This is a genomic window from Micromonospora sp. L32, assembly GCF_052068055.1.
GTDB lineage: Bacteria > Actinomycetota > Actinomycetes > Mycobacteriales > Micromonosporaceae > Micromonospora > Micromonospora purpureochromogenes.
The window spans coordinates 1-110,062 of the sequence record NZ_JBQHDD010000008.1 but is presented as its reverse complement, the minus strand read 5'-3'; the positions used below and the strand labels follow the sequence as shown (position 1 = coordinate 110,062).

At 73.3% G+C, this 110,062-nt stretch carries 112 protein-coding genes and 4 pseudogenes; 60 read left to right on the top strand and 56 right to left on the bottom strand.

What is annotated here, in order from left to right; genetic code table 11:
• Positions 1-42: 42 nt before the first annotated feature.
• Positions 43-171, bottom strand: coding sequence for a hypothetical protein (locus ACTMTB_RS22445; protein WP_257548903.1), 129 nt, complete (start codon positions 169-171; stop codon positions 43-45).
• Between the two features lie 5 nt (positions 172-176).
• On the opposite strand from ACTMTB_RS22445, the gene ACTMTB_RS22440 reads away from it, so the two are divergent.
• The 3 genes and pseudogenes from ACTMTB_RS22440 to ACTMTB_RS22430 all read left to right on the top strand — a co-directional run bounded on the left by ACTMTB_RS22440 (position 177) and on the right by ACTMTB_RS22430 (position 1,929).
• Positions 177-761 (top strand): DinB family protein, encoded by a 585-nt coding sequence (locus ACTMTB_RS22440; RefSeq protein WP_389725289.1) that lies wholly within the window; start codon positions 177-179, stop codon positions 759-761.
• Between the two features lie 45 nt (positions 762-806).
• Positions 807-1,624, top strand: a pseudogene (locus ACTMTB_RS22435) (IS5 family transposase).
• A 23-nt stretch (positions 1,625-1,647) separates the two neighbouring features.
• Complete coding sequence (locus ACTMTB_RS22430; RefSeq protein ID WP_441148224.1) at positions 1,648-1,929, top strand: YrhB domain-containing protein; 282 nt, start codon at positions 1,648-1,650, stop codon at positions 1,927-1,929.
• Between the two features lie 94 nt (positions 1,930-2,023).
• On the opposite strand, the gene ACTMTB_RS22425 is transcribed toward ACTMTB_RS22430, so the two are convergent.
• The 3 genes from ACTMTB_RS22425 to ACTMTB_RS22415 form a co-directional block, all read right to left on the bottom strand.
• Positions 2,024-2,458, bottom strand: a complete 435-nt coding sequence (locus ACTMTB_RS22425) for a hypothetical protein (protein ID WP_441148223.1) — start codon at positions 2,456-2,458, stop codon at positions 2,024-2,026.
• A 302-nt stretch (positions 2,459-2,760) separates the two neighbouring features.
• Positions 2,761-3,273, bottom strand: coding sequence for an NUDIX domain-containing protein (locus ACTMTB_RS22420; protein ID WP_441148222.1), 513 nt, complete (start codon positions 3,271-3,273; stop codon positions 2,761-2,763).
• A 40-nt stretch (positions 3,274-3,313) separates the two neighbouring features.
• Positions 3,314-4,672, bottom strand: coding sequence for a hypothetical protein (locus ACTMTB_RS22415; protein WP_441148221.1), 1,359 nt, complete (start codon positions 4,670-4,672; stop codon positions 3,314-3,316).
• A 385-nt stretch (positions 4,673-5,057) separates the two neighbouring features.
• On the opposite strand from ACTMTB_RS22415, the gene ACTMTB_RS22410 reads away from it, so the two are divergent.
• Entirely contained in the window at positions 5,058-6,209 is a 1,152-nt protein-coding gene (locus ACTMTB_RS22410) for a helix-turn-helix domain-containing protein (RefSeq protein WP_441148220.1), read from the top strand.
• A 99-nt stretch (positions 6,210-6,308) separates the two neighbouring features.
• On the opposite strand, the gene ACTMTB_RS22405 is transcribed toward ACTMTB_RS22410, so the two are convergent.
• A complete protein-coding gene (locus ACTMTB_RS22405) occupies positions 6,309-8,699 on the bottom strand; it encodes an ATP-binding cassette domain-containing protein (RefSeq protein ID WP_441148219.1) in 2,391 nt (796 codons plus the stop codon).
• A 330-nt stretch (positions 8,700-9,029) separates the two neighbouring features.
• Positions 9,030-9,464, bottom strand: a complete 435-nt coding sequence (locus ACTMTB_RS22400; protein ID WP_441148218.1) for a helix-turn-helix transcriptional regulator — start codon at positions 9,462-9,464, stop codon at positions 9,030-9,032.
• A gap of 189 nt (positions 9,465-9,653) precedes the next feature.
• On the opposite strand from ACTMTB_RS22400, the gene ACTMTB_RS22395 reads away from it, so the two are divergent.
• Together ACTMTB_RS22395 and ACTMTB_RS22390 are read left to right on the top strand one after the other, a co-directional pair.
• A complete protein-coding gene (locus tag ACTMTB_RS22395) occupies positions 9,654-10,601 on the top strand; it encodes an SRPBCC family protein (protein WP_441148217.1) in 948 nt (315 codons plus the stop codon).
• A gap of 22 nt (positions 10,602-10,623) precedes the next feature.
• Positions 10,624-11,796, top strand: coding sequence for a zinc-dependent alcohol dehydrogenase (locus ACTMTB_RS22390; protein ID WP_441148216.1), 1,173 nt, complete (start codon positions 10,624-10,626; stop codon positions 11,794-11,796).
• A gap of 24 nt (positions 11,797-11,820) precedes the next feature.
• On the opposite strand, the gene ACTMTB_RS22385 is transcribed toward ACTMTB_RS22390, so the two are convergent.
• Positions 11,821-13,299, bottom strand: a complete 1,479-nt coding sequence (locus ACTMTB_RS22385; RefSeq protein WP_441148215.1) for a glutamate--cysteine ligase — start codon at positions 13,297-13,299, stop codon at positions 11,821-11,823.
• A gap of 165 nt (positions 13,300-13,464) precedes the next feature.
• On the opposite strand from ACTMTB_RS22385, the gene ACTMTB_RS22380 reads away from it, so the two are divergent.
• Positions 13,465-13,803 (top strand): DUF3817 domain-containing protein, encoded by a 339-nt coding sequence (locus tag ACTMTB_RS22380; protein ID WP_350794221.1) that lies wholly within the window; start codon positions 13,465-13,467, stop codon positions 13,801-13,803.
• Here ACTMTB_RS22380 and ACTMTB_RS22375 read toward each other — a convergent pair.
• Both ACTMTB_RS22375 and ACTMTB_RS22370 read right to left on the bottom strand, forming a co-directional pair.
• Positions 13,787-14,668, bottom strand: coding sequence for an alpha/beta fold hydrolase (locus ACTMTB_RS22375; RefSeq protein WP_441148214.1), 882 nt, complete (start codon positions 14,666-14,668; stop codon positions 13,787-13,789). The genes ACTMTB_RS22380 and ACTMTB_RS22375 overlap by 17 nt on opposite strands.
• A 39-nt stretch (positions 14,669-14,707) precedes the next feature.
• Positions 14,708-15,259, bottom strand: coding sequence for a hypothetical protein (locus ACTMTB_RS22370; RefSeq protein WP_441148364.1), 552 nt, complete (start codon positions 15,257-15,259; stop codon positions 14,708-14,710).
• A gap of 144 nt (positions 15,260-15,403) precedes the next feature.
• Between ACTMTB_RS22370 and ACTMTB_RS22365 the strand changes: the two genes are divergently transcribed.
• The 3 genes from ACTMTB_RS22365 to ACTMTB_RS22355 are packed head-to-tail and all read left to right on the top strand — an operon-like array spanning position 15,404 to position 19,379.
• A complete protein-coding gene (locus tag ACTMTB_RS22365; RefSeq protein WP_441148213.1) occupies positions 15,404-16,522 on the top strand; it encodes a baeRF2 domain-containing protein in 1,119 nt (372 codons plus the stop codon).
• The gene (locus ACTMTB_RS22360) at positions 16,515-18,275 is read left to right on the top strand and encodes a thiamine pyrophosphate-binding protein (RefSeq protein ID WP_441148212.1); all 1,761 of its coding nucleotides are present in this window, start codon (positions 16,515-16,517) and stop codon (positions 18,273-18,275) included. Before ACTMTB_RS22365 ends, ACTMTB_RS22360 begins: the two co-directional genes overlap by 8 nt.
• Before the next feature lie 51 nt (positions 18,276-18,326).
• The gene (locus ACTMTB_RS22355; RefSeq protein WP_441148211.1) at positions 18,327-19,379 is read left to right on the top strand and encodes an iron-containing redox enzyme family protein; all 1,053 of its coding nucleotides are present in this window, start codon (positions 18,327-18,329) and stop codon (positions 19,377-19,379) included.
• Positions 19,380-19,444: 65 nt separating this feature from the next.
• On the opposite strand, the gene ACTMTB_RS22350 is transcribed toward ACTMTB_RS22355, so the two are convergent.
• A complete protein-coding gene (locus tag ACTMTB_RS22350) occupies positions 19,445-19,675 on the bottom strand; it encodes a CDGSH iron-sulfur domain-containing protein (RefSeq protein ID WP_441148210.1) in 231 nt (76 codons plus the stop codon).
• A 234-nt stretch (positions 19,676-19,909) separates the two neighbouring features.
• Between ACTMTB_RS22350 and ACTMTB_RS22345 the strand changes: the two genes are divergently transcribed.
• A complete protein-coding gene (locus tag ACTMTB_RS22345; protein ID WP_441148363.1) occupies positions 19,910-21,280 on the top strand; it encodes a hypothetical protein in 1,371 nt (456 codons plus the stop codon).
• A 280-nt stretch (positions 21,281-21,560) separates the two neighbouring features.
• The gene (locus tag ACTMTB_RS22340) at positions 21,561-22,700 is read left to right on the top strand and encodes a SigB/SigF/SigG family RNA polymerase sigma factor (protein ID WP_154937603.1); all 1,140 of its coding nucleotides are present in this window, start codon (positions 21,561-21,563) and stop codon (positions 22,698-22,700) included.
• Positions 22,701-22,858: 158 nt separating this feature from the next.
• Here ACTMTB_RS22340 and ctaD read toward each other — a convergent pair whose 3' ends face one another.
• The 5 genes from ctaD to ACTMTB_RS22315 all read right to left on the bottom strand — a co-directional run bounded on the left by ctaD (position 22,859) and on the right by ACTMTB_RS22315 (position 28,610).
• Positions 22,859-24,862, bottom strand: coding sequence for an aa3-type cytochrome oxidase subunit I (gene ctaD, locus ACTMTB_RS22335; protein ID WP_441148209.1), 2,004 nt, complete (start codon positions 24,860-24,862; stop codon positions 22,859-22,861).
• An 89-nt stretch (positions 24,863-24,951) separates the two neighbouring features.
• Entirely contained in the window at positions 24,952-25,680 is a 729-nt protein-coding gene (locus ACTMTB_RS22330; protein WP_441148208.1) for an ATP-binding protein, read from the bottom strand.
• A 91-nt stretch (positions 25,681-25,771) separates the two neighbouring features.
• Complete coding sequence (locus ACTMTB_RS22325; protein ID WP_441148207.1) at positions 25,772-26,236, bottom strand: DUF4383 domain-containing protein; 465 nt, start codon at positions 26,234-26,236, stop codon at positions 25,772-25,774.
• Positions 26,237-26,335: 99 nt separating this feature from the next.
• Entirely contained in the window at positions 26,336-27,493 is a 1,158-nt protein-coding gene (locus ACTMTB_RS22320; protein ID WP_441148206.1) for a glycosyltransferase, read from the bottom strand.
• A 103-nt stretch (positions 27,494-27,596) separates the two neighbouring features.
• Positions 27,597-28,610, bottom strand: coding sequence for a glucosyl-3-phosphoglycerate synthase (locus ACTMTB_RS22315; RefSeq protein ID WP_210778326.1), 1,014 nt, complete (start codon positions 28,608-28,610; stop codon positions 27,597-27,599).
• A 219-nt stretch (positions 28,611-28,829) separates the two neighbouring features.
• On the opposite strand from ACTMTB_RS22315, the gene ACTMTB_RS22310 reads away from it, so the two are divergent.
• From ACTMTB_RS22310 to ACTMTB_RS22280, 7 genes are all read left to right on the top strand, one after another.
• Entirely contained in the window at positions 28,830-29,843 is a 1,014-nt protein-coding gene (locus tag ACTMTB_RS22310) for a Gfo/Idh/MocA family protein (RefSeq protein ID WP_441148205.1), read from the top strand.
• Positions 29,836-30,924, top strand: a complete 1,089-nt coding sequence (locus ACTMTB_RS22305) for a zinc-binding dehydrogenase (protein WP_441148204.1) — start codon at positions 29,836-29,838, stop codon at positions 30,922-30,924. Before ACTMTB_RS22310 ends, ACTMTB_RS22305 begins: the two co-directional genes overlap by 8 nt.
• 54 nt (positions 30,925-30,978) lie before the next feature.
• On the top strand, positions 30,979-32,727 hold the full coding sequence (locus ACTMTB_RS22300) for an ABC transporter ATP-binding protein (protein WP_441148203.1): 1,749 nt from the start codon (positions 30,979-30,981) through the stop codon (positions 32,725-32,727).
• A gap of 110 nt (positions 32,728-32,837) precedes the next feature.
• Entirely contained in the window at positions 32,838-35,129 is a 2,292-nt protein-coding gene (secA2, locus tag ACTMTB_RS22295; RefSeq protein ID WP_441148202.1) for an accessory Sec system translocase SecA2, read from the top strand.
• Positions 35,130-35,306: 177 nt separating this feature from the next.
• Positions 35,307-36,047, top strand: coding sequence for an ANTAR domain-containing protein (locus ACTMTB_RS22290; protein WP_441148201.1), 741 nt, complete (start codon positions 35,307-35,309; stop codon positions 36,045-36,047).
• A gap of 76 nt (positions 36,048-36,123) precedes the next feature.
• A complete protein-coding gene (locus ACTMTB_RS22285; RefSeq protein ID WP_441148200.1) occupies positions 36,124-36,630 on the top strand; it encodes a DUF2231 domain-containing protein in 507 nt (168 codons plus the stop codon).
• 144 nt (positions 36,631-36,774) lie between these two features.
• Positions 36,775-37,533: a class I SAM-dependent methyltransferase gene (locus tag ACTMTB_RS22280; protein WP_441148199.1), complete on the top strand. Its 759-nt coding sequence runs from the start codon at positions 36,775-36,777 to the stop codon at positions 37,531-37,533.
• Positions 37,534-37,539: 6 nt separating this feature from the next.
• Here ACTMTB_RS22280 and ACTMTB_RS22275 read toward each other — a convergent pair whose 3' ends face one another.
• A complete protein-coding gene (locus ACTMTB_RS22275; protein WP_441148198.1) occupies positions 37,540-38,484 on the bottom strand; it encodes a DUF3500 domain-containing protein in 945 nt (314 codons plus the stop codon).
• 233 nt (positions 38,485-38,717) lie between these two features.
• Between ACTMTB_RS22275 and ACTMTB_RS22270 the strand changes: the two genes are divergently transcribed.
• The 9 genes from ACTMTB_RS22270 to ACTMTB_RS22230 all read left to right on the top strand — a co-directional run bounded on the left by ACTMTB_RS22270 (position 38,718) and on the right by ACTMTB_RS22230 (position 44,715).
• Positions 38,718-39,092 (top strand): signal peptidase I, encoded by a 375-nt coding sequence (locus tag ACTMTB_RS22270; RefSeq protein ID WP_441148197.1) that lies wholly within the window; start codon positions 38,718-38,720, stop codon positions 39,090-39,092.
• Positions 39,093-39,196: 104 nt separating this feature from the next.
• Entirely contained in the window at positions 39,197-39,646 is a 450-nt protein-coding gene (locus ACTMTB_RS22265) for a cysteine dioxygenase (protein WP_441148196.1), read from the top strand.
• 53 nt (positions 39,647-39,699) lie between these two features.
• The gene (locus ACTMTB_RS22260) at positions 39,700-40,197 is read left to right on the top strand and encodes a rhodanese-like domain-containing protein (RefSeq protein WP_441148195.1); all 498 of its coding nucleotides are present in this window, start codon (positions 39,700-39,702) and stop codon (positions 40,195-40,197) included.
• Positions 40,198-40,216: 19 nt separating this feature from the next.
• Positions 40,217-40,813 (top strand): winged helix-turn-helix domain-containing protein, encoded by a 597-nt coding sequence (locus tag ACTMTB_RS22255; RefSeq protein ID WP_441148194.1) that lies wholly within the window; start codon positions 40,217-40,219, stop codon positions 40,811-40,813.
• A gap of 279 nt (positions 40,814-41,092) precedes the next feature.
• Positions 41,093-41,701, top strand: a complete 609-nt coding sequence (locus ACTMTB_RS22250) for a winged helix-turn-helix domain-containing protein (RefSeq protein WP_210778335.1) — start codon at positions 41,093-41,095, stop codon at positions 41,699-41,701.
• Between the two features lie 117 nt (positions 41,702-41,818).
• On the top strand, positions 41,819-42,514 hold the full coding sequence (locus tag ACTMTB_RS22245) for a uridine kinase (protein WP_441148193.1): 696 nt from the start codon (positions 41,819-41,821) through the stop codon (positions 42,512-42,514).
• Positions 42,515-42,653: 139 nt separating this feature from the next.
• On the top strand, positions 42,654-43,052 hold the full coding sequence (locus ACTMTB_RS22240; protein ID WP_441148192.1) for a TraR/DksA family transcriptional regulator: 399 nt from the start codon (positions 42,654-42,656) through the stop codon (positions 43,050-43,052).
• A 51-nt stretch (positions 43,053-43,103) separates the two neighbouring features.
• Complete coding sequence (locus ACTMTB_RS22235; RefSeq protein WP_441148191.1) at positions 43,104-43,979, top strand: DUF72 domain-containing protein; 876 nt, start codon at positions 43,104-43,106, stop codon at positions 43,977-43,979.
• A gap of 307 nt (positions 43,980-44,286) precedes the next feature.
• Complete coding sequence (locus tag ACTMTB_RS22230) at positions 44,287-44,715, top strand: DUF2267 domain-containing protein (RefSeq protein ID WP_441148190.1); 429 nt, start codon at positions 44,287-44,289, stop codon at positions 44,713-44,715.
• Between the two features lie 47 nt (positions 44,716-44,762).
• Here the strand turns inward: ACTMTB_RS22230 and ACTMTB_RS22225 are convergent, their stop codons facing one another.
• Both ACTMTB_RS22225 and ACTMTB_RS22220 read right to left on the bottom strand, forming a co-directional pair.
• On the bottom strand, positions 44,763-45,506 hold the full coding sequence (locus ACTMTB_RS22225; RefSeq protein WP_441148362.1) for a DUF72 domain-containing protein: 744 nt from the start codon (positions 45,504-45,506) through the stop codon (positions 44,763-44,765).
• 15 nt (positions 45,507-45,521) lie between these two features.
• Entirely contained in the window at positions 45,522-46,271 is a 750-nt protein-coding gene (locus ACTMTB_RS22220) for a PIG-L deacetylase family protein (protein ID WP_441148189.1), read from the bottom strand.
• Positions 46,272-46,491: 220 nt separating this feature from the next.
• Here ACTMTB_RS22220 and ACTMTB_RS22215 point away from each other — a divergent pair, with 220 nt between their 5' ends.
• Both ACTMTB_RS22215 and ACTMTB_RS22210 read left to right on the top strand, forming a co-directional pair.
• Positions 46,492-46,782, top strand: a complete 291-nt coding sequence (locus ACTMTB_RS22215; protein WP_441148188.1) for a hypothetical protein — start codon at positions 46,492-46,494, stop codon at positions 46,780-46,782.
• A gap of 7 nt (positions 46,783-46,789) precedes the next feature.
• A complete protein-coding gene (locus tag ACTMTB_RS22210; RefSeq protein ID WP_441148187.1) occupies positions 46,790-48,058 on the top strand; it encodes a cupin domain-containing protein in 1,269 nt (422 codons plus the stop codon).
• Between the two features lie 73 nt (positions 48,059-48,131).
• Here ACTMTB_RS22210 and ACTMTB_RS22205 read toward each other — a convergent pair whose 3' ends face one another.
• From ACTMTB_RS22205 to ACTMTB_RS22185, 5 genes are all read right to left on the bottom strand, one after another.
• Positions 48,132-48,797 (bottom strand): hypothetical protein, encoded by a 666-nt coding sequence (locus tag ACTMTB_RS22205; RefSeq protein WP_441148186.1) that lies wholly within the window; start codon positions 48,795-48,797, stop codon positions 48,132-48,134.
• Positions 48,794-51,478, bottom strand: coding sequence for an FtsK/SpoIIIE domain-containing protein (locus tag ACTMTB_RS22200; protein WP_441148185.1), 2,685 nt, complete (start codon positions 51,476-51,478; stop codon positions 48,794-48,796). The genes ACTMTB_RS22205 and ACTMTB_RS22200 overlap by 4 nt, the downstream gene beginning before the upstream one ends.
• The gene (locus tag ACTMTB_RS22195) at positions 51,471-52,388 is read right to left on the bottom strand and encodes a hypothetical protein (protein WP_441148184.1); all 918 of its coding nucleotides are present in this window, start codon (positions 52,386-52,388) and stop codon (positions 51,471-51,473) included. Before ACTMTB_RS22195 ends, ACTMTB_RS22200 begins: the two co-directional genes overlap by 8 nt.
• Before the next feature lie 10 nt (positions 52,389-52,398).
• A complete protein-coding gene (locus ACTMTB_RS22190) occupies positions 52,399-52,659 on the bottom strand; it encodes a hypothetical protein (protein ID WP_088962374.1) in 261 nt (86 codons plus the stop codon).
• A 224-nt stretch (positions 52,660-52,883) separates the two neighbouring features.
• Entirely contained in the window at positions 52,884-53,279 is a 396-nt protein-coding gene (locus ACTMTB_RS22185) for a hypothetical protein (protein ID WP_441148183.1), read from the bottom strand.
• A 122-nt stretch (positions 53,280-53,401) separates the two neighbouring features.
• On the opposite strand from ACTMTB_RS22185, the gene ACTMTB_RS22180 reads away from it, so the two are divergent.
• From ACTMTB_RS22180 to ACTMTB_RS22170, 3 genes are read left to right on the top strand one after another with little or no spacing between them, the layout of a single operon-like run.
• The gene (locus ACTMTB_RS22180) at positions 53,402-55,954 is read left to right on the top strand and encodes an ATP-dependent Clp protease ATP-binding subunit (RefSeq protein ID WP_441148182.1); all 2,553 of its coding nucleotides are present in this window, start codon (positions 53,402-53,404) and stop codon (positions 55,952-55,954) included.
• 14 nt (positions 55,955-55,968) lie between these two features.
• Positions 55,969-56,133, top strand: a complete 165-nt coding sequence (locus ACTMTB_RS22175; protein WP_179804587.1) for a hypothetical protein — start codon at positions 55,969-55,971, stop codon at positions 56,131-56,133.
• Positions 56,133-56,483 (top strand): DUF3140 domain-containing protein, encoded by a 351-nt coding sequence (locus ACTMTB_RS22170; protein WP_441148181.1) that lies wholly within the window; start codon positions 56,133-56,135, stop codon positions 56,481-56,483. The genes ACTMTB_RS22175 and ACTMTB_RS22170 overlap by 1 nt, the downstream gene beginning before the upstream one ends.
• Before the next feature lie 65 nt (positions 56,484-56,548).
• On the opposite strand, the gene ACTMTB_RS22165 is transcribed toward ACTMTB_RS22170, so the two are convergent.
• The 3 genes from ACTMTB_RS22165 to ACTMTB_RS22155 all read right to left on the bottom strand — a co-directional run bounded on the left by ACTMTB_RS22165 (position 56,549) and on the right by ACTMTB_RS22155 (position 58,473).
• Entirely contained in the window at positions 56,549-56,788 is a 240-nt protein-coding gene (locus ACTMTB_RS22165; protein ID WP_210779741.1) for a hypothetical protein, read from the bottom strand.
• A gap of 19 nt (positions 56,789-56,807) precedes the next feature.
• Positions 56,808-57,788, bottom strand: coding sequence for a LysR family transcriptional regulator (locus ACTMTB_RS22160; RefSeq protein WP_441148180.1), 981 nt, complete (start codon positions 57,786-57,788; stop codon positions 56,808-56,810).
• 67 nt (positions 57,789-57,855) lie between these two features.
• The gene (locus tag ACTMTB_RS22155) at positions 57,856-58,473 is read right to left on the bottom strand and encodes a hemerythrin domain-containing protein (protein ID WP_441148179.1); all 618 of its coding nucleotides are present in this window, start codon (positions 58,471-58,473) and stop codon (positions 57,856-57,858) included.
• Between the two features lie 190 nt (positions 58,474-58,663).
• On the opposite strand from ACTMTB_RS22155, the gene ACTMTB_RS22150 reads away from it, so the two are divergent.
• Positions 58,664-59,992, top strand: coding sequence for a M20/M25/M40 family metallo-hydrolase (locus ACTMTB_RS22150; protein WP_441148178.1), 1,329 nt, complete (start codon positions 58,664-58,666; stop codon positions 59,990-59,992).
• Between the two features lie 49 nt (positions 59,993-60,041).
• A complete protein-coding gene (locus tag ACTMTB_RS22145) occupies positions 60,042-60,701 on the top strand; it encodes a hypothetical protein (protein WP_210779807.1) in 660 nt (219 codons plus the stop codon).
• A gap of 94 nt (positions 60,702-60,795) precedes the next feature.
• Here ACTMTB_RS22145 and ACTMTB_RS22140 read toward each other — a convergent pair whose 3' ends face one another.
• A complete protein-coding gene (locus ACTMTB_RS22140; RefSeq protein WP_053655860.1) occupies positions 60,796-60,987 on the bottom strand; it encodes a DUF5703 family protein in 192 nt (63 codons plus the stop codon).
• A gap of 402 nt (positions 60,988-61,389) precedes the next feature.
• On the opposite strand from ACTMTB_RS22140, the gene ACTMTB_RS22135 reads away from it, so the two are divergent.
• Positions 61,390-62,133 (top strand): hypothetical protein, encoded by a 744-nt coding sequence (locus tag ACTMTB_RS22135; RefSeq protein ID WP_441148177.1) that lies wholly within the window; start codon positions 61,390-61,392, stop codon positions 62,131-62,133.
• On the opposite strand, the gene ACTMTB_RS22130 is transcribed toward ACTMTB_RS22135, so the two are convergent.
• The 3 genes from ACTMTB_RS22130 to ACTMTB_RS22120 form a co-directional block, all read right to left on the bottom strand.
• Positions 62,111-62,395, bottom strand: coding sequence for a zinc ribbon domain-containing protein (locus tag ACTMTB_RS22130; protein WP_441148361.1), 285 nt, complete (start codon positions 62,393-62,395; stop codon positions 62,111-62,113). The genes ACTMTB_RS22135 and ACTMTB_RS22130 overlap by 23 nt on opposite strands.
• Before the next feature lie 225 nt (positions 62,396-62,620).
• Entirely contained in the window at positions 62,621-63,622 is a 1,002-nt protein-coding gene (locus ACTMTB_RS22125; RefSeq protein ID WP_441148176.1) for an SseB family protein, read from the bottom strand.
• A complete protein-coding gene (locus ACTMTB_RS22120; protein ID WP_210779819.1) occupies positions 63,619-64,038 on the bottom strand; it encodes a YbaB/EbfC family nucleoid-associated protein in 420 nt (139 codons plus the stop codon). Before ACTMTB_RS22120 ends, ACTMTB_RS22125 begins: the two co-directional genes overlap by 4 nt.
• Before the next feature lie 100 nt (positions 64,039-64,138).
• On the opposite strand from ACTMTB_RS22120, the gene ACTMTB_RS22115 reads away from it, so the two are divergent.
• The 3 genes from ACTMTB_RS22115 to ACTMTB_RS22105 are packed head-to-tail and all read left to right on the top strand — an operon-like array spanning position 64,139 to position 66,472.
• The gene (locus ACTMTB_RS22115; RefSeq protein ID WP_154937482.1) at positions 64,139-64,471 is read left to right on the top strand and encodes a hypothetical protein; all 333 of its coding nucleotides are present in this window, start codon (positions 64,139-64,141) and stop codon (positions 64,469-64,471) included.
• The gene (locus ACTMTB_RS22110) at positions 64,468-65,532 is read left to right on the top strand and encodes a WXG100 family type VII secretion target (protein WP_357913703.1); all 1,065 of its coding nucleotides are present in this window, start codon (positions 64,468-64,470) and stop codon (positions 65,530-65,532) included. The genes ACTMTB_RS22115 and ACTMTB_RS22110 overlap by 4 nt, the downstream gene beginning before the upstream one ends.
• 22 nt (positions 65,533-65,554) lie before the next feature.
• Entirely contained in the window at positions 65,555-66,472 is a 918-nt protein-coding gene (locus ACTMTB_RS22105) for a hypothetical protein (protein ID WP_441148175.1), read from the top strand.
• Between the two features lie 53 nt (positions 66,473-66,525).
• On the opposite strand, the gene ACTMTB_RS22100 is transcribed toward ACTMTB_RS22105, so the two are convergent.
• On the bottom strand, positions 66,526-67,497 hold the full coding sequence (locus tag ACTMTB_RS22100) for an aldo/keto reductase (protein ID WP_441148174.1): 972 nt from the start codon (positions 67,495-67,497) through the stop codon (positions 66,526-66,528).
• Positions 67,498-67,696: 199 nt separating this feature from the next.
• On the opposite strand from ACTMTB_RS22100, the gene ACTMTB_RS22095 reads away from it, so the two are divergent.
• The 6 genes from ACTMTB_RS22095 (at position 67,697) to mshC (ending at position 73,189) form a co-directional block, all read left to right on the top strand.
• Entirely contained in the window at positions 67,697-68,749 is a 1,053-nt protein-coding gene (locus ACTMTB_RS22095) for an LLM class F420-dependent oxidoreductase (RefSeq protein ID WP_357614443.1), read from the top strand.
• Positions 68,746-69,582 carry an undecaprenyl-diphosphate phosphatase gene (locus tag ACTMTB_RS22090; RefSeq protein WP_179804601.1) on the top strand — a complete coding sequence of 279 codons (837 nt, stop codon included), beginning with the start codon at positions 68,746-68,748 and terminating at the stop codon, positions 69,580-69,582. The genes ACTMTB_RS22095 and ACTMTB_RS22090 overlap by 4 nt, the downstream gene beginning before the upstream one ends.
• A gap of 88 nt (positions 69,583-69,670) precedes the next feature.
• Positions 69,671-70,375 carry an MSMEG_4193 family putative phosphomutase gene (locus ACTMTB_RS22085; RefSeq protein ID WP_441148173.1) on the top strand — a complete coding sequence of 235 codons (705 nt, stop codon included), beginning with the start codon at positions 69,671-69,673 and terminating at the stop codon, positions 70,373-70,375.
• A gap of 111 nt (positions 70,376-70,486) precedes the next feature.
• Positions 70,487-71,068: a DUF3090 domain-containing protein gene (locus ACTMTB_RS22080; protein WP_088962352.1), complete on the top strand. Its 582-nt coding sequence runs from the start codon at positions 70,487-70,489 to the stop codon at positions 71,066-71,068.
• Complete coding sequence (locus ACTMTB_RS22075; RefSeq protein ID WP_441148172.1) at positions 71,065-71,883, top strand: SCO1664 family protein; 819 nt, start codon at positions 71,065-71,067, stop codon at positions 71,881-71,883. Before ACTMTB_RS22080 ends, ACTMTB_RS22075 begins: the two co-directional genes overlap by 4 nt.
• A 67-nt stretch (positions 71,884-71,950) precedes the next feature.
• Positions 71,951-73,189, top strand: a complete 1,239-nt coding sequence (mshC, locus tag ACTMTB_RS22070) for a cysteine--1-D-myo-inosityl 2-amino-2-deoxy-alpha-D-glucopyranoside ligase (protein ID WP_441148171.1) — start codon at positions 71,951-71,953, stop codon at positions 73,187-73,189.
• Positions 73,190-73,341: 152 nt separating this feature from the next.
• Here mshC and ACTMTB_RS22065 read toward each other — a convergent pair whose 3' ends face one another.
• Together ACTMTB_RS22065 and ACTMTB_RS22060 are read right to left on the bottom strand one after the other, a co-directional pair.
• Entirely contained in the window at positions 73,342-74,133 is a 792-nt protein-coding gene (locus tag ACTMTB_RS22065) for a GntR family transcriptional regulator (RefSeq protein ID WP_154937455.1), read from the bottom strand.
• Between the two features lie 125 nt (positions 74,134-74,258).
• Positions 74,259-75,128 (bottom strand): PAC2 family protein, encoded by an 870-nt coding sequence (locus ACTMTB_RS22060; RefSeq protein WP_441148170.1) that lies wholly within the window; start codon positions 75,126-75,128, stop codon positions 74,259-74,261.
• A 260-nt stretch (positions 75,129-75,388) separates the two neighbouring features.
• On the opposite strand from ACTMTB_RS22060, the gene metH reads away from it, so the two are divergent.
• The gene (gene metH, locus ACTMTB_RS22055; RefSeq protein ID WP_441148169.1) at positions 75,389-78,904 is read left to right on the top strand and encodes a methionine synthase; all 3,516 of its coding nucleotides are present in this window, start codon (positions 75,389-75,391) and stop codon (positions 78,902-78,904) included.
• 43 nt (positions 78,905-78,947) lie between these two features.
• Here the strand turns inward: metH and ACTMTB_RS22050 are convergent, their stop codons facing one another.
• The 3 genes from ACTMTB_RS22050 to ACTMTB_RS22040 all read right to left on the bottom strand — a co-directional run bounded on the left by ACTMTB_RS22050 (position 78,948) and on the right by ACTMTB_RS22040 (position 81,414).
• The gene (locus ACTMTB_RS22050) at positions 78,948-79,253 is read right to left on the bottom strand and encodes a tyrosine-type recombinase/integrase (protein ID WP_441148168.1); all 306 of its coding nucleotides are present in this window, start codon (positions 79,251-79,253) and stop codon (positions 78,948-78,950) included.
• Positions 79,254-79,264: 11 nt separating this feature from the next.
• A complete protein-coding gene (locus ACTMTB_RS22045) occupies positions 79,265-79,696 on the bottom strand; it encodes an FxLYD domain-containing protein (RefSeq protein ID WP_441148167.1) in 432 nt (143 codons plus the stop codon).
• 920 nt (positions 79,697-80,616) lie between these two features.
• Complete coding sequence (locus tag ACTMTB_RS22040; RefSeq protein WP_441148166.1) at positions 80,617-81,414, bottom strand: alpha/beta hydrolase; 798 nt, start codon at positions 81,412-81,414, stop codon at positions 80,617-80,619.
• Positions 81,415-81,515: 101 nt separating this feature from the next.
• Here ACTMTB_RS22040 and ACTMTB_RS22035 point away from each other — a divergent pair, with 101 nt between their 5' ends.
• The gene (locus ACTMTB_RS22035; protein WP_441148165.1) at positions 81,516-82,127 is read left to right on the top strand and encodes a TetR/AcrR family transcriptional regulator; all 612 of its coding nucleotides are present in this window, start codon (positions 81,516-81,518) and stop codon (positions 82,125-82,127) included.
• A gap of 98 nt (positions 82,128-82,225) precedes the next feature.
• On the opposite strand, the gene ACTMTB_RS22030 is transcribed toward ACTMTB_RS22035, so the two are convergent.
• Positions 82,226-82,711 carry a carboxymuconolactone decarboxylase family protein gene (locus tag ACTMTB_RS22030; protein ID WP_441148164.1) on the bottom strand — a complete coding sequence of 162 codons (486 nt, stop codon included), beginning with the start codon at positions 82,709-82,711 and terminating at the stop codon, positions 82,226-82,228.
• A gap of 171 nt (positions 82,712-82,882) precedes the next feature.
• Between ACTMTB_RS22030 and ACTMTB_RS22025 the strand changes: the two genes are divergently transcribed.
• Positions 82,883-83,818: an RNA polymerase sigma-70 factor gene (locus ACTMTB_RS22025; RefSeq protein WP_441148163.1), complete on the top strand. Its 936-nt coding sequence runs from the start codon at positions 82,883-82,885 to the stop codon at positions 83,816-83,818.
• 33 nt (positions 83,819-83,851) lie between these two features.
• Here the strand turns inward: ACTMTB_RS22025 and ACTMTB_RS22020 are convergent, their stop codons facing one another.
• From ACTMTB_RS22020 to ACTMTB_RS22000, 5 genes are all read right to left on the bottom strand, one after another.
• Positions 83,852-84,493 carry a GNAT family N-acetyltransferase gene (locus ACTMTB_RS22020; RefSeq protein ID WP_441148162.1) on the bottom strand — a complete coding sequence of 214 codons (642 nt, stop codon included), beginning with the start codon at positions 84,491-84,493 and terminating at the stop codon, positions 83,852-83,854.
• A gap of 144 nt (positions 84,494-84,637) precedes the next feature.
• Positions 84,638-85,846, bottom strand: coding sequence for a low temperature requirement protein A (locus ACTMTB_RS22015; protein ID WP_441148161.1), 1,209 nt, complete (start codon positions 85,844-85,846; stop codon positions 84,638-84,640).
• Between the two features lie 368 nt (positions 85,847-86,214).
• The gene (locus tag ACTMTB_RS22010) at positions 86,215-86,718 is read right to left on the bottom strand and encodes an O-acetyl-ADP-ribose deacetylase (RefSeq protein WP_441148160.1); all 504 of its coding nucleotides are present in this window, start codon (positions 86,716-86,718) and stop codon (positions 86,215-86,217) included.
• A 54-nt stretch (positions 86,719-86,772) separates the two neighbouring features.
• Positions 86,773-87,066: a hypothetical protein gene (locus ACTMTB_RS22005; protein WP_441148159.1), complete on the bottom strand. Its 294-nt coding sequence runs from the start codon at positions 87,064-87,066 to the stop codon at positions 86,773-86,775.
• A 49-nt stretch (positions 87,067-87,115) separates the two neighbouring features.
• A complete protein-coding gene (locus ACTMTB_RS22000; protein ID WP_441148158.1) occupies positions 87,116-87,856 on the bottom strand; it encodes a class I SAM-dependent DNA methyltransferase in 741 nt (246 codons plus the stop codon).
• 153 nt (positions 87,857-88,009) lie between these two features.
• Here ACTMTB_RS22000 and ACTMTB_RS21995 point away from each other — a divergent pair, with 153 nt between their 5' ends.
• Complete coding sequence (locus ACTMTB_RS21995) at positions 88,010-88,588, top strand: dienelactone hydrolase family protein (protein WP_441148157.1); 579 nt, start codon at positions 88,010-88,012, stop codon at positions 88,586-88,588.
• A 157-nt stretch (positions 88,589-88,745) separates the two neighbouring features.
• Here the strand turns inward: ACTMTB_RS21995 and ACTMTB_RS21990 are convergent, their stop codons facing one another.
• Positions 88,746-90,119: a glycosyl hydrolase family 18 protein gene (locus ACTMTB_RS21990; protein WP_441148156.1), complete on the bottom strand. Its 1,374-nt coding sequence runs from the start codon at positions 90,117-90,119 to the stop codon at positions 88,746-88,748.
• Positions 90,120-90,389: 270 nt separating this feature from the next.
• Positions 90,390-91,472 (bottom strand): sigma-70 family RNA polymerase sigma factor, encoded by a 1,083-nt coding sequence (locus ACTMTB_RS21985; RefSeq protein WP_441148155.1) that lies wholly within the window; start codon positions 91,470-91,472, stop codon positions 90,390-90,392.
• 71 nt (positions 91,473-91,543) lie between these two features.
• Here ACTMTB_RS21985 and ACTMTB_RS21980 point away from each other — a divergent pair, with 71 nt between their 5' ends.
• Positions 91,544-92,377, top strand: a complete 834-nt coding sequence (locus ACTMTB_RS21980) for an alpha/beta fold hydrolase (protein ID WP_441148154.1) — start codon at positions 91,544-91,546, stop codon at positions 92,375-92,377.
• A gap of 73 nt (positions 92,378-92,450) precedes the next feature.
• Here ACTMTB_RS21980 and ACTMTB_RS21975 read toward each other — a convergent pair whose 3' ends face one another.
• Complete coding sequence (locus tag ACTMTB_RS21975) at positions 92,451-93,698, bottom strand: hypothetical protein (protein WP_441148153.1); 1,248 nt, start codon at positions 93,696-93,698, stop codon at positions 92,451-92,453.
• Between the two features lie 124 nt (positions 93,699-93,822).
• Between ACTMTB_RS21975 and ACTMTB_RS21970 the strand changes: the two genes are divergently transcribed.
• On the top strand, positions 93,823-94,287 hold the full coding sequence (locus ACTMTB_RS21970) for a nitroreductase/quinone reductase family protein (RefSeq protein ID WP_441148152.1): 465 nt from the start codon (positions 93,823-93,825) through the stop codon (positions 94,285-94,287).
• Positions 94,288-94,297: 10 nt separating this feature from the next.
• Here ACTMTB_RS21970 and ACTMTB_RS21965 read toward each other — a convergent pair.
• Positions 94,298-95,177: pseudogene (locus ACTMTB_RS21965) on the bottom strand (IS5 family transposase).
• A gap of 21 nt (positions 95,178-95,198) precedes the next feature.
• On the bottom strand, positions 95,199-95,615 hold the full coding sequence (gene tnpA, locus ACTMTB_RS21960) for an IS200/IS605 family transposase (protein ID WP_210779084.1): 417 nt from the start codon (positions 95,613-95,615) through the stop codon (positions 95,199-95,201).
• A 22-nt stretch (positions 95,616-95,637) separates the two neighbouring features.
• Between tnpA and ACTMTB_RS21955 the strand changes: the two genes are divergently transcribed.
• Both ACTMTB_RS21955 and ACTMTB_RS21950 read left to right on the top strand, forming a co-directional pair.
• The gene (locus ACTMTB_RS21955; RefSeq protein WP_441148151.1) at positions 95,638-96,867 is read left to right on the top strand and encodes an RNA-guided endonuclease InsQ/TnpB family protein; all 1,230 of its coding nucleotides are present in this window, start codon (positions 95,638-95,640) and stop codon (positions 96,865-96,867) included.
• A 260-nt stretch (positions 96,868-97,127) separates the two neighbouring features.
• Positions 97,128-98,291, top strand: coding sequence for a hypothetical protein (locus ACTMTB_RS21950; RefSeq protein ID WP_441148150.1), 1,164 nt, complete (start codon positions 97,128-97,130; stop codon positions 98,289-98,291).
• A 7-nt stretch (positions 98,292-98,298) separates the two neighbouring features.
• On the opposite strand, the gene ACTMTB_RS21945 is transcribed toward ACTMTB_RS21950, so the two are convergent.
• From ACTMTB_RS21945 to ACTMTB_RS21930, 4 genes and pseudogenes are all read right to left on the bottom strand, one after another.
• Positions 98,299-99,540, bottom strand: a complete 1,242-nt coding sequence (locus ACTMTB_RS21945) for an RNA polymerase sigma factor (protein WP_441148149.1) — start codon at positions 99,538-99,540, stop codon at positions 98,299-98,301.
• Positions 99,540-99,935: a YciI family protein gene (locus tag ACTMTB_RS21940; protein WP_441148360.1), complete on the bottom strand. Its 396-nt coding sequence runs from the start codon at positions 99,933-99,935 to the stop codon at positions 99,540-99,542. The genes ACTMTB_RS21945 and ACTMTB_RS21940 overlap by 1 nt, the downstream gene beginning before the upstream one ends.
• A 90-nt stretch (positions 99,936-100,025) precedes the next feature.
• On the bottom strand, positions 100,026-100,217 hold the full coding sequence (locus ACTMTB_RS21935; protein WP_441148148.1) for a DUF397 domain-containing protein: 192 nt from the start codon (positions 100,215-100,217) through the stop codon (positions 100,026-100,028).
• Positions 100,208-101,007, bottom strand: a pseudogene (locus tag ACTMTB_RS21930) (helix-turn-helix domain-containing protein). Before ACTMTB_RS21930 ends, ACTMTB_RS21935 begins: the two are co-directional and overlap by 10 nt.
• 406 nt (positions 101,008-101,413) lie before the next feature.
• Here ACTMTB_RS21930 and ACTMTB_RS21925 point away from each other — a divergent pair.
• Together ACTMTB_RS21925 and ACTMTB_RS21920 are read left to right on the top strand one after the other, a co-directional pair.
• On the top strand, positions 101,414-101,632 hold the full coding sequence (locus ACTMTB_RS21925) for a hypothetical protein (RefSeq protein WP_441148147.1): 219 nt from the start codon (positions 101,414-101,416) through the stop codon (positions 101,630-101,632).
• A complete protein-coding gene (locus ACTMTB_RS21920) occupies positions 101,629-101,877 on the top strand; it encodes a flavin reductase (protein WP_441148146.1) in 249 nt (82 codons plus the stop codon). Before ACTMTB_RS21925 ends, ACTMTB_RS21920 begins: the two co-directional genes overlap by 4 nt.
• Positions 101,878-101,887: 10 nt before the next feature.
• Here ACTMTB_RS21920 and ACTMTB_RS21915 read toward each other — a convergent pair whose 3' ends face one another.
• Both ACTMTB_RS21915 and ACTMTB_RS21910 read right to left on the bottom strand, forming a co-directional pair.
• Entirely contained in the window at positions 101,888-102,115 is a 228-nt protein-coding gene (locus tag ACTMTB_RS21915; RefSeq protein WP_441148145.1) for a hypothetical protein, read from the bottom strand.
• A 32-nt stretch (positions 102,116-102,147) separates the two neighbouring features.
• Positions 102,148-102,693: a class I SAM-dependent methyltransferase gene (locus ACTMTB_RS21910; RefSeq protein ID WP_441148144.1), complete on the bottom strand. Its 546-nt coding sequence runs from the start codon at positions 102,691-102,693 to the stop codon at positions 102,148-102,150.
• 39 nt (positions 102,694-102,732) lie between these two features.
• Here ACTMTB_RS21910 and ACTMTB_RS21905 point away from each other — a divergent pair, with 39 nt between their 5' ends.
• The 5 genes and pseudogenes from ACTMTB_RS21905 (at position 102,733) to ACTMTB_RS21885 (ending at position 105,416) form a co-directional block, all read left to right on the top strand.
• Positions 102,733-102,936 (top strand): hypothetical protein, encoded by a 204-nt coding sequence (locus ACTMTB_RS21905; protein WP_441148143.1) that lies wholly within the window; start codon positions 102,733-102,735, stop codon positions 102,934-102,936.
• A 104-nt stretch (positions 102,937-103,040) separates the two neighbouring features.
• Complete coding sequence (locus ACTMTB_RS21900) at positions 103,041-103,247, top strand: hypothetical protein (RefSeq protein ID WP_441148142.1); 207 nt, start codon at positions 103,041-103,043, stop codon at positions 103,245-103,247.
• Between the two features lie 27 nt (positions 103,248-103,274).
• Complete coding sequence (locus tag ACTMTB_RS21895) at positions 103,275-103,781, top strand: hypothetical protein (protein ID WP_441148141.1); 507 nt, start codon at positions 103,275-103,277, stop codon at positions 103,779-103,781.
• A 103-nt stretch (positions 103,782-103,884) separates the two neighbouring features.
• Positions 103,885-104,644 (top strand): annotated as a pseudogene (locus ACTMTB_RS21890) (neutral zinc metallopeptidase).
• 124 nt (positions 104,645-104,768) lie between these two features.
• The gene (locus ACTMTB_RS21885; RefSeq protein ID WP_441148140.1) at positions 104,769-105,416 is read left to right on the top strand and encodes an HAD family hydrolase; all 648 of its coding nucleotides are present in this window, start codon (positions 104,769-104,771) and stop codon (positions 105,414-105,416) included.
• 57 nt (positions 105,417-105,473) lie between these two features.
• On the opposite strand, the gene ACTMTB_RS21880 is transcribed toward ACTMTB_RS21885, so the two are convergent.
• The 3 genes from ACTMTB_RS21880 to ACTMTB_RS21870 all read right to left on the bottom strand — a co-directional run.
• A complete protein-coding gene (locus ACTMTB_RS21880; RefSeq protein ID WP_441148139.1) occupies positions 105,474-108,023 on the bottom strand; it encodes an ABC transporter permease in 2,550 nt (849 codons plus the stop codon).
• The gene (locus ACTMTB_RS21875) at positions 108,023-108,790 is read right to left on the bottom strand and encodes an ABC transporter ATP-binding protein (protein ID WP_441148138.1); all 768 of its coding nucleotides are present in this window, start codon (positions 108,788-108,790) and stop codon (positions 108,023-108,025) included. Before ACTMTB_RS21875 ends, ACTMTB_RS21880 begins: the two co-directional genes overlap by 1 nt.
• Positions 108,791-109,282: 492 nt before the next feature.
• A partial coding sequence (locus tag ACTMTB_RS21870; protein WP_441148137.1) for an amylo-alpha-1,6-glucosidase occupies positions 109,283-110,062 on the bottom strand: 780 nt, incomplete at its 5' end.

Sequence of the window (110,062 nt, the reverse complement as noted above, 5' to 3'; positions counted from 1 at the left end):
GTTGGCTCGGTCCTGCATGTCGTCTCAGCGTTAGAGGTTGTCTCACGTGGCAAGTTTCGCGAGCTTCTTGTAGCAGGTCAGGGCGGCGGCCATGGCCAGGCCTCGGCTCTGCCAGTCGTTGCGGACCACGTACGGGATCTTGAGACCACGAGCAGCCCATGGCAGGCTCATGCCGCATGATCGACGAATTCGCGAAAGACAACCTGTACGGGAGACTGCGGCGGGACCGCAAGGCGCTGCTCTGGAAACTCGACGGCTTGTCCGAATACGACGCCCGCCGACCTTTGACAGCGACCGGGACCAACCTCCTCGGCCTGGTCAAACACGTGGCCACCGTCGAGGCCAGGTACTTCGGCGAGGTCTTCGACCGCCCTTCCCCGGAACCGCTGCCCCGGTGGCAGGACTCCAACGGCAGCGATCTGTGGGCGACTGAGGACGAGACCCGCGATCAGATCATCGGGTTCTACCGGCGCACGTGGGAACACTCGGACGCGACGATCAACGAGCTTCCCCTCGACGCCCCCGGCCACGTGCCGTGGTGGCCGGAGCCTTATGCCGACACGAACCTGTTCGCCATCATGGTCCATGTCCTCGGCGAGTCCATCCGGCATGCCGGGCACGCCGATATCCTGCGCGAGGGCCTCGACGGCCGGACCGGGTTGCGCGCCGAACACGAGAAGCAGATCGACGAGGAAGCCCGTGCAGCCTACTGCGCGAAGATCGAGCAGGCCGCCAGGTCGGCCGCACCAATCAAGGCTTAGAAGTTGTCTCACGTGACTTGATGTTCGTGCGGCATGATGCCGGTCGTGGGTGCTGATCTATCGAAGCGTCTGGTTCCTGATGAACTCTGGGAGCTGGCCGCCCCGTTGCTGCCGTCGTTCGCTGCTCGTCCGTAAGGTGGTGGGACCGCTCCGTGTGACGAGCGGGCCGTGTTCACGGCAGTGGTGTACGTGCTGACCAGCGGCTGTGCCTGGCGGCATCTGCCGCCGACGTTCGGCACGTCGCCCGCCACCGCGCATCGCCGCTTCACGGTATGGACCGAGGCCGGCCTGTGGCGTCGGCTGCACCGGGCGGTGCTGGACGAACTCGGGGCCCGGGGCGAGGTGGACTGGACCTCGGCGATCGTCGACGCGGCCTCCGTTCGCGCCAAAAGGGGGGATCGCTGACCGGGCCGAACCCGGTCGATCGCGGCAAGAAGGGCAGCAAGCTGCACGTGGTGTCCGATGCCCAGGGCATCCCGCTCGCCGTCGCCGTGTCCGGCGCGAACATGCACGACAGCCTCGCCCTCAAGCCGCTCATCCGCGGCATACCCGCCGTCCGGTCCCGCCGGGGACCACGGCGGCGCCGACCCGTCAAACTCCGCGCGGACAAGGCGTACTTCTCCGCCGAACACCCGGCCTGGCTGCGCGAGCGCGGGCTCGGCGCGCGCATCGCGCGGCCCGGCATCGAGTCCGGCGAACGCCTCGGTCGGCACCGCTGGAAGATCGAACGGTCGATCGCCTGGCTCTTCGGCTACCGCCGCCTCACCGTCCGATACGAACGAAAGGGCTCGCACTTCCTCGCCTTCCTCGGCCTGGCCGCCGCCCTGACCTTCTACAAGAAGCTCGCGAAACTTGCCACGTGAGACACCCTCCTAGGGACACGAGCATGACCGATGAAGAGGCTCGCGAGGTCGCATTTGCCTTCCTCGCTGACCGCATTGACAAGGTTCGCACCGGTGAATGGGTGATCATCGGTGCGTGGGAGCACGAGACCGCATGGTCCGTGGGCTACCAGTCCCGCACCTTCATCGAGTCAGGCGACATACACGATTCGTTGGTAGGCAACGGACCTGTGGTCGTGCCCAAGTCCGGCGTGGATCCATGGCTGGCCTGGTCCGGTCGGCCGGTGGAAGAACAGATCGCCGAGGGGCGACCCACCCTCGGCTGAACGCACTGACATGCCGCCGACCGGGCGTCACGGTGCGTCACCAGCGGTCAGTAAGTGAACACCTGCTCCGGTCGACGATTGTGCGCCGGAGGCGCTAGGCCCAAGGTGGGATGTATCGGCCCACGTAGTCGCGAGCACGGGGGAGCGGGTCATGCCAATACTGGTTCGGCATGCGGTGGTGGTGCTCCTCGCAGAACTCAGCGAGACTGTCTATGATCTTGACGCGCTCTAGCGGGTGGCCTTCAAAGTCTGTGTTGGCCATCAGCAATTGCGGCTCGGGATTCCAGCCAGAGTGGTCGAACGCCCAGCCCTCCCAGGTCGCGTAGGTGTGGAAGACCTGCCGGTCGCCCGCGAAGCGCACCGCCGCTATCTCGATCGGCCGGTTTGGGTAGGAATCTCGGCAAACCCAGGCGAGAATGTGACACGCTCCGGCGGCGAAGAAGGCCTGGTCGGTCCGTTCCCATGCGACGCGCTGATCTGATCGCTCGATCGCCGTCCGACGAAACGCTCCCGCTGCTTTGGCTGCCACAACCCGGACCTTAGTGGATGGCCCGACGCATCCGCTCATGCCGCGATCCGCGCTGTTGTGGCTCCTGGCGACATTGCGGAGGGCGTGGTTAGCTCGGCCGGTGAGAGCCGACTTCGAAGACTGGGCACGCCGGACGTTCTCAGGATGGAACGCCGTCCCGTTGCTGCCACCATCCTCGGCGTGCTCCTGCTCGCAACGGGGTTCGTGATGGCGTCGAGGTGAATTGGCCTCGTGACGTCTTCTCGTGGCGCTGAGCGCGCCATTGAGCTCAACTTTTCGTGGGACGCGAGCGTCGTCGTTGCTTATCTGTTCGTCCCCGGTGCCGATTGATGAGGTCGGGTGGCCGAGCCGCCGGCGAGGTACACCGGAGCCCGTCGGGCTCGGGCACCTATCGCTGCGCGGACTCGGGGGGCGACGTTGCCTGGGAGGCGCTGCTCGGCCTCAGGAGACGAGAAGAAGGCGACGTCTTCCAGCTCCTGTTCCGGGAGGTGGAAACCGTCAAGGTCGGTAGCGATCCCGCAGTCGAAGGTGAAATGGATGAGAGCGCGTGGCCGCAGCCCGGCGGGCGGTGCCCAGTCCACGACGAGCAGATCGCCCACTCCAACAGCGACGCCGAACTCCTCCCGGATCTCGCGCGCGCAGGCTTGATGGGGGTATTCGCCCTCGTCAACGTACCCACCCGGGAAGGCCCAGTGGTCGCGGTATGTGGGTTTGACGAGCAGCACTTTGCCGGCCGGGTCGGTGATGAAACCTGCTGCAGCGGCGTAGAAGGCGGGCAGGTTGTCATACCAGGTGGCGGGCTCCGTCCAGGTCACGTCGGTGACGCTAGCCGACGTGTCTTGAAGCGACCTCGTGCTAGTCGGTCGGAGTCGGGATCGGGAGAGCCCGCAGGAGATCGTTGACCTGCGGCACTGCTTGGTAGGGGCGCAGCGCGGAAGCGAGTTCGCGGACTCGGTGTGTCACGCGGGCGGAGTGGACGTCTGGTGCGTACCGCACCAACTCCCTTCCCCAGCCGCAAGCGGTGTCCACGTCACCAACCTGGGCGTGGGTGGCGGCGATGAGGGCGGTGTGCAGTGCGCGTGTCCGGGTGTTGCGATCGGCCAGAGTGATCGCATCAGGTGCGTGTCGCAGGGCCTGACGGTAGCGGCGCAGGTCGCTCAGACATTTCAGCGCGGCGCCCGCGAAGTGCGCCGGGCTGAAGTAGTTGACCCAGCGCGGTCCGCCTTCTGGGCTCGATCGGTCGATGGCGCGTTCGGCCTTGGCGAGTGCGGTCTGGCAGGCGCGCCTTTCGCCCGCTCGGCCGTACGCGCTGGCGGCGGTGGTGTAGAGCCGGGCCCGGACGGCGGCGGGGGCGCGCCCTGCTCCGTCGATCGCTGCTTCCGCGAGCCTGGTCGCATCCCGATCGTGACCGAGGTAGACCGCCTGGGTGGCGAGGTTGGCCAGCAGGTGGGCGCCGTACAGGCGATCGTCGGCAGCCCTGGCGAGCCGCAGGGCGATGGTGAGATGGCGTTGGGCCGTGCCGTGGTCAGCTGCGTCGTATGACATGAAGGCGAGCTGACCGGAGAGCGTCGCCGCTGCGCGCATGAGATCGCGGCCGATGGCGTCGGGGTAGGTGCCGTGCAACATGGGAACGACCTGACGCACGAGGAGGTCGGCCATGAGTGCTCGGGTGCGCGGAGAAGCGCCGCCGTGACGTCGGTCGAGGTCGGTGAAGTGGTCGGCGAGCACGTACAGCGACTGGATCTCGGCGTTCGTGACAGGGTGTCGGCCGCTGCCAATCACCGTCTCATCGGGAAGGTCATACCGCCAAGCGAGCGCGGCCTGTAGGGCGGTCGCGCTCTGGAACGTGCCGTTGGCCTGCCACTCAAGTTGCTTGGTGAGCATGGTCCAGAGTTGCTCCGCCGAGTCGATCGCGTGACTGACAGACGGGGGGTAGGCCGCGTCGACGATGACGCCGATGTTCGTGAATCCCAACTCCGCGACGGCGACGGGGCGACCGAGCTTGCGCGCGATCGTCTCACCCATGATGGCTTGGACGTGCTCGGCGGGTCGGCGTCCCCGGAGCCACCAGTAGACGCTGGCGGCGTCATAGCGCCAGGACCCGTGGCTGCGGCCGGCATGGTTGAGCTGGCGGGCGAAGGCAGCGTGGGCATTGCCGTAGCCCGCTGCACTGAGCAGTGCGTCGAAAGCGGCATTGGTGACCGGCCGCACCATGTATGTGCCTCCAGGCATCGAGTGACTACCGCCAGTCACGAGCCTACGCGGTGCTGTGGCCGGTACGACGCCCCGCGCAACCCCGCGCAACTCCCTGTCTGGGCAGCGCAATGGCACGCACGCCTCGCCATCTGGTCGGTCTGTCGGGAGTGAACTTCGCTGACATCGGATGAAGCGGTGACCGGGATTTCCTGAGCTTGTCACCGCTTCCTTTCGAAGGAGGTGGGGATGCGAGACCCGGGCCATGAGCCGGCGGCCAGCCGGGGCGAGCAGGTGGAGGAAGCCGAGCGGGAAGCCGCGAAGCGGCGGCTCCTCGCGCAGGCCGACGCGGAACGCATACCGGTTGAGGAGACGACTCAAGCGAGACCGGACCGGCGGTGGCGGCGTGACCGGTGATGGCGAACCGATCGGTCGCCGGGTCGCCCGCTGGCGGGTGCGGCGGCGGATGACCCAGCAGATGCTCGCCGACCGGCTCGGCAAGTCGAAGAGCTGGATGGACAAGGTCGAGCGGGGCGTCCGAGCGCTGGACCGGTACTCGGTGGTCCACGAGATTGCCGAGGTGCTGCGGATCCATCCGGCGGTGCTGCTCGGCGAGCAGGGTCTGAAGGCAGCGTCGACCACGCTGGACGGGGTGGACGGGATACGCGCCGCCCTCGCCCGCTACGACTTCTGCCGGAGCACGGTGTCAGTGGCGGAGATGAGCCGGCATGTCGCGCACGCCTGGCTGACCTACCAGCACGCGCACTACGCGCAGGTGGTGCGGCTGCTGCCGGGGCTGCTCGCCGTCGCCCAGGGGCTGCCTGAAGCAGAGCCGGAGCTGCTGGTGCAGACGTACCGGATCACCTCGTCGTTGCTGGTGAAGCTCGGCGAGGCTGACCTCGGCTGGTTGGCCGCAGACCGGGCGGTGACCGTGGCGGGCGGCGACCCGGTGCTGGCTGCGACGGCGACCGTGCCGATCGGGCAGGCGCTACGCGCGCTGGGCCGGGGACGGCTGGCGATGGAGGCAACCGTCGCAGCCGCCCACCGTCTGCCGTCGACATCGGAGGGGGCCGGATCGGTGTGCGGCACTCTGTTGCTCCAGGCCGCCCTCGCCGCCGCCGAGTGTGGCGACGCCCGCCGCGCCGAGGAGCTGATCGACCAGGCCGCCGAAATCGCGGCACAGGTCGGAACCGGTGACGACCGGCATCGAACCAGTTTCGGACCGGTCGCCGTCGACCTGGCCCGAGTGGTGAGGGCGGTCGAGCTGGGTGACGCCGGGGAAGCGGTGTACCGGCACGAGCAGACGACCCGGCGGGAGGCGTGGCGGTCGTTGCCGGCCGAGTACCGTGCCGCGTACCTGGTGGACGCCGCGCGGGCGTACCTCCAGATCGGTGATGTGCCCGGGGCCGCACGCGTGTTGATGGACGCGGACGGCATCGCACCGGCTGAGGTCCGGTATCGGCGGGCGACGCGTACGGTGATCGCCGAGATGGCCCGGGGCCACCCGGCGCCAGCCGGCGTAGCGCGCCTGGCGACGCTGGTCGGCCTGACCCGGTGACGCCTGGGACCGAGCCGCTGCGCCACGTCCTGACGGCCGGCGGCGGGGCCGAGATCACCTCGGCCCCGCCGCTGTCAACCGAACAGGGTAGGGGCGCGGTCAGGCGCCGACGTAGGCGGCGAGGTGCTCGCCGGTGAGGGTGGAGCGGGCGGCGACGAGGTCGGCGGGGGTGCCCTCGAAGACGACCCGGCCGCCGTCGTGGCCGGCGCCCGGACCGAGGTCGATGATCCAGTCGGCGTGCGCCATGACGGCCTGGTGGTGCTCGATGACGATGACCGACTTGCCGGAGTCGACGAGCCGGTCGAGCAGGCCGAGCAGGTGCTCGACGTCGGCGAGGTGCAGGCCGCTGGTCGGCTCGTCCAGGACGTAGACGCCGCCCTTCTCGGCCATGCGGGTGGCCAGCTTGAGCCGCTGCCGCTCGCCGCCGGAAAGCGTGGTGAGCGGCTGGCCGAGGCTGAGGTAGCCGAGCCCGACGTCGGCGAGCCGCTGCAGGATCGCGTGGGCCGCGGGGATCCGCGCCTCGCCGGCGCCGAAGAACTCCTCGGCCTCGGTCACCGACATCGCGAGCACCTCACTGATGTCGCGGCCGCCGAGGTGGTATTCCAGCACCGACGCCTGGAACCGCTTCCCCTCGCACTGCTCGCAGACGGTGGCGACCCCGGCCATCATCGCCAGGTCGGTGTAGATGACGCCGGCGCCGTTGCAGGTGGGGCAGGCGCCCTCGGAGTTGGGGCTGAACAGCGCCGGCTTCACGCCGTTGGCCTTCGCGAACGCCTTGCGGATCGGCTCGAGCAGTCCGGTGTACGTCGCCGGGTTGCTCCGCCGGGACCCGCGGATGGCGGTCTGGTCGACCGCCACCACACCGTCCCGCCCGGACACCGAGCCGTGGATCAGGGAGCTCTTGCCGGAGCCGGCGACGCCGGTCACCACGGTGAGCACCCCGAGCGGGATGTCGACGTCGACGTCCTGGAGGTTGTGGGTGGCGGCGCCGCGGATCTCCAGGGTGCCGGTGGGCGTGCGCACCGTCTCCTTGAGGGCGGCCCGATCGTCGAAGTGGCGGCCGGTGATGGTGTCGCTGGCCCGCAGCCCCTCGACGGTGCCCTCGAAGCAGACGGTGCCGCCCGCCGTACCGGCGCCGGGGCCGAGGTCGACGACGTGGTCGGCGATCGCGATCGTCTCCGGCTTGTGCTCCACGACCAGCACCGTGTTGCCCTTGTCCCGCAGCCGCAGCAGCAGGTCGTTCATCTTCTGGATGTCGTGCGGGTGCAGCCCGACGGTGGGCTCGTCGAAGACGTAGGTGACGTCGGTGAGCGAGGAGCCGAGGTGGCGGATCATCTTGGTGCGCTGCGCCTCGCCGCCGGACAGGGTGCCCGAGGGCCGGTCGAGCGAGAGGTAGCCCAGCCCGATCTCCACGAACGAGTCGAGGAGGTGTTGCAGCCCGGCGAGCAGCGGGGCCACCGAGGGCTCGTCGAGTCCGCGGACCCAGTCGGCCAGGTCGCTGATCTGCATCGCGCAGACGTCGGCGATGTTCTTCCCCTTGATCTTCGACGACCGGGCCTCTTTGCTGAGCCGGGTGCCGTCGCACTCGGGGCAGGTCGTGAAGGTCACCGCCCGCTCCACGAAGGCGCGGATGTGCGGCTGCAGCGCGTCGACGTCCTTGGACAGGAACGACTTCTGGATCTTCGGGATCAGCCCCTCGTACGTCAGGTTGATCCCTTCGATCTTGATCTTGGTCGGCTCCTTGTAGAGCAGGTCGTGCAGTTCCCGCTTGGTGTACTTGCGGATTGGCTTGTCGGGGTCGAAGAAGCCGCAGCCGCGGAAGATGCGACCGAACCAGCCGTCCATGCTGTAGCCGGGGATGGTGAGCGCGCCCTCGTTGAGCGACAGGCTGTCGTCGTACAGCGCCGACAGGTCGAAGTCGGTGACCGAGCCCATGCCCTCGCAGCGCGGGCACATGCCGCCGGTGATGGCGAAGCTGCGCCGCTCCTTCACGGTCTTGCCGCCGCGTTCGACGGTGACCGCCCCCGCCCCGCTGATCGAGGCGACGTTGAAGGAGAACGCCTGGGGCGATCCGATGTGCGGCTGGCCGAGCCGGCTGAAGACGATCCGCAGCATCGCGTTGGCGTCGGTGGCGGTGCCGACCGTGGACCGGACGTTGGCGCCCATCCGCTCCTGGTCGACGATGATCGCGGTCGTCAGCCCGTCGAGGACGTCGACCTCGGGCCGCGCCAGCGTCGGCATGAAGCCCTGCAGGAAGGCGCTGTAGGTCTCGTTGATCATCCGCTGTGACTCCGCGGCGATCGTGCCGAACACCAGCGAGCTCTTGCCCGAGCCGGAGACGCCGGTGAACACCGTCAGCCGGCGCTTCGGGATCTCGATGCTGACGTCCTTGAGGTTGTTCTCGCGCGCGCCCTGCACGCGGATCAGGTCGTGGCTGTCGGCAACGTGCGGCGCGGGCGACCGCGGGTCCGTCCTCGTGGCCATGCTCATCGTGTCTCCATCTGTGTGGCGGGGCCGCTGCGCGGGCTCCGTCGGCGTCGCGCTCGGCGCGGGAACCACGGTATCCAGGCTGCTCCGGCCCGGGCGCCCCGGTGGCCTCGGCCATTCGGCGGTCCGGCCGATGCGTCGGAGCAATCAGCCCTCGCGCATCAGCTCGTGGTCGGGCACCGTCACCGCGCTGGAAGCCGGACGGCTCAGCACAGCTCGTTGATCCGGGTGAGGTTGCCCGTCAGACGCGGAAGGCCAGGGCGGCGTCCGTGTCGGTGTGCGGGAGGAAGGCGTGGTGAACGCTGATGTTCATGGCGGTCACGCTAGTTGCGGCTACGTGGCCCGTGCTTCTCGATTCCTGACCGGTCTGGTCACCTGTTTCGAGATGCACGGCGGCATCTCCGCCGTCGCGCGAGCCTGCTCGGCCCGATAGGTGCTCGGCGGCACCCCGACCAGCTCCGTGAAGCGGGTGCTGAAGGTGCCCAGCGACGAGCAGCCGACCGCGAAGCAGACCTCGGTGACGCTCAGGTCGCCACGGCGCAGCAGCGCCATGGCGCGCTCGATGCGCCGCGTCATCAGATAGGAGTACGGCGACTCGCCGTAGGCCTGCCGGAACTGGCGGCTGAGGTGACCGGCCGACATGTTCGCGCCGCGGGCGAGCGCCTCGACGTCCAGCGGCCGCGCGTACTCCCGGTCGATCCGGTCGCGGACCCGGCGCAGCCGCGCGAGGTCACTCAGACGCTGCGCCTCGGGGGATCTGCTGGTCACCTACCAGATCGTGCCACATCCGGCGGTGTCTGGAGCACGGCCGACCGCCGGGCGACCCGGAGGTCCGCCCGGGTTTCGGGCTGATTCGGGGTTCCTGGGGCGATTCGTGGGCATAGCGTCAGGCGTGGCGGCTTCCGGCCGCCGGGCCGTCCCCGTGGGCGGTCACGGCCGAGCGACGGTGGTGCGGACGTGGACAGGACCGAACCGACGGTGCTGGACGAGTTGGAAGGCAAGGGCCGGGGCACCGGACTGCCCCGGCTGCTGGGCGTGGTCAGTCTCGCCCTCGGCGCGGGCGGCCTGCTCGCCCCGCGCGCGGTGGCCCGGCTGACCGGGGTGGACGACTCCCCGCAGGCGGTGGGTGTCATCCCGGCGGTGGCCGCCCGGGAACTGGGGCACGCCGCCGGGCTGCTCACCGGACGTCGCCCCGGCGGCTGGGCCTGGACCCGGGTGGCCGGGGACGCGGCCGACCTCACCCTGCTCGGCCGGGCGCTGGCCGACCGGTGCGGTGAGCGGCGTCGGCGGGTCGCTGTGACCACCGCCGTCGTCGCCGGCATCGCCGTTGTCGACCTGCTCGCCGCCGTCCGCGCCGGGCGGGCCCGCCGGGCCCGGGAACGGCTGATCCTCATGGAGGTCGGCGTCACCGTCAACCGCCCGGCGTCGGAGGCGTACCGGTTCTGGCGGGACCTGGAGAACCTGCCCCGCTTCATGGCCCACCTGGAGTCCGTCCGCGCCGACGACCTGCGCCGCTCGCACTGGACCGCACGCGGCCCCGCCGGCCGGCTGGTCGGCTGGGACGCCGAGATCGTCGAGGACCGTCCGAACGAGCTGATCGCCTGGCGGTCGCTGCCCGGCGCCCAGGTGCCCAACGCCGGCCGGGTCCGCTTCGTGCCGGCCCCCGGCGACCGGGGCACCGAGGTCCGGGTGGAGCTGGGGTACGCCCCGCCGGCCGGGCGGCTCGGCCGCGCGGTGGCGAAGCTCTTCGGCGAGGAGCCGGAGCAGCAGATCCGCGACGACCTTCGCCGGTTCAAGCAGGTGCTGGAGACCGGTGAGGTGGTCCGCTCCGACGCCAGCCCGCAGGGGATCACCCTGCACCAGCAGCTCAAACAACGTCCCGCCCAGCCGCTGCCCGCCCGCTGACCGCCACCGCGAAGGAAAGACGATGAGAGCCACCACCTGGACGGGCACGGACAGCGTCAAGGTCGTCGACGTGCCCGACCCGCGCATCATGAACGCGCGGGACGCCATTGTGAAGATCAGCTCGACGGCGATCTGCGGCTCCGACCTGCACCTCTACCACGGTTACATCCCGGCCATGCGCAAGGGCGACATCCTCGGCCACGAGTTCATGGGCGAGGTGGTCGAGGTCGGTCCGGAGGTGGACAACCTCGCCGTCGGCGACCGGGTGGTGGTGCCGTTCCCGATCGCCTGCGGCAACTGTGCCTCCTGCCAGCAGGGCCGCTACTCGGTCTGCGAAAACTCCAACCCCAACGCCGGCATCGCCGAGAAGATCATGGGCCACTCGCCGGCCGGCATCTTCGGCTACAGCCACCTGCTCGGCGGGTACGCCGGCGGCCAGGCCGAGTACGCCCGGGTGCCGTTCGCCGACGTCGGCCCGATCAAGATCCCCGACGAGGTGCCCGACGACCAGGCGCTGATGCTCGCCGACGCCTTCCCCACCGCCTACATGGGGGCGGAGATGTGCGACATCACGCCCGGCGACGTGGTGGCGGTCTGGGGCGCCGGGCCGGTCGGCCTCCTCGCCGCCGCCAGCGCCCGGCTGCTCGGCGCGGAGCGGGTCATCGTCATCGACCGGTACCCGTACCGGCTGCGGCTCGCCGCCGATCGGGCCGGCGCGGAGACAATCAACTACGAGCAGCTCGACGTGCTGGACGAGCTGAACCGGCTCACCGCCGGCCGGGGCCCGGACGCCTGCATCGACGCGGTCGGGCTGGAGGGGCACCACGGCAACGCTGCGATGTACGCCTACGACCGGGTGAAGCAGGCCGGCCGGCTGGAGACCGAGCGGCCCTTCGCGCTGCGCGAGGCGATCCTGGCCTGCCGCAGCGGGGGAGTGGTCTCGGTCATCGGGGCGTACGGCGGGTTCGTGGACAAGTTCCCGATGGGCGCGTTCATGAACCGCTCGCTGATCATGCGGACCGGGCAGTGCCACGTGCAGCGCTACACCCGGCCGCTGCTGGCGCGGATCGTGAAGGGCGAGATCGACCCGAGCTTCGTCATCAGCCACCGGATGCCGCTCAAGGACGCGGCCAAGGGCTACAAGATCTTCCAGAAGAAGCAGGACGACTGCACCAAGGTGGTGCTCAAGGTCTGACGGCCCCGGGGCCTGGTCCGCCGCTCAGGGCAGTGGCCACTCGTGCACCGGGCGGTTGCTGTGCATCAGGTCCACGTAGTGGCGGACCACCTCGCGCAGCGCCGCCGGCCGGTCCAGGTGGTCGGCGGACTCCAGCCGGTGCAGGGTCTCGACCTGCCAGGTCGCCCCGTTGCGCCCGGTCAGGCAGCGCTGCTCGATGATGCTGAGCAGCCGGTCGCGCTCGGCCGGGTCCACCCCCCACCGGTCCAGCCCGTGGTACGCCAGCGGCAGCAGCCGCCGCAGCACCAGCTCGGTCACCGGCAGGTAGCCCAGGCCCGGCCAGTAGACCTGCGCGTCGATCCCGTGCCGGGCGCAGTTGGTGAAGTTCTCCTCCGCGGCGCTGAACGACATCTGCGACCACAGCGGACGGTCGGACTCCGCCAGGGCCCGGACCAGCCCGAAGTAGAACGCGCCGTTGGCGACGGTGTCCAGCACCGTCGGCCCGGCCGGCAGCACCCGGTTCTCCACCCGCAGGTGCGGGCGGCCCTTGAGCACGTCGTAGACCGGCCGGTTCCACCGGTAGACGGTGCCGTTGTGCAGCCGCAGCTCGGCCAGCTTCGGCACCCCGCCGGCGGCCAACGCCTCGGCCGGGTCCTCCCGGTCGCAGACCGGCAGCAGCGCGGGGAAGTAGCGGACGTTCTCCTCGAACAGGTCGAACACGCTGGTGATCCAGCGTTCGCCGAACCAGACGCGGGGGCGTACCCCCTGGGCCTTGATCTCCTCCGCCCGGGTGTCGGTGGCCTGCTGGAACAGCGGGATGCGGGTCTCCCGCCACAGCTCCCGGCCGAAGAACAGCGGCGAGTTCGCGCCGAGCGCCACCTGGATGCCGGCGACCGCCTGGGCGGCGTTCCAGTGGTCGGCGAACTGCGCCGGGCTGACCTGGAGGTGGAACTGGGTGCTGGTGCAGGCCGCCTCCGGGGTGATGGTGTCCGCGGTGGTGGCCAACCGCTCCACCCCGTTGATCGAGATCCGCAGGTCCTCGCCCCGGGCGGCGAAGATCTGCTCGTTGAGCAGCTCGTAGCGCGGGTTGTGCGACAGCGTCGCGGCGGTGAGGTGCTCCGGGCGCAGGGTGGGCAGGATGCCGATCATCACCATGTGCGCGCCGACCGTGCGGGCCTTCTGCTCCGCCGCGTTCAGGCTGGCCCGGACGTGCTCCTCGAACTCGGCGGTGCCGGTGCCGGCGAGCCGGCGGGGCGCCACGTTGATCTCGACGTTGAACTGCCCCAGTTCGGTCTGGAAGCTGGGGTCGGCGATGGCGGCCAGCACGTCGGCGTTGCGCATCGCCGGCATCGACTCCTCGTCGACCAGGTTCAGCTCGATCTCCAGCCCGGTCATCGGCCGCTCCACGTCGAACCGCGACTCGCGCAGCATCTCGGCGAAGACGTCCAGACAGCGGCGTACCTTCTCGCGGTAGCGGGCCCGGTCCTCTCGGCTGAAGGTCCGCACGCCGACGTCTTCGCCCATTGGTCACCACCCTGTCACCGTTGGTTCCCCCAAACCTCGCACGTTCCGGCGTGGGCGGGGAAGACCCGAAGGGCTCTTACCTACCCATTCGCGGCCTCCGTGATCCCCGTCCCTCCGCTGCGGTTCCGCCCCGGGTCGAGCGACCCGGCTGGTTAGCATGGCCCGATGCGTGAGAAGACGACCCGGCTGTTCGTGGCGGCGGCGATCGCCGAGGCGTGCTCCTGGCTGGCCCTGCTGGTCGGCATGGCCGTCAAGTACGGCCCACCGGCCAACGAGATCGGCGTCAAGATCTTCGGACCGATCCACGGCGGACTCTTCGTCGCCTACGGACTGCTGGTGCTGGTGATGGCCCGCACCCACCGATGGAGCCTGCCGGTCACCGCCGTCGCCCTGGTCAGCGCCGTGCCGCCGTTCGCCACGCTGTTCTTCGAGCGCTGGGCCCGGCGGCGGGGCATGCTCCGCACCGTCCCCGAGCCGGCCCGCCCGCTCACCCCGGTCGGCTAACCGCCTCGGTCGCCAGGAACGCGCCCAGCACGGCGGCGAGCTGCTCCGGCGCCTCCTCCGCCATGTGGTGCCCGGAGTCGACGGACGCCACCCGCAGGTCCGGGGCCCACTCACGCCAGATCGCGGCCGGGTCGCCGTACAGCTCCGCCATGTCGTCACGGCTGGAGAAACAGAACAGCACCGGGCAGCCGATGCGCCGCCCGGCGGCCCGGTCGGCCTCGTCGGCCGCCCGGTCCGGGCCGAGGCCGGCCCGGTAGTCCTCGCACATCGCGTGCACGGTCGCCGGGTCGTGGATGGCCCGGTGGTAGTCGGCGTACGCCTCCGCACCCATCTCGGCCGGGGAGCCGCCGTACCAGGCGTCCGGATCGGCGTTGATCACCCGCTCGGCCGGCTTGGCCGACTGCGCCAGGAAGAACCAGTGCCACCAGCGGGCGGCGAAGCGGGCGTCGCACCGGGCCAGCGCCTCGCCGATCGGCACCCCGTCGAGGACGCCGAGCCGGCTCACCCGGTCCGGGTGGTCCAGCGCCGTGCGCATCGCCACGTAGCAGCCCCGGTCGTGGCCGACGACCGCCGCCCGGTCGTGGCCGAGGGCGTCGAGCAGGCCGACGACGTCGGCCGCCATTGCCCGCTTCGCGTACCCGGCGTGGTCGGGGCCGGGCGGCGGCTTCGACGAGCCACCGTAGCCGCGCAGGTCCGGGCAGATCACGGTGAACCGGTCGGCGAGCAGCGGCGCCACCCGGTGCCAGGTCGCGTGGGTACGCGGGTGCCCGTGCAGCAGCACCACCGGCGGGCCGGACCCGCCGTGCCGTACCCGCAGCCGGACGGGGCCGACGTCGATGTGTTCCAGGGCGAATCCGGGAAACATGGCGTCCCCGGTGCCCGGGGCGGCGGGCCGGGAAACCCCTCAGCCGGTGACCACCGAGCAGGCCGCCACGCCGGCGAGCAGCAGCGCGCCGATTAGCGCCTGGAGCAGCAGCGGCGGCCCCAGGTGCGACCAGACGGTCGCGGTGCGCGGGGTGAGCAGCTGCCCGGTGGTGACGTTGACGATCCGCTCCACCCGGGGCGGCAGGTCCCGGTCGGGCTGCCGGCGCAGGGTCAGCTGCACGTGGTCGGCCGGGTGCAGCGCGCTCTGCGGCAGGTGGCCGTGCAGCTCCACCTCGTAGAGCAGGCCGGCGGCGTCGCGCACCCGCAGCGGGGTGACCAGGAACTCCGGGCCCTTCTTCAGGTCCTTCCAGCCGCGCCGGGCGCCGCCCCCGCCACCGGTGGAGAGCAGGCTGCGCACCAGCAGCATCAGCAGCCCCACCACGCTCGCCGCGGTCACCACCGCCACCAGCACCGGCTGGCCGACCCGCACCTCGCGGGGATATCCCTCCAGCAACCGGACGACCCGCCCGGTGAGGATCCGCTGCGTCGGATGCACGACGCGGAGCCGGAGATCGCTGTCCATGGCCACCACCGAGAGTCCGGATACGTGCACTGATGGTAGCGGTCGCCCCGGTCGAACGACGTGAATGAACCCCGGTCACGCGGACGTGCCGGCGAGGTGACATCCCCGGTGGCGCGGGTAAGCGTGCGGCCGAGCTGGAAAGGGGTCTTGAGCATGCAGCTGTCCTTCCTGCGCCCGCTCTACGACCGTCCCGGGCCGTGGTGCTCGGTCTACCTGGACGCCTCCAGGGACACCCACGACGCCCACCCCCAGGTGGACCTCCGCTGGCGGGACCTCAAGGGGCGCCTGCTGGAGCAGGGCGCCGACGCGGTGACCGTCGAGGCGATCGGGCAGGTGGTGCGCGGACACGACCCGATGCCCGGGGACTACGGCCTGGCGATCTTCGCCACCGGTGGCCGGGTGGTGCTCACCGAGTACCTCAGCGCGCCACCGTTCAAGAACCTGGCCGTCTGGTCCGCCCTGCCGCACACCATGCCGCTGGTCGCCCAGCGAGGCGAGCAGATCGCCTGGGTCCGGGTGCTGGCCGACCGGACCGGCGCCGAGGCGATCGCGATCAGCGCCGGTGGGGTGCCCCGCCGGGCCCAGGTCGCCGGTCGGGAGAGCGGCCAGCTGCGCCGGGTCCAGCCGGGCGGCTGGTCCCAGTCGCGCTACCAGCGCTCCGCGGTGGAGGCGTGGCACCACAACGCCGGCGACGCCGTCGCGGCCACCGTCCAACTGGCCGAGCAGGTCGGCGCCGAGGTGGTGGTGGTGGCCGGGGACGTCCGGGCCACCGGCATGATCGCCGCGCAGCTGCCGACCCGCTGGCAGGACGTGCTGGTGCGTACCGACGCGGGGGCGCGCGCCGGCGGTGCCGACCCGCAGCTGATGGACGACATCACCGTGCAGGCCATCGCCGAGGTCGCCGAGCAGCACATCAATGCCGCCCTCGACCGCTTCGGCATGCAGGAGGACGTGGGCGCCGGGCTGGAGGCCGTGGTGGCCGCCCTGCAGCGCAACCAGGTCGACACCATGCTCATCGTCGACGACCCGTCGGCGACCGGTCAGCTCTGGATCGGTCCGGAGCCGACCGACATCGCCATCGAGCCGGGGCAGCTCCCCGCGGTGCGCGACCCGCAGCAGGTCCGCGCCGACGCGGCCCTGGTCCGCGCCCTGGTCGGCACCGACGCCGAGCTGGCCGTCCTGGGCCGGGACGAGGCACCGGACCTGACCGACGGCATCGGCGCGGTGCTGCGCTACGTCGACGCCGGCACCCCCGGGCGCGGCAATGGCTGACCGGACGGTCGCGGACCTGGTGGTGGACCGGCTGCGGGCCTGGCGGGTGCCCCGCGCCTTCGGCTACCCGGGCGAGGCCATCGCCCCGCTGGTCGAGGCGCTGGACGCCGCCGGGGGTGACCCGGAGTTCGTGCCGGCCCGCCACGAGGAGACCGCCTCGTTCATGGCCACCGGGCACGCCAAGTACACCGGTGGGATCGGCGTCTGCCTGGCCACCCAGGGCCCCAGCGCGGTGCACCTGCTCAACGGCCTGTACGACGCCAAGCTGGACAGCAAGCCGGTGGTGGCGATCGTCGGCGAGGACGTCACCGGCCCGCTGGGCGGCGCGCACGAGGAGATCGGCCTGAGCCGGCTCTTCGGCGACGTGTGCAACCAGTTCGTCCGGTACGGCCGCACTCCGGGGCAGGTGGTGGTCCTGCTGGATCAGGCGTTCCGGACCGCCGCGGCCACCCGCAGCCCCACCTGTGTGGTGCTGCCCCGGGAGTTGCAGGAGAGCGCCGTACCCGATCTCCAGCCGCAGGCGGCCGGGGTGCTGACCGCGACGCCGGGGGAGCCGCTGGCCCGGGTGCTGCCGCACGACGCGGACCTGGACGCCGCGGCCTCGCTGCTCACCATCGGGCAGCGGGTGGCGATCCTGGTCGGTCAGGGCGCCCGGGGCGCCGAGGACGAGGTCGTGGCACTGGCCGACCGGCTCGGCGCCGGAGTGGCCACCTCGCTGCTCGGCAAGCCGGTGCTCGACGAGCGGCTGCCGTTCCACACCGGGGTGCTCGGCGAGGCCGGCACCACGGCGGCCGCGCAGCTGATGGGCGGCGCCGACACGCTGCTGCTGGTCGGCACGAACGACCCGTGGACCGACTACTTCCCGATGGCCGGGCAGACCCGGACCGTTCAGATCGACATCGACGGGCGGCGGATCGGCACCCGCTACCCGGTGGACGTGCCGCTGGTCGGCGACGCCGCCGAGACGCTGCGCGCGCTGCTCACCCGGGTGCACGACCAGCCGAACCGGCAGTGGCGCGCCACCGTCGAGGGCTCGGTGGACCGCTGGCGGCAGGAATCGATCGCCCGCGCCGAGGCGCCCGCCCAGCCGGTCAACCCGCAGCTGGTGCTGCACGAACTCTCCAACCGGCTGCCCCGGCGCGGCGCGGTCGCCGTCGACGTCGGCTCGGTCATCTACTGGTACGCCCGCCACCTGGAGCTGCCGCCCGGGGTGAACGCGCAGCTCTGCGGCACGCTCGGCTCGATGGGCTGCGCGCTGCCCTACGCCCTCGCCGCCAAGCTCGCCCACCCCGACCAGCCGGTGCTCGCGTTGCTCGGCGACGGCGCCATGCAGCTCAACGGCCTCGCCGAGCTGATCACCGTGGCGCACCGCTGGCACGAGTGGGCGGATCCGCGGCTGGTGGTGCTGGTGCTCAACAACCGCGACCAGTCCGGCATGGGCGGCGGCCGACAGGTCACCGACGCCACCCACCGCCGCCCGGACGTGCCGTACGCGGGCTGGGCCCGGCTGCTCGGGTTGCACGGGGTCCGGGTCGACCGGCCGGACCTGGTCGGCGCGGCCTGGGACGAGGCGCTCGCCGCGGACCGGCCGTGCGTGCTGGAGGCGGTCGTGGACCCGGAGGTGCCGTTGCGCCCGCCGGAACCGGCGCTGGCCGACCTGCGGGGGGTCTTCGCCGACGGCGACGCCGCCCGCCGGGTCCGCGAGCGGATGCTCGCCACCCGGATGACCGTGGAGGCGGAGGACCTCGTTTAGGGCAATCGGGGCAGGGCATCAGGAGACCCCCAGTCGTCACCGGGAGGTTCCATGTCCGACTCCGTCGACCGCCGCTACGGCCCCGCGCCGCTGCCGCAGCCCCGGGGCCCGGTCTCCACCGCCGTGATCGAGGCGCTGGTCCGGCCGCCGCACGAGCTGCCGGCCGGGCTGGGCGCGGAGCTCGACCCGGCGGACCCGGTGGTCGACGAGGACCTCCAGCTCACCCTCTTCCTCTGCTACGAGCTGCACTACCGGGGCTGGCAGGGGGTGGACGAGGACTGGGAGTGGCAGCCGTCGCTGCTGGCGTTGCGGTCCGTCGCCGAGCGGCCCTTCGAGGCGGCGCTGCGCCGGCTGGTCGGCCGGCTGCCGGCGGTGCTGCCCGGCGGGGTGCCGCGCGCGCTGGCCGACCTGGTGGCCGCCGCCGACGGCCCGTCGCTGGCCGCCGCGCTGCAGCGCCGGGCGACGCTGGCCCAGTTCCGCGAGTTCGTCACCCACCGGTCGATCTACCACCTGCGGGAGGCCGACCCGCACAGCTGGGGCCTGCCCAGGTTGGCCGGTCCGGCCAAGGCCGCGCTCGTGGAGATCCAGATGGACGAGTACGGCAACGGCCGGCTGGACCGGATGCACGCCGAGCTGTTCCGTCGCACCCTGGACCGGCTCGACCTGGACACCGGGTACGCGGCGTACCTGGACCTGGTGCCCGCCGTCACCCTGGCCACCAACAATGTGATCTCGCTGTTCGGCCTGCACCGGCGGCTGCGCGGCGCGCTGCTCGGCCACCTCGCCGCCTTCGAGATGACGTCCTCGCTGCCCAACCGCCGGTACGGCAACGGCCTGCGCCGCCTCGGGCTGGACGAGCCGGCCACCCGCTTCTACGACGAGCACGTCGAGGCCGACGCGGTGCACGAGCAGATCGCCGCGCACGACCTCTGCGGTGGACTGGTCCGCACCGAGCCCGGCCTCGCCGCCGACGTGCTGTTCGGCGCGGCGGCCGCCCTGGCAGTAGACCGGCTCTTCGCCGGCCACCTGCTGGACACGTGGGCGACCGGCGGCTCGTCGCTGCGGGCCGTCGCCGAGCCCTCCCGGGTGGCCGTGGCCGCCTGAGCCGACCGGCAACCACGCCGCGCGCCCGCCGCATCGCTGAGCGGGCCTGCCCTCCGGGCGGTGGGTCAGCCTTCGCGGTCGGTGCCGGCGCGGAAGTTGATCGCCTTGTGGGTGCCGTCGCAGAACGGCTTCAGCGCCGACTTGCCGCACCGGCACAGCGCCACCGTGCCCCGCCGGGCGTCGATGTTGCGCCCGTCCGGGGTGACCAGCGCGAAGTCGCCCCGGACCAGCAGCGGTCCGTCCTCGTAGGGGGTGATGGTCGCCGCCGCGTCGGCGGTGGGGTGCTCGGCGCTCATGGGACCGGATGTGCCCCTGCCGGCCCGGCCGAAACCCGCCGGGGCGGCCGGACGCCGGTGGGCGTCGACTCACCCGAGCGCCCCGGACCGGCGTACCGCCGCCCACCCGAGCATTGCCCCCAATGCCCGTTTAGACCCCATCCGGACGGGAAGCCGGGTCGCGTGGTGAGCGAACGAGGCAAGGTGGGGCCGGTGCCCAAGGTGCAGAAGGGGCTGACGGCAGACGGCGCCGGCATGGCCGGCGACCGGGTCGTCGCCGCGGGCAGTACGGCGCGGGTGCTGGTGGCGGCCACCGCCCGGGCCCTGCGCGGCGTCGACTGCGGCGACCTCGGCCAGGCGACGCCGCTGTCCCGGTTCACCGCGGCGCCCGAATCGGTCCGCCGCGCCGCCGCCGCGCGGGCCGCCGGCCGGGTCGCGCTCACCCCGGACCAGACCGCCGAGGTCGACGCCGAGCGGGTCGCCCGGTGGATCGTCGACCAGTACCCCCGCCGCCGGTACCCCGGGGTGGTGCTGGGCTCCCCGCACGCCTCGGCGGTGCACCTGGCGGTCGCCCTGGGCGTACCGTGGCTGCCTGCCGCCTTCGAGATGACCGCGCACTGGACCCGCGGCGCGGTGGACCGGCCGCGCGCGGCCCTGGACCACGGCGCGGCGCTCGCCGCCCGGGTGCTGGCCGGCAACCCCGAGCTGCACCTGCGGCAGGTGCACTGCCCGGCCAGCCGGGGCGCGCTGGCCGGGTCCACGGTGTCGCTGGTGGCCCGCTGGCAGGCCCTGCCCCGGGCGTACGCCCGCTTCCTGGCCGACCGCCTGGAGCCCGCCGCGTCGCTGGTGGTGGTCCGGGACGCGCGCACCTGGCCGGTCAGCGACGAGGGGCAGGGGCACAGCTTCCAGCTCGGCTGCCCGGGCAGCGGCCTGGAGCCGGTGGACTTCCACCCCGACTCGCACGCGCTGCGCCAGGTGCTCCGCTCGGCCGGCGGCGACGGCGGGCACTGGGAACCGCCGGAGGTCTCCGCCGCCGGGGAGCACGCCGAGCACGGGGTGGAGCCCGGCTTCGTCGACGGGGCGCGGCACTGGGGCCGGCGGCACGGCCACGGGCTGCACGAGGTGCACGTCCCGCAGCCCACGGCGCTGAGCGCGGCCGTCGCCGACCTGTACCGGCGCTGGCTGCGGCGGGCCGGCAAGACCGGCGACCGGCTGGTGGTCGAGTGCGGCCGGCTGCTCGACCCGTGGCAGGTGGTGCGGGCGGGGCTGGTGCCGTACTGGTGCGAGAACGCCACCCGGCGCAGCGTCGACGGGGTGGAGTTGTGGCTGGCCGGCAGCGAGCCGTTCAGCTCGGTGGACGTGCTGCCGGAGTCGCCGGGGATGCGCTCGCCCGCCCTCGCCGGGCTGCCCCAGTGGCTCGCCGTGGCCGCGTTCGGCCGCCGCCGCCGGGCGCTCGACCGCACCGCCGCCCGGGGCTACCCGATCGCCTCGGTGCCCACCCGCCGGGCCACCGAGGTGCTCCGCAACCAGCCGTACGACCTGCCGGTGCCGCCGCCGATCGGGGTGGCCGAGGCGGTCGCCGCGCTGCGGGAGGACGGTGCTCCGATGGGCCTCGCCGTCTCCTGAATCCGGCGGGAAACCGGACGTCCGGCGGTTTCCCGCCGACCCGCCGGACCGAGCTGGCGAAACATCCTCGCGAACCCGGGGTCGCGTGATTGAGTACCTACGGAGCGGGAACACCGCTCGCTGCGACGGATCGAGCACGCCGCGTAGCGTGCTGTCGTCGCTCTCGCGCGTCCGGTGACACCGGCGCGGCACGTGACCCAACTTCCGGCCCGGTGCGTGGCCCGACCACGCGCACGACCGGCTCCCATCCGGGCGGGGGACCTTCCTGAGGGAGGCGCGGATGTTCGGACAGACCACCACAACCACACCACCGCCGACGGAACGCGGCCTGGAGGACCTGGACGCGGCCGCGCTGGCGTACGCGGCGCGAATCGCGGGCCTGCCACCGGAGCGTCGGCAGGAGGCCCGGGACGACCTCGTCCGGTTCGCCCTGCCCTTCGCCGGCCGGCTGGCCCGCCGCTACCGGGGGCGCGGCGAGCCGCTGGAGGACCTGGAGCAGGTGGCCCGCCTCGGCCTGGTCAACGCCGTCGACCGGTACGACCCCGAGCGGGGCTCGTTCACCGCGTACGCGGCGATCACCATCGTCGGCGAGATCAAACGACACTTCCGGGACCGCACCTGGGGGGTGCACGTGCCCCGCCGGCTGCGCGACCTGATCCTGGAGGTCGGGCAGGCCACCGCGGCGCTGACCAGCGAGCTGTCCCGGGCGCCGAGCGTGGCGGAGCTGGCCGCGCGGCTGGAGACCCCGGAGGAGGAGATCCTCGCCGCGCTGGAGTCGGCCGCCGGCTACAGCCCGGCCTCGCTGAACGCGCCGGTGGGCGGGGAGAGCTCGGCCGAGTTCGGCGACCTGGTCGGCGAGTCCGACAACGCGCTGGAGTCCGTCGACGACCGGGTGACGGTCAGCGGGCTGCTGCACCGGCTGCCCTGGCGGGAACGGCGCATCCTGGCCATGCGGTTCTACGGCAACCAGACCCAGGCGGAGATCGCAGCCCGGTTCGGCATCTCCCAGATGCACGTCTCCCGGCTGCTGTCCCGGGCGCTGACCTGGCTGCGCCAGGCGATGCTCGCCGACGCGCCGCCGCCCTGGCAGAACGGCGCCGCCGAGTGCGAGACCGGCCGGAACCGGATCGCGCTCAAGCGCACCGGCGACCGGGTGGTGGTCGAGGTCGGCGGCGAGATCGACCGGGACGGCGCCGACCAGCTGCGCCGGGTGATGCTGGAGGCGGTCACCGGCCAGCCCCGCGAGGTGGTGGTCGACCTGGACGGCGCCGGCGGGGTCGACGCCGGCGGGATCGCCGCCCTGATGGCCGGCCGCGACGCGGCGGCGCGCACCGGCGTCCCGCTGCGGCTGACCCGGGTCCAGCCCGCGGTACGCCGGTCGCTCACCGCCGCCGGCCTGCCCGCCACCGCCGACGCCTGATCACTGCCGCCCCGACCTCGGCACGGCGCGCCCGTGCCGGGATCGGGGCGGCTGCCCGCTGTGGCGCGAGGGAAGCAACGGGAGGCGACACGGTGCGGCCGCCACCACCGAGTCGCGGTGGTGACGGCCACGTGCCCGTCGGCGCGGCGAGCGCCCGGTCACTGCTCCTCGGGGTCGCCCTTGGTGTGCGGATGCCGCCAGCGCTCGTCCGACTCCGGGCGCGCCTGGGCGCCGAGCGGGTTCCCCTCCGGCTCGTCGGTCTGCTCGAAGCTGGGCCGGCGCACCACCTCCGGCTCCGGTACCTCGACCGGCCGGGCCCCGGACTGCGGGGCGGGCTGGTACTCCACCGCCTCCCGGGCACCGTGCGCGCCCTCGGCCGCCGGCGACTCCGGGACGTGCCGCTCGTGTCGCAGCTCCTCGCGGAACTCCTGGGGCGGGAGGGTGGTGCGCTGCGGCAGGTCCCGGCCCAGGTCGGCGACGTGCGGGCCGTACTTGGCGTCGAACGCCGGGCGCTCGGAGCGGATCCGGAGCATCCGGTCGAAGTTGCGCAGCGGGGGCGGGCAGGTCGTCGCCCATTCCAGGGAGTTGCCGAAGCCCCACGGGTCGTCGACGTTGACCATCGCCCCGTACCGCCAGGTTTTCCAGACGTTGTAGATGAAGAACAACGTGGACGCGCCGAGCACGAACGAACCGATGCTGGAGACCATGTTCAGCGTGGTGAAGCCGTCCTGCGCCAGGTAGTCGGCGTACCGGCGGGGCATGCCCTCGGTGCCCAGCCAGTGCTGCACCAGGAAGGTGGCGTGGAAGCCGAGGAACATCGTCCAGAAGTGAATCTTGCCGAGCCGCTCGTCGAGCAGCCGGCCGGTCATCTTCGGGAACCAGAAGTAGATCCCGCCGAAGGCGGCGAAGACGATCGTGCCGAAGAGCACGTAGTGGAAGTGCGCCACCACGAAGTAGGTGTCGGTGGTGTGGAAGTCCGCCGGCGGGCTGGCCAGCAGCACCCCGGTGAGGCCGCCGAGCAGGAAGGTGACCAGGAAGCCGATGGCGAAGAGCATCGGCGTCTCGAAGGTGATCTGTCCCTTCCACATGGTGCCGATCCAGTTGAAGAACTTCACCCCGGTGGGCACCGCGATCAGATAGCTGAGGAAGCTGAAGAAGGGCAGCAGCACCTGGCCGGTGCCGAACATGTGGTGCGCCCAGACGGTCATCGACAGCACGGTGATGGCGATGGTGGCGAGCACCAGACCGGTGTAGCCGAAGATCGGCTTGCGGGCGAAGACCGGAATGACCTCGGTGATGATGCCGAAGAACGGCAGCGCGACGATGTAGACCTCGGGATGGCCGAAGAACCAGAACAGGTGCTGCCAGAGCATCGGCCCGCCGGTGGCCGCGTCGAAGACGTGCGCGTTGAGCAACCGGTCCGCGGCGAGCGCGAAGAGGACGGCGGCCAGCAGCGGGAAGACCAGGATCACCAGGACGCTGGTCAGCAGCAGGTTCCAGGTGAAGATCGGCATCCGGAACATCGTCATCCCGGGCGCCCGTAGGGTGAGCGTGGTGGTGATCAGGTTGACCGCGCCCAGGATGGTGCCCAGGCCGGAGAGGGCCAGCCCGACCACCCACATGTTGGCGCCGACGCCCGGGGAGTTCTCCACGTCGCTGAGCGGGTTGTATGCCGTCCAGCCGAAGTCGGCCGCCCCGCTCGGGGTGGCGAACGCGGCGACCACGATGGCGCCGCCGAACAGGTAGAGCCAGTACGCGAGGGCGTTCAGGCGGGGAAAGGCGACGTCCGGCGCGCCGATCTGCAACGGCACGATGTAGTTGCCGAAGCCGAACACCAGTGGCGTCGCGAAGAGCAGCAGCATGATCGTGCCGTGCATGGTGAAGGACTGGTTGTACTGCTCGGCGGAGAGGATCTGCAGGCCCGGCCGGGCCAGCTCGATCCGGACCAGCAGCGCCAGCACTCCGCCGATGATGAAGAAGATGAATGAGGTCGCCAGGTACAGCAGGCCGATCTGCTTGGCATCGGTGGTGCCGAGCAGCTTGATCAGTTTGTCTCCGGGCAGCGCCGGCCGGAGCGGGCCGGGAAAGCCGCCGAACCGAGCCGGCGCCAGGATGGCGGGTCCCCGGTCTCGTGCCGGCTCCGTGGTCACCCGTCTGGGCATTGGCTTCTCACCCCGTCGTCACGACAGAAAGGACGGGCGCGACTACCCGCCCCTCTGCCCATGTAACCAGGCGAGAGAGGGAATTTCGGTCAATTCGCCGGCACGACCGCCCAGACGACCTTTCCGTCGGCGAGCGGGGCGCTGCCCCACCGCTGCGCCAATTCCCGGACCAGCATCAGCCCGCGCCCACCCTCGGCACGCAGCCCCTGGTTGTTCGGCCGTGCCGCGCTGCGGCTGCCGTCGGTCACCGCCACGTGCAGGTACGGCCGGCGCAGCGTCAGCGTCACCTGCATCGGCGTGTGCGCGTGCCGCACCACGTTGCCGACCAGCTCGCTGAGCACCAGCGAGGCCGGGCCGACCAGCTCCGGCGCGTTCCACCGGCCGCAGGCCTCGCCGACCAGCTCCCGGGCGCGCCGGCAGGCGGTCGCCACCGGCTCCAGCCGGGCCCGTAGCCGGGGCGCGGCGACCTCGCCGGCCAGCCGGGTCGCCTCGGCACAGTTCCGGTGCACCGGCACTACCCGGCAGGCGGTGGACTCGGCGAGCCAGGCGGCGGCGTCCGACGGAGGAGCGCAGAGCAGCACCGGCACGGCCGGCCACCCGGCGGCCTCGCGGGCCGTGGCGGCGAAGACGGACAGCGCGAGCCGGTCGGCGACGGTGACGTCCGCCAGGTCGATCACCAGCGCGTCGGGTTGGGCGGAGAGGCAGCGGTCCAGCACGGTGTGCACCGACCGCATCGTGCCGAGGTCGAGCGCGCCGTGCAGGTGGACGACGGTCACGGGGGACTCGTCGCGCACCTCGCAGCTGATCCGGCTCGCCATCGGCCCCTCGATTCCGCTCGCATGCCCAGATCCAGCCAGGTACCCGGGGCTTCTCCGGGTGAAACCGGACCGACCGGATACGGTGGCCGGGTCAGTGGCGATCCCCGTCACGTCGGGTGAGCACGCCGAGCGCGAGCATTCCCGCGCCGAGCGCGAGGTGCAGGGCGTCGGCGGCGGGGTTGACCGGGATGAAATTCGCCGCGCTGCGCTGGTCGACGGCCAACCCGTAGAGCCACAGCACCAGGTAGACCGCCCCGCCGCCGACCAGGTAGGCGCGCGCCAGCCCGACGGTGCGCGACAGCGCCAGCCCCGCCACGCCGAAGGCCAGGTGTAGCAGGTTGTGCAGCACCGACACCTGGAACAACCCGAACAGCTGGGCGCCGGACTGGTGCCCGGCCAGCCGCAGGTCGGCGTAGTCGCTGGTGATCCCCGGCACGAACCCCAGGGCCCCGATCAGGAGGAACACCGTCCCGACCGTGGCGGCGGCCCGGCGTACCGGCGCGCGGCCGTCCGCCGGGTTGCGCCGGGCCCGGGAGTGGGCCATCGGACCGGCCATCGCGCGCTCCCTCCGTCGCGCCGTGGCGTTCCCGCCTCCCGGCCCGCCAAACGGGCCCGGACCATGCCGGTCCGGGCCCGTGAGAGCAGGGGGTACGCCTCAGGCGACCTGCAACTGCCGGGCCCGGGCGCCCTCGCGGACCCGCTCGTACAGCTCGACGTAGCGCTGCGCCATCATCGCCGGGGTGAACCGGGTCGCGGCCTCCCGCCGGCACTCGTCCGCGTCGAGCAGACTGGCCGCCAGCAGCAGGTCGCCGAGCTCGTCCTCGTCGGTGGTGAGCAGGCCGGTGCGGCCGTGCTCGATCAGCTCGGGCAGGCAGCCGCGGGCGGTCGCCACCACGGGGGTGCCCAGCGCGAGGGACTCCACCACGGCGGTGCCGCCCGGTTCCTCCCAGCGCAGCGGGAACAGCGAGGCCTTCGCCCCGGCCAGCAGGTCGTCGCGGTCCTGACCGGCCACCGTGCCGACCCAGCGGACCAGCTCGCCGTCGACGTGCGGGGCCACCTCGTCGTAGAAGAAGCGCACGTCGGGGTTCTGCCGGGCCTCGTCGCCGGCGGCGGCCAGGTCCTCCGGCCGGTGGTACGGCCCGACCGGGCCGGCGAGCACCAGCGGCACTCCGACCAGCTGGGCCAGCCGGGCGCCCACGTCCTGCCCCTTGCCCGGGTTGATCCGCCCCAGGATGATCGCGTAGTCGCCCTTCTCCGGGCGCGGCGTGCGGTCCGCGCCGACGGCCAACGGGGTGGACAGGTGCACGTGCCCCACCGAGTGCTCCCGCAGCGCCCGGGGAGCGCGGGCCAGCTGGGAGGCGGAGACACCGTTGACCCGGACCCGGTCACCGGCGTCCAGGTTGCCGTAGAGCTCGGGGTGCTTGGCCAGGTCCCAGTGCAGGGTGTGCAGCACGGGCGGGCCGTCCGGCCCCATCGCGGCCAGGGTGGCCAGCCCGACCGCCTCCACGTGGTCGTGCACCAGGTCGATGTCGTCGCGGTGGTGCAGCTGCCGGATTACCCCGTTGAGGTGGGCCTGGGAGACGCCGCACACCTGGTTGTAGGGGCGTTGCAGGGCGTGGAACTGCCCGTCGGGAAAGACCGAGAACTTCTCGTCGACCGGCAGGGTGCTGCTCTCCACCGAGGCCAGCACCACCCGTACGCCCAGGCGTCGCAGCTCCGGCACCAGGGTGGCGATGACGTTCTCGATCCCGCCGTAGCCGGGGGGCGGCACCGACAACCAGGGGCCGGCGTTCATCAGGACGGTGAGGCTCATCGCGTTGTGGTCCTTCCCTCGGCGGAGACCCGATGGGTCGTCCGCTCTCCGCCCCCGGCCGGCTCGTGCCGGCCGTCGGGTACCCGTCGCGGCGACCCGCCGCTCACGCCGCCACCCGCCGGCGCGGCACCCGGTGCCGCAGCTGGGCCAGCGGCGGGCGCTCGTCCACGGAGACGTCGCTGACCACGATCTCCCGGTCCAGGTTGGGCAGCGCGTCCGAGCCGCCCCGGCGGAACTGGGTGAGCATGGTGGCCGGCATGGTGCCGGGGCTGGCCCAGCCCCGGCGCTGCAACCGCGACCAGGCGGTGTGCATGATCTGCGCGGACATCCGGCCCAGGGCCGCGGTGTCCTGGTGGCGGTGCTTGCGCTCGCCGAGGTCGACCTGGGCGAGGGCGTCGAGGCCGACCAGCTCCAGCAGGTCGATCAGCATCGCCGTCTCGACCCCGTAGCCGGAGACGAACGGCACCTGCTCCAGCACCTCCCGGCGTCCGGCGTACTCGCCGGCGAGGGGCTGCACGAAACCGGCCAGCTCCGGCCAGAAGAGGTTGAGCAGGGGGCGGGCCATCAGCTCCGTCACCCGCCCGCCACCGTCGGCCTCCACGCTGCTCGCGCCGACCAGCGGCCGATGGTAGAAGCCCTTCACGAAGTCCACCGACGGATCGGTCAGCAGCGGGCCGATCAGGCCGGTCACGAAGTGCGGACGGAACTCGCGCAGGTCGGCGTCGATGAACGCGACCACGTCGCCCTCGGCGGCGGCCAGACCGGCCCAGAGCGCGTCGCCCTTGCCGGTCAGTCGGGGCAGCCCCCGGGTCATCGCGTCCTGGCTGACCACCTCCGCGCCGGCGGCCCGGGCCACCTGCGCGGTCCGGTCGGTGGACCGGGAGTCCACCACGATCAGCTCGTCGACCAGGGCGACCCGGTCCATCAGGTGTTCGCGGATCGTCGACACGATCGCGCCGACGGTGACCTCCTCGTTGCGGGCCGGCAGCACCACACTGACCCGGGTGTCACCCTTGGCCCGCATCAGCCGCCGCGTCGGCCAGTCGTTGGCCGAAGTCGTCCGGTAAGTCGCCCATGCCTCCACCACTGGTGAGACGATCGAATCTGTATCCCGCACTGGCACACCCCCAGATCGTGGCGGAAAACGCGGAGTTGGTTTTCCCATCTCCGCCCGCGCGCTAACCGGATCATGCCTAACAGCTTGATCACGGGCCGTGCACCAGCCGGTTCCCGGCAGATGAACGGTTCGTTGCCGAACGCACGGGGTTTCGCGTTCGGGCGGTGGGGGGAGTGCTGTTCCCGCGAGTCGGAGAACAGCGTCGAGAGGGTCGGTGGAATGCGCACGTGCCGGGTGGGACTGGTAGGGGCCGGTGGGGTGGCACAACGCCACGCCCGCGTGTTGGGCGGTTTCGAGGACGTGGAGCTGCTCGGGGTGCACGACGTGTCCCGGGACGCGGCGGCGGAGCTGGCCGGCGCGTACGGCGGCCGGAGCTTCGTCGACGTGGACGAGCTGCTCGCCGCCGGACCGGACGCGGTGTACGTCTGCGTGCCGCCGTTCGCGCACGGGCCGGTGGAGGAGGCGGTCATCGCCGCCGGTGTCCCGATGTTCGTGGAGAAGCCCGTCGCGGTCGACCTGGAGACCGCCGAGCGGATCGCCGCGCTGGTGCAGGAGAAGCGGCTGCTCACCGCCGTCGGCCACCACTGGCGCTACCTGCACGTGGTGGAGCGGGCCCGCGAGCTGCTGGCCGACCGGCCGGTGCGGATGGTCAACGGTTCCTGGCTGGACAAGGTCCCCCCGGTGGCCTGGTGGGCGGTGCGGGACCGCTCCGGCGGCCCGGTCGTCGAGCAGGCCGCGCACGTGCTGGACCTGGTGCGGTCGCTGGTCGGCGAGGCGGTCGAGGTGACCGCGTACGGCGACGGGAACCCGCCGCCGGTCGAGGGCGCCGACATCGACTCGGTGACCGCGGCCACGCTGCGCTTCGCCAACGGGGCGGTGGGCACCCTCGCCGCGGCCTGCGTGCTGACCTGGAAGCACCGGGCGGGGCTGGAGATCCTCGCCGACGGCCTGGCGCTGTCGCTGGCCGAGGACGGCCTGGTGATCTGCGACGCCGACGGGGAGCGCCGGATCGAATCCGATCCGGACGGTGCCCGGATCGCCGTCGACCGGGCCTTCATCGACGCGGTGACCGGCGTCGGCGACGACGTCCGGGTGCCGTACGTCGAGGCGATGCGGACCCAGCGGCTGGCCCTCGCGGTCGCCGAGTCCGCCCGTACCGGGCGTGCCGTGACCCTGCCGACCGGCCCGGCGTCCGTGCCGCTGGCCACCGCGGGGGTGAGCGTCGATGCGTGACAAGGTCGTGGTGGTCAGCGGTCCCGGCGCCGTCGAGCTGGCCGAACAGGACGCCGCCGAGCTGCGCGAGGGCACCTTCCGGGTGGAGACCCTCTACAGCGGCGTCTCCGCCGGCACCGAACTGAGCTTCGTCAAGGGCACCAACCCGTACCTCAACGTCACCTGGAACACCGACCTCGGCCTGTTCCAGCCCGGTGCGGCGAGCACCCCGTACCCGGTCACCCGGCTCGGCTACATGCAGGTCGGCCGGGTGGTGGAGAGCCGCACCCCGGCCGTCGCCGTCGGCACGGTGGGCGCCATGACCTACGGCCACCGCACCGGGTACGTGGCCGACCCGGTAGCCGAGCGGTTCGTCCCGCTCCCCGACGACCTCGATCCGCTGCTCGGCATCTACGTCGCGCACATGGGCCCGATCTGCGCCAACGGCCTGCTGCACGCCGCCGCCGACCTGTGTGGCACCGACGTGCGCTCGCTCGGCGACGGGGTGCGCGGCCGGCGGGTCGCGGTGGTCGGCAGCGGCGTCGTCGCCCTGCTCACCGCCCTGTTCGCCAAGCGGCACGGCGCCGCCTCCGTGGTGGTGCTGGACCCGACGCCGCAGCGCCGCCAGGTCGCCGAGGCGCTGGGCCTGGAGACGCTCGACCCGGAGGCCGACGACCCGGCCGTGGTGCTCAAGACCCGGTGGAACCACGCCGCCGGGGACCGGGGCGCCGACGTGGTGTTCCAGTGCCGCGGCCAGGCCTGGGCGCTGCACCTGGCGCTGCGCCTGCTGCGCCCGCAGGGCACCGTGATCGACCTGGCCTTCTACCAGGACGGCGCGGACGCCGTCCGGCTCGGCGAGGAGTTCCACCACAACGGGCTCTCGCTGCGCTGCGCCCAGATCGGTCGGGTGCCGCGCGGCCTGACGCCGACCTGGGACCGGGAACGGCTCTCCGCCGAGACCATCGAGCTGCTGCGGCAGTACGGCGACGTGATCCGCAAGCACCTCGTCTCGGCGGTGGTGCCGATGGAGGAGGCGCCCGCCCTGCTGACCGACCTGGCCGAACGTCGCCGGCAGGAACTCCAGGTGGTGCTGACCGGCTGAGCCGGGCAGCCGGCACCCGGCACCCGGCTGGGCGCGGGCGGCTACGGTCGGCCCATGACCACCGCCGCCGCCCGCCGGCCCGCCGGCCTGGCCGCCCTGCTGCCGTACCTGCGCGCCCACCGCGGCACCCTCGCCGTGGTGGGCGCGTTGTCGTTGGCCGGCGCGGGCGCCGCGCTGGCGCAGCCGCTGCTCACCCGCCAGGTGCTCGACCAGATGGCGGCGGCCCGGCCGGTCACCGGCCTCGTCGCGGCGCTGGTGGCCCTGGTGGTGGCCGGCGCCGCCCTCGGCGGCCTGCGCGACTTCCTGCTGCAACGCACCGCCGAGGGCGTCGTGCTGGGCACCCGGCGCCGGCTCGCCGGGCACCTGCTGCGGCTGCCCATCGTCGAGTACGACCGGCGCCGCACCGGCGACCTGCTCTCCCGGGTGGGCTCGGACACCACCCTGCTGCGGGCCGTGGTCACCTCCGGGCTGTTCGAGACGGTCACCGGCGCGGTGATGGTCCTCGGCGCGGCCGGCGCGATGGCCCTGCTCGATCCGGTGCTGTTCGGGGTGACCCTGCTGGGGGTGGCCGCCGGCGTCGGTTTCGCGCTCACCGTGGCCCGCCGGGTGCGCGGGCTGTCCCGCGCCGCCCAGGAGCGCGTCGGGGAGATGACCTCCGCCGTCGAGCGGGCCATCTCCGCCGCCCGGACCATCCGCGCCGCCCGGGCCGAGCACCGCGAGGCCGAGGCCGTCGGCTCCAGCGCCGCCCAGGCGTACGCGGCGGGGCTGCGGGTGGCCCGGGTGCAGGCGGTGGTCGGCCCGGTCAGCACGGTCACCATCCAGGGCGCGTTCCTGCTGGTCCTCGGCGTGGGCGGGGCCCGGGTGGCGGCCGGGGCGATCACCGTGGGCGACCTGGTGGCCTTCGTGATGTTCCTGTTCTTCCTGGTCCTGCCGCTCGGCCAGGCGGTGCACGCGTACACCCAGCTGCAGACCGGGCTGGGCGCGTTGCAGCGGATCGAGGAGGTGCTGGCCGTACCCGCGGAGGACGCCGGGGACGGCGCGGACCCGGCGGCGGCCCCGCCCGCCGGCCGCCCGGCGGCGATCGAGTTCGACCGGGTGGGGTTCGGCTACCCGGACGGCGCCCCGGTGCTGCACGAGGTGAGCTTCACCGTGCCGGCCGGCAGCCGCACCGCCCTGGTCGGCCCCTCCGGAGCCGGCAAGTCGACCCTGCTCGCGCTCGTGGAGCGCTTCTACGAGGTCGACTCCGGGTCGCTGCGGCTCGACGGCGTCGACGTGCGCCGGCTGCCCCGCGACGCCCTGCGGGCCCGGCTCGGCTACGTCGAGCAGGAGGCCCCGGTGCTGGCCGGCACGCTGCGGCAGAACCTGCTGATCGGCGCCCCGGACGCGACCGACGCCGCGCTGCTGGCCGTCCTCGACGAGGTCAACCTCGGCCACCTCGCCGAGCGCACCGACGCCGGGTTGGACGTGCAGGTGGGGGAGGGCGGGGTGCTGCTCTCCGGCGGCGAGCGGCAGCGCCTGGCGATCGCCCGGGCGCTGCTCGCCGGCCCACCGGTGCTGCTGCTGGACGAGCCGACCAGCAACCTCGACGCGCGCAACGAGGCGGCGCTGCGCCGGGCCATCGACGCGGTGGCCGTGCGGCGCACCCTGCTGATCGTCGCGCACCGGCTCGCCACCGTCGTCGACGCCGACCAGATCGTGGTGCTCGACGGCGGCCGGGTGGTCGCGGTCGGCAGCCACGACGAATTGACCGTCACCAGTCCGCTTTACCGGGAGCTGGCCGCCCACCAGCTGCTGGTGAGCTGACCCGACCCGGCGCCCCTGACCTGCGCGGACGCGCCGGAACGGGGACACCCGGGACGCCCCGGACGAGCCGGGCAGCGACAGCCCGGCCGGTTCGCGTACCGTTGCCGCTCATGGGTGTGTCGCAACGGTTGAAGAGCAGGTTCCGGCGGTTCCTCCAGCGCCCGGGGACGACGGTCGACCTGGCCCCGCTGGAGAAGTTGCTGCCGAAGATCGCCGCGCGCGAGGACGAGCTGTCCGCCCTCGACGACGCCGAGCTGACCGAGGCCGCCGGCGCCGCCACGGAGTACGCGGAGATCTGCGCGATCGGCCGGGAGGCCGCCCGCCGCGGGCTGGACCAGCGGCCGTACGACGTGCAGCTGCTCGGGGCGATGGCGCTGCTGTCGGGCAAGGTCGCCGAGATGGCCACCGGTGAGGGCAAGACGCTCACCGCCACCATCGCCGCCTACGGGCACGTCCGGTTGGGCAACGGGCCGGTGCACGTGCTCACCGTCAACGACTACCTGGCCCGCCGCGACGCCGAGTGGATGGCGCCGGTCTACCGGCTGCTCGGGCTGACCGTGGGCTGGGTCAACGAGGCCTCCACCCCCGAGGAGCGGCGCGCCGCGTACGCCTGCGACGTGACCTACGTCGCGGTCAGCGAGGCCGGCTTCGACTTCCTCCGCGACCAGCTCGTCACCGACCTCGCCGACCGGGTCCAGCCGCCGCTGAAGACCGCGATCGTGGACGAGGCCGACTCGATCCTGATCGACGAGGCCCGGGTGCCGATGGTGCTCGCCGGCGCGGTCGCCGGCGAGCAGGACCCGGCGCACGCCGCCGCGGCGCTGGTGCGTGGCCTGCGCAAGGGCACGCACTACACCGTCGCCGAGGACGGCCGCAGCGTGGCGTTCACCACCGCCGGCCTCGCCACCGTCGAGGCGAAGCTCGGCGACATCGACCTGTACGACACCGAGCACGTGGGGCAGCTCTCGGCGGTCAACGTAGCGCTGCACGCGCACGCCCTGCTGCACCGCGACGTCGACTACATCGTCCGGGACGGCTCGGTCGAGCTGATCGACGAGATGCGCGGCCGGGTGGCCCAGCGCCGCCGCTGGCCGGACGGCCTGCAGGCGGCGGTCGAGGCCAAGGAGGGCCTGGACGCCACGGCCGAGGGCGAGGTGCTGGGCACCATCGCCGTGCAGGCGTACATCGGGCTCTACCCGACGGTCTGCGGGATGACCGCGACCGCCGTGCTCGTCGGCGAGCAGCTGCGCGAGTTCTTCGGCCTCGAGGTGGCGGTGATCCCGCCGAACACCCCCTGTGTCCGGGAGGACGAGCCGGACCGCATCTACGCCACCCGGGCCGAGAAGGAGGAGGCGCTGATCGACGAGATCACGCGCTGCCACCAGGCCGGCCGGCCGGTGCTGGTCGGCACCCTGGACGTCAAGGAGTCCGAGGGGCTGGCCGCCGGCCTGCACGCCGCCGGGGTGCCCTGCGTCGTGCTGAACGCGAAGAACGACGACGAGGAGGCGGCGATCATCGCCGAGGCGGGCGCGTACGGCGCGGTCACCGTCTCCACCCAGATGGCCGGCCGGGGCGTGGACATCCGCCTCGGCGGCAGCGACCAGAGCGACCGGGACCGGGTGGCCGAGCTGGGCGGCCTGTACGTGATCGGCAGCGGCCGGCACGACAGCCGCCGGGTCGACGACCAGCTGCGCGGCCGGGCCGGCCGGCAGGGCGACCCGGGTGGCTCGGTCTTCTTCGTCAGCCTGGAGGACGACCTGGTGGTCCGGCACGCCGGCGACACCGTGCCGGCCTCGCCGCGGATGAACGCCGACGGCCTGGTCACCGACGAGCAGGTGGACTACGCCGTGGAGCACGCCCAGCGGGTGGCCGAGGGCGTCAACCACGAGATCCACCGCAACACCTGGCGGTACAGCGTGGTGATCGAGCAGCAGCGCAAGGCGCTCGCGGAGCGCCGCGAGCGGCTGCTCACCAGCGACGTGGCCGCGCTGATGCTGCTCGACCGGGTGCCGGACAAGGCCGGCGAGATGGACGAGGACCTGCTCGCCCGGGTGGCCCGGTCGATCGCCCTCTACCACCTCGACCGGCTCTGGGCCGAGCACCTGGCCGAGCTCTCCGAGGTCCGCGAGGGCGTGCACCTGCGGGCGCTGGGCCGCCTCGACCCGCTGGACGAGTTCCACCGGGCGGCGGTGCCCGCGTTCAACAACCTCGTCCCCGAGATCGAAACCCGCACCATCGCCACCTTCACCGAGACCGAGTTCGACGCCGACTGGGAGCCGGACGCCGCCAAGCTGGTGCGGCCGAGCGCCACCTGGACGTACCTCGTCCACGACAACCCGTTCGGCTCCGAGCTGGACCGGCTGATCGCCTCGGTCGGCCGGCGGCTCTCCGCCGCGCGCTGAGCGGTCACCGGGGCCCCTTCCGGCGCGGACCCGCGCCGGAAGGGACCCCTTTACGCGGTTTCGATCCTGGTTTGCGAGGGTAGAAGCCCGGGGCTCATGAGTCAGGGGAGATCACACGATGGGACAGGCAATGGGGCCGGTCGACGGGGTCGGTCGACGCGCGGGGGCCGTGCGCCGGTGAACCTGGACATGCGGGAGCCGACGATCGACACCCTCGGCGTGCTGGAGACCGCCGGCCTGCTGCGCGAGCTGACCGCCGGCCTGATCGCGGCCGATGACTTCGACGAGGCGCTGGCCCGGCTGGTGCGGATCGCCCGGGACGCCGTACCGGACGTGACCTGGTGCGGCTTCACCGCGCTGCGCGCCGGGGAGCCCGCCGGGGTGGCCGCCTCCGACCCCGGCCTGGCGGAGCTGGACGACCTGCGGCACGGCCCGGAGTCGCCGGCGATGAGCGCCATCGGGCGCCGGGAGATGACCGTCGCGCAGGATCTCGCCGTCGAGGAGCGCTGGCCGGGCTGGACGGCCCGGGCGCGGGGCCTCGGGGTGCGCGGGGTGATCTCCGCGCCGGTCGACGTCGACGAGCAGGCGATCGGGGTGATCAACCTCTACACCGACTCCGCCGGCACGTTCACCACCCGGCACCAGCTCACCGCGATGCTGCTCGCCGAGCACGCGGGCCTGCTGCTGGCTGCCGTGCGTGACCGGGTCAAGCAGGCCGAGCGGGCCGGTGAGCTGGACGAATCGCTGCTGGGGGAGGGCGTCGTCGGCCAGGCGGTCGGGGTGATCATGACCCAGCGCGGGTGCCCCGCGCCGGAGGCCCTCGACGTGCTGCGCAACGCCGCGTCCTCGCTGGACATCCCGCTGCGCGAGGTCGCCGAGCGGCTGGTCGCCACGGTGTCGCGTCCCCGGGAAGGTTGAGCGCGCCGTTTCGCCGGACTGGTGCCCGGGTAGCACCCTGGTTTCGTGAGCTGACACGAAATCTGGGGAGGAACCGATGGAGAGCCGGCTGCGGGTGCAGGGGCATCCGATCCAACCGATGCTGGTGACGTTCCCGTTCGGGCTCTTCGTCAGCGCGGTCCTCTTCGACCTCGCCGACGTGGCCGGCGGGCCGGCCTTCCTCGGCGAGGTGGGCTACTGGACGGCGGTCGCCGCCCTGGTCGCCGCCGGGCTCGCCGGGGTCGCCGGCATGGTCGACCTGTGGGACGTCCGGGCCGGCCGGACCCGCCGCACCATGGTCACCTTCAACCTGGCCAACGCCGGCATGGCCGCGCTGTTCCTGCTGGCCTGCCTGATCCGGGCCGACGCGCCGCAGCGCGGCGCCACCGCGGTCCTGGTGATCACCGAGTTGGTCGCCCTGGCCGTGGGCGCGGTCGGGGTCCGGCTGGGCGCCCGCCTGATGCGCCAGTTCGACGCCGGCCGCCGGGAGCCGAGCGGCTTCGAGGCCCTGGAGGGCGTGCCGGCCGCCGGCGCCACCGTGGAGATCATCCGCCCCCGCGCCTGACCCCGCCGCTCGCGCCGGACCGCCCGCCGGCCCACGTCGGCGACGTGGCGGTGTCCCCCAGGGCGGCCTTCTCCCCGATCCGGGGTCGACGCGGCCGGCGGAATCCGGTTGTCGGTCACCCCTCTGGCCCGGCAGGGTGGCCGGATGGCACAGCCCGCCTTCGCCGAACTGGTCGCCGAGGCGGCGGCCGCGCCCGTGCACGGCTGGGACTTCTCCTGGCTCGACGGCCGGGCCACCGAGGAACGCCCGCCGTGGGGCTACGCCCGGCTGGTGGCGGCCCGGCTGGCGGCGGCCTCCGCCGCCCTGGACGTGGACACCGGCGGGGGAGAGGTGCTGGCCGAGGCGCCGGCCCCGCCGCCGCTGCTGGTCGCCACCGAGGCCTGGCCGCCCAACGTCGCGGTCGCCCGGCGTACGCTGCGCCGGGTCGGCGCCACCGTCGTCCAGGTCGGCCCGGCGTCCGGGCTGCCGTTCCGGGACGCCTCCTTCGACCTCGTCACCAGCCGGCACCCGGTCGCCACCGAATGGACCGAGATCGCCCGGGTGCTGCGCCCCGGTGGGGCGTACCTGTCCCAGCAGATCGGCCCGGGCACGATGCGGGAGTTGAGCGAGGCGATCCTCGGCCCGCTGCCGCCCCCGACCAGCCGGCAGCCGGAGCGGGCCGTGGCCGCCGCCCGGGCCGCGGGCCTGTCCGTGGTCCGCCTCGAACAGGCCACCCTGCGGGCGGTCTTCCACGACGTCGGCGCGGTGGTCTGGTTCCTGCGCAAGGTCGTCTGGACGGCGCCGGGCTTCGACGTGGACCGGCACCGGCCGCAGCTCGCCGCGCTGGACCGGCGGATCCGCGCGGAGGGGGCCTTCGTCGCCCACGCCCGCCGGTTCCTGATCGAGGCGGTCCGGCCGGCCTGAGCGGCGTCAGTGGGCGCGGGCGTGGTGGGCGGCGAGCACGTCGGCGCCGAAGTCGCCGGCCGGGCGGCGCAGCACCGTGTGCGCGTGGTTGCCGTCCTCGGTGGTGTTGTCGTACTCGATCAACAAGTTGTCGCCCTGCACCCGGTAGTAGTGCCGCCCACCCGGTCGGGTCGACCCGGCCCAGGCGAAGTGCAGCACGCCGCCGGCGAGCCGGTCCGCCTCGCGGACCGCCAGCTCGGCGGGGAGCCGGTCCAGGTAGAGCGCCACCAGCTGGTCGAGCAGGGCGCGGCCGGTGACACCGAGCCGGTCGCCGGGCACGCCCAGCGGGGTGAGCGGCCCGTCGACCGACGGCCGGGTGGCGCTCACGATGTCCGCCGGGGCCTCGTCGGCGATGATCGCGGCGGCCCGCCCGGCCGACCCGATCGCCTCCAGCAGCTCCCGGCCGAGGTCCTCCTCGATGCCGAGCGGGCGGGAGACGGGCCGCCCGGCGTGCCGGACGGTGGCCGGGTTGGCGCCGAGGAAGAGCGGGGCGGGGGAGACCTCGTCGTCGACCACCGTCATGCTCACCGACAGGTGGTGCCCCTCGAACCGCCACGCCCAGCGGTCGTCGCGGGCCGGGTCGCCGTAGAGCGCCACCCAGTAGTCGCCGCTGTGCCGGCCGCGTCGCCACTCCTCGGCCCGGTCCAGCACCTCCTCCAGCGCCACCACGGTCATCGCCTGGGCGTACGCCGGTGGGCTCAGCGCGGTGGCCAGCAGCCGGTGCGCCGCCTTGCGCCCGGCGCGGTCCAGGTCGGCCAGGCACACCCCGGGGCGGGGCCGGGGCCGGTACTCCAGCCACCGCCGGCCCTCGTCGTCGAAGGCGTGCCCGGCGGCGGCGCGGGCCGGCTCGTCGAGCGTGGCCAGCAGCGCGCCGGCCGCCGTGCGCATCCGCTCCGGTACGGGATCGTCCATGGTGCCGCCTCAGCGGGAGTTGAGCAGGGTGTCGCCCTGGTCGTTGGTCATGTTCACCGGCGGGCCGACGTCGACGTGGCCGATGAGCTCCTCGGTCTCACCGGCGCGGGCCAGGTCGAACATCCGATGGGCGAAGGCCAGCGTCTCGACGTCGAGGTCGTCGTCACCCGTCCAGGCTAGTCGGCCGCCGCGTTCGGCGGACTGGTAGCTTGCCAGCCCACGACGGGAGGGTCATGGACGACGTGTACGTCGGCAACGCGGGTGTGGACGGTGCCACGAACGCCGGTTGGCTGCTCGGGCACTTCATGCCCGTCGGCGACCCTCGGCACAGTGCCGAGGTCGAGGTGAAGTGGGGCGTGCACCCGCCGGGGGAGGCCCGCTCGCGGTGGGCCAGCCAGGAGCGGCGGATCGCGTTGCTGGTCCTGGTGAGCGGCCGCTTCCGGGTGGAGTTCCCGGACCGGACGGTGGTGCTGGGCACGCCGGGCGACTACGTGGTGTGGGGCCGCGGCGTGGACCACTGCTGGTACGCCGAGCAGGCGTCGGTGGTGCTGACCGTGCGCTGGCCCTCGGTGCCGGGCTACCGGGTGGACCCGCCGGTCTCGCGCTGATCCCCGGCATTCCGGTTGCCGTCCCAGCATCCGGTATTACCTACTAAACCTATAGGCTTTGACTCCTATAGTGGTGGCCGGACGCATCACCACGGGAGACCGCCATGACCGACCCGCACACCGACCTGCTCGCCGTCGCCGCCTCGTACGCCGACCCGGCCCGCTGGCCGGTGCCGCTGCGCTTCGACCCGGTCGAGCGCTGGTACGCCCGGCTCGCCGGCACCGACACGCACGAGGTCTGGGCGCTGAGCTGGCTCCCCGGCCAGGGCACCGACCTGCACGACCACGGCGGCTCCTCGGGAGCGTTCCTGGTCGTCGCCGGTGAACTCACCGAGGAGACGGTGTCCGGTGCACGGCTGCGCCCGCACCGCCTGGCCGCCGGGGCCGGGCGACGGTTCGGCCCGCGGCACGTGCACGTGGTGACCAACCGCGCCCACCAGCCCGCGGTCAGCGTCCACGTCTACCGGCCCGCGCTGCGCCGGATGACCCGCTACCGGCTCGACGCCGGCCGGCTGCGGGTCGCCGACGTGGCCGAGGCCGGCGTCGCCTGGTGACCCCCGTCGCCCCCACACCCACCCGCCGGCTCGTTCCTGGAAGGACCGCGAGGATGTCGCAGCAGCACCACCACCCGAGTACCGACAGCCCGCCGGTGCCACCACCGGGATCCCGGGGCATCGACGAGATCCTCGCCGCCGCCCGCGCCCGGCTGCGCCGGCTCGACCCCGAGGCGGCGCACCTGGCGTACCGTGCCGGGGCCCTGCTGGTCGACATCCGGCCGGCCGCCCAGCGGGCCGCGCACGGCACCGTGCCGGGAGCGCTGGCCATCGAGCGCAACGTGCTGGAGTGGCGGCTCGACCCGCGCTGCCCGGCCCGGCTGCCCCAGGCGGTCGGCTACCACCTGCCGGTCGTCGTGATCTGTCAGGAGGGCTACACGTCCTCGCTGGCCGCCGCCGCGTTGCAGGATCTCGGCCTGCACCGGGCCACCGACGTGGTCGGCGGTTTCGTCGCCTGGCGCATCGCCGGCCTGCCCGCGCTCGGCCCGACCCCGCCGGCCGGCTCCCCGGCCACCGCGCCCCCGGTGACCGCCGGCCGGGCGCCGCGCTGACCGCCACGCTCCACCGGGCGTGGCGGACGACCCGTCATCTCAGGAGGCACCGATGTCCGTCGTCGCCATCACCTCGCGCCCGCACCCGCCGGGCCGCTCCGACCGGCCCGGGCCGCCCCGGCCCCGGTCCGCCCCGACGCTGACCATCACCCTCGACCTGGCCGCCGCGCCGCTGACGCCCCGGCTGGCCCGCCTGGTGGACCTGCTCGGCGAGCTGGCCGAGGCGGGGGAGGGCGTGGTCCGGCTGGCCGAACCGGTGCCGGTGCGGGCGGGCACGGCCGTGCCCGCGCCGGCCCCCGCCGACGAGCACCCGGACACGCTGCGGATCCTGGCCGGCTCCCGGGTGGTCCGGCAGGGCGACCGGGAGATCCCGCTCACCCGGATCGAGTTCGACCTGCTGCTCTTCCTCGCCGAGCACCCGCACCGGGTCTTCACCCGGCTCCAGCTGCTGGGCAGCGTCTGGGGCTACGAGCACGCGGTGGCCCGGACCGTGGACGTGCACGTGCGCCGGTTGCGCGCCAAGCTCGGCGCCGACACCCCGCTGGTGACCACCGTGTACGGCGTCGGCTACCGGCTGGCCGACGAGTCCCGGGTCCGGGTCGACCGGTTCCGCTGACCGGGTGCCGGCGCGGCGGGCCCGGGGGACCGTCCGCCGTGGTGCGTCGGGCCGGACCGGCCAATGTGAAACGAGCGGGTACCCCCCGTATCCGACCGCCCCGGCGACTCTGCTGTAATCATCTGGCTCGTACGCAGAGCGAGGGTTCGGCTGCGATGTGTTCGTCAATTGTCACATTCATGCAACGTGGCCGCCCCTTGACCCTCGCTCAGGGGCCGGGAAGCATCGATGAAGCGGCGTCCCGGGCCGTGGGTTTACCCGGACCAGCCAAGGAGGACCATGTCGGTCAGCCCCGCCTCGTCGCGCGCCGGATGGCATACGTCCCAACCTGCGGTTCCCGGTCGTCCCCCCGGCGGCCAGCGCCGCCCGGCGAACACGGCCGCACCCGTGCTCACCGTGACCCTGTCCATCCCGTTGGCGTGTGAGGAGTCGTTGACCCCGCCGGCCCGCCGGCTGCTCGAGGCCGCCCGCGAGATGTTGGAACGCGGCGAGGGCACCATCATCACCAACGGTGTCCCCGCCGAGCGGCGGCCCGAGCCGCTGCCCGGCGGCCGGTCCCCGGCCCGGTCGCTCGCGCCGACCATCCCGGCGCTGCACATCCTGGCCTCCTCCCGGTCCGTGCTGCGCGACGGCGAGCCACTGCCGCTGACCCGGCTGGAGTTCGACCTGCTGCTGCACCTGGTGGCCCACCCGCGCCGGGTCTTCACCCGGTTGCAGCTGCTCAACGCGGTCTGGGGCTACGAGCACGCCGGGGTCCGCACCGTCGACGTGCACGTGCGCCGGCTGCGCGGCAAGGTCGGCGTGGACGTCCCCCTGGTGACCACCGTCTACGGGGTCGGCTACCGGCTCGCCGACGACGCCCGGGTCACCATCGACCGCACCGGCTGACCGACCGGCGCGCCATCGACCGCATCGGCTGGCCGACGGGCGCCATCGACCGCACCGGCCGACCCGGCCGGGTGACCATCGACCGCGCCGGCCGACCGGCCGGGGCACCATGGTCGGATGCGCGTCCGACCCATCTCGCCCGAGCGGCTCGTCGCCGAGCTGACCGAGCGGCTCCTCGCCGCCGCCACCGAGCCGGGCCTCCCGGCCGCGACCGGTGCCGGCCCCGACGCTCCGGCCGACCGGCCCGGCCGACTGCGGGTCGCCGTCGACGGCCCGCCGGCCGCCGCGCCGCAGCGCCTCGCTGAGGCGCTGGTCGACCCGCTGCGCGCGCTCGGCCGTCCGGTGCTGCACGTGCGCGCCGAGAACTTCCTGCGGCCCGCCTCGATCCGCTTCGAGCTGGGTCGGACCAACCCGGACGCGTACTACGAGAGCTGGACCGACGAGCCCGGGCTGCGCCGCGAGGTGCTCGACCCCGCCGGCCCGGGCGGCTCCGGGCGGGTGCTGCCCTCCCTCTGGGACCCGGCGACCGACCGGGCCAGCCGGGCCGCGTACGTCCCGCTGCCGCCCGGCGCGGTGCTGCTGGTCAGCGGGGCGCTGCTGCTCGGCGGCGGGCTGCCCTTCGACGTCGCCGTGCACCTGGCGCTCTCGCCGGCCGCCCTGGCCCGGCGCACCGACCCGGAGCTGCGCTGGACCCTGCCCGCCTTCGCCCGGTACGCCGACGAGGTCGACCCGGCCTCCTTCGCCGACGTGGTGGTCCGGGCCGACGACCCGCGGCACCCGGCTCTCGTCGAGCCGGACGAACCGGTCGACTGAGGCCGGAAAAACTCGTCGGTTTGATCCACTGCGGAGGTGGGTATTCGCCCGGCTCACAGAGCACGGGTGATCTCGCCCGTGCGGACCGTATCCGGGCGACCGGCCGAGCCGGCCGGAGCCCCACGAAAGGCAGGCAGCGATGCTCGTCCACGACACCGTCGGTACGGGCCGATCCCAGGCGGAGATCGACCAGATCCGACTCTCCCTGCAGGCCCGCTACGACGAGCTGTCCGCGGAGTACGAGCAGGCCGTCGCGCAGAGCCAGGTGCTGCGGCTCGTGGAGGTCGGCGACACCGCCGGCGACGACCAGGCCGACAGCGGCACCAAGACCGCCGAACGGGACACCGCGCAGTCGCTGCTGCGCACGATCCTCGATCGTCGCGCCCAGTTCGAGCACGCGCTGACCCGCCTGGACCAGGGCACCTACGGCTTCTGCGAGGGCTGCTCGGCGCCGATCCCGGTCGAGCGCCTGGAGATCTTCCCGTCGGCCACCTCCTGTGTGGCCTGCAAGCAGACGCGGGAGCGGCGGGCCGCCTGAGCGGCGGGCGTCGCGGTTGCCGGTCAGGTCCGGGCGCGGTGGACTCCTTCCATGGGTGACATCAAGGTGGGCACCGCGTCCTGGACCGACCGGACCCTGCTGGAGTCGGGGTGGTATCCGCAGACCGCGGACACCCCGGAGAAGCGCCTGGCGTACTACGCCCGGCGCTTTCCGCTGGTCGAGGTGGACGCCACCTACTACTCGCCGCCGGCCGAGCGGACCGCCCGGCTGTGGGCCGAGCGCACCCCGGCGGGGTTCACCTTCAACGTCAAGGCGTTCAGCCTGCTGACCGGGCACCCGACGAAGGTGTCCGCGCTCTACAAGGACCTGCGCCCGGAGACGGAGAAGAAGAACCTCTACCCGGACGACCTGCCCGCGCAGGCGTACGAGGAGGTGTGGACCCGGTTCCTGTCCGCGCTGGACCCGCTGGTGGCGGCCGGCAAGCTCGGCGCGGTGCTGTTCCAGTTCCCGCCCTGGTTCACCATCAAGCGGGAGAACAAGGAGTACCTGCTGGAGGTGGAGCGGCGCTGCCGCCCGCTGCGGGGGGTCTTCGAGTTCCGGCACGCCTCCTGGTTCGACGGCGCCAACGCCGACGAGACGGTCGCCTTCCTGCGCAAGCACCGGTTGCCGTACGTCTGCGTGGACATGCCGCAGGGCCACCGCTCCTCGGTACCGCCGGTGCTGGCCGCCACCGCGGACCTCGCGGTGGTGCGCTTCCACGGGCACAGCGACAAGTGGACCAGCAAGGACATCCACGAGAAGTTCGGCTACCACTACTCCGACCGGGAGTTGCGGGACTGGGCGCCGAAGCTGCGCGAGCTGGCCGACTCGGCCGGGCAGACCCACGTACTGATGAACAATTGTTACCGCGATTTTGCCCAGACCAACGCCGCCACCCTGGCCGGCCTGCTCGACGCCGGCGGCTGACGCGGTCGCCGGAGTTCACCCGGGCGGGGTGACGCCGGCTCACCCGGTCGCCGCGCAGCATGGGCGGTGTCTGCGGTCCGTCGACCGACGGAACCGTGAGGCCGACAGCGACGGAGGTGGCCCATGGCGGTTCGCGTCGTGACGGACAGACGACGTGGCGGGGTGCTGCACGTGGTCGGAAGGGCCGACGGCAACGCCCGCGAGCGACCCGGTCGGATCAGGCCGACCCGGCTGTGGCGGGGGCCGAGCGGGCCGCCGCGCCGCACTGACGACCGACGATGGGAAGACGACGCACGGGGGTGGACAGATGGCTGAGCAGCTGCAAGCGGCGTTCGAGTCCTCTTTGGAGAAGACGAACCTGATGCTCAAGGACATCGAACAGGCGTACGGTTGGCCCAAGGAGCAACGCAACCAGTCCTACTGCGCGCTGCGCACTGTTCTGCACCTGCTGCGCGACCGGATGCCGGTGCAGGAGAGCGTGGAGTTCGCCGCGCAGTTGCCGGTGCTGGTCCGCGGGATCTACTTCGACGGCTGGAAGCCGATGGACGTGCCGATCAAGCTCAATCGGGACGACTTCCTCCTCGAGGTCCGGCGGCACTTTCCGTACGACGTCGAGGGCGGCACCGAGCGCGTGGTGCAGGTGGTGCTGGACGCCCTGAGCCGGCACGTGACCCAGGGCCAGTGGGACGACGTGAAGGACAACATGCCCAGTGACCTGCAACGGATGATGCCGTGACCGGATGACCCATGGCCCGTCCCGCCCGTCCGGTGGGGCGGGCCGCTTCACTGCGTCCGGCTGACCGGCCGGCCCGCCCGCCGGGCCAGCCTCGCGAAGGCCATCGCGTCGACCACGGCGGCCCCGCCCGGGTCGTTGTTGAAGTAGACGTACGCCGGCTCGGCGTCGTCGAAGACCTCGGCGAGGCGGCGTACCCAGGAGGCGAGCGCGGCCCGTCCGTAGCGCGGCCACGGTTGGGCGCGGCCCTCGTGCAGCCGCAGGTAGCCGAAGTCAGTGGTGCGCCACAGCGGGGTCACCGGCCGGCCCCGCCGGTCCGCCCAGACCAGCGCGGCCCGCCGGCGTTCCAGCACCTGCCGCACCGGCGCCGTCCACCAGGACGGGTGCCGGGGTTCCACGGCCACCCGCACCTCGGTCGGGAAGAGGCGCAGGGTGGCGTCCAGCGCCTCCGCATCGGCGGGCAGGTTCGGCGGGAGCTGCACCAGCACCGGTCCGAGCCGGTCGCCGAGCGCGGTGGCCCGGCCCAGGAACCGGGCGACCGGCTCGGCCGGGTCGCGCAGCCGTTTGATGTGGGTCAGGTAGCGGCTCATCTTCACCGCCACGCAGAAGTCGTCCGGGGTACGCGCCCGCCAGGCGGCGAAGGTGTCCCGCTCGGGCAGCCGGTAGAAGGCGTTGTTCACCTCGACGGTGGCGAACCGGGTGGTGAAGTGCTCCAGCCAGAGCCGCTGGGGCAGCTTCGGCGGGTAGAAGCGCTCCCGCCAGTCGCGGTACTGCCATCCGGAGGTGCCGACCAGGATTATCGCTTCCGCCTAGTGCAGGCCCAGCGGGAAAACCTCGAACGCGGCGCCGTAGCGGACCCCGAGCCGGGTGCCGACCGGGCGGCTGATGCTCTCCAGGAACTCCGCCGGGTCGAACCCGCCGTCGCCGAGGCCCCGCAGGTAGGCGTCGTGCGCGCGCAGCGAGGCCAGCCCGGCGTCGAAGGTGGCGGTGACGTCCACCCCGTGCCGGGACAGCGGCGAGGCGGCGGCCCACACCTCCCGGACCCGGTTCCACGGCGCCACGCCGCCGGCCAGCTGCTCCGGGAAGATCCACCGGTTGCCGGCGTCGCGGGCCGCGTCGAGCACGGCCCGCCCGGTCGCGATGTGGTCGGCCTGGTTGAGCGCGTACGCCCCGTCCCAGGTGTCGCGGAAGTTGTTGGTGATCACCACGTCGGGGCGGTACCGCCGGATCACCTCGGCGATCGCCCGGCGCAGCGGCACGCCGTACTCCAGCAGCCCGTCCGGCTGGCCGAGGAACTCCACCGTGGTCACCCCGACCACGGCGGCCGAGGCCCGCTGTTCCTCCTCGCGGACCACCCGGGCCCGCTCCGGGGTGGTCCCGTCGATGCCGGCCTCGCCGCTGGTGACCAGGCAGTAGACGACCTCCTTGCCCTGCCCGGTCCACCGGGCGACGGCGGCGGCCGCGCCGAACTCCAGGTCGTCGGGGTGGGCCACCACGGCCAGGGCGCGCTGCCAGTCCTCGGCCAGCGGCGTCAGCGGTGCGGGCTGCGGCTGCCCCATGGTGACCTCCCTGCCGGACGGGCCGTCCCCCCATCCTGGCACCGCCGTCGCCGCCGCGCCCGGTTCGCGGCGCGCCGATGAGCCCCGGCGGGCCGGGCGAAGTGTCCCGCTCGCCGGGTCCCGCCGTCTACGGTGTGGTTAGAGAAGATCGCGCGTGGGGTACCACCCGCTGCACGACGGACCCCGCCTGTGGCGGGGCGGCACACCCGAGGGAGCACCCATGGCACTCAACGACGACGACATGCAGACCACCAGCGGCGGCGGCCTCGAGGGCCCGGCCGACGGTGGCGCGACTCCGGGTCAGCAGGACGGCGGCGCCGACGGCGGCGCGGACCGTGGTGCGGAGCGCGGCGCCGACCAGGGCGCCGACCGGGGTGCCGAGGGTCCGGCCGACGGTGGCGCCACCCCCGGCCAGCAGGACGGTGGCGCCGACGGTGGTGCCGAGGGTCCGGCCGACGGCGGCGCGACCCCGGGCCAGCAGGACGGCGGCGCCGACGGCGGCGCGCGCTGACCAGCTCATGACGATCATCGACCCGCCGGGCGGTCACCGCCGCCCGGCGGTTCCGTCCGCCGCCGAGGCCCTGGCGCGCTGCGTCAGCGTGGAGCCGGCGAAGTTCGCCGCCGCCCACTGGGGACGGGCCCCGCTGCTCTCCCGCGCCGACGAGCTGCCCAACCCCGACGGCTTCACCGACCTGCTCAGCCCCGCCGACGCCGACGAGCTGCTCAGCCGCCGGGGTCTGCGTACCCCGTTCCTGCGGGTGGCCAAGGACGGCCAGCTCGTGCCGGCGGCGCGCTACACCGGCGGCGGCGGCGCCGGCGCCGAGATCACCGACCAGGTCCTCGACGAGAAGGTGCTGGAGCTGTACGCATCCGGCGCCACGCTGGTGCTCCAGGGACTGCACCGCACCTGGCCCGCCCTGGTCGACTTCGCCCGCGACCTCGGCGCGGCGCTCTCCCAGCCGTTGCAGGTCAATGCCTACCTGACTCCGGCCGGCAGCCAGGGCTTCGCCACCCACTACGACACCCACGACGTCTTCGTGCTCCAGGTCGACGGTCGCAAGCACTGGCGCATCCACCCGCCGGTGCTGCCTGACCCGCTGGAGCAGCAGCCCTGGGGCGGGCGGGCCGACGAGGTCGCCGCCACCGCCGACGGTCCCGCCGCGCTGGACGTGGTGCTCGCCCCCGGCGACGCGCTCTACCTGCCGCGTGGCTGGCTGCACAGCGCGCAGGCGCAGGAGTCCAGCTCGCTGCACCTGACCGTCGGCATCCGTGCGCTGACCCGGTACGCCATGGTGGAGGAACTGCTCACCCTGGCCGCCGAGGACCCCCGGCTGCGTGCCGGGCTGCCCTTCGGCACCGACGTCGCCGACCCCGACGCCGTCGAGCCCGAGCTGACCGAGACCGTGGAGGCGCTGCGGGACTGGCTGCTGCGCGTCGACCCGGCGGCGGTCGCCGCCCGGCTGCGGCAGCGCGCCTGGCCCGCCGCCCGGCCGGCCCCGATCCGGCCCCTCGCCCAGGCCGCCGCGCTCGCCGCGCTCGACGCCGACAGTCGAATCGCCCCGCGGGCCGGGTTGCGCTGGCAGCTCACCGCCACCGACGACCACCGGGTGGCGCTGCGGCTGCCCGACCGGACCATCACCCTGCCCGGCACCTGCGAGCCGGCGGTGCGCACCCTGCTCACCGACACCGTCACCCGGGTGGGCGACCTGCCCGGCCTGGACGACGACGCCGACCGGCTGGTGCTGGCCCGCCGGCTGCTGCGCGAGGCCGTCGCGGTCCCTGCCTGACAGCCGCTGCGCCTCGGCGGGTCCACCGAGCCGACCGGGCGGCCCGCCGCCCGGTCCCGCCGGACCGCCGGGTTCAGCGGGTCGACACCAGCAGGGCCACCGTGGTCGCCACCCCGGCGACCAGCACGATCGCCATCGGCCGCGGCCCCAGCAGGGCGTGCCGCCGGTCGGCCAGCCGCTTCGCCGGCGCCAGGCCGGCCAGCGGTCCGAGCAGCGTCACGACCAGGGCCAGCACCGGCATCCCCACCGCCAGGTCACCGCCGTAGCGGTGGCCGAGCGCGCGGGCGCCCACCCCGAGGCCGTACGCCACCAGCGCTCCCGCCACCCCGCAGAGCGCCAGCAGCGGGTTCACCGACGCGGGCAGCTCACCCGGCTGCCCGGCGCGGTCCAGCAGCTCCCGCACCCCGCGCAGCGACGACACCGGGTCACCGGCCGCGTCCCGGGCCGGCCCCGGCGCCGGGCCGAGCCGCCGCCCGCCCAGTCCCAGCCGGCCCCGCAGCTCCGCCCAGAGGTGCCCGACCTCGGCGTCGACCCGCTCCACCATGGACCGGGCCTCGGTCACCTCCGCCTCGGCCCGGCGGAGTTGCGCGGTCGCCTCGGCCACCGCCCGTTCGGCGGCGGCGCACTGCTGGTCGTGCCAGGCCTGCGCCTCGGCCCGCTGGGCCCGGACCCGGCCGGTCAGCTCGGCCAGTCGGCGGACGTGGGCGGCGTACGTGTCACTGGCGACCGGTTCGTTCATCGCGACGGACCATAAGGGATGATCACCTGTCCGGTGCGGTGCACCGCCCGGTCGAAGAAGAGCCCGCGCCACGGACGGGGGTACCAGTCCGGGCCGCCGGTGCCGGGGTAGAGCGAGGAACCCAGCTCCGCGCCCTGCACGTCGAGGGCGACCCAGGCCCCGATCTGGTCGGTGCGGGCGGCCGGGCCGCCGAGGTCCACCCGCATCCGGGCGATCCCGCGCCACCAGGCCAGCACGTGGGTACGCCGCTCCGGCCCGTCGTGCAGGATCCGGCGCAGCTGCTCCAGCCCGCTGCGCCCGCCGGCGGGCGCAGCCAGCCGTCCGGCCGCCGCGTCCACGGCGAACAGCAGCAGGTAGTGCGGGGTGCTCGGGGTGCCCGGCCGGCCCAGCGCCTCGGCCGTCTCGGCCATCAGCTCCGGCACCGTCTCCTCGTCGTACCAGGCCGCGTCGTCGGCCAGGTCCTCGTAGAGGGCGCGGGCGGCCGGGTCGGCGTCCGGGTCGAGGCAGGCGATGGAGAACCGGGCGGTACCCGGCCGGTGCTGGCGGGCCAGCGACCGGGCGGCGGCGTCGAGCACCGCGCACGCCTCGTCCACCCGGGTGCCCAGCACCGCCAGGTTGCGCCCGGGGGCGCGGGGCAGCCGCAGCGCCGCCGAGCGGGCCTGCACGTCGATGATCTCGCCGAGCAGGGCGACCGGACCCCGGGGCGGCGGGGTGTCGCCCTGCGGGGTCAGCGCACGGTAGTCGGGCGCGTCGACCAGCCGGGGGACGGCGTCGCCGTCGAAGAGCCGCGCCGGCGCGGCGTCCTGCGGCCGCATCCGCCACAGCCGGTGCTGCAGTTCGCTCCAGGTCTCCCAGTCGCTGGCCGACGGGATCCGGGCCACCTGGTTGCCCTCGGTCATCCCGGACTCGGCGTTGACCACCGCGTGGTGCCGGGGCAGCGCCTGCGCCGCGTCGTTGCGCTCGGCCAGGATGCGCAGCGCCTTGGGCAGCGCGATCCGCAGGGTGAACTGCGCGACCAGCGCGGGCCGCCCCCAGAGCGCCTCGATGCCCCGCACGTCCTGCGAGGCGAGCACCAGGTGGATGCCCTGCGACCGGCCCCGCCGGGCCAGGTCCTCCAGCAGGTCGGCGGCCTCCCGGGCCACCACGTCCCGCCCGGCCAGCAGCGCCTGGAACTCGTCGACCACCGCCACGATCCGCGGCCAGTGCCCGGTCGGGTCCACCGCCCGCAGCTCGGCCAGCTTGGTGACCTCGTGCTTCTTGGCGGCGTCGGCCCGCCGGCGCAGCTCCTCGGCGAGGAACCGCAGCAGGGCCAGGCCGAACTCCCGGTCGGTGTTGACGTTGATCCCGACCAGCCGCATGTGCGGCAACCAGCTCGGGTCGCGCCGGCCCTGGGCGAACCGGGCGAAGGACACCCCCTCCTTGAAGTCGAGCAGATAGAACTCCAGCTCGGCGGGGGAGTAGCGGGCGGCGAGCGCGCCGATCCAGGCGAAGATCAGGTTGGTCTTGCCGGTGCCGGAGGGGCCGCCGATCAGCGCGTGCGGCGGGTAGTCGCCCAGGGTCAGCAGCACCGGTCGCCCGTGCGGGCCCTCGCCGATCGGCGCGGTCAGCCCGTGCGCCGAGTCCTCCTTCCACATCTGCTCCGGCGGGGGCAGCAGGTCGGTGAAGGGCGCCGGGGGCGGGCCGGCGTTGACCCGGGAGGCGATCTCCCGGCAGGTCTCGGTGACCAGCGTGGCGGGCGGCGGCGGGTCGAGGCGTACCGGCAGGCCGGGCGGGGCGCCGACGCGGGCGTCGCCCGGCTCGGCGACGACCCGGGTGACCGTCGGGTCCTCCGGCAGCGGGATGCCCCGAACCACCAGGTGCACCCCGCAGGCCGCCCCGGTGCGGACCACCCGGTCCAGCTGGCCGCGTTCGTGCCGGGACAGCTCGTCCCCACCGAGCAGCACCGCCACCCGCCACGGCTCCGGCCGGCGACCGGTCGCCGCGGCCAGCTCGCGCAGCGAGGCGTACTCGCCGGCCAGCACCGTCTCGTTGATCCGGCGGATCTGCTCCACCAGGTCGTCGAGCAGCCGGCCGAGCCCGCCCGGACCGACGAAGGTGAGCAGCCCGGCGGTGCCCAGCGGGGCGAAGCCGGCCAACCCGCCGCCCAGGTGCTCCGGGTCGTAGCCGTACAGCCGCACCGCGCCCGGGTCGGCCCGACCGACCCCGCGCAGCAGCAGCGCGCCGACCACCGCGTCCGCGCCGTCCCGGTCGCCACCGGACAGGTGCACGTGGCCGGCGTCCAGCAGCGGGACCAGCGCCGGGACCGGTTCCGCCCCGGCGATGCGCAGCGTGCCGACGCGTACCGGACCGACCGGCTCGCCGCGCCCGGCCGGCGCCGCCCGCCAGGCCGTCCACGACGCGGACGCCGCGCCCGGCGCCTCCCGCAGCGCAGCGGCGGCGGCCCGGCGGGCCAGCTCGGCGATCCGCGCCGCGTGCCGGTCGTCGATCTCGGCCAGCCGGCGGTCGCGTTCCGCGCCGACCCGCTGCGGCACCGCCGCGGCCGCCCGCCGCACCCGGACCAGCCGTTCGCGGGCGGCGGTCAGCTCCGTCTCGGCGCCGGCCAACCGGGTACGCGTCGCGCCGAGGGCCTCGGAGAGCATCCCCCGTACCCGCGTGACCAGTTGGCTGCGCAGGTCAGCCACGGTGCCCACCGTCGGGCCGGCGCCCGGCGAGCGGCGCGGCGGCGGCCGGCGCCCGGCGGGCGTCGGGCTCGTCGCGGGGCAGGTCCCGACCGAGCCGGGCCAGCAGCACGCCGGTCACCACCCCGGCGGTGACCGCCGGGTCGGCGGCGTGCGGCTGCTCGCCGGCGCGGGGCGGGGGCATCCGGCAGACCCGGGTGAGCAGGGTGTCCAGCACCGGCGGCGGCAGCCCGGGGAGCAGGTCGCGGACCTGGCCGTCCAGCTCGCGCCGCAGCCGGCCCAGGTCGTCGGCGCGCGGCGGGTGCCCGAGCAGTTCCCCGGCCAGGTCGCGCAGCAGCGGCGGGGCCACCGCGGCCAGCCCGAGGCCGACGTCGGCGTGTGCCGTGCGCAGCTCCCGGTGCAGCCGGTCCCGGTCGCCGGAGCGGACCCCGGTGACCACCCGGCGCAGCAGCTCCCGGGAGTCGGCGATTCGCTCGTCCGGCTCCTCCGGCGGGCCCTCCCGGCCTCCGGTCAGCTCCGCCACCCGTACCGACCACCAGCGCTTGACCGTCGGGTCGGCCGGTGGCTGCGGTGCGGGACCGCTCGGCGGCGCGGCGTCCCCGCGGGGCGCGTCGTGCCTCGGCTCGCGGCGGGCCGGCGCCGCGGGCGGCGCGCCGTCGGGGGCCAGCCCGATCGCGGCCAGGTACGCCGACAGCTGCTCCTGGGCCACCCGCAGCGCGTGCCCGGCGGCTTCGGCGTGCTCGGTGGCCGCGGAGAGCTCCGGCACCCCCATCGGGTTGGCCGACTCCTGCCGGACCCAGCGCAGCCGCTCGGTGGCCTGGCCGAACTTCTCCAGCGCCTGGGCCAGCGGCGCCAGCGGCAGCTCCTCGGCGGCGGCGCGCACCTGCGCCCCGACGTCCTCGATGATGGACACGGCCGCCCGCTCAGAGCGTCGAGACGTAGAGCTGCGCCTGCTCGACCGCGACGAGGGTCGCGGCGAGGCACTCCTCCAGCTCCTGGCCGGCCTGGGTCAGCGAGGCCTGCGCGCTCTCCACCGTCTCGTGCCCGCTGCCCTCCAGCGCCCCGGCCAGGGTCTGCTGCGCCTCGGAGAGCTTCTCACCGGCCGCCTGCACGGCTGTCTGCCCGTCACCGATCTGTTGGAGGGCGACCTCGATGGCTGCCTTCAGCTCGGCGACGCTCGCCACGGTGACCTCCTGGGGGCGGGGAGACGTCCATTACAACGCATACCCGTGGGTAGCGAACATCCGCCCTTGTCGCCGTTCCCGCCCTGGTGTCCGGTTACCCCCGTGACCTGCGGGAAAGCGCCCGCCGCCGGACCGTCCGGTCCCACCAGGGGATCCCCCGGTCCCGCCGACGGGACCGTCCGACCGCCGCGCGAACTCCCTGCTCACGGGGGCGGGCCGGCGGATCAGGTGGTCGGGTGGGTGTGCTCGCGCAGCCAGCGCGGGCCGTGCAGCTCCGCGCCGAGGGCCGCCACCCGGTCGCGCAGCTTCCGGTCGGAGGTGACCACCAACCGGCGCCGGTCCGGCGCGTCGCGCACCAGCGCCACGATGGCGTCGTCACCGGAACCGGGCGCCGGCACCGTATGCACCCCGACCACCCCGGGCACCTCCCGCGCCGCGCCCTCCACCACCAGCACCACCTCCACCGGCGGCGGCAGCTCCGGCGGCAGCCCCCGGTCGGCCAGCGGCGCCAGGGCGTCGCGCAACCGGGCCGCCGCCCCGGCCCGGTCCCGCCACCAGCCGTCCGGGCGGGAACCGACCACGTTGGCACCGTCGACGATCAGCAGCGGGCGGGAGTCCATGCCCCCAGCCTGCCACCCCCTGGCGTTTGTCGCGCCGGCCGCCGGGTAGCCACCGGCGACCGTGCCGCGCCCGCGGTGTCGCCCTCGGCGACCGTGCCGCGCCCCGACTGCGGAGGACAGAGATGATGGGACCCGGTGACTACGGCTCCGACCCCTGGGACGAATTCCTGGCCCGGTACTTCGGCCGGGGTGAGGGCGGACGCCGACCGGCCCACCGGGTCGACATCACCCGGCTGATGACCGCCGACGCCCGGGAGATGCTGGCCGACGCGGCCCGGCGGGCCGCCCAGAAACACAGCAACGACCTGGACACCGACCACCTGCTCTGGGCGGCGCTGCAACGCGAGCCGCTGCGCGACCTGGTACGCCGGGCCGGCGCCGACCCGGACGCCCTGGTCAACGCCCTCGGCGGGCGGGGCGACGGCGCGCCCGGGGGCGAGGTGCCGACGAACCTGTCGCTCACCCCCGCCGCCAAGCGGGCGCTGCTCGACGCCCACCAGCTGTCCCGGGCGATGGGGGCGAACTACATCGGCCCCGAGCACATCCTGATGGCGCTGCCGCTCAACCCGGAGTCGCCCGCCGGCCGGATGCTCGCCGCCGGCCGGATCCAGCCCGAGTCGTTGCAGGCGGCCAGCGCGGAACGCGGACCGATGGGCGGGCCGAAGCCCGACCGGGGCACCCCGACCCTCGACCAGTACGGGCAGGACCTCACCGAGCTGGCCCGGATGGACCAGATCGACCCGGTGATCGGGCGGGCCGACGAGATCGAGCAGGCCGTGGAGATTCTGTCCCGGCGGACCAAGAACAACCCGGTGCTGATCGGTGAGGCCGGCGTCGGCAAGACCGCGATCGTGGAGGGGCTGGCCGAGCGGATCTGCGACGGCGACGTGCCGCAGACCCTGCTCGGCAAGCGGGTGGTGCAGCTCGACCTCGCCGGCCTGGTCGCCGGCACCCGCTACCGCGGCGACTTCGAGGAACGGCTGAAGAAGGTCATCGAAGAGATCCGGGCGCACCGGGACGAGCTGATCATCTTCCTGGACGAGATCCACACCCTGGTCGGCGCGGGCGGCGCCGGCAGCGAGGGCGGCATGGACGCGTCCAACATGCTCAAGCCGGCGCTGGCCCGCGGCGAGCTGCGGGTGATCGGTGCGACCACGCTGGACGAGTACCGCAAGAGCATCGAGAAGGACGCCGCGCTGGCCCGCCGCTTCCAGCCGGTCCTGGTGCCCGAGCCCAGCGTCGAGGACACCGTCACCATCCTGCGCGGCCTGCGCGACCGGTACGAGGCGCACCACCAGGTCCGCTTCACCGACGAGGCGCTGGTCGCGGCCGCCGAACTCGCCGACCGCTACGTCACCGACCGCTTCCTGCCGGACAAGGCGATCGACCTGATCGACCAGGCCGGCGCGCGGGTACGGCTGCGCACCCGCACCCCCGACGCCGACGTGCGCGAGCTGGAGCAGCAGCTCGACGAGGTGCGCCGGGACAAGGAACAGGCGGTCGCCGACGAGCAGTACGAGCGGGCCTCCGCGCTGCGCGACCGGCTCGCCGAGGTCGAGGAGCAGATCCGCCGCGCCCGGGGCGACGAGGGCATCGGCCGCGTCCCCTCGGTCGGCCCGCAGGAGATCGCCGAGGTGGTCTCCCGCGCCACCGGCATCCCGGTCAGCCAGCTCACCGAGGAGGAGCGGGACCGGCTGCTGCGGCTGGAGGGGCAGCTGCACGAGAAGGTCGTCGGCCAGGACGAGGCGGTCACCGCGGTGGCCGAGGCGGTTCGCCGCTCGCGTACCGGGTTGGCCGACCCGAACCGGCCGATGGGCAGCTTCCTCTTCCTCGGCCCCACCGGCGTCGGCAAGACCGAGCTGGCCCGGGCGCTGGCGGAGGCGCTCTTCGGCGAGGCCGACCGGATGGTCCGGGTCGACATGAGCGAGTTCCAGGAGCGGCACACCGTCGCCCGGCTGGTCGGGGCGCCCCCCGGCTACGTCGGGTACGAGGAGGCCGGCCAGCTCACCGAGGCGGTGCGCCGCCGCCCGTACGCGGTGGTGCTGCTCGACGAGATCGAGAAGGCGCACCCGGACGTCTTCAACATCCTGCTCCAGGTGCTCGACGACGGCCGGCTCACCGACAGCCAGGGCCGGACGGTGAACTTCAAGAACACCGTCCTGATCATGACGAGCAACCTGGGCTCGGAGCTGATCACCGGCACCACCCGCGCGGTGGGCTTCGAGGCCGGCGCGCCCGGCGGCACCCAGGAGAGCGACGAGCTGCGCGAGCGGCTGATGCGCCGCCTCCAGGAGAACTTCCGCCCGGAGTTCCTCAACCGGATCGACGAGACGATCATCTTCCGCCGGCTCGAGGCCCAGCAGCTGCGGCAGATCACCGAGCTGCTGCTGGAGGAGACCCGCCGCCGGCTGCACGCCCAGGACGTCCAGATCGAGTTCACCACCGCCGGCGTCGACTGGCTCGCCGAGCACGGCTACCAGCCGGAGTTCGGCGCCCGGCCGCTGCGCCGGGTGATCCAGCGGGAGGTCGACAACCGGCTGTCCCGGATGCTGCTGGAGCACCAGATGTCGCCGGGGCAGAAGATCACCGTCGACGCGCGCGACGGTCAGCTCACCTTCGACGTGGCCGCGGGAGAGCGGGGCTACAGCCCGGCCTCGACGTCCCACCCGCGATGACCCGGAGGACGGAGATGACCGAACCCGAGGAGAGCGACGAGGAGACCGACCGCACCGAACCGATCCTCGCGCCGCCGACGGCGAACCCGGCCCGGGTGCAGGTGCCGCCGGAGGGCCTGAAGCAGCAGACCGACGACGGGAGCCCGGCGCCGTCCGGGCCACCGGAAGAGGAGGCGTGATGGTACGCGAGCAGCGACTCGACCCCGAGGTCGAGGTGATCTGGGACGACTTCCACGCCGAGGTGAACGTCCCCTCCGAACAGTTGCGGCAGTGGCTGTTGACCCGGGGCTCGGGGGAGGAGTCGTTCGGCCCGAATCCGAGCATGGACCTGCCCGAGCCGGGCCGGCAGATCCTGCGGGTGCTCAGCAAGCGCAAGGTGGACCTGACCCCGGAGGACATCGAGGTGATGCGGGAGGCGATCGACCGGATCCGGGCGCTGACCGCGGAGAAGCCGCGCGGCGGCAACGCCGACGACGAGTGGCGGCACGCCCTGCTCGACCTGGGCCACGACGTCCTGGTCGAACGCTGACGCGCACAGGCGGCGGCACCCGGGACGCTCTCCCGGGTGCCGCCGCCCGTCGGTGTCGCCTCGCGCTACGGCTCGGTGCCGAGGCTGGGCAGCTCCAGGCCGGCTGCGGTGGCGGCGGCCTGCCGCTCGGCCCGGGTCTGCTCCTCCTGGGTGACCAGGTTGGCGTACTCGGTGATGTCGGCCGGATCGGGCACCGCCGGCAGCCGACGCAGGAACGCCTCAAGGTCCCGGACGGCGGCGGAGTGCGCGGCGGCGGCCTGACGCAGCAGTTCCCGCTCGTCGACGTCGGGGTAGCGATCGGTCATGGGGTCCAGGTACCCGCCGTCAGGCGATTCGCACCCCGCCGACCGGTCGGGCCCCGAACTCCGGGTGGCGTAGCAGCCAGGCCAGGTAGTCGGGGTGCGGCGCCAGCGAGTCGGTGTACGCCGCCACCGCCGTCTCCAGCACCGCCTCGGCGACCCGGGCGGCGGGGGACTCGGGGTGCCAGCCGAGCAGCAGCCGCCAGCGCAGCGGCACGCCGGCCAGCCGGCGGGTGACCAGACCGTCGACCGGGCGGAAGGTCGCCTGGCACAGCGCCACCGCCTCGCCGGCGTCGACCAGGTCCACGCAGCCGCGCACGTCGGTCTCGTACACCTTGCGGGGGGTGAAGCCGGCCCGGGCGCAGGCGGCGGCGAAGCAGTCGCCGAAGCAGCCCTCGCCCGGCGCGGCGACCCACTGTTCGCGGCGCAGCTCGGCCAGGTCGATCTCCTCCCGGCCGGCCATCGGGTGGCTGGCCGGCAGCAGCACCAGCACCGGGTCGACCGCCACCTCCCGCCAGCAGAGCCCGAACTCCGGGGACGGCGTGGCGTCGCCGCAGACCCCGGTGAGCGCGAAGTCGAGCCGCCCGCCGGCCACCAGCCCGGCCAGCTCCGCGGCCGACCAGGAGGCGTACGTGGTGATCTGCGCCTGCGGCTGCTCGGCCACCAGCCGGTGCACCAGCCGGCCGAGGATCGGGCTGTTCACCCCGCCGAAGCGGTACCGGCCCAGGCTGTCGTCCGCCCCGGCCAGCCGGGCCGCCTCGTCCTGGAGCCCCTTCATCGCCGGCAGCAGCACCCGGGCCCGGGCCAGCACCAGCTCGCCCAGCGCGGTGGGCCGGGCGCCGCGCCGGTCGCGTTCGAACAGCGGGCCGCCGAGGGTGCGCTCGATGCGCTGGAGCTGCGCCGTCAGGGCCGGCTGGGCCAGGCCCAGGGTGGACGCGGCCTTGGTCACGCTCCCCGTCTCGGCGATCGCGCAGACGACCCGCAGGTGTCGCAGCTCCAGATTCATAACGTGACGGTAGGACCACGGCACGGGCCGGCGGAAGGGCCTGGGCGGATCGGCGTCGGACGATGGATCAGTCCCGCGCGTCCCGCTTCAGGTCGGCCAGGTACGTCCGCCGCCCGGTGACCGCGTCGCGCACCTTGTCCACCACGCCCAGCGCCGGCTCGACCACCCGGTTCCACGGCGGGGTGGCCGGCGTACCCGGGTGCGGGCGGGTGGGGGCCGCCTCCTCGGCGATCTCCCACCGGTTGCCCAGCCGGATCAGCTCCGCGTCGGTGGCCACCTCGCGCAGCGGGGTGATCAGCGCCGACACCGCCTCGACGTGCCGGCGGACCCGCGCGGCGACGTCCGCCAGCGCCGGGTCGTCCGGCCCGCCGAGCGACTTGAGCGCGGCCAGCAGCGCCGCGTGGGCCGCCAGTTCCCGGTCGACCCGCTCGGCGCTCTCGGGCAGCGCCGCCCGCGCGGCGGGCAGCAGGTACTGCTCCTCGGCGGAGAGGTGCCGCGAGATCGCCGCGGTCAGCACCTCGGCCACCTCGCGGCGCCGCTCGGGGCTCAGCCGCTGGTCGGTCACCTGGTCGGCCAGGCCGAGCAGTTGCCGGTGCTCGGTGTCGGCGATGTCGGCCATGCTGCGCCCGCCGGGCCGGTAGGCGTCGTCGGCGGTGGGCGGCAGGGGCGGCAGCGGGACGGTCATGAGGCCCTCCTCGACGGGCGGCCGGAGCCTGGCGACGGCCGGCGCGACGGGCGGTGCGGGGTCGCCGACTGCGGTACCCGTACCGCAAGATCGTGAAACGGGGACGGCCCGGGAGTGCCGCGCGGACCCCGACGCGCGCGAGCGCCGGCCGGGCCGCCGCGACAGCTCGCCCGACTGGTAGAAAGAGGCGATGACGAGCGACCCCGCCTCCGCCCGACCCGACCCCACCGACGAGGTCGTGGAACTCTGCCGCGACCTGCTGCGCATCGACACCACCAACACCGGTGACAACGCCACCAGCGCGGGGGAGCGGCTGGCCGCGGAGTACGTCGCGGAGAAGCTGGCCGAGGTCGGCGTCGAGTCGCAGCTCCACGAGTCGGCGCCCGGCCGGGCCAACCTCGTCGCCCGGATCCCCGGCACCGACCCGGGCCGGGACGCCCTGCTGGTGCACGGCCACCTGGACGTGGTGCCCGCGGACGCCGACGAGTGGTCGGTGCACCCGTTCTCCGGGGAGATCCGCGACGGCTACCTGTGGGGCCGGGGCGCGATCGACATGAAGGACTTCGACGCCATGGTGCTGGCCGTGGTGCGGCACTGGCAGCGCACCGGCGTGCGCCCGCCGCGCGACATCGTGCTGGCCTACACCGCCGACGAGGAGGCGGGCAGCGACTACGGCGCGCACTTCCTGGTGCAGCGGCACCGGGAGCTCTTCGACGGCTGCACCGAGGCGATCGGCGAGGTCGGCGGCTTCTCCTACGCCATCGACGACGCGTCCCGGCTCTATCTGATCGAGACGGCCGAGAAGGGGCTGGACTGGCTGCGGCTGCACGCCAAGGGCCGGCCCGGGCACGGCTCGTTCATCCACGACGACAACGCGGTCACCGCGCTCGCCGAGGCGGTCGCCCGGGTCGGGCGGCACCGCTTCCCGGTCACCGTCACCCCGACCGTGCGGGCCTTCCTCGAAGAGGTCTCCGACGTGCTCGGCGTCGAGCTGGACCCGGACGACCCGGAGGCGGCGATCGCCAAGCTCGGCCCGATCGCCAACATCATCGGGGCGACCATCCGCAGTACCGCCAACCCGACCCGGCTGGCCGCCGGCTACAAGGACAACGTCATCCCCGGTCGGGCCACCGCCACCATCGACTGCCGCAGCCTGCCCGGGCAGTCGGAGATGCTGGAGCGTCAGCTGCGCGAGCTGGTCGGACCGGACATCGACATCGAGTACATCCAGCGCCAGCCGGCCCTGGAGACCACCTTCGACGGTGACCTGGTCGAGGCGATGTCGGCGGCGCTGCGCGCGGAGGACCCGGGCGCCCGCCCGGTGCCGTACATGCTCTCCGGCGGCACCGACGCCAAGGCGTTCTCCCAGCTCGGCATCCGCTGCTTCGGGTTCGCGCCGCTGCGACTGCCGGCCGACCTCAACTTCTCCGCCCTGTTCCACGGCATCGACGAGCGGGTACCGGTCGACGGACTACAGTTCGGCGTGCGGGTCCTCGACCGGTTCCTGCGCACATGCTGACCGGGTCCGTCGCCGGACCGCATCCTCCCCATCGCGAAGGGACTCCCTCATGACCGACCAGCACGGTGAGCTGGACGCTGCTCTGGAGCGCGTGATCGACGCCGCCCGGGCCCACCTGACGGCCGTGCGCGCCGCCCAGGGCCGGATCGACGACGACGGCGTCTGGCAGGCGTACGTGGCGTTGAACAACGCCTCGTACGCCTACGACGAGCAGCTGCTCGACGCGTTCGGCGAGGTCACCCCGTGGGACGTCGAGTCGATCGACCCCGACGAGGCCGACGAGCGGTTCGGCGGCGCCGAGGGTGTCGAGGCCAGCGACCCGCACCCGGCGGTGATCTCGGTGCGGCAGCGCCGCGACTACCGGGTGCCGAGCGTGTCTGCGCTGATCCGGGTCGCCGAGGCGGCCCGCCGTGAGGGCACGCCGGAGGAGGACGAGCCGGCGCCCGTCGAGGGGGTCGGCGAGGCGGTGCTGGAGCTGCTGCAGAGCGGGGACGGCTCGCTGAGCGCGCTGGACGTGCCGGAGCTGGAACCGCTCGACGGCGTGGTGATGGTCAGCGAGGTGGGCACCCCGGTCGACCTGGAGTCCTTCGACGACGACGACCCGGTGGGCCCGTTCCAGCCGGCCGCCGACGACCGTCTCGTCGGGCGGCTCGACGAGCACCCGTTCCTCGACGAGGACGAGCACGACCACGCCGGGCACGGCCACTAGGCCCTGGGCCGCGACGCCCCCGGGGCCCGACCGTGCGGTCCGGCCCCGGGCGCGTGGGCAGCCGACCCGGGTACGCCGGGCGGCGTGCCCGCCGTCAGTAGGACAGACCCGGCTGCGGCTGGTTGACCCGCCGACGGCGCAGCACGACCTGCCGCGTGCCGTCCCGGAACAGCCGCACCCGGGCCAACTCCCAACCGGAGAACTCCGCCTGGATCGCCAGCTGCGCCGCGGCGGTCAACCGGTCGACGTTCGGCGGCAGCCGCAGCGGCGCGTATTCGTAGTCCATGGACCTATGCTGCCCAGCCCGCAGGCCGTTCGCCACCCCCTCCCGCGTGACCCGCGCCGCTGGCCGGCCGCCCCGGCACCGCCACGGCCCCGGACGGCACCGCTCGCCCGGTTTCCCCAGCTATGCGTGCGGCGTCCCTCGGGGTACCCGCCCGCGCCGCCGCACCCCTGTGGTGCGTTTCGTGGCGACCATGCGGCTCGAGCCGGGCACCTGGTCGCAGGAAAACGCGGCGGCCCTGACGGCGGGCCCGACGAGCCCGCCGTGGTGGGTCGAGGCCGCCCGTTGGCGGCGTCGTGGTCCAGCGTCGCAGCGGTGCCGTGCCGGCGAACGGCGCGGCCGGCCGCCGCCGGCCGGTACCGACGGGGGGTCTTCGCCCCGCCGCGCCCCGCGTACCATGCGCCGGTGCCGCTCACCATGATCGTGACCCCACCCCGCACTGGCCGCGCCGCTCCGCTGCTCGCGCAAGTCGTCGCCGGGCTGGTGGCTACGTTGCTCCTCGCCGGCTGCGGCCTCGTCGTCCGGCCCCGCCCCGCCGCCGCGCTGCGGTTCGAGTTCGCCCCCACCACCGGGGACGGGTACATGAACCAGGTGCTCACGATCTTCAACGAGGGCACGCAGGTGCTCGCGCCGACGCTGGAGTTCACCGCGCTGGACGCCGCCGGGCGCGCGCTGCCCAGCGTGCGGGTCGCCACGGTCTTCGGCAGCGACCGGGGCCGGCTGGTCGTCCCGCCAGGCGCCGGCGTCGACGTGCTGACCTTCACCGGTGCCGGAGCCCGGGCGGCCGAGGACGTGACCGTCTCGGTGCGCACCGCGGAGCCGGTGGACGCCCCGGCCGTCGACGTCGAACCGGTGGTGACCCCGGTGGACGACGGCGGCCGCGTGCTGGACCGCAACAGCCGGTTCACGGCCGTGTCGGTGCGCAACGACGACAGCGAGCAGATGAGTGTCCGGCTCGTGTACATCATCTGGACCGACCCGCCGGCCGACCAGCGGCAGCAGGCCGAGCGGGTGGTGCCGGTCGGCGACCTGATCGTCCTACCGCCCAAGCACACCACCCTGGTGCCGGTGACCGGGGAGGCGCGGGCCGCCGTGGCGGATGCGGCGGGCCGTGTCCCGACCAGCATCAAGGCGTACCTGTCCCGTTGACGTTCTCCCCGCCCTGAAGGACGGGGGGTCCCTTCGTGCTGCGCGTGGAACAGCGCGCAGCGGGCGGGTGGATTCCTGCTTCCTCGCGCGGTGCCGGCACGGGTGCCGGGCTTACCTGCGCTCCACAGGCGTTCAGGCTCTCGGCGCGTCCCGCCGCGAGCACGTTGATGGCCGCGTTGACGTCCCGGTCGTGGACCGCTCCGCGGGGGCAGGTCCACGACCGGATGTTCAGCGGTTTGGGTCCGTCGAGCCGGCTGCACACCGAGCACGTCTGCGACGTGGGCGCGAACCGGTCGATCTTTGCGAAGGTGCGCCCGTGTTTCAGCACGGGCCATGACCGGGCTCGGCCGGCCACGGCGGGAGCGCCGCCGGTCGGGGTGCCGACGGTGGGGTCACCCCGGTCGGGCGCCGACGACGCGACCAACGCGAGCGGCCGGTAAGGCGACCGCGCCGATCCGGCGTGACCCAGGTGCGGCGGGGACGCCGGTCAGCGGGAGGTGGTGCCCGGTTCCTCCACGGTGGCCGGAGCGAGGGGTCCCGGCGGATCGGTCGGGTCGTTCGCGGCGAGCAGCGCGGCCAGCGCCGGGGCGGTCAGCGTCAGGCCGTGGGCGGCGCCCGGGTCGACGGCGAGGCCCCAGCCCGGGTCCGGCCAGTCCGCCAGCAGGTCGGCGGCGGACAGCGCGATGAACGGCACCCCGACCCCGGCGAAGGCGGTCAGCGCGTCCGCCGAGGTGAAGACCGGCAGCAGCGGCCCGCGGTCCGCCCCGACGACGACCGTCCACGGAAAGTCCCGGTCGGGCGACGGTTCGCCGGCCAGCGGTACGCAGACCGGGCCGGCGGCGAGCACCCCCAGGTAGCGGGGCAGGTCGTGCGCGGCCGCCGCCCGGGCGAGCAGTTCGGCCGGCTCCGGCTCGGCCGGGCGCGACCCGCCGTCGTCCGCGACCGTATCCCCGGGGGAGACGGCGTCGGCGGCCGACGCGTCGGCCCCGGCGCCGCCCTCGAGCGGCGAGGGAACGCCGGCGCCGGCCTCGATCGGCACGGCGACGCCGACGCCCGCTGGCACGGCGACGCCGACGCCGGCCGGTGCGGGCGCGCCGACACCGGACCCGGCTCTGTCGGTCACCTCGACGCGGGTTGCCGTCGGCGGTTCCGCCCCGCCGTCGAGCGGGAGCACCCGACAGGAGAGCGCGGCCGGGTCGGCGGTCAGCGCGACGGCGGCGGTCCGGGCGGCGAAGCCGCTCCACCAGTGCAGGCCCTCGGCGGTACGCGGGGTGGCGTACCACCAGTCGCCGTCGTCGGCGGGCCGCCAGCCCAGCTCGGCCAGCCGCTGCCCCTCGTACCCGGGGCAGTGGCCCTCGACGGTGTCGCGGCGCACGGACAGCCGGATCCGGCGCGATCCGGCGCTGAGTTCCAGGTCGGTGTCCCGGTCGCAGGCGACGAGCGTGCGGTGCAGCCGGGCCACGATCTCCGGCCAGCCGGTCGCGGTCACGCCGGCGGCCTCGGCAGCCGGGCGTCCAGGGCGCCGAGCCGGGCGACGGCCTCCTCCAGACGGCCCAACGCCGCGAAGTCGCCCGGCTTGCCGAACAGCTCGGTCAGGCCCGCCCCGAGCGTCGCGTCGAGACCCTCGGTGCGCTCGTCGAGCTGGGCGGTCGCCGCCGCCCGGGCCCGCCGGTACGCCTCCAGCACCATCCTCGCCAGGTCGGCGCTGCCGGAGCGCAGCGCCGCCGGCTCGAAGGTCAGGTCGGTGAGCCCTCCGGTGGCGTCCACGGTGGCCGACACCAGGCCCGTGTCGTCGGTGGCGGTGCCGTCGACGTCGTCGAGGCCGGCGTGCAGCCCGGCGAAACGGCGTTCGATGTCGGCGAGCCGGCCGGCGAGCGCGTCCAGACCGGACAGCGGATCAGTCATGCGGGCTTCCTCCCCCTTGGTTGCTCCTCGGGCCGGGGTGGCGGCCGGAGGCCGGGGAATCGTATCTTCGACCCGCGTCGGATGCGGGGGAGGAACGGCGATGGCAGCTGACATCGAAGTGGACGTGACGGCCGTGAAACGGCTGGAGGCGGCCGCCACCGGAGTGGCCAACGCGCTGGGCGCGCTGGAGAGCCGGGTGGTGGCCGCGGGTGACCTGCCCGACGGCGCCTTCGGTCACCTGCCGTTCGCCAGCGACATGCTGCGCGCCAAGTACGCCGAGCAGGTCGCCGACGGCACGACGCTGTTCCGGGCCGGTCAGGACGCGTTCACCCGCGTCGGGGCGGCGCTGGGATCCACCGCCGAGTCGTACGAGCGCAACGAGCAGGACATCGACTCCGGCTTCCGGGCGATGCGCGAGGGGATGGGCCGGTGAGCGGACCCGCCGGTAGCGCCGTCCAGCTCTGGAACGGCATCGACAACGCGCTGTCCGGTGTGGAGGACGTGGTCGACAGCGTCTGCCGCACCCTCGCCTGGCCGCTCATCCAGCTGGTCGACATGGTCGACGGCGAGCCGGAGGCGCTGCGCGCCCGGGCCGGTGACTGGGACGCCCTCGCCGCCCAGGTGCGCGAGCTGGCGCTGAGCCACCGCGGCGTGCGCGAGGCCGAGCAGCCCGGCTGGCGGTCGCCGGCGGGGGAGGCGTACGGCAAGCGCCTCGCCGAGGTCGAGCAGCAGCTGCTGGACGTGGCGGGGCAGTTCACCGCCACCGCCGAGTACCTGCGCGGGGTCGCCGAGGCCCTGCAGATCGTGCACGAGGTGCTGGTCGACCTCTGCGTCGAGTTCGTCAACTGGATGCTGGTCACCCTGGTGACCGCCCTGCTCATGGCGCCGTTCACCGCCGGGGCGTCGTGGGCGGCCGGCCTGGCGGTCACCGTGACCCGCGGCATGATCGTGCTCACCCGGTCGCTGAAGATCATCCGTCCGCTCGCCACCCACCTGCAGAAGGTCATCCGGCTGCTCCAGCGGGTCATGCTCTACCTGCGCAAGCTGCGCAACCACCTGGACAAGCTGGTGGACAAGCAGAAGGCGCTGCGGATGGGGCAGAAGGCGATCGACAAGCGGCGCGCCGCCGGCAAGGCCGACAAGTGGTTCCACAAGATCACCGACCCGGCGCAGGGCACCTTCAAGCTCGGCAAGTCCGGGTCGCCGTTCGACATGGGGATGCTGGAGCGGGCCGGCGCCCTGCGCGCGCACGGCCTGGCCGACGGCGGCCGGATGATCGCCCAGAACTGGGCCACCAACCTGCCCTGGAACGTGCCGAACTCGGTCGTGCACGGGGCGGTGTGGGGCGGCACCGCCCTGGTCAGTGGCCTGTCGGTACCCGGCTCCGACCTGGTCAAGGACGAGATCGGCGACGTGGTGCAGGGCGGCGCCGACTGGATCGACCAGAATGTCTTCGGGCAGCCACCCGCCGAGCAGCAGCCGGCGGGCCGCTGACCGGCGACGGAGGAGGTACGGCGTGACGGGTGCGTGGGGACGGCTCGGGCGGCTCGGCGACGCGGTGCGCGACGGCGCGCGGGTGGCCCGCGACCGGGCCCGCGCGCTGCGGGACGAGTTCCGCACCTCCGACGAGCCGGAGCGGGCCCTGGTCGCCCCCCTGGTGACCGGGCAGGAGCTGCGCTACGTCGGCCTGGCCCCGGTGCGGGCGCACGAGACGCACCGCGCCGGCAGCCAGTTCGTCGACCACGTCGGCACCGAGGTCGCCGAGGCGCTCGATCCTCGGGCGCTGTTCGGGCTGCTGAACATCGTCAACCCGGTGGCCTGGGTGGAGGCGGTGCTGACCCCGGTCCGGATCGTGGCCGGGGTGCTGCTGCTGCCCGGCAAGGCGGCCGCGCTCGCGGCGGGGCTGCCCGAGGCGGCCGGTCGGGAGGTGGCCGTCGAGCCCACCCCGGCGGTTCCGCAACCCCGGCCGGTGCTGCCGCTCACCGCTGAGCAGGAGGCGTTCCGGGCGCTGTTCCGGCTCAGCCAGCACCGCCCGCTCGCCGACCAGCTCGCCGAGATCGCCTACCGCCGCCGGTACGTCTTCAGCGGCGACCTGGCCACCCTCGCCGGCAGCCTGCTGCTGTTCCTGGAGCGCTACACCGGCACCCCGCTCGCGGTCACCGACACCCACCTGCACCTGCTGCGGATGGGGCGCCGCCCGGACGAGGGCCGACCGGACCGGCGCGAGCCGCGGCTGCTGTGGAGCGTGGAGCGGCGGCGGATCACCCGGATCGACTGTGACCACGGATCGGCGCGGCTGATGCAGTTCCCGGCGACTCTGCACTTCGACGACGGCTCGTGGATCCGGATCGTCAACCCGGCCACCCGCGACGACCAGGCCCGGTTCCTGGCCGCCGTCCGGGAGATCCCCGGCGACCGGCCCACCCTCGACTGATCCGCCCACCGACGCGCACCGGCCGGCCTGCCCGCCGGCCCCGGACCGGCGCCTCAGCCGTCGCGTTCCGGGTAGCCCACCGGCACCGCCGAGACGTCGTCCAGCGCCGTGGTGATCTCCGCCGGCAGGGTCATCCGCTCCACCTGGAGCGCGCCGAGGAGCTGCCCCACCGTCCGGGCGCCCAGGATCGGCGCGGTGACGCCCGGCCGGTCCCGGATCCAGGCCAGCGCCACCTCCGTCGGCGACACGCCCAGCCCGCCGGCGGCGGTGGCCACCGCCTCCACGATGCTGGAGCAGCGCGGCTCCAGGTAGGTGGCGACGAACCGTTCGAAGTGCGGCGAGGCGGCCCGCGAGTCGGCCGGCCGGCCGTGCCGGTACTTGCCGGTGAGCACCCCACGGCCCAGCGGGGACCAGGGCAGCACGCCCAGCCCGAGCGCGCCGCAGGCCGGCAGCACCTCCCGTTCGACGCCCCGCTCCAGCAGCGAGTACTCCACCTGCGCGGCGATCACCGGGGCGCGCCCCGGCCAGGCCGCCTGCCACGCGGCGGCGCGGGCGGTCTGCCAGCCGGAGAAGTTCGACACGCCGACGTAGCGGACCCGGCCGCTGGCGACCGCGTGGTCCAGCGCCGCCAGGGTCTCCTCCAGCGGCGTGTCCGGGTCGTACCCGTGGACCTGCCACAGGTCGACGTGGTCGGTGCCCAGGCGGCGCAGCGAGGCGTCCAGGGTGCGCAGCAGGTGCCCGCGCGAGCCGTCCCGGCGCCGGCCGCTGCCCGGCCGCAGCCCCGCCTTGGTGGCGATGAGCAGCTCGTCCCGGGGGACCAGGGCGCCCAGCAGCGAGCCGAGCACCGACTCCGCGTCACCGTCGCCGAAGACATCCGCGGTGTCGACGAGGTTGCCGCCCGCGTCGAGGTAACTCTTCAGCTGGGCGGCCGCGTCGTCGGCGTCGGTGTCCCGGCCCCACGTCATGGTGCCGAGCGCGAGCCGGGAAACCGCCAGCCCGCTTCGGCCGAGCGGTCGCTGTTGCATGGGTGAACCTTATTTCGAACCTGGCGTCACGGATATCCTCGCTCCCGTCATCTCTGCCCGCCACGTCGCCGATCCGACCGTGGCCGGGCCCCGCGCTGGTCGCCGGGCACCCCGGCGGGCCCGGGTGAGCCGGTGATCGGGTCCACCGCCGCCATTGCGTACCCTGGTGCGACCTGTGGTGCGGATGGGGGAGGATCCAGTGCGACTCGGGCTCAGCCTCGGATACCAGACGGCGTGGAGCACGCCCGCCGACCACCTGGCACTTGCCCAGGAGGCGGACCGGCTCGGTTACTCGGTGGTGTGGGCGGCGGAGGCCTACGGCTCCGACTCGCCCAGCATGCTGGCCTGGATGGCCGGCCAGACCCAGCGGATCGACGTGGGCAGCGCGGTGATGCAGATTCCCGCCCGGACCCCGGCCATGACCGCGATGACCGCGGCCACCATCGACGCGCTCTCCGGCGGCCGGTTCCGGCTCGGCCTGGGCGTCTCGGGGCCGCAGGTCTCGGAGGGCTGGCACGGCGTGCGGTTCGCCAAGCCGCTGGCCCGCACCCGCGAGTATGTCGACATCGTGAAGCTCGCGGTGGCCCGCAAGGAGGTGGCCTACGACGGCGAGCACTACACGCTGCCGCTGCCCGACGGTCCCGGCAAGGCGCTGCGGCTGGGCTTCCACCCGCCCCGCGAGCACATCCCGATCTACCTGGCCGCCGTCGGCCCGAAGAACCTGGAGCTGGCCGGCGAGATCGCCGACGGCTGGCTGGCCGTCTTCTACGCCCCGGAGTTCGCCGAGGAGCAGCTCGCGTCGGTGCGCGCCGGCCGGGCGAGGGCCGGCAAGGAACTGGCCGGCTTCGACGTGGTCCCCTCCGTGCCGGTGGTGGTCGGCGACGACATCGCCACCTGCGCCGAGCTGGTCCGCTGGTACGCCGCGCTCTACGTCGGCGGGATGGGCAGCCGCCAGCAGAACTTCTACAACCAGCTCGCCACCCGGATGGGCTACGGCGACGCCGCCCGCGAGGTGCAGGACCTCTACCTGGCCAAGCGCCAGCGCGACGCGGCCGCCGCGGTGCCGATGGAGTTCATCGACCGCACGTCGCTGCTCGGCCCCAAGGAGCGCATCGCCGAGCGGCTGCGCGAGTACGCCGCGGCCGGGGTGACCACCCTCTCGGTGACCCTCTTCGTCGCCGACCGGGACAGCGGCGTGCAGACCCTGCGTACCGTCGCCGAGGCGCTGGAGCTGTCCGGGGTCGGCGAGTGACCTGGGTCGAAGCCATCGTCCTGGGCATCGTCCAGGGACTCACCGAGTTCCTGCCGGTCAGCTCGTCCGGACACCTGCGGATCACCTCCGCGATCTTCTTCGACCGGGACGCCGGCGCCTCCTTCACCGCGGTGACCCAGCTGGGCACCGAGGCGGCGGTGCTGATCTACTTCGCCAAGGACATCTGGCGGATCACCCGCACCTGGCTGCTCGGCCTGCGGGACCGCTCGGTACGCGCCAGCCTCGACTACCGGATGGGCTGGTACGTGATCGTCGGCTCGATCCCGATCGGGCTGTTCGGCTTTGTGTTCAAGGACCAGATCCGCACCGCCGGCCGCAACCTGTGGGTGGTCGCCACCACCCTGATCGTGTTCGCCTTCGTGCTCGCCTTCGCCGAGTACTGGGGGCGGCAGACCCGCACCCTGGAGAACTTCCGGATGCGCGACGGCGTGGTGATGGGTTTCGCCCAGGCGATGGCGCTGATCCCCGGGGTGTCCCGCTCCGGCGGCACGCTCACCGCCGGCCTGCTGCTCAACCTCACCCGGGAGGCGGCGGCGCGGTACTCGTTCCTGCTGGCCATCCCGGCGGTGGTGATGTCCGGGATCTTCAGCGTCGGTGACGTGTTCGAGCCGGCCGCGCCGGGCACCTCGGTGCCGAGCGTGGCGCAGATGGTGGTGGCCACCGCGATCGCCTTCGCCATCGGCTACGCCGCGATCGCCTGGCTGCTGCGCTACGTGGCCCACCACACCCTGTACGTCTTCGTGCTCTACCGGGTGGCGCTCGGCACGTTGGTGCTCGCGCTGCTGCTCACCGGCACGATCAGCGCCACCTGAGGCGTACCGGCGACGACCGCCGGCGACGGCCCCCGACACCTCGGTGCCGGGGGCCGTCGCATGCGCGGCCTGCGCCTAGGGTGGTGTCGTGGCGACCCTTCTGCTTCTGCGACACGGCCGGACGACGGCGAACGCCGACGGCGGGCTGGCCGGCCGCCAGCCGGTCGAGCTGGACGACACCGGCCGGGCCCAGGCCACCGCGGTCGGCGAGCGGCTGCGCGCCCTGCCCCTGGCCACCGTGGTGACCAGCCCGCTGATCCGCTGCCGGCAGACCCTGGAGCTGGCGTTGCCGCAGGTGCAGCCGGTGGTCGAGGAGGGCCTGATCGAGTGCGGCTACGGCGCCTGGGAGGGGCAGCCGCTGAAGAAGCTGGCCAGGGAGCCGCTCTGGCCGGTGGTGCAGCAGCACCCGAGCGCGGTGGTCTTCCCCGAGGGCGAGTCGATGGCGGCGATGGCGGCGCGGGCGGTCGCGGCGGTGCGCACCTGGGACGCCGCGGTCACCGCCGAGCACGGGCCCGAGGCGGTCTGGCTGGCGTGCAGCCACGGCGATGTGATCAAGGCCATCGTGGCGGACGCGCTCGGCGTACACCTGGATCTCTTCCAGCGCATCGTCGCGGACCCGGCGTCGGTCACCGCGATCCGCTACACGCCGCTGCGGCCCTTCCTGGTCCGGCTCAACGACACCGGCGGTGACCTCGGCGGGCTGGTGCCGCCGCCGCGCAAGCGGCGCCGGCGGGCCACCCGGCCGACCGACTCGGACGCCGCGGTCGGCGGCGGCGCGGGGGCGGCCGGGTGAGGCGGCCCGCCACGCCCGGCGCGGCGCGAGCGGCTGCGGGCGTTTCGCCCTCGGCTGAACCACCCTCGGTGCGGTGCGCGACGCCTCCGTGTGCCGGATAGGGTCGTGGGTATGACCCACCAGGTGCACGCCTTCGAGCCGCCGGAGCGGTTCGTCGCCGGGACCGTCGGGCCGCCGGGAGAGCGGACGTTCTTCCTCCAGGCGCGCGGCGGAGGCCGGCTGGTCAGCGTCGCGCTGGAGAAGGTGCAGGTGTCCCTGCTCGCCGAGAAGCTGGAGGAGCTGCTCGCCGAGGCCCAGCGCCGGTTCGGCGTCGACCTGCCCGAGGCCGCGCCCACCCTCGTCGGCGACAACGACCCGCTGGACACCCCGGTCGACGAGGAGTTCCGGGTCGGCACCCTCGGCCTGGCCTTCGACGTCGACAGCGCGACCGTGGTGATCGAGGCGATCGCCGCCGGCGAGGCGGAGGTCGAGGTCGAGCTGGGCGACGAGGAGGACGACGACGAGGACGACGTCGAGGAACCGGACGAGGACCTCGACCGGCTCCGGGTGCGGCTGACCCCCGAGGCGACCCGCGAGTTCATCGAGCGGGCCCGCCGGGTGGTCAACGCCGGCCGCCCGCCCTGCCCGCTCTGTGGCCAGCCGCTGGACCCCGCCGGGCACCTCTGCCCGCGGCACAACGGTTACCACCGGTGACGTCGTCGGAGTTGCAGCCCCGCCAGGACGGCAGCGCGGCGCTCCGGCTGCTGCGCGACGGTGAGCTCGCCCTGGAGGGGCGGCTGGTCGACGCCTCCAACACCACCCTGCGCGGAATCCTGACCCTGGGCGGGCGGACGGCCCGCTGCGTCTACAAGCCGGTGCGCGGCGAGCGGCCGCTCTGGGACTTCCCCGACGGCACCCTGGCCGGCCGGGAGGTCGCCGCCTACCTGGTCTCCCGGGCCACCGGCTGGGATCTGGTGCCGCCGACCGTGCTCCGCGACGGCCCGTTCGGCCCCGGTTCCTGCCAGCTCTGGATCGACGAGCCGGACGACGCGGAGCCGCTGGTCGGCTTCGTACCCGCCGAGGCGGTGCCGCCGCGCTGGTTCCCGGTCGCCGCGGCCCGCGACGACGACGGCGCCGCGTACGCCCTGGCGCACGCCGACGACCCGCGGCTGGCCCGGCTGGCGGTGCTCGACGCGGTGCTGAACAACGCCGACCGCAAGGGCGGCCACGTGCTGGTGGGCCCGGACGACAGCCTCTACGGCGTCGACCACGGCGTCTGCTTCCACGTGGAGGAGAAGCTGCGCACGGTGCTCTGGGGCTGGGCCGGCCGGCAACTCCCGCCGGACGCGGTGGAGATGCTCGACGTCCTGGCCGGTCAGGTCGCCGGTGAGCTGGGCGAGGAGCTGTCCGACCACCTGACGCTCGGGGAGATCGCCGAGCTGGCGGCGCGGATCGACCGGCTGCGCGAGACGGGGTGCTACCCGCAGCCCCCGCAGGACTGGCCGGCGATGCCCTGGCCCCCCATGTGAGTCGCTGTCACGTTGATCACCCGTGGGGTGCCTGCCCGCCGCCTGACGGCTCGTTAGGCTGACGGTCATGGAGTCTTGGGCGGGACACGAGGTGCCACGGCTGCCGGGCGGCGGCGGGCCACTGGGCTTGTACGACTCGGCGCGGCGCGGCCTCCACCCCAGCCGCCCCGACGGCGCGGCCACCATGTACGTCTGCGGCATCACTCCGTACGACGCCACCCACCTCGGCCACGCCGCCACCATGATCACGTTCGACCTGGTGCAGCGGATGTGGCGCGACGCGGGCCTGACCGTGCGGTACGTGCAGAACGTCACCGACATCGACGACCCGCTGCTGGAGCGCGCGGCGCGCGACGGCGAGGACTGGAAGGTCCTGGCCATGCGGGAGACCGCGCTGTTCCGGGAGGACATGGAGGCGCTGCGGATCATCCCGCCGGCGCACTACGTCGGCGCGGTGGAGTCGATCCCCGACATCGCCGAGAAGGTTCTCGTCCTGCTCAAGGACGGCGCGGCGTACCGGCTCGACGACGGCACCGGCGACATCTACTTCGACGTCAGCGCCGCCCCGGAGTTCGGCTACGAGTCGAACCTGACCCGCGAGCAGATGCTGGAGATCTTCCCGGAGCGCGGCGGCGACCCCGACCGGGCCGGCAAGCGCGACCCGCTCGACCCGCTGCTGTGGCGCGGCGCCCGCGAGGGCGAACCGTCCTGGCCCGGCGGTGAGCTGGGCGCCGGCCGCCCCGGCTGGCACATCGAGTGCGCGGTGATCGCGCTGAACCTGCTCGGCGACCGGATCGACGTGCAGGGCGGCGGCAACGACCTGCTCTTCCCGCACCACGAGTGCTCCGCCGCGCACGCCGAGCGGCTCACCGGCCAGGCGCCCTTCGCCGCCCAATACGTGCACGCCGGCATGATCGGCCTGGACGGCGAGAAGATGTCGAAGTCGAAGGGCAACCTGGTCTTCGTCTCCCGGCTGCGCGCCGACAAGGTCGACCCGATGGCGGTGCGGCTGGGCCTGATGTCCGGGCACTACCGCGCCGACCGCGCCTGGTCCGACGACCTGCTCCACACCGCGCAAGCGCGCCTGGACCGCTGGCGGCGGGCCGCCGCCGCGCCCGCCGGGCCGTCCGGGACGGACTTCCTGGCCGGGGTACGCGCCCGGCTCGCCGACGACCTCGACACCCCCGGCGCCCTGGCGCTGGCCGACGACTGGGCCGACCGCGCCCTGGCCGGAGCCGGCGACGACCCGCAGGGGCCGGCCCTCTTCGCCGACACCGTCGACGCCCTCCTCGGCATCCGCCTCTGAGCCTCGGCCGGCGGCAGCCGCCCCGGCGGTTGCCGCCCCGGGTCGCAGCCCGATGATCCAGTCGCATCCACCGACACGACACGCCGTCGGCGGTGTCGGTGAATGCGACTGGATCATGAGGGTCACCGGGCCGTCACCGGGTGCGGAAGGGGTCAGCCGAGCACCAGGCCGGGGTCGGGGTCCTGGTCCGGGGTGGGGGCGGGGATCTTGTACTCCTCGGTGAGGGTGGTCATCGGGCCGGGCCAGGTGGCCTGGGCGACCTCGATCGGCTTGCGCTTCTCGTCGTAGGCGACGTGCAGCAGGTGCAGCACCGGGGTGTCCGGCCGGATCTGCAGGGTCTCCGCCTCTTCCCGGCTGGGCTGGCGGGCGCTGATCGTGTCGGTGGCCGAGACGTACCGGCGGCCGGTGGCCTCCTCGGCCTCCTGGTAGAGCGGGCGGCCGAACGCCTCGGCCCGCTCCAGCGAGGTGCCCGCGGTGTCGGCCGGGAGGAACCAGGAAGCGCCCACCTCCACCGGCGAGTCCTCGGTGCGGACCAGGTGCCGGCGGCAGAGCAGCTCGGTGCCGTCGGGCACCCCGAAGGCGTCGGCGACCTCCGGTGGGGCGGGGGAGCGGCCGACGGAGACCAGCTGCTGCCGGTACCGGGCGGCCAGGTCGGTGTGGTAGCCGCGGAAGCCGCCGTAGCGGCCCCGGGAGAGCCGGTTGAGCCGGCGTCGGGTGCCCCGCACGTACGTACCCGAGCCGGGCTTGGTGATCAGGATGCCCTCGACCCGCAGCTGGTCGACGGCGCGCTGCACGGTCTGCTTCGCCACGCCGAACATCTCGGCGATGGCCGGGATGGACGGCAGCCGCTCGCCCGGCGCCCAGTCGCCGCGGCGCACCTGGGTCTTGAGCTGCGCGGCGATCTGCCGGTGCGGGAACTCGGCGGCCCCCGGGTTGATCTGCACACCCGCCTCCTCATACCACTAGGTTCCTAGGATGCCCTACGCGGCGTGACCCGCGCCACCCTGGACACGCACGGAACGGCCCCGGACGCAAACGTCCGGGGCCGGTGACTCGGTGGGGGAGGTTGTTACCAGGAACCGGCCGTGGGGCCGGCGGAACCGCCCCGGCGGCGCAGGTACTTCTCGAACTCCTGGGCGATCTCGTCCCCGGTCAACGGGGTGATGCCGGCGTCGCCGACCCGCTCCTCCAGCTCGCGGACGTACTCACCGAGTTCGGCGTCCTGCTCGGCGGCACCGCGCACCCGCTGCTCCCACTCGGCGGCCTCCTCGGCCAGGTCGGCCATCGGCACCGGCAGGTCGAGCACGTCCTCGACCCGGTGCAGCAGGGCCAGGGTGGCCTTCGGGCAGGGCGGGTTGTTGGCGTAGTGCGGCACGTGCACCCAGAACGACACCGCGTCGACCTCGGCCCGGGTGCAGGCGTCCTGCAACACCCCGACGATGCCGGTCGGCCCGTCGTAGCGGGTGGGGGTGAGCTGGTAGCGCTGGGCGGCCTCGGCGTCGGAGGCGCTGCCGCTGATCGGCAGGGGACGGGTGTACGGCACGTCGGCCAGCAGCGCGCCGAGCAGCACCACCCGCTCGACCTCCAGGCTGTGGCAGATCTCCAGCACCTGCTCACAGAAGGTGCGCCAGCGCATGCTGGGCTCGATGCCCCGGATCAGGACCACGTCCCGCTCGGTGCCCTCCGGGCTGGCCACCATGAACTTCGTGGTGGGCCACTCGACCCGCCGGGTCTCACCGTCAGCCATCGTGATGGTCGGGCGGCTGACCTGGAAGTCGTAGAAGTCCTCCGGGTCCAGCTCGGTGACCGGGCGGGCCTGCCAGACCTGCTCCAGGTGCTCCACGGCGGCGGTGGAGGCGTCCGCGGCGTCGTTCCAGCCCTCGAAGGCGGCGATCGCCACCGGGGACCGCAGCACCGGCAGCCCGTCGAACTCGGTCACGCCGTCACCTCACCCTGCTCGTCGCCGACGGCGCCGGGCGCCGACCCGGTCGTCCGCCCGCCGTGCACGGTGGCGTCCCTGATGTCCTTCACGTCCGCCAGCCTACGTGGCGGCGCCAGGTGCGGCCCGTCGGCCGCGCCGGTCCGCCGCGCCGGCGAGCCGCCCAAAGGGTACGAAAGGGATGGGCGTTCCCGCTGGCAGAATGTGGGACCGGCTACGGCTGTGGACCGACGGGCGCATCGTCGCATTAACCTGAACCCGTGCGGACTTCGTTGCTGGATGTGCTGGCCGACCGGATCCTCGTCGCCGACGGGGCGATGGGGACGATGTTGCATGCCGCTGACCTGACCCTCGACGACTTCGAGGGCCTGGAAGGGTGCAACGAGATCCTCAACATCACCCGCCCCGACGTGGTGCGTGGCGTGCACGAGGCGTACCTGGCCGCCGGGGCCGACTGCGTGGAGACCAACACCTTCGGCGCCAACCTCGCCAACCTCGCCGAGTACGACATCCCGGAGCGGATCCGGGAGCTCTCCGCGGCCGGCGCGCGTCTCGCCCGGGAGGCCGCCGACGCGTACGCCACCGGGGAGCGGCCCCGGTTCGTGCTCGGGTCGATCGGGCCGGGCACCAAGCTGCCCACCCTCGGGCACACCGCGTACGCGACGCTGCGCGACGCGTACCAGGAGAACGCCGCCGGCCTGATCGAGGGCGGCTCGGACGCGCTGATCGTGGAGACCTGCCAGGACCTGCTCCAGGTCAAGGCGGCGGTGGTCGGCTGCCACCGGGCGATGGCCGAGCTGGGCCGGAAGGTGCCGATCATCTGCCACGTGGCGGTGGAGACCACCGGCACCATGCTGGTGGGCAGCGAGATCGGGGCGGCGCTGGCGGCCATCGAGCCGCTGGGCGTGGACCTGATCGGGCTGAACTGCTCGACCGGCCCGGCCGAGATGGGCGAGCACCTGCGCTACCTGTCCCAGCACTCGCGCACCCCGCTGTCGGTGATGCCGAACGCCGGCCTGCCGGTGCTGACGGCGGACGGGGCGTACTTCCCGCTGACCCCGGTGGAGCTGGCCGACGCGCTGGAGCGGTTCGTCGCCGAGTACGGCGTGGCGCTGGTCGGCGGCTGCTGCGGCACCACGCCGGAGCACATCCGGGTGCTGGCCGAGCGGCTGCACGGCACGACCCCGGTGCCGCGCCAGCCGCGGCACGAGGCCGGCGTCTCCTCGATCTACCACCCGGTGCCGTTCGCGCAGGACGCCTCGGTGCTGATGGTGGGGGAGCGGACCAACGCCAACGGTTCCAAGGCGTTCCGCGATGCGATGCTCGCCGCCGACTGGCAGGCCTGTGTGGAGATCGCCCGCAGCCAGGCCCGGGACGGCTCGCACCTGCTGGACCTCTGCGTCGACTACGTCGGCCGGGACGGCACCCAGGACATGCGCGAGCTGGCCGCACGTTTCGCCACCGCCTCCACGCTGCCGATCATGCTGGACTCCACCGAGCCGGCGGTGATCGAGGCGGGGCTGGAGATGCTCGGCGGCCGGTGCGTGGTCAACTCGGTGAACTTCGAGGACGGTGACGGGCCGGAGTCCCGCTACGCCCGGGTGATGCCGGTCGTCAAGGAGCACGGCGCCGCCGTGGTGGCGCTGCTGATCGACGAGGAGGGGCAGGCGCGGACCGCCGAGTGGAAGGTCCGGGTCGCGGGCCGCCTGATCGAGGACCTCACCGGACGGTGGGGGATGGACCGCTCCGACATCCTGATCGACGCGCTGACCTTCCCGATCGCCACCGGGCAGGAGGAGACCCGGCGCGACGGCATCGAGACGATCGAGGCGATCCGGGAGATCTCCCGCCGCTACCCCGGCGTCAACTTCACCCTCGGCATCTCCAACGTCTCGTTCGGGCTCAACCCGGCGGCCCGGCAGGTGCTCAACTCGGTGTTCCTGCACGAGTGCCAGCAGGCCGGCCTGACCAGCGCCATCGTGCACGCCAGCAAGATCCTGCCGATCAGCCGGATCCCCGACGAGCAGCGGGAGGTGGCGCTGGACCTGATCTACGACCGGCGCCGCGAGGGGTACGACCCGGTGCAGCGGTTCATCGAGGCGTTCGAGGGTGTCGACGCGGCGTCGGCGCGGGCCGGGCGGGCCGAGGAGCTGGCCGCGCTGCCGCTGGACGAGCGACTCAAGCGGCGGATCATCGACGGCGAGCGCAACGGCCTGGAGGCCGACCTGGACGCGGCGATGGCCGGCGGCCGCTCGCCGCTGTCGATCATCAACGACCTGCTGCTCGACGGCATGAAGGTCGTCGGCGAGCTGTTCGGCTCGGGGCAGATGCAGCTGCCGTTCGTGTTGCAGTCCGCCGAGGTGATGAAGACCGCGGTGGCCTACCTGGAGCCGCACATGGAGACGGCCGAGGACGGCGGCAAGGGCCGCATCGTCCTCGCCACCGTCCGGGGCGACGTCCACGACATCGGCAAGAACCTGGTCGACATCATCCTGTCCAACAACGGCTACGAGGTCGTCAACATCGGCATCAAGCAGCCGATCACCGCGATCCTGGACGCCGCCGAGGAGCACCGGGCCGACGCGATCGGGATGTCCGGCCTGCTGGTCAAGAGCACCGTCATCATGAAGGAGAACCTGGCCGAGATGGCCTCCCGAGGGGTGGCCGAACGCTGGCCGGTGCTGCTCGGCGGGGCCGCGCTCACCCGCGCGTACGTCGAGGACGACCTGCGGTCGATGTTCCCCGGCCAGGTGCACTACGCCCGCGACGCCTTCGAGGGGCTGTCCCTGATGGACCGGGTGATGACCGCCAAGCGCGGTGGCGCGCCGGTCGTCGACCCGGAGCGGGAGGCCGCCCTGGCCGCCCGGCGGGCCCGCCGGGAGCGGCAGCGCACCATGGTCACCGAGGCGCTGCCCGAGCTGCACGACGCCTCGGTCCGCTCCGACGTGGCCACCGACGTGGAGGTGCCCACCCCGCCGTTCTTCGGCACCCGGGTGGTCAAGGGAGTGCCGCTGGCCGACTACGCGGCGCTGCTCGACGAGCGGGCCACCTTCCTCGGGCAGTGGGGGCTGCGCGGCGCCCGGGGCGGCCAGGGCCCGTCGTACGAGGAGCTGGTGGAGACCGAGGGTCGGCCCCGGCTGCGCTACTGGCTGGACCGGCTGATCGCCGACAAGGTCCTCGAGGCGGCGGTGGTGTACGGCTACTTCCCCGCGTACGCCGAGGGCAACGACCTGGTGGTGCTCGACGAGAACGGCAGCGTCGAGCGGGCCCGGTTCTCCTTCCCCCGCCAGCGGCAGGAGCGCCGGCTCTGCCTGGCCGACTTCTTCCGCCCGAAGGGCGACCAGCTGGACGTGGTGGCGTTGCAACTGGTCACCGTCGGGCAGCCGATCAGCGAGTACACCGCGAAGATGTTCGCCGGCAACGAGTACCGCGACTACCTGGAGGTGCACGGCCTGTCCGTGCAGCTCACCGAGGCGCTCGCCGAGTACTGGCACCGGCGGGTGCGCGCGGAGCTGACCCTGCCCGGCGGCCGTACCGTCGCCGACGACGACCCGGCCGACCTGGCCGGCCTGCTGCGCACCGACTACCGGGGCTGCCGGTACGCGTTCGGCTACCCGGCCTGCCCGGACCTGGAGGACCGGGCGAAGATCGTGGACCTGCTGGGCGCGGAGCGGATCGGGGTGCAGCTGTCCGAGGAGTTCCAGCTGGTGCCGGAGCAGGCGACGGACGCGATCGTGGTGCACCACCCGGAGGCGAACTACTTCAACGCCAAATAGCCTCAGGTGGCTGGAGTTGGCCTCTGACCTGCGGAAATGCAAATCACGCCCCGACGCTTGGGCGCACCGTGGGCACATCGCGCCGGAAGACGTCGTCAATCGCCTGCCGGGTCCGGTCGTCGTCCTCAGGCCAGAGGTGCGAGTACACCCGCAGCGTCATCGCCGGGTCGGAGTGCCCCAGCCGGTCGGCCACTACCTTCGGGCTGTGACCGGCACCGATTAGCGCGCTGGCGTAGAAGTGCCGCAGGTCGTGGCACGTCGCCTCGGGCAGCCCGGCGGCGGTCCGGGCGGGCAGCCACACGTCCTTATTGAACCGATTGCGGTGCAGCGGCGCGCCTGCCTCGTGCACGATCGTTGGGGTCAGCTCACCTCGACGATCTTGCAGCGTCCGGACGTCGTCGGGACATCCAAAATGGTCGACTCTTCGCCGCGCACCGTGTCTCCCGGCGCCACGTTTCGCACGTACGACGTTGTCGTGTCCAGACGGGCGCCAGCCGAGTCCCGATACTCAATCTTGAGGGTGGCGCTGCGAGTCTGGTCCCCGATGTTCTTCACGGAGAACCCAACCTTCGCGACCGAGCCGAACACCTCGCACGAGGTGACCCGAACCTCCATCTTGGAGACGGCGGCCCTGTCCCCCCTGTCCCCGATCACCGCGAGCAAGACCAAGGGCGTGCACAGCACGACCACGACCACCAGTGCGAGCGAGCCGAAGACGATGGTCAGGATCCCGCCCGTGGAAGACCAGAAACTCTTCCTCTTCGGCGGGACAGGCGCGGGATAGAAGGGCATCGGCCCGGCTGGTGGGTACGGCGGCGGCCCGCCGGTCGTTGGACCGTACTGAGGCGGCCCACTCGGCGGGTATACCGGCGGGCCGCCGGAAGTGGGGGTGTACTGCGGCGGCGGGTATGGGCTCATCGGCTGCACTGGCTGAGTCGGCGGCTGCGACGGATCCAAGGGACCGTGGGTCATTCGAGCACCGTACTTTGAGTAGCTTAGATGGCGACGGCCGCGTGCAGGGCAATCAGCACTACTGGGCAGGTAGATGTGTCCGTCCTGGTTGACCAAGGACAAGATCCTCACCCTGATCGGCGCTGTGGTGCTGGTGGTGGCCGCCTGCTGCGGGCCGAGCTTCTACGACATGACCACCCGCGCGAGCACCTAGTGTGACGGCATGCCAGGTCAGCCACAGCTACGCGAGTCGGGGCTGCTGCACGGCGACGACCCCGACCGCCCGCTGGCGTTGGTGCGCCTTGAACAGCGAATGGACGGGTCGGGGATCTGGGATGTCCTGCTGAACCCCGGCGGACACCCCGACGCAGCGGGCCGAGCATCCCGACGAGCAGACCGCCCGCGCCGAGCTGGAGAGGGTGTACGAGTCTGGCCGCGCGTTCGGCCAGTGGACGATCCGCCGACCCGGCGAAGGTCACCCGGCACCGTCCACCGATCGACTCCGATAAGCGCCGTCGGGGGTGCGATTACCAAGTCCGGCGTGGGCACATTTTGGGCACAGGCCACCGAGAAAACCCGTGAAGCAACGGGAATGTACGAGCGTCTATTTACGCAGCTCAGCAGCGAGAGCCCGACGTTTTCGCAGGTCGCGGACTCGTCGGGATCTCTCCAACGCCAAGTAGTCGGTGCGGGCGGGCAGGCCGTTGTCGTGACCGGGCCGGGGTGGGCGCCGGCCGCGCCGCCCACCCCGTTCCAACCGGTCAGAGCCCCTGCCGGTGCAGCCAGTCGAGGCTGGTCTGCGCGACCTCGCGCCAACCCTGGTCGATGGTCAGCGTGTGTCCACGGTCGGGGAACCGGACCACGTCGGTCACCGCCGGGGACTTCCGGTACAACCGGGCCGTCCCCTCGACGATGGCCGGCGGTACGGTGCGGTCCCGGCCGCCGGCGGTCAGCAGCAGCGGACCTCGCCCCTGGTCGGCCGTGTCGATCCTGGTCGCGGTGCCCACGAGGTTGGCCAGGGCGGCCTCGAAGAGCGGGCGGCCCGGGGTGGGGATGGTCCACCTCTCGTAGAGTTCGGCCGACTCGCGCTCGGTGAGCGCGTTGCCGAAGCCGTACCGGAACTGGGCGGGAGTCAGGGCCACCGCCCGCCGCCGGTTGGCCGGGTTGCGCACCGCCACCGACGCCACCCGCAGCGCCGAGAGCGGCAGCGCGAGGACGCCCTTGGCCGGGGCGGGGTCGAGGGCGATGGCGGCGCGGGCCAGGCCCCGCCCCAGCAACTGCTGGGCGATCAGGCCGCCGAACGAGTGACCGATCACCACGGGCTTGCTGGGCAGACCTCGGATGATCTCCGCGAAGTGGTCGGTGACGTCGGTGACGCCGTGGTCGCCGTAGCGCTCGGGTACGGCGCGCGCCTCGGCCACGGTGTCCGGGATGCCCGGCCACTCGGGCGCGACGGGGGCGTAGCCGGCCTCGCGGAACAGATCGACCCACGGTTGCCAACTGGTCGAGTGCAACCAGAGGCCGTGGACGAAGACGACGGGAACAGCGGTGCCGCTCATGCCTGCTCACTCCTCGTGACGCATCAAGTAGAAGGAACGTTCTATCTGCTAGGCTGGGAACGTACACCGAGCTTCGAACGACCGGCAAGGAGGAGCAGCGGATGGGTGACGCAGCCGACTCTCGGGCCACCAGCCGGGCGTCCGGCGGCAGGCCGTCGGCCGCCCGCGAGCGCATCCTGGCCGCCGCTGACCGGCTCTTCTACCAGGAGGGCATCCGCGCGGTGGGGGTGGAGCGGGTGATCGCCGAGGCGCAGGTCACCCGGGTCACCTTCTACCGGCACTTCCCCGCCAAGGACGACCTGATCGCCACGTACCTGTCCGTCCGCTCACAGCGCGAGCGGGAGGCGCTGGCCGAGGCGCGCAGGGCACTGCCCGGCGATCCCCGGGCGGTGCTGAGCGCCATCGTCGACGCCCTCATCGCGGAGGGCCGATCGCCCGGCTTCCGGGGCTGCCCCTACGTCAACGCCGCCGCCGAGTACGCCGACCCCGACCACCCGGTCCGGCACGTCGTCGCCGAGCAGCGGGCGTGGTTCACCGGCCAGATGGCCGAGCTGCTGACCGAGCTGCACCATCCGGATCCGGAGCTGGCCGCCCAGCAGCTGATGATGCTGCGCGACGGTGCAATGACCGCGGCGTACCTCGACGACCGGCAGCGCGTCGCCGCCGCGCTGCTCGGTGCCGGCCGGGCGATCGTCGGCTACCGGGAGGGGTGACCGGACCGGCGCTCAGCCGGCGGTGAGGTCACCCAGGGCGATGCACGGGCCCGGCCCAGGATCGAATGATCCCGGGCCGGGCCGGATTCGTCCGCCGATCAGTTGAAGACGGCCGCGAACATGCCGGGCTCGTAGGAACCCCCCTGCTGGTGCACGATCACCGCGAGCCGGTTGGCCGCGTTGATCACGGCGACCAGGGAGACCAGCGCGGCGATCTGGTCGTCGTCGTAGTGCTTGCGCACCTGTGCCCAGGTCTCGTCGGACACGCCGTGGTGGGCGTCGGCGAGCCGGGTGCCCTCCTCGGCGAGCGCCAGCGCGGCCCGCTCGGCCTCGGTGAATACGGTGGACTCGCGCCAGGCGGCGACCAGGTGGAGTCGGACCGGGGTCTCACCGGCGGCCGAGGCCTCCTTGGTGTGCATGTCGATGCACCAGCCGCAGCCGTTGATCTGGCTGGCGCGCAGCGACACCAGCTCCTGCGTGGACTTCGGCAGCGGCGACTGATGGATCACCAGGCTGGCGTTGGCGAACCGCTTGAAGAATTTGACGGCGATCTCGTTGTCGAGCATGTTGAATCGAGCGTCCATGATTCCGCCCTTCCTCGTGGTGTGGCACTGGACGAACACGAGATGCCGGCGATCAGATCCCTGTGACAGGTGTGGTTACGTGACGCCCACCACAACGAGGTCTCGGTGTCACACGACGGCGGGGCCCGGCATCTGGTGGGTGACACAGTCGCGAGTGAACAGGAGTCACCCATGGTCGGCACGTCGCAGAACGCACCCGACGATCGTGACAGCGGTCGCGACGAGCGCCCGGACCTCGCCACCGAGGCGTTCCTCGCCCACCGCAACCTGCTCTTCACCGTCGCCTACGAGATGCTCGGCTCGGCCGCCGACGCGGAGGACGTGCTGCAGGAGACCTGGTTGCGGTGGGCGGGCGTCGATCTGGGCGCGGTGCGGGATCAGCGTGCCTACCTGGTCCGGATCACCACCCGCCAGGCGCTCGCCCGGCTGCGTGCGCTCGGCCGCCGCAGGGAGTCCTACGTCGGTTCCTGGCTCCCCGAGCCGCTGCTCACCACGCCCGACGTGGCCGAGGACGTCGAGTTGGCCGACAGCGTCTCGATGGCGATGCTGCTGGTGCTGGAGACGCTCACGCCGACCGAGCGGGCGGTGTTCGTGCTGCGCGAGGTGTTCGACGTCGGGTACGACGAGATCGCCGAAGCCGTCGACAGGAGCCAGGCCGCGGTCCGCCAGATCGCGCACCGGGCACGGGCACACGTCGCGGCGCGCCGGCCGCGCGGGGCCGTTTCCGCGGCCGAGACCCGAGACGCGCTCGAGGCGTTCCGGCGGGCGGCCGAGACGGGCGATCTGCAGAGCCTGCTCGACATCCTCGCACCGGATGTCGTACTCGTGGGTGACGGTGGCGGAGTCAAGCAGGCCGTCCCGCGGCCCGTGGTGGGGGCCGACAAGGTGGCCCGCCTGCTGGTTGCCGGGCTGGGCAGGCTTGCCGACACCGCGTCGCTGCGGCCGGCACAGGTCAACGGCTACCCGGCGCTGATTTTCTGGCAGGCCGGCGAGCTCGACACCGTCGTGGCGGTCCGTATCGACGACGGCCTCATCACCGGGCTCTACGCCGTGCGCAATCCCGAGAAGTTGTCGCACATGCTGCGGGAGACCGCCCTGCGCCGCTGAGGCGTGCCGTCGGCGGCAGATCCGGCTGCCGGATCAGAGGCCGAACGAGGCTCGGCAGGCGTCCATGCCGTCCACCGTCACGGCCGGCAGCTTGTGCTGGCGCCACCGCTGCAGGGTCAGCCGCAGGCGGTCGGAGACGACAGCCTCACCGTCGCGCGCATCGACCGAGATCCCGTCGTGCTCGTAGCCGAGTTTGCGCGATACACCCTGCGAGGAGTGGTTGTCCTGGAACACCTCGGTCAGTGCGGCGGTGGCGCCGAGATGATCGAAAGCAAGGGTGAGCAGTCCGGCTCTCGCTTCCGTTCCATAGCCTCTGCCCTGATGATCCATGCCGAGCCAGGCCGAGGTCGTCACCTGTCTGACGACCGGGAAGTCCCGTGCGCGAAGCGTGACCTTTCCGATCGGCTGGCCCGCCCGGAAGACGCCCATCCCGAGCTGCCACGCTGCCACGTCCCAGGAGGCAAGCTGGTCCCAGTGTCCCTGCAGGACGAACCGCGCCCGGTCCGCATAGCTGCCGTCGGTCCACGGGGTCAGGAACGGCCGCTCGCCGGGACGATGCACGCCCTGGCCGGCGAGATCGGCGAGCTCAGCCAGTTCCTCCTCGCGTGGCAGGCGCAGCTGCAGGTGCGGTGTGACGATGGTGAGACCGTAGAGTGGCCACAGGTCGGCGAGCATATTCCGCATCCTGTCGGTCAAGATTCGTCCGGGCAACCGAGATACATCGACGCACTGGCCCCGGCAGAAAGCGGATGGCCGGCTCGCTCGGCCGCCCCAGGAGCAGAGCGCGGTCAGCGAGCCAGGGGATAACGTCCACCGACGTCAGGGTCGGTCCTCCGGGCGGTATGGCCGGCGTTCGCCCTCATCCGTGGCCGCAGACCCGTCCGAGCGCTGCCGTCGAACGAACTCCACCGCCGCGACTCCCAGCAGGACGATGATGGCGCCGAAGCCCAGGACCAGGTTCGACAGGTGCGGAGCGGCCGGCGCGAGGGCGACGGCGACGACGACACCGACCACGTGCGAGAGCGGGATGCGTCCGAGGACCTCGTGGTCGAGGGTGGCCCGCCCGACCAGGAACAGCGCCGTGCCGCCCAGGATGAGCGCGGTCATGGTGTCGTGCGGCCGCTCCGTGGGATGGTCGATGATCCGCATGAATCCGGCGGCGATGCCGACCACGCCCACCACCATGAGCCAGTGGACGTACGGGTTGGTCTGGACGAGCCTTTCCCGGTGCGGGGACCGCTCGATGGCGGTACTCAGCCTGGCGCCGGCTCCCCGGGCGTAGCTCCACCACAGCAGTACCGCCGCGACGAACGCGGTGGCGAACGCGGTGATCCGGTCGACGCTGAACGGCCTGTCGCTCAGGGTGAGGACGGTGACCAGGATGAGCTCGCCCAGGGTGAGGACGTAGATCTGCTGGTACCGCTCGGCCAGGTGCTCCGGCACCACGTCGTACCTGGGCAGTGGCGGTCGGCCGGGGATCGGGAACCGCAGGCCGAAACCGAGGTAGTCCACGGTCAACGCGGCCAGCCACACGGCGAGACGGATACCGGGGGAGGCGACCAGGCCGCCGATGATCCACAGGGTCCCGGACACCGTGGTCCAGAGCAGGACCCGCTTCGAGCGTTGCTGCTCCGGCCGGCCCCGCAGCGACGGGATGACCACCAACGCCCGACCCCAGTTGATCCCGGCCCAGGTGGCGCCGAACACCAGGCCGTGGTTGTCGAACGCGGTCGGCAGGGCGGCGGACATCAGCATGCCGCCGAACATGATGCCCAGGATCACGAGCTGCACGGCTCGCGCCTGCGGGCTGTAGAGGTCGGTGAACGACGTGGTGGTCACCCAGACCGCCCAGAGCGTCGACAGGGCGAGCAGTGCCTGGGCGATGGCCGTCCAGCTCTGCTCGGTCGCCATCTTCTCCGAGGTCAGGATCAGGGTGGCGATGGCCGCGAGGTCGAAGAAGAGCTCCAGCAGATCGGTCCGCTGGGCCCCGCCCGGCACCCGGGTTATCAGCCGGCGTCCGCCATCCATCACTTCGGCCTTCTCGATCTCGCGACGCCGGGCCGCCCTCTCGGATCTCGGACTGATCCCCGGGTGTCGCCGACCCTCGGCGCCGGGACAACTGACAGCCGCGTCGCGCAGCTCGGGCGCCGGAGGGAACGTCCAGGTCCGTTGGCCGACCTGGCCCTCCCGGGTACGCGACAGGGCAGGGGCGGGTGCTTTCGCGTGGCTTCACACCGCCCCGCTCAACGCTAGTCGGCGCGAGGTCGGGCGACCGGCGATTGTCGAACTGCGTACGCGAGGCCCGCAGCACTCAGCGAGCCCGGACGGCCTCGTCACGACGACGCGCCGTTTCTCAGCGGACCGACGTGACCGCCAACCTCATCGCCGGTCGCGGTTCACGCCCGCGCCGCCGTGTTCAACAGCTGGTACGTCGCTTCGTCGAAGGCGACCAGGCGGACGCACTCGACCTGGGTCGGCGTGGCCCGGATGGTCGAGATCGCGATCGTCGCCGCCTGCTCGGGCGGGAACCCGTACACGCCGGTGGCGATGGCGGGGAAGGCGACGCTGCCGGCGCCGACCTCGTCGGCGACGGCGAGGCTGCGCCGGTAGCACGAGGCCAGGGTGTCGGCCTCGCCGTGGCCGCCGCCCTCCCACACCGGGCCGACGGTGTGGATGACGTGGCGCACCGGTGGGTCGAGGTCGAACGCCGGTGTGGCGACCGCGTCGCCGGCGTCGCAGGGCGCCAGCGCGGCACCCGCCCGGGCCAGTCGCGGTCCGGCCGCGCGGTGGATCGCCCCGTCCACACCGCCGCCGCCCAGCAGCGATTCGTTGGCCGCGGTGACGATGGCGTCGACGTCCTCGGCGGTGATGTCACCGAGCACCACTTCGATCGCGGGCATGCCCCATCATGTCACCGCCGACGGCATGCGGCTGGTGGTCCGACGCCGTCCAGCTCAGACGCGCCGGATGTCCAACGCTCGCGACGGTGCCGCCCAGGTCTGCCAGTAGGCGCGGACCGGGCACGACACCTCCAGCGCCACCGTCTCGTCGTCACCCACTCCGACGGTCAGCGCCTCGCTGCGCGTCCAGTCCAGGCTCGCCTGGACGACGTGCTGACCGGGCTGCACGGTCACGCTCGCCGAGCGGCCCGGCCGGAGCCCGGCAACCCGGCGTCCGTCCACCGTCACCCGGATCCGCCGCAGCAGGGCCGAGTCGTACGGCGGTCGGCCGAGGATCAGGGTCGCCATCAGATCTCCGCTCTCACCCGGACAGGTGTCCGTCAGGATCGCACAGCGCTCAGTCGGCGGGCTTCTCCCAGACCGAGACGTGCTGGCGGCTCTCGCTGGTGAACGGCGCCCGGTTCCATCCGTCCCAGCGGTCCCGCAGCCGCAGCCCGGCGAGCTGGGCCATCAGGTCGAGTTCCGCCGGCCACACGTACCGGAAGGGGATCGACCGGTACTCCCCGCGACCGTCCACGATGCGGACGTAGTTGGAGCTGGTCGCCTGGGTGGCGACGTCGTAGACGTCGTACGACCATTCGGTCGGGGAGACGTGGAAGGGCACCACGTTCTGGCCGGCCGGGAGCCGGCGCAACTCGGGGACCAGTACCTCGATCACGAAGCAGCCACCGGGGGCCAGGTGCACGGCAGCGTTGCGGAAGCAGGCCACCTGGGCCTCCTGGCTGGTCAGGTTCATGATCGTGTTGAAGACCAGGTACGCCACGGAGAAGGTCCCGTCCACCCGGGTGGTGGCGAAGTCGCCGATCGTCAGGCCGATCGCGTCGCCGCCGGGCTTGGCGCGCAGCCGGTCGACCATCGCCCGGGACAGGTCGATGCCGTGTACCGGCACGCCGCGGGCGGCCAGCGGCAGCGCGACGCGTCCGGTCCCGATGCCCAGCTCCAGGGCCCGGCCGGCACCGGCGAGGTCGGCCAGCACGTCGACCGTGCTAGCCACGACCGCCGGGTCGAACTCCTCCGTCGTCGGGTCGTCGTAGGTCGCCGCCACCGCTTCGCCGAAGTACCCGTCCGCGTCGTCCATTGCCGGACCGTACCGCCGAGGTCCGCGCGGAGGCCTGCCATTTACCGGTCACGCGGTCCAGGTGCGCCATCAGCCCGCTCGCGAGAATGTCGGGCGTGCCGGGCATCATCCTGCACGTCGCGTACGAGGAGATTCCACAGAGAGGGACGTGGCATGGCTGAGGTGCTGTTGTTCCATCACGCGCAGGGGCTGACACCGGGCGTCCACGATTTCGCCGACCGGCTGAGGGGGGACGGGCACACCGTGCACACCCCGGACCTCTACGACGGGAAGACCTTCGAGACCCTGGAGCAGGGTCTGGATTACGGCCGGCAGGTCGGCTTCGACGTCATCCTGGAGCGCGGCCGGCTCGCCGCCGAGGGGCTGCCCGCCGGGCTGGTGTACGCGGGGTTCTCGCTCGGGGTCATGCCGGCGCAACTGCTGGCCCAGACCCGACCGGGCGTGAAGGGCGCACTGCTGTTCCACAGCTGCATCCCGACCTCCGAGTTCGGCGGGGAGTGGCCGGCCGGGGTGCCGGTGCAGGTGCACGGGATGGACGCCGACGAGTTCTTCGTCGACGAGGGCGACCTCGACGCCGCCCAGGCCCTCGTCGCGGCGGCCCCGGACGCCGAGCTGTTCCTCTACCCGGGCCCGCAGCACCTGTTCGCCGACCGCAGCCTCTCCTCCTACGACGAGCCGGCCGCCGCGCTGCTCACCGAACGGGTGCTGGCCTTCCTCGGCCGCGTGGGGTAGGCCCGCGCTGCCTGCGGGACGCCGCGTCCGCGCCGCCCCGGTCACCGGCTAGTTGGTTTCTGAGTGCTTCGTAATGCATGCCGTCGGGTCTGGTCCTGCCGGCGAGTGCGCGGCCGTCGTCCGCGCCAGGCAGGCACGAACGGCGGCCGCCGGTGGGTCAGGCCGGCAGGCGCCAGACCTGGTTGGCGCCGCCGAAGCAGTCCCAGATCTGCAGCCGGGTGCCGTTGGCGGAGCTGTTGTCGGTGGCATCCAGGCACTTGTTCGATTGCGGATTGCGCAGCGTGCCGTTGGCCTGTGCCTGCCAGATCTGGGCGCCGGTGCCGTTGCAGTCCCACAGCTGGACCTTGGCTCCGTTGGCGGTGGAGCCGCTGGTCACGTCGGCGCACTTGCCCAGGGCTTGAAGCGTGCCGTTGGTGGCCACCGTCCAGGTCTGCGCGGCGGTGCCGTTGCAGGTGTAGAGCTGGATGGGGGTGCCGTTGGCCGTGTTGGCCGCGGCGACGTCGACGCACTTGCCGCCGATGCCGGTGATCGGGCCGGTCGGTCCGCTCGGGGTGGTGCCGCCCATGACGGTGTCGTAGATTGCGCTGACCAGCGAGGTCGAGCCGGTGGTGTCCTGGGAAAGTTCCCAGTTCATCATTCCGCCGGCGTTGGCCAGTGCCCACTGGGTCTTGCGCTTGATTGTCGGGATGCCGTTGTAGCACTCCTGCACACCTGCGACGGTCGTGCAGTCCCGATTGGCGTTGGCCGGGTCCATGCTGACCAGCGCGGAATAGGTGTAGTAGCCGGGCCGGCTGTAGAACGGCACCCCGAGCACCGCCTTGCTGGCGGGCAGGCCGCGCGACTTCCACAGGTTCATGCTGCTGATCGACCAGTTGTAGTTGGCGTGAGGGCTGCCGCCGTCGTACGCCATGATGTTCAGCCAGTCGACGTAGCCGAACACCGCGGTCGGTACGCCGTCGACGTAGTAGCCTTCCGCGACCACGGCGGCGGTGAGGAGCTTCCCGCGGCTGTGCAGTGCGCTGCTGAGCTGCTGCATCAGCAGGGAGTAGTTGTTGGCCGAGGCGCCCGGGTCGGGGTACTCCCAGTCCACGTCGACGCCGTCGAGGTTGTACTGGTTGACGAAGCTGATGACGTTGCTGACGAATGCGTTGCGGGTGCCGGAGTTGGCGGCGAGCGCCTCGAACGCGGAGTCGTTGCCGTCGTTCCAACCACCGATGGCGATCGACACCTTGACGTTGTTGGCGTGGCCGAGCGACACGAGCGAGGAGAGCTTGCTGGGGTTCTCCACCGGGCGCAGGCTGCCGTCGTTGTTGGGCAGCACGAATGCGTAGTTGATGTGGGTGAGCTTGCTGTACTGGACCGTGTTGACGTTGCCGGCCCAGGACGGCATGTAGCCGACGCTCTTGAAATTGTTGGGCAGGACCGCGGCTTCGGCCGCGACCGGGGCCACGGTGAGGGCCGCGCCGCCAGTGATCAGCGCGAGCAGTCCGGCGGCCATGGCGAAGCGACGGCGGGGACGTGGTGAGGACATCGAGGGCCTCCCGGTGGGCGGGTTGGACATCCTGCCGCCCCGGCCGGCGCTGCGTGGGACAGCCGCCGGGACGGGCGTACGGCAGGACAGGGACGGGCTCCTCGAGGCAGGCAAATCCTAAGGACTATTAACTAAAAGCGTCAACATGCTCGTCGATGAGTGGATCCTCGGACGCTGCTCACCGAGCGGCTGCTCGGCTTCCTCAACCCCATCGAGTAGGCGCGGACTTGCAAGTGCGCGAGGACGCGGTGGTGACAGATACCCCGCTCGTCAGCAGCGCGCTGACCTGGGGGCAAGATGATCGCCGCTGACCGGTGGCAGCGCGTCGGGCAGCCCGAACCCGGGGAAGTGTTGGGCTCCCAGGAAGGACGTGATCCCGGCGATCCGCCCGTCGCGCAGCGTCAGCACGTTGACCGACCAGGGAAGGTACGCCCCGGCGTCCTCGGTGCGCAGGTACGACGCCACCGCCGGCTGCCCGTTCGCGCTGGTCGTCCGGTGACGCCAGCTCCCGCACCGGGTCATCGGCAGCTCGCGGGCGAAGTCGCTGACCGCCGCCAGCCCCCGGTACCACTGCGGCAGCGGCGGCATCGACCAGGTGACGTCCTCGGTCAGCAGCGCGACCAGCGCGTCGGTGTCGCCGTTCTCCAGGGCGGTCGCGTAGCCGGTGACGATCTCCCGCAGCCGGGTGTCGTCGACTCGGCGCAGGGTCCGCTGCTGGCTGACCGGCGGCACCCGGTCGGCCACCAGCCGCCGGGCGCGCGCCAGCGCGGAGTTCACCGAGGTGACCGAGGTGCGCATCATGGTGGCGATCTCGGCGGCGGAGAAGCCCAGCACCTCGAAGAGCAGCAGCGCCGCCCGTTGGTTGCCCGGCAGGTGCTGCAGGGCCGCGACGAAGGCCAGCTCGACGGCCTCGCGCTGCTCGTAGCGTACGTCGGGGGTGGCCGGACCGTCGGCGAGCCCGGCGTCGGGGTAGGGGCCCAGCCACGCGACGTGGCCTGCCGGGGCGCTGTCCAGCACCGCCCGTTCGCTGGCCGGGCCGAGGTCCACCGGGAGCGCCCGGCGGGCGCGACCGGCCGCCGCGTCCAGGCAAGTGCGGGTGGCCACCGTGTACAGCCACGAGCGCAGCGAGCTGCGTCCCTCGAAGCGCGGCAGTCCGCGCCACGCCCGCAGGAGTGCCTCCTGCAGGGCGTCGTCGGCGTCGTGGGCGGAGCCGAGCATCCGGTAGCAGTGCGCGTGCAGCTCCCGGCGCAGCGGCGCCACCAGGTCGTCGAACGCGGCCCGGTCGCCCTCGCGCGCCCGGTCCAGCCCGGCGTCGCGGGCGTCGTCGGCGGCGCGCGGAGAAACAGCCCTCACGAGCGACGATTCTGCCGTACGACGGAAGTCTGCACTCTGAACGCGCGCACGCCACGATCCGGGAGGACTCGATGAGCAGCACATCCACCGCACCTGTCAGCACCGCGACCCTGGAGGTCCCCGACGGGCGACTGCACTACGAGGTACGCGGACGGGGGCCGCTGGTGGCGCTGGTCGCCGCCCCGATGGACGCCGGGGCGTTCGCGCCGCTGGCCGACCTGCTGGCCACCGATCACACGGTGCTCACCACCGACCCGCGTGGCATCAATCGCAGTCTGTTGCACGACCCGCACCAGGACTCGACCCCGCAACTGCGCGCCGACGACGTCGCCCGGCTGATCGCCCACCTCGACGCCGGCCCGGCCGCCGTGCTCGGCTCCAGCGGCGGCGCGGTGACCGTCCTCGCCCTCGCCCAGGCCCACCCGGAGCGGGCGCACACCGTCATCGTGCACGAGCCGCCGCTGCTCGGCCTGCTCGACGACCGCGAGGACCGCTTCGCCCGGGAGGACGCCATGATCGCGACGTACCTGGCCGGGGACCGGCTGGGCGCGGGGCGGCAGTTCCTCGCCAACGCGAACATCGACCTGCCCGAGCCGGTGGTCCAGGGCATGTTCGGCGGCGAACCCGCCCCGCAGGCCGCCGCCGACGAGCACTTCCAGTACGTCCACATGATCCGTGGGACGACCCGGTTCCAGCCGGACGTCACCGCGCTGCGGGGCGGCCCCACCCGGGTCGTCGTCGGCCTGGGCGAGGAGTCGACCGGCCAGGTCTGCGACCTCACCTCCCGGGCGCTGGCCGAGGCGCTCGGCACCGCGCCGACGATGTTCCCCGGTGGCCACATCGGCTTCGTGGAGGACCCGGAGCGGTTCGCCGCCCGCCTGCGGGAGGTCCTCGCCGAGGACTGACGGCGGCCACGGTCGGCCGGTCGGTCCTCGGCCGGCTCACCGACCGGCCACCCGGCCGCCTCACCCGGCCGCCTCACCCGTCCAGGCGCTCGGCGGCCGCGGCCCGCACCTCGGCCGTCTCGATCGGGTCGTCGCGCAGGTAGCGCAACCGTTCCCGGGCCGTGCCGTCGAGCACCGCCCGCCGGGCCGACAGCAGCCGCACGTCCGCCTCGCAGTCCCACAGGCCTTCGGCGAAGGGCCGGTGCACCCCGGCCGGGTCCAGCACCGCCTGCGCCCTCAGGTAGGCGGCACGTTCGTAGGAGTGCGGGCTGAACCAGAGCCGGCGCAGCCTGGGCAGGACCTCGCGCGCCCGCGCCCCGCCGATCCGGGCCAGCCCCTCGACGAGTTGGTCGTAGCCGCACCGGTCGTCGTGCGTGTCCAACCAGTCCAGCCCGCACAGCAGCGCCGGGACGTCGCCGGCGTCCCCGTGGGCGGCGAGCAGTTGCAGGGCCGGCCAGGTCAGCGGGTGGGCGTCGGCGCGTACCCACGCGCGGGCGGCCGGCAGGGCCGGCGGGCCGACGGCGAGCAGCGGTCGGCTCAGCGGACCGGCCAGCCCGGCGGTGGCCAGCTCCTCCGCCACGTCGAGCAGGGCCGGCTCGGGTGGGCGGAAGCCCAGTTCGCGCAGGACCATCCGCCACTGGGCGGAGCGGTCCCGGTCGCGCAGTATGTCCAGCAGCACCGCTGACGGCTCATCCCGCCCGGGCCGGTGCGGCCGCTGGGGTCCGTCGTCGCGCGCCGCGTCGGCGATGCGCGGGTCGCGGTCCGCCCAGGCCCGCCAGGGCAGGCACCGCCGCCACTCGCGGGCCTGTGCCAGCGCGTCCGGCCGGCGCATCACCGCCGGGTACAGGTCGTCCCACCAGGCCTCGGGCCACGTGCGCGCCACCTCCGTGAGTGCCTCGTTCCACCGGGGCCCCTCCCGGACGTACCGGCGCACCCCCTCGACCGCCTCCTCGACGCCGGCCCGGCCGAGCACCTCGAGAACCTCGAGGGTCCCGGTGAAGGCGTTGTCGTCGTCGTGCTCCTCGTCGGGCGAGTCGTACCAGTCGCGCAGGATCGGCTCCAGCGGCAGTGCGAGGTCCCGGACCAGGCGGGCCAGGTAGACGGCGCGCTCGTCCACCACCCACCAGAACCGCCGGTCGTGGCGCAGGCAGTCGCGTACCAGGTCGGGGGCCGCCGGGTCCACCATGGCGCGGTGCGCGCCACGGCCCAACCCGCGTTGCAACGCCCCGGCCAGGGTTCTGGACGGGGCGTAGTGCCAGCCGTGCGCGTCGCCGTCGCTCATCGGGCGAGAGTGTGCCGCCTGCGCGCCGTGGCGGCATCCGGATTATCCGGCCTGCACCAACATTCCTCGGCGGCGCGCAGACTGAATCCACGCCGGATCCGAGTCGGGACCGCAGGAGGTGGATGTGCGTCGCGTGGTGGAGCTGCTGTACGAGGCCCAGCGCCGGCTGTACCCGGGTGGCCGCTCCAGCCGGCTGGCCCGGGTGATGAACCGGGTGGACGCCGCCCAGTTCGCCACCGGGGTGCTCGCCCCGCGCCGCGCGGTCACCCTGGAGGTCCGCGGGCGGAAAACCGGCCGGAGGATCGCCGTGCCGGTGGTGGTGGCCGACCTCGACGGTGACCGCTACCTGGTGTCCATGCTCGGCGAGAACGCCAACTGGGTAAGCAACGTACGGGCGGCCGGTGGGCGGGCGGTGCTGCGCCACGGCGGGCGGGAGCACGTGCTGCTGCGGGAGTTCGACGTGGCCCGGCGCGCCCCGGTCCTGCGCCGCTACCCGGGGTGCGGGCCAGTGCTCCGCCCTTCAGGGCGGGGTGAAGGCCCGCGCTGGGAGGGCCGCCAAGGCCCGAGCAGTGCCTTAGAGCGTGTTTGAGAGGGCTTGATCAGGCCCAGGTGAAGGTGCGGCGAGCTTGACGGCGGGCGGGGTGACCGCGGGTGATCCGGCGGGTGATGCCGGCGATGGCGGTCCAGCGGATGATGGCTTCGGAGACCTCTGGGTGGCGTTCGTAGTCGCGGGCCAGGCGGCGGCAGCCGGTGAGCCAGGCCAGGGTTCGTTCCACGACCCAGCGGCGAGAGGAACCCGTGCTGGTAGGCGGGCTTGCGGACGATCTCCAGCGTGGTGCGGAGGATGTTGTGGGCCCAGTCGACGAGCCGTCCGGCGAAGCCCTGGTCGGCGAAGACGTGCCGGATCGGGGTGGCCATGTAGGCGCTGAGCAGGGCGGTCTTGGCGCCGTCACGGTCCTGCCAACTCGCGGCCAAAACGGTCACGGTGAGCAGCAGGCCGGCGGTGTCGGTGACGATGAACCGCTTCCGGCCGTTGATCTTCTTTCCGGCGTCGTAGCCGCGGCTGTCCCGGCCGACGGTGTCGGCGCCCTTCACGCTCTGGGAGTCGATGATCCCCGCCGACGGTTCGGGGTCACGGCCCTGCTGCACCCGTGCCTTGATCCGCAACGCACGCAGGAGCTTCTCGGTCACGCCGACGTCCTCCCACCGGGCGAAGTACCAGTACACCGTCTGCCACGGCGGCAGATCCGCTGGCAGATACCGCCACGGGCAACCAGACCGGACGACGTACAGGATCGCGTTGACGATCTCCCGCCGAGGATGCTTCTCCCGCCGCCCGTCTGTGTTCGCCTCCGGCAGCAGCGGCTCGATCAAAGCCCACTGGGCGTCGGTCAGGTCCGAGGGGTAGCCACGACGAGCAGACACCGCGCCAACCTGCCCGCCCCCACCGCCGATGTCATGCCGCCACGCCGTCCACATCAGACCATCTAAAACACGCTCTTAGACCGGGCGGTTCTGCTGTTCGATGTACTGACGCACGGCACTCAGCGGTGCGCCGCCGACGGAGCCGGCGAAGTAGGAACCCGACCAGAGCTTGTTGGCCCGGTAGTAGTGCCGCCGCAGGTCGGGGAACTCCTGCCGCATCCGCCGGCTGGACACGCCCTTGAGGCTGTTGACCAACTTCGCCAGGGCGACCTTGGGCGGGAAGTTGACGAGCAGGTGGACGTGGTTGTTCTCGCCGTTGAACTCGACCAGTTCGGTCTCGAAGTCGGCGCACACCGCCCGCATGATCTCTTCCATGCGGGCGAGGTGCCGGTCGCCGAACACCTTGTGCCGGAACTTCGTCACGAAGACCAAGTGAGCGTGCAGAGCGAACACGCAGTGCCTACCAGTGCGGATGCCTTCGAGTTCAGCCATAAACCAATGGTATTCTGCGCTCGTGCAGCTCCGTTACAACTACCGCGTGTATCCCACGCCGAGTCAGCAGGCTTCGCTGGCTCGGGCGTTCGGGTGCGCGCGGGTGGTGTTCAACGACGGGCTGCGCGCACGGCAGGAAGCCCGCGAGCAGGGTCTGCCGTACCTGTCGGACGCCGAGCTGTCCAAGCGGGTCACCGCGGCCAAGGGGACCCCGGAACGGGCATGGCTGGGCGAGGTCTCGTCGGTCGTGCTGCAACAGGCGCTGGCCGATCTGAACGTGGCGTACCGCAACTTCTTCGCCTCGATTACCGGCAAGCGCAAGGGCCGCAAGGTGGCACCGCCGCGGTTCCGCTCCCGCAAGGACAACCGGCAGGCGATCCGGTTCACCGCCAACGCCCGATTCAAGGTGCTGGACAACGGCCGGCTGCGCCTGCCGAAGATCGGCGACGTGGAGGTGCGCTGGTCGCGGGGTCTGCCGTCCGAGCCCAGCTCGGTCACGGTGATCCGGGATGCGGCGGGCCGGTACTTCGCCTCGTTCGTCGTGCAGACCGCAGACGAGCCGTTGTCGCCGGTGGAGTCGGAGGTCGGTATCGACCTGGGCCTGACCCACTTCGCGGTCCTCTCGGACGGTACGAAGGTGGCGGCCCCGAAGTTCCTGCGCCGCGCGGCCCGCAAGCTCAAGCGGTTGCAGCAAGACCTCTCCCGCAAGACCAAGGGGTCGAACAACCGCAAGAAGGCCGTCGTGAAGGTCGCTCGGGCGCATGCCCAGGTGGCCGACACTCGGCGGGACTGGCAGCACAAGCTGTCCACGGCGATCATCCGCGACAATCAAGCGGTGTACGTCGAGGACCTGTGCGTCGTCGGTCTCGGCCGGACCCGGCTGGCGAAGTCCGTGCACGACGCCGGTTGGGCGTCGTTCACGGGCATGTTGGAGTACAAGGCCGCCCGGTACGGGCGTACCTTTGCCCGGGTGGATCGGTTCTACCCGTCCACCCGGATGTGCTCGGACTGCGGCCGGATCAACGACAAGATGGCGCTCGACGTCCGAGCGTGGGACTGCCCCTGCGGCAGCACCCACGACCGGGACGTCAACGCGGCCATGAACGTCCTCGCGGCGGGACGCGCCGAGAGCCTAAACGCCTGTGGAGCGCAGGTAAGACCGGCATCCGTGCCGGCACCGCGCGAGGAAGCAGGAATCCGCCCGGACGCCGCGTGTGCCACGCGCAGCGTGGAGGGAATCTCCGTCCTTTAGGGCGGAGAGATCGTCAACTCCACCTGGCCCCCGGCGCCCCGGCCGCACCTGCCGGTCGACCGGCGCGCCCCGCTGGCGGAGTTCGAGGCGGTCGCCGACCGGTACCCGGTGTTCCGGGTGGAACCCGCGCCGCGACCCTGACCGGTCTCGATCAGGTCGACATCGTGCGTCGGATCGCAACCTTGCGTTGACGGCGCCGCCGGCCTCGGCTTCGCTGTGCCCGAGGCGGTCGGCGACCGCCCGGAACGGGGGAGACGGGGATGGAATCCACGGTGGAGGAACCGACACCGCACCGGGGACGCGGGCGCGGGTGGCTCGCGGTGCTCATGGCCGGGGTGCTCGCCGGCGGCGCGGCCGGGGTGCTGAGCCTGCGACCGAGCACCGACGGCCCGTCGGCGGAGGCCACCGCTCCCGCCGTGGCGCCCCGGGACCTGCTGGCCGGCCTGCCGGCGCGGGTGGTTCCGCCGCCCGTCCTGGCGGACCTCCCGACCGACCGCGCGGTCGGTCCGGCCGCCTTCCTGTATCACGTCGAACTGCCGGGCGGCTTCGACGAGGCCACCCGCACCTCCCGCCAGCACGACATCCACCTCGTCACCCGCACGGGCCAGCAGTTCCGGGTCGGGCACACCCCGGCCACCATTGGCCCGGTGAACCAGTCGCTGTCCCCGGACGGCCGGTGGCTGGCCGTACGCCGGAGCGGGCAGTGGTGGATCCGGGACCTGACCGACACGACGGAGCGGGCGGTGCCGACCGGGTACGAGCTGTGGCGTTGGTCCACGGATTCGGGTGCGGTGGTGCTCGCCGAGCTGTCGCAGTCCAGCCGCGCCTTCGCGGTGCTTTCGATGCGCGACGGGTCGTTGCGCCGGCTCGACGTGGCGGCCACCCCGCTGACCGACGCGGTCACCCTCGTCGACGGCCGGCACCTAGTCCTGGTCGAGCTGACCCCGGCCGCCCCGGGCGGCAGGGCCCGGCCGAAGCTGGCCGTCGCGGTGCGGGACATCGACACCGCTGCCACCCGGACCGTGCCGGTGCTGCGGCCCGGGCAGCTGGGTCCCGGCGAGTCCTTCACCGCGATCGTGCCGCTGCTGGACGGCGGCGGAACGCCGGCCCGGGTCTGGGTGCAGCTCGGCCGGCCGGACCTGCAACCGACTGACCTGCCCGAGGGCCTGCCGGCGATCCCGGCGAGCTCACTGATCGGGGTCGACGTTCGTTCCGGTCAGCCGGCCGGGCGGATCGACCTGTCCCCGGCCGGGACGGGCTCCGCCGAGGTGTACGAGGGCGTCGTCGGCGCCGATGTCGTGCTGACCCGACGGACCCGGGAGCGGACCGAGCTGGTCGCCGTCGAGCCGGGCGCCGGGAGTCGCCGGGTGCTGACCACGCTGCCCGACGCCACCAGGGTGCTGGTGCCCGGCCGGCAGTGGTGAGACCGGCTCACTCGGCGTCGGCCAGGCGGGCGGCGCGGACGTACAGGTAGCGCTGCTGCGGCAGGTTCATCGACCGCCGCGCCGCCTCCTCGTACGCCGCCCGCGCCGCGCCGAGGTCGCCCGTGCGTTCCAGCAGGTGCGCGCGGGCGGCGGGCAGCCGGGGGTCGGCGGCGAGCCGGGGGTCGGCCGCCAGCCCGGCGAGCAGGTCGAGCCCGGCGGGGGCGCCCCGGGCCATGGCCACCGCGACCGCGTGGTTCAGCGCCACCACCGGGTTGTCGGACAGGCCGGTCAGCACCGCGTAGAGCGCCTCGATCTGCGGCCAGTCGGTCTCCTCGGCGCTCGGGGCCTCGTCGTGCAGCGCCGCGATCGCCGCCTGCACCTGGTACGGCCCGACCTCACCGCGTGGCAGCACCGCGCTGACCAGCGCGACGCCCTCGGCGATCTGGTCGGCGCGCCAACGGCTGCGGTCCTGCTCGGCCATTGGGACCAGCTCGCCGTTCGGCCCGACCCGGGCCGGCCCCCGCGCGTCGGTGAGCAGCATCAACGCCAGCAGCCCGGTCACCTCGGCGTCGTCGGGGAGCAGCCGGTGCAGCATCCGGGTGAGCCGGATCGCCTCAGTGGACAGGTCCACCCGGCGCAGCAGCGGGCCGGCCGTGCTGGCGTACCCCTCGTTGAAGATCAGATAGAGCACGTGCCGGACGGCGGCCAGGCGGGCCTCCCGGTCCGGGCCGGCAGGCAGGCCGAACGGCACGCCGCTGTCCCGGATGCGCTGCTTGGCGCGAGTGATCCGGCGGGTCATCGTGCCCTCCGGGACCAGGAACGCCCGGGCCACCTCGGCGGTGCTCAGGCCGCCGACGGCCCGCAGCGTCAGTGCGATCTGCGCGGCCGGGGGCAGCTCCGGGTGGCAGCAGAGGAAGAGCAGCACCAGGCTGTCGTCCTCCGGCGACCGGCGGTCCGCCGGGGGAGCGAGCCACTGCTCGGGCGGCAACCGCCGGGCGACGTCGTCCTCGCGTCGCCGTCGGGCCTGCTCGCTGCGGAGCAGGTCGGTCAGGCGACGCGCCGCGACGGTGATCAGCCAGGCGCGCGGGTCATCGGGTACGCCGTCGACCGGCCACCGGGTCGCGGCCGCGAGCAGCGCCTCCTGGGTGGCCTCCTCGGCGGTGTCGAAGTGCCCGTAGCGGCGCACCACCGCGCCGAGGACCTGCGGCGTCAGGCGGCGCAGCAGGTCCTCGACGGGCTCGGCGGTCATCAGCCGTTCAGGTCCTCGATGCCCTCGGCGACCGGCCGCACGTCCACGTACTCGCCCTCGGCGTCCGGGTTCACGAACCGCGCGGCGATCTGCGTGGCCCGGTCGAAGCTGTCGCACTCCACGATCGTGAAGCCGGCCAGCACCTCCTGCGTCTCCGGGTAGGGGCCGTCGGTCACCACGGGCGCACCCCCGCGCAGTCGGACCCGCCGGGCGTGCACCGGGGCGGTGAGTCCCCGGCCGTCGACCAGCTCGCCCGACTCCGCGATCTCCTTGTGCACCGCCTCCATGTGGGCGTGCATCGCCGCGACCTGCTCGGGCGACATCGGCGGCCGGTCGTCGGCGGGACGGCCCGCCATCGCGTCGTAGTCCCGCTGCGAGCCGTACAGCATGATCATGTACTTCACGTTGTCACTCCTCTCGGCCGGCCCGGGTGGGCCGTCACCGGGAACGTCGGAGCCGCCGGGTCGACGCGGACAGCGAGGCGGTCAGGGCCGCGCGGCGATGTGGGCGACAAACGCGTGCCAGGCGGTGGGAGTGAAGGCGAGGGCCGGTCCGGTCGAGTCCTTGGAGTCGCGGACGGCCACCACGCCGGGGAGGTTGTCAGCAACCTCGACACAGTTGCCGCCGCTGGTACCGCTACGAGTGGACTTCCTCCACTGTGCACTGGTTAGGTCCATTGATTCGCTGCTTCCTTGATCAGGTCCAGTGACTGCCGCCGCGACAGTGCCTCGTTGCGGACGCTCTCCCACCGCTGGAAGAGCGTATCCAGGTCCGACGGCCGGTCTACGACATCGCCGCCGAGCTGGCTTTCCAGGTGGCCGACCCAGCTTCCGTCGGCCAGGTGTGCCAACGACAGCGGGCCGGACAGGCCCGCGTGAAGGCCGACCTCCGGTGAATGACGTGAATGCTGACGCTGGGACGCTCGGCGCAGGCTACAAGCTTCAACATCTGCTCACCCATTAATTTCTCGCAGCCGTCCCCGACGCGTCGGACAGCCGCCTCGTCGACGACCACGACGAGTTGAGGCGGCGCCTCCCGGCCCAGAATCGTCTGCCGCTCGATGCGCGCGGTCACCCGGCGTTCGACCTCGTCGTCGGTGAGGCGTGGATCCAGCCGTAACACGGCGCGGGCGTACGCCTCGGTCTGCAGAAGACCCGGGATCAGGTTCGGCTCGAAGTACCGAAGCTGCGTCGCCCCGCGCTCGGCGTCGAGCCACGGCAGGAACCACGACGGTGCACCCAGCTTGGACACCAGGCGCTCGAACAGGCCACCGCTGGTCAGCGCGCGGTCGGCGCCCTTGATGAAGTCCATCGTCAGGGCGCGAGTGCCGCCTTCGACGGCGCTGACGTGTGACGCGCTGAAACCCGCAGCCCGGCCGAATGCCTCCTGTGTCAAGCCGCCGGCCCCGCGGGCCCGGCGGATCTCGCTCACGATGAACGCGGCGAGCGGACTGGGAACATCTGCCATTCAAGGTGCCCCAAACTGGTGATCAACTAATCATGCCGCCACAGGTCTGACGCTCGTTCCGCCAGCTCAGCCCGGACCGGCGAGACGCCTTCCGAGCGTAGTGCCCTCCACAGCAGAGTGTCACCAGCGTTACCGCTGGCGCAGTCCGAGCCGCCAGCGGAACTTGCTCGGGGCCGCCCCCGCGATGAAGCGGGGCCGTCCCTCCCGAGATCCCGAGGAGGCCCGCTGTGCTGTTCCGTTTCCGACGCCGCAAGGCCGAGACCCCGATCCCGATTACCTGCTTGATGCCGGACAACGCGCGACCCAGGCGGGCGAAGCCGTCGAGCGCCCTGTTCCCGACTGCGGACCAGACCCGGGCCGGCAACCAGACCCCGGCAAGCCGCTGGCGGGCGAACGGAGGCCGCTGGTGACCGTCGGCGACCTGATCACCGTCCACGAAGGCTTCTACCGCTTCGGCACCGGCCCGCTGCTCATGCGGATCACGGCCGTGCTCAACCGGCGGATGGTCGAGGGTGCGCTGTGGGTGGAGCTGAGCGGCCAGGACGTACGCCCTGACGGCTCGACCGACTTACGGCAGCGCTTTGCGCTCGTCCGCGCCGATCGGACAGTGGTGGTGGGAAGGTGAGCGGGCCATCGCGACCCCACCTGCCGATGCGCCCCCTGTGGCGGTGTCGGGCCTGCGGCGCGGAGTGGCCCTGCCAGCCGGCGCGGCTGGCGCTGCTGGTGGAGTACCGCGAGGACCGGGTCGCGCTGCTGGTCTACCTGAGCACCCTGATGGCGGAGGCCGGCGCGCAGCTCTCCCAGCTCAACGGGCACGCGGTGCCGGAGAACCTCACCCAGCGCTTCCTGACGTGGGCCCGAGCCCGTTAGTCGGCACGGGTCAGCTCACCACACCGGCGGCGAGCAGCGCGGCGGTGGGCAGGGCGAGCAGGCCGTCGGCATCCCGGTAGCGGGCGGAAAGTTGCAGGTAGCGGCGGCGCAGCGCCTCGCGGGTCGCCGGCGGCTGCCGCTCCGGCAGCAGCCCCGGAATGCCGAGGCCGCTGGCCGGGCCGGTCCACCACTCGTCCGGGTCGGCCCGGTGCGTCCAGGTCAGCGTGCGGCACCGCACGTCGTCCAGCCCCGCCCCGGCGAGCAGCCCGGTCAGCCCCTCCTCGGTGCGCGGGAAGTCCCGCTCCGCCGCGAGTTTCGGCAGCTCCCACCGTCCACCTCGGCGAACACCTCACCCCAGAGCCGTTGCAGGGGCGGCTGCGGCCAGGGCCAGACGGTGACGGCGATCGGGCCGCCGGGGCGTACCGTGCGGCCCAGCCCGGCCACCGCGGCGGCTGGGTCGCCGACGTGGTTCAGCACGAAGTTGGCCACGGCGGCGTCCACTGCGCCGGTGATCAGCGGCAGGTGCGGCAGCGCGGCGCGGACCAGCCGGGCGTCGGGCACGGCCCGCCGGGCGCTGGCCAGCATCGACGCCTCGGCGTCCACCGCGACCACCGTCGCGCCGCGCCCGGCCGCCAGCGCCGCGACCGTGCCGGTCCCGGTGCCCACGTCGAGCACCCGCATGCCGGCCCCGGCGCCCGCCGCGTCCAGCAGCGCGTCCGCCGGGTACGCGCAGAGCCGGGCGAAAGTGCGCTCGTACGCCGTCGCGCGTCCCGCCCAGCGTTCCCGTTCGTGATCGTCGAAACTGGTCCCCGTCATCGGTGCGCAGCCTAGGCGACCCGGGTCTACCGTGGATGCATGACGACGGCATGGGTGCTGCTCGGGGCGTTCGGCGCGGTCGTGGCGTCAGCGGTCGCCTGGGTCGCCTGGCGCGACCGGCAGCGGACGGCCTCGGCGGAAAACCCGGGCGCCCGGCAAGCGGCGGTGGTGGAGCAGCAGTGCTACGAGCAAGGCCGGCACGTCACGCAGAACGACTGGATCCATGGCGGCGGCCTGGGCTGATGATGATCGCGGCGGCGCGTCCCGCCCAGCGTTCCCGCTCGTGATCGCCAAAGTGGTCCCCGTCATCGGTGCGCAGCCTCGCGATCCAGGTCTACCGTGGATGCATGACGACGACCTGGGTGATACTCGGGGTGTTCGGTGCGGTCATGGCGGCGGCAGTCGGGTGGGTCGCCTGGCGCGACCGGCAGCGCACGGCCTCGGCGGAGGACCCGGGCGCCCGGCGGGCGGCGGTGGTGCAGCAGCAGCGCTACGAGCAGAACCGGCACGCCTCGCAGAGCGACGTCATCCGTCGAGGCGACGGACGCTCCTGATGATCGTTATCCTCCGCGGGTGACGAGATGGACGCGTCGGGTGCCGTGGCTGCTGGCCGCCGTCCCGGCCCTGGCGCTGCTGGCTGCCTGCGGTGGCGTCGCCTGGCTGGTCGGCGGGAGGTCGCCGCCGACCGGACCTGTCCCGACCAGTTGGCCGCGGACACGGCCGAAATCCGCACCGATCGCGGCTTCCCCGCAGAGAACGTGCCCGGCCTGGGCGACTTCCTCGACGTGCACTGGCAGGTCGACACCGAGGCGAACCCGTGCTCGCGGGGACCGGGGCCCACGGACTGGGTGTACCAGGGGGTGGTGCGGCTGCGTCCGGCCGACGCGCGGGCGCTGGCCGCCGCGTACCCCTGGGAGCCGGCGACCGCGGAGCCGGCGGTGTGGCCCGGGTTGTCCCCGTACCTGCCGGCGGGCGTGCGGTGGCGGCACAGCACGCTCTACGACGAGAGTGCCGCCGGCAGCCGGCACCTCGAACTCCACCTGGACCCGGACCGGGCGGTGGCGCTGTTCCACCTCTGGGACAGCTGAGCCCCGGCCGTCCGCCCATGGTCCCGACGGTCGCCGCCCGGCATGATCAATCCACGGTCGGGGTACACCGACCGCATCGGCCGCGACGCCTGGGAGGGCAACTGTGACGGCACGCTCGGGATCGCAGTCGCGCGGCTCGCTCGCCGCGGCCGTGGTGGCGCTGGTGGTGGCGGCCGGTTGCGCCGTCGGCGGGGTGGGGGAGAGCGGCCCGCAGGAGCCGCGCGAACCGGCGCCGGGCCGGTCCCGGCAGGCCGCCTCGCCGGGCCCGCAGACCACCCGGGCCGACGGCACCACCAGCGTCGAGGAGTTCAAGACCGACATCGGCGACGCGGTGAACATCGCCGAGGACTACTGGGGCGCTCAGTTCAAGGCCTCCGGCCAGCAGTTCCGCCCGATCCGCCGGATCGTTCCGTACCAGCGCGAGGGGGAGGTCGCCTGCGGCGGCCAGGCGCTGCCGCGCAACAACGCCGTCTACTGCTCCCAGGGCGACTTCATCGCCTACGACGTCAACTGGTCGGTGGCCGCGTTCCGCCAGGTCGGCGACGCGTTCGTGTTCTACCTGCTCGGCCACGAGTACGCCCACGGCATCCAGGCACGCCTCGGCATCCGCTCCAACTTCACCATCCAGCAGGAGTTGCAGGCCGACTGCATGGCCGGGGCGTACCTGGGTGACTCGGTCCGCTCGGGCGTGCTGAAGCTGGACACGGGCGACCTCGACGAGTTCCGCGAGGGGCTGCTCGCCGTCGGCGACGACCCCGACCAGCCGTGGGGTCGCGGAGGGCTCGCACGGCACCGCCGAGCAGCGCACCGACTCGTTCTTCCGCGGCTACGAGAGCTCCCTGGACGCCTGCGACCTCGGCTGAGCGGGATCGCCCACATCACCTTCGGCGGGGAGGGCGGCGGGCCGCCCGGGTCGGGCTGAGAGGATCGCCCCGACACCACCCCGGCCGGAGGAGGCCCCCGCTGAGCAGCCCACATCCCGCCGCCGTGCTCTTCGACATGGACGGCACCCTGGTCGACAGCGAGAAGCTGTGGGACGTCGCGCTGCGCGAGCTGGCGGCCGAGTACGGCGGCACGCTCTCCGACGCCGCGCGGCGCGCGGTGATCGGCACGAGCATGGCCGAGTCGATGCGGATCGTGCACGACGACCTCGGCCAGCCGGAGCGCGATCCGCAGGTCAGCATCGACTGGATCAACGCCCGGATCCTGGAGCTGTTCCGCACCGGGCTGCGCTGGCGGCCCGGCGCGCTGACCCTGCTGCGGGCCGTACGCGCCGCCGGCATCCGCACCGCGCTGGTCACCTCCAGCGGGCGGCCGCTGGTCGAGGTGGCCCTGGACACCCTCGGGCGGGACAGCTTCGACGCGGTGGTCTGCGGTGACGAGGTGGACCTGGCCAAGCCGCACCCGGAGCCGTACTTGACGGCGGCGCGGCTGCTGGGCGTGCCGATCGGCCGGTGCGTGGCGATCGAGGACTCGCCGACCGGGGTGGCCAGCGCGCTCGCCGCCGGTGCGGCGGTGCTGGCGGTGCCCGCGGAGGTGCCGATCGCGCCGATCGACGGCGTACACCAGGTGGAGAGCCTGACCGCGGCGGACCTGGAGCTGCTGGCCGCGCTGCTCGGCGAGCCGCCGGCCTGACCACGCGAAGGGGGCCCCGCCGACCGGCGGGGCCCCCTTCGTCGTCCCTGCTGAGGATCAGTCGTGCGCGATGGCGCCCAGCACGTTGATCCGCGCGGCGCGCACCGCGGGCAGCACCGCGGCGACCACCCCGATGATCGCGGCCAGCCCGAGGAAGAGCCCCATCTGGCCCCAGGGCAGGACCAGGTCGGTGATGCCCTCGTCCTTGAGCGCCTCGACCACCGCCGCGCCGAGGCCGGTGCCGACCACCACGCCGAGCAGCGCGCCGAAGACCGAGATCACCACCGCCTCGACGGTGATCATCCGCATGGTCTGCGCCCGGCGCAGCCCGATCGCCCGCAGCAGGCCCAGCTCGCGGGTCCGCTCCAGCACCGACAGGGCCAGGGTGTTGATGATGCCCAGCACCGCGATCACGATGGCCAGCGCCAGCAGGATCTGGATCATCCGCAGCGGGGTGTCCAGCTGGCTGGTCTGCTGCTTGATGAAGGCGGCCCGGTCGGCCACCGACACCTCGGGGCTGTCGGCGAGCAGCGTCTCGACCTGCGGCTGGACGTCGGCGACCCGGGTGCCGGGGGCGAGCTGCAGGAAGCCCTGGATCGGCTGCGGGATGGCGAAGTCCCGTGCCGCCTGCGGCGGCAGCACCACCGGGTTGGTCAGCTGCGAGCTCTCGTAGATGCCGCTGACCGTGTACGTGCGGGCCTCGCCCCGGGACAGCTGGACGCTGACCGTCGAGCCGACCGACACGTTGCGGGACTTCGCGGTGTCCGAGCTGAACAGCATCTGATCCGGTGCCAGCCTGCTGATGTCACCGGCGGTGGCCTTCGCCCCGAAGATCCGCTCCAGCGCCGCGACGTTGCTCGACGCCGCCACCCAGGTGCGCTCGCCGTTGACCACGGCCATGTCGCCGTACTCGCCGTCGACCATCTGGACGCCCGGGATGGCGGCGGCCTTCTCCAGCACCGCCGGGTCGAAGCTCGGCGGGCGGGGACCGCCCTGCACCCCGGCGATCACCAGCTCGGCCTTGATCTGGTCCTCGGCCAGCGCGCTGATGCTGCCCTTGGCCGAGTCGAGGATCACCGTCACACCGGTGACCAGCGCGATGCCGACCATCAGCGCCGCCGCGGTGATCGCGGTGCGGCGCGGGTTCCGACCCGAGTTGAGCCGGCCGAGCTTGCCCGGCACCGACCAGGCGAACAGCGCCCCGAGCAGGGACACCACCGGCCGGCTGATCAGCGGGGTCAGCAGCGCCACCCCGATGAAGGCGAACAGCACGCCGCCGAGGATGGTGGCCAGGGTGTTGTCCCCGGCGTTGCCGCTGAGCCCCAGGAAGAGCAGCGTGCCCCCGATCCCGGTGACGATCGCGCCGGCCACCGTCACCTTGGTCAGCGGGCGGTCCGGGGTGGCCACGTCCTGCATCGCCGCGATCGGCGGGATCCGCGACGCCCGCAGCGCCGGCAGCAGCGCCGCCACCACGGTGATCACCAGACCCACCGAGAACGCGCCGATCACCGCGGCCGCCGGCACGCCGATGCCGGCCAGCGCCAGCCCGCCCGCCAGCTTGCCGAACAGGTACGCCAGCAGCGCGCCGACACCGATGCCGGCGCCCAGGCCGAGTACGGAGGCGATCAGGCCCACCGCAATGGCCTCCAGCACCACCGAGCCGATGATCTGCCGACCGCTGGCCCCGATGGCCCGCATCAGGGCCAACTCCCGGGTGCGCTGCGCCACGATGATCGAGAAGGTGTTGAGGATGAGGAAGGTGCCGACCAGCAGCGCCACCGCGGCGAAGCCGAGCAGGATCTTGTTGAAGAAGGAGAGCCCCTCCTTCAGCCCCGCCGAGGCGTCGGCGGAGAGCTGCTCGCCGGTCTTGACCTCGTAGTCGCCGCCGACCGCGGCGGCGATGTCGTCGCGCAGCGCGGCCTCGCCGACCCCGTCGGCGGCCTTCACGCTGATGTTGGTGAACACGTCCGGCTCGCCGAGCATCAGCCGCTGCGCCACCGGGGTGGTGAAGGCGATCTCGTTGGCCCCGCCGAGGGAGTCCCGGTCACCGCTGTAACCGAAGACGCCCACCACGGTGAACTCCTTCTTCGGCTCCAGGGTCAGCACGCCGACCCGGTCGCCGACCTTCACCTTCGCGGCCTGCGCCAGCGCCCCGTTGACCACGATCTCGTCGTCGGCGCGCGGCTCGCGGCCCTCGCGCAGCTTGACCAGGTCGCTCTCACCCACCCAGTTCTCGCCGAGCTGCGGCGGACCGAACGAGGTGACCACCTTGCCGTTGCTGCCGATCAGGCGGGCGCCGTCCGCGGCGACGATCCCGGTGGCCTCGGCCACCCCGCCGACCGTGCGGACCTTCTCCAGCGTCGCGGCCGGCATCGCCGCGGGCACCTGCTCACCCTCGGTCTCGCTGAGGGCGATCTTCGGCTTGGCGGAGACGTTGACGTCGACACCCTCGTACGCGTCGGCGAAGACGGCGTCGAACGAGCGGCCGAGCGTGTCGGTCAGCACGAACGCGCCGGAGACGAACATGACGCCCAGCACCACGGCCAGGCCGGAGAGGATGAGGCGCACCTTGCGCGCCAGCAGGCTCTTCCACGTCGCGCGGAACATCAGCGCGCCACCTCGGCCGGCGTGTCGAGCTTCTTCATGGTGTCCAGCACGGTGTCGGCGGTCGGCTCGATCAGCTCCGAGACGACCTGCCCGTCGGCCAGGAAGATCACCCGGTCGGCGTACGCGGCGGCGGTCGGGTCGTGGGTCACCATCACGATGGTCTGGCCGTGCTGGCGTACCGAGTTGCGCAGGAAGTTCAGCACCTCCGCGCCGGAGCGGGAGTCGAGGTTGCCGGTCGGCTCGTCGGCGAAGATCACCTCGGGTCGGGCGACCAGCGCCCGGGCGCACGCCACCCGCTGCTGCTGACCGCCGGAGAGCTGCGCCGGGCGGTGCCCCAGCCGGTCCCGCAGGCCCACCGTGTCGATCACCGTGTCGTACCAGGCCTGCTCGGGCTTGCGGCCGGCGATGGAGAGCGGCAGCAGGATGTTCTCCTGGGCGGTCAGCGTCGGCAGCAGGTTGAACTGCTGGAAGATGAAACCGACCTTGTCCCGCCGCAGCTTCGTCAGGCCGGCGTCGCCGAGCCCGGTCACCGTCGTGTCGCCGATGTGCACCGTGCCCTTGGTGACCGAGTCCAGCCCCGCCAGGCAGTGCATCAGCGTGGACTTGCCCGAACCGGACGGGCCCATGATCGCCGTGAACCGGCCACGCTCGAACTCGGCGCTCACCCCCCGCAGCGCGGCGACCTGCGCCTCGCCGCTGCCGTACACCTTCCACACGTCGCTGGCCCTGGCCGCGGCCTGCGCCTGCCGGCCTACCGTCGCGGTCACGTCATCTACCTCTTCCGTCTGCTTGCGGTGTCCCCGCCGCCCCCGCTGGTCGGTGGGGCTGGTCCCATCCTCCGTGCCGTGCCCGCCGGATCCGTCCGCCCAGGGGCGGACGCGGCGCGGATTTCCCGCTGCGGGTCGGCCCGGAGCCCGGCTCAGGGTTGCCCCTGAGCCGGCGCCGATCGAACGTGTTTCCACCCGCCGGGACGGCGGCGGAACCGACGCTAGGACCTGACGCCACGTCATGGTCAACCGCGCCGCGCCGTCTCCCGTCACGGTAGGTGACGACGGCAACAGCGCCGTCACCCCGCCGGCGACTCCTCGCGTACGCTCCGCGACGTAGCCGCCGGCCACCCGCCCGGGTGGGGCCGGCCATCGCGAGCGAAGCCGACGTCGGCAGCGGTGTTCGTGGTGGGGCGGGGCTGCCGCGGAGCCGGCATGTCGGCTCCTCGTGCGGTCCGGACGGCCGCACGTCCGGTTGCCACCGCGCAGCGGTCAGCGCCGCTCGCGGCGGGCGCGTCCCAGGGCGCCGGCCCGGCCCCACCGGCCGGGAATGCCGAGCAGCTCGATCCGGCCCATGCCCGGGGGCACGGCCGGCCTGGTCACCAGGTGGTCCCCACGGGGTTCCATGCCGAGCATGGTCCGCAGCAACAACAGGGGGGCGCCCGTGGACCACGCCTGCGGACTGCACGCCGTGGGGTACAGCACGGGATACCGGGTCAGCGTCCGGTCGTATCCGCCGAAGGCCTCCGGCAGCCTGCCCTGGAAGTGGTGCGACGCGTCGATGATCCCCTCGGCGATCCGGCCGGCCTCCTGGCTGAAGCCGTAGCGGCGCAGCCCCCAGGCGATGAACGCGTTGTCGAAGGGCCAGACGGTGCCGACGTGGTAGCCGATGGGGTTGTAGCGGGCCTGTCCCTCGGCGAGGGTGCGCACTCCCCAGCCGGAGAAGAGGCGGGGGCCGAGGAGGTGTTCGGCGATCCTGGCCGCGCGGGACTCCTCGACGATGCCGCTCCACAGCAGGTGGCCGATGTTGGAGGAGAGGGCGTCGACCTGGCGGCCGTCGCCGTCGAGGGCGAGGGCGTAGTACTCGCCGTCGGCGACCCAGAAGTCGCGGTTGAAGCGCTGCTTGAGGTCGGCCGCTTCGCGTTCGAGCCGGTCGGCGTAGTCGGGGTCGTTCCAGAACTGTCGGGCCAGCCGGGCGCCGCGGATCTTGGCGTCGTAGGCGTAGCCCTGCAGCTCACAGGTCGCCCGCGGTAGCGCGGCCATGGTGCCGTC

Bases quoted from the DNA above. Each gene is read 5' to 3' on its own strand.
- ACTMTB_RS22445 (WP_257548903.1), bottom strand. From the start codon at position 171: ATGAGCCTGCCATGGGCTGCTCGTGGTCTCAAGATCCCGTACGTGGTC.
- ACTMTB_RS22440 (WP_389725289.1), top strand. From the start codon at position 177: ATGATCGACGAATTCGCGAAAGACAACCTGTACGGGAGACTGCGGCGG.
- ACTMTB_RS22430 (WP_441148224.1), top strand. From the start codon at position 1,648: ATGACCGATGAAGAGGCTCGCGAGGTCGCATTTGCCTTCCTCGCTGAC.
- ACTMTB_RS22415 (WP_441148221.1), bottom strand. From the start codon at position 4,672: ATGGTGCGGCCGGTCACCAATGCCGCTTTCGACGCACTGCTCAGTGCA.
- ACTMTB_RS22405 (WP_441148219.1), bottom strand. From the start codon at position 8,699: ATGAGCATGGCCACGAGGACGGACCCGCGGTCGCCCGCGCCGCACGTT.
- ACTMTB_RS22390 (WP_441148216.1), top strand. From the start codon at position 10,624: ATGAGAGCCACCACCTGGACGGGCACGGACAGCGTCAAGGTCGTCGAC.
- ACTMTB_RS22385 (WP_441148215.1), bottom strand. From the start codon at position 13,299: ATGGGCGAAGACGTCGGCGTGCGGACCTTCAGCCGAGAGGACCGGGCC.
- ACTMTB_RS22380 (WP_350794221.1), top strand. From the start codon at position 13,465: ATGCGTGAGAAGACGACCCGGCTGTTCGTGGCGGCGGCGATCGCCGAG.
- ACTMTB_RS22375 (WP_441148214.1), bottom strand. From the start codon at position 14,668: ATGTTTCCCGGATTCGCCCTGGAACACATCGACGTCGGCCCCGTCCGG.
- ACTMTB_RS22365 (WP_441148213.1), top strand. From the start codon at position 15,404: ATGCAGCTGTCCTTCCTGCGCCCGCTCTACGACCGTCCCGGGCCGTGG.
- ACTMTB_RS22360 (WP_441148212.1), top strand. From the start codon at position 16,515: ATGGCTGACCGGACGGTCGCGGACCTGGTGGTGGACCGGCTGCGGGCC.
- ACTMTB_RS22355 (WP_441148211.1), top strand. From the start codon at position 18,327: ATGTCCGACTCCGTCGACCGCCGCTACGGCCCCGCGCCGCTGCCGCAG.
- ACTMTB_RS22350 (WP_441148210.1), bottom strand. From the start codon at position 19,675: ATGAGCGCCGAGCACCCCACCGCCGACGCGGCGGCGACCATCACCCCC.
- ACTMTB_RS22345 (WP_441148363.1), top strand. From the start codon at position 19,910: ATGGCCGGCGACCGGGTCGTCGCCGCGGGCAGTACGGCGCGGGTGCTG.
- ACTMTB_RS22340 (WP_154937603.1), top strand. From the start codon at position 21,561: ATGTTCGGACAGACCACCACAACCACACCACCGCCGACGGAACGCGGC.
- ctaD (WP_441148209.1), bottom strand. From the start codon at position 24,862: ATGCCCAGACGGGTGACCACGGAGCCGGCACGAGACCGGGGACCCGCC.
- ACTMTB_RS22330 (WP_441148208.1), bottom strand. From the start codon at position 25,680: ATGGCGAGCCGGATCAGCTGCGAGGTGCGCGACGAGTCCCCCGTGACC.
- ACTMTB_RS22325 (WP_441148207.1), bottom strand. From the start codon at position 26,236: ATGGCCGGTCCGATGGCCCACTCCCGGGCCCGGCGCAACCCGGCGGAC.
- ACTMTB_RS22320 (WP_441148206.1), bottom strand. From the start codon at position 27,493: ATGAGCCTCACCGTCCTGATGAACGCCGGCCCCTGGTTGTCGGTGCCG.
- ACTMTB_RS22310 (WP_441148205.1), top strand. From the start codon at position 28,830: ATGCGCACGTGCCGGGTGGGACTGGTAGGGGCCGGTGGGGTGGCACAA.
- ACTMTB_RS22305 (WP_441148204.1), top strand. From the start codon at position 29,836: ATGCGTGACAAGGTCGTGGTGGTCAGCGGTCCCGGCGCCGTCGAGCTG.
- ACTMTB_RS22300 (WP_441148203.1), top strand. From the start codon at position 30,979: ATGACCACCGCCGCCGCCCGCCGGCCCGCCGGCCTGGCCGCCCTGCTG.
- secA2 (WP_441148202.1), top strand. From the start codon at position 32,838: ATGGGTGTGTCGCAACGGTTGAAGAGCAGGTTCCGGCGGTTCCTCCAG.
- ACTMTB_RS22285 (WP_441148200.1), top strand. From the start codon at position 36,124: ATGGAGAGCCGGCTGCGGGTGCAGGGGCATCCGATCCAACCGATGCTG.
- ACTMTB_RS22280 (WP_441148199.1), top strand. From the start codon at position 36,775: ATGGCACAGCCCGCCTTCGCCGAACTGGTCGCCGAGGCGGCGGCCGCG.
- ACTMTB_RS22275 (WP_441148198.1), bottom strand. From the start codon at position 38,484: ATGGACGATCCCGTACCGGAGCGGATGCGCACGGCGGCCGGCGCGCTG.
- ACTMTB_RS22270 (WP_441148197.1), top strand. From the start codon at position 38,718: ATGGACGACGTGTACGTCGGCAACGCGGGTGTGGACGGTGCCACGAAC.
- ACTMTB_RS22265 (WP_441148196.1), top strand. From the start codon at position 39,197: ATGACCGACCCGCACACCGACCTGCTCGCCGTCGCCGCCTCGTACGCC.
- ACTMTB_RS22260 (WP_441148195.1), top strand. From the start codon at position 39,700: ATGTCGCAGCAGCACCACCACCCGAGTACCGACAGCCCGCCGGTGCCA.
- ACTMTB_RS22250 (WP_210778335.1), top strand. From the start codon at position 41,093: ATGTCGGTCAGCCCCGCCTCGTCGCGCGCCGGATGGCATACGTCCCAA.
- ACTMTB_RS22245 (WP_441148193.1), top strand. From the start codon at position 41,819: ATGCGCGTCCGACCCATCTCGCCCGAGCGGCTCGTCGCCGAGCTGACC.
- ACTMTB_RS22240 (WP_441148192.1), top strand. From the start codon at position 42,654: ATGCTCGTCCACGACACCGTCGGTACGGGCCGATCCCAGGCGGAGATC.
- ACTMTB_RS22235 (WP_441148191.1), top strand. From the start codon at position 43,104: ATGGGTGACATCAAGGTGGGCACCGCGTCCTGGACCGACCGGACCCTG.
- ACTMTB_RS22230 (WP_441148190.1), top strand. From the start codon at position 44,287: ATGGCTGAGCAGCTGCAAGCGGCGTTCGAGTCCTCTTTGGAGAAGACG.
- ACTMTB_RS22220 (WP_441148189.1), bottom strand. From the start codon at position 46,271: ATGGGGCAGCCGCAGCCCGCACCGCTGACGCCGCTGGCCGAGGACTGG.
- ACTMTB_RS22215 (WP_441148188.1), top strand. From the start codon at position 46,492: ATGGCACTCAACGACGACGACATGCAGACCACCAGCGGCGGCGGCCTC.
- ACTMTB_RS22210 (WP_441148187.1), top strand. From the start codon at position 46,790: ATGACGATCATCGACCCGCCGGGCGGTCACCGCCGCCCGGCGGTTCCG.
- ACTMTB_RS22205 (WP_441148186.1), bottom strand. From the start codon at position 48,797: ATGAACGAACCGGTCGCCAGTGACACGTACGCCGCCCACGTCCGCCGA.
- ACTMTB_RS22185 (WP_441148183.1), bottom strand. From the start codon at position 53,279: ATGGACTCCCGCCCGCTGCTGATCGTCGACGGTGCCAACGTGGTCGGT.
- ACTMTB_RS22180 (WP_441148182.1), top strand. From the start codon at position 53,402: ATGATGGGACCCGGTGACTACGGCTCCGACCCCTGGGACGAATTCCTG.
- ACTMTB_RS22175 (WP_179804587.1), top strand. From the start codon at position 55,969: ATGACCGAACCCGAGGAGAGCGACGAGGAGACCGACCGCACCGAACCG.
- ACTMTB_RS22170 (WP_441148181.1), top strand. From the start codon at position 56,133: ATGGTACGCGAGCAGCGACTCGACCCCGAGGTCGAGGTGATCTGGGAC.
- ACTMTB_RS22165 (WP_210779741.1), bottom strand. From the start codon at position 56,788: ATGACCGATCGCTACCCCGACGTCGACGAGCGGGAACTGCTGCGTCAG.
- ACTMTB_RS22160 (WP_441148180.1), bottom strand. From the start codon at position 57,788: ATGAATCTGGAGCTGCGACACCTGCGGGTCGTCTGCGCGATCGCCGAG.
- ACTMTB_RS22155 (WP_441148179.1), bottom strand. From the start codon at position 58,473: ATGACCGTCCCGCTGCCGCCCCTGCCGCCCACCGCCGACGACGCCTAC.
- ACTMTB_RS22150 (WP_441148178.1), top strand. From the start codon at position 58,664: ATGACGAGCGACCCCGCCTCCGCCCGACCCGACCCCACCGACGAGGTC.
- ACTMTB_RS22145 (WP_210779807.1), top strand. From the start codon at position 60,042: ATGACCGACCAGCACGGTGAGCTGGACGCTGCTCTGGAGCGCGTGATC.
- ACTMTB_RS22140 (WP_053655860.1), bottom strand. From the start codon at position 60,987: ATGGACTACGAATACGCGCCGCTGCGGCTGCCGCCGAACGTCGACCGG.
- ACTMTB_RS22120 (WP_210779819.1), bottom strand. From the start codon at position 64,038: ATGACTGATCCGCTGTCCGGTCTGGACGCGCTCGCCGGCCGGCTCGCC.
- ACTMTB_RS22115 (WP_154937482.1), top strand. From the start codon at position 64,139: ATGGCAGCTGACATCGAAGTGGACGTGACGGCCGTGAAACGGCTGGAG.
- ACTMTB_RS22100 (WP_441148174.1), bottom strand. From the start codon at position 67,497: ATGCAACAGCGACCGCTCGGCCGAAGCGGGCTGGCGGTTTCCCGGCTC.
- ACTMTB_RS22080 (WP_088962352.1), top strand. From the start codon at position 70,487: ATGACCCACCAGGTGCACGCCTTCGAGCCGCCGGAGCGGTTCGTCGCC.
- mshC (WP_441148171.1), top strand. From the start codon at position 71,951: ATGGAGTCTTGGGCGGGACACGAGGTGCCACGGCTGCCGGGCGGCGGC.
- ACTMTB_RS22045 (WP_441148167.1), bottom strand. From the start codon at position 79,696: ATGCCCTTCTATCCCGCGCCTGTCCCGCCGAAGAGGAAGAGTTTCTGG.
- ACTMTB_RS22040 (WP_441148166.1), bottom strand. From the start codon at position 81,414: ATGAGCGGCACCGCTGTTCCCGTCGTCTTCGTCCACGGCCTCTGGTTG.
- ACTMTB_RS22035 (WP_441148165.1), top strand. From the start codon at position 81,516: ATGGGTGACGCAGCCGACTCTCGGGCCACCAGCCGGGCGTCCGGCGGC.
- ACTMTB_RS22030 (WP_441148164.1), bottom strand. From the start codon at position 82,711: ATGGACGCTCGATTCAACATGCTCGACAACGAGATCGCCGTCAAATTC.
- ACTMTB_RS22025 (WP_441148163.1), top strand. From the start codon at position 82,883: ATGGTCGGCACGTCGCAGAACGCACCCGACGATCGTGACAGCGGTCGC.
- ACTMTB_RS22020 (WP_441148162.1), bottom strand. From the start codon at position 84,493: ATGCTCGCCGACCTGTGGCCACTCTACGGTCTCACCATCGTCACACCG.
- ACTMTB_RS22015 (WP_441148161.1), bottom strand. From the start codon at position 85,846: ATGGATGGCGGACGCCGGCTGATAACCCGGGTGCCGGGCGGGGCCCAG.
- ACTMTB_RS22010 (WP_441148160.1), bottom strand. From the start codon at position 86,718: ATGCCCGCGATCGAAGTGGTGCTCGGTGACATCACCGCCGAGGACGTC.
- ACTMTB_RS22005 (WP_441148159.1), bottom strand. From the start codon at position 87,066: ATGGCGACCCTGATCCTCGGCCGACCGCCGTACGACTCGGCCCTGCTG.
- ACTMTB_RS22000 (WP_441148158.1), bottom strand. From the start codon at position 87,856: ATGGACGACGCGGACGGGTACTTCGGCGAAGCGGTGGCGGCGACCTAC.
- ACTMTB_RS21995 (WP_441148157.1), top strand. From the start codon at position 88,010: ATGGCTGAGGTGCTGTTGTTCCATCACGCGCAGGGGCTGACACCGGGC.
- ACTMTB_RS21990 (WP_441148156.1), bottom strand. From the start codon at position 90,119: ATGTCCTCACCACGTCCCCGCCGTCGCTTCGCCATGGCCGCCGGACTG.
- ACTMTB_RS21980 (WP_441148154.1), top strand. From the start codon at position 91,544: ATGAGCAGCACATCCACCGCACCTGTCAGCACCGCGACCCTGGAGGTC.
- ACTMTB_RS21975 (WP_441148153.1), bottom strand. From the start codon at position 93,698: ATGAGCGACGGCGACGCGCACGGCTGGCACTACGCCCCGTCCAGAACC.
- tnpA (WP_210779084.1), bottom strand. From the start codon at position 95,615: ATGGCTGAACTCGAAGGCATCCGCACTGGTAGGCACTGCGTGTTCGCT.
- ACTMTB_RS21950 (WP_441148150.1), top strand. From the start codon at position 97,128: ATGGAATCCACGGTGGAGGAACCGACACCGCACCGGGGACGCGGGCGC.
- ACTMTB_RS21945 (WP_441148149.1), bottom strand. From the start codon at position 99,540: ATGACCGCCGAGCCCGTCGAGGACCTGCTGCGCCGCCTGACGCCGCAG.
- ACTMTB_RS21940 (WP_441148360.1), bottom strand. From the start codon at position 99,935: ATGATCATGCTGTACGGCTCGCAGCGGGACTACGACGCGATGGCGGGC.
- ACTMTB_RS21935 (WP_441148148.1), bottom strand. From the start codon at position 100,217: ATGGACCTAACCAGTGCACAGTGGAGGAAGTCCACTCGTAGCGGTACC.
- ACTMTB_RS21910 (WP_441148144.1), bottom strand. From the start codon at position 102,693: ATGACGGGGACCAGTTTCGACGATCACGAACGGGAACGCTGGGCGGGA.
- ACTMTB_RS21905 (WP_441148143.1), top strand. From the start codon at position 102,733: ATGACGACGGCATGGGTGCTGCTCGGGGCGTTCGGCGCGGTCGTGGCG.
- ACTMTB_RS21900 (WP_441148142.1), top strand. From the start codon at position 103,041: ATGACGACGACCTGGGTGATACTCGGGGTGTTCGGTGCGGTCATGGCG.
- ACTMTB_RS21895 (WP_441148141.1), top strand. From the start codon at position 103,275: ATGGACGCGTCGGGTGCCGTGGCTGCTGGCCGCCGTCCCGGCCCTGGC.
- ACTMTB_RS21880 (WP_441148139.1), bottom strand. From the start codon at position 108,023: ATGTTCCGCGCGACGTGGAAGAGCCTGCTGGCGCGCAAGGTGCGCCTC.